Source organism: Pseudosulfitobacter koreensis (assembly GCF_024733015.1).
In the GTDB taxonomy this organism is placed as follows: Bacteria; Pseudomonadota; Alphaproteobacteria; order Rhodobacterales; family Rhodobacteraceae; genus Pseudosulfitobacter; species Pseudosulfitobacter koreensis.
This window is the reverse complement of record NZ_JANKJG010000011.1, coordinates 57008-145407: the sequence shown is the minus strand read 5'-3', so window position 1 is coordinate 145407 and position 88400 is coordinate 57008. Positions and strand designations below refer to the sequence as shown.

83 protein-coding genes, 1 tRNA gene and 1 riboswitch (1 of these 85 cut by a window edge) are annotated in these 88400 nt (G+C 64.5%); of the genes, 51 read left to right on the top strand and 33 right to left on the bottom strand.

Features of this window, described 5'->3' with window-relative positions:
• Window positions 1-50: 50 nt before the first annotated feature.
• Window positions 51-127: transfer RNA gene (locus NTA49_RS14550), tRNA-Met, on the top strand.
• Window positions 128-280: 153 nt separating this feature from the next.
• On the opposite strand, the gene NTA49_RS14545 is transcribed toward NTA49_RS14550, so the two are convergent.
• On the bottom strand, window positions 281-673 hold the full coding sequence (locus NTA49_RS14545) for a DUF2177 family protein (protein WP_258295526.1): 393 nt from the start codon (window positions 671-673) through the stop codon (window positions 281-283).
• A 170-nt stretch (window positions 674-843) separates the two neighbouring features.
• Between NTA49_RS14545 and NTA49_RS14540 the strand changes: the two genes are divergently transcribed.
• From NTA49_RS14540 to NTA49_RS14530, 3 genes are all read left to right on the top strand, one after another.
• Window positions 844-1902, top strand: coding sequence for a coiled-coil domain-containing protein (locus tag NTA49_RS14540; RefSeq protein ID WP_258295525.1), 1059 nt, complete (start codon window positions 844-846; stop codon window positions 1900-1902).
• A 197-nt stretch (window positions 1903-2099) separates the two neighbouring features.
• The gene (locus tag NTA49_RS14535) at window positions 2100-2837 is read left to right on the top strand and encodes an SDR family NAD(P)-dependent oxidoreductase (protein ID WP_258295524.1); all 738 of its coding nucleotides are present in this window, start codon (window positions 2100-2102) and stop codon (window positions 2835-2837) included.
• Window positions 2838-2904: 67 nt separating this feature from the next.
• On the top strand, window positions 2905-3558 hold the full coding sequence (locus NTA49_RS14530; protein WP_258295523.1) for a rhomboid family intramembrane serine protease: 654 nt from the start codon (window positions 2905-2907) through the stop codon (window positions 3556-3558).
• A gap of 12 nt (window positions 3559-3570) precedes the next feature.
• On the opposite strand, the gene NTA49_RS14525 is transcribed toward NTA49_RS14530, so the two are convergent.
• The 3 genes from NTA49_RS14525 to NTA49_RS14515 form a co-directional block, all read right to left on the bottom strand.
• Window positions 3571-4794: a glycosyltransferase family protein gene (locus tag NTA49_RS14525; protein ID WP_258295522.1), complete on the bottom strand. Its 1224-nt coding sequence runs from the start codon at window positions 4792-4794 to the stop codon at window positions 3571-3573.
• 15 nt (window positions 4795-4809) lie between these two features.
• Window positions 4810-5592, bottom strand: a complete 783-nt coding sequence (locus NTA49_RS14520) for an HAD-IIB family hydrolase (RefSeq protein WP_258295521.1) — start codon at window positions 5590-5592, stop codon at window positions 4810-4812.
• A gap of 71 nt (window positions 5593-5663) precedes the next feature.
• The gene (locus tag NTA49_RS14515) at window positions 5664-6536 is read right to left on the bottom strand and encodes a MurR/RpiR family transcriptional regulator (RefSeq protein ID WP_258295520.1); all 873 of its coding nucleotides are present in this window, start codon (window positions 6534-6536) and stop codon (window positions 5664-5666) included.
• A 121-nt stretch (window positions 6537-6657) separates the two neighbouring features.
• On the opposite strand from NTA49_RS14515, the gene NTA49_RS14510 reads away from it, so the two are divergent.
• From NTA49_RS14510 to NTA49_RS14455, 12 genes are all read left to right on the top strand, one after another.
• Window positions 6658-7428 carry an N-formylglutamate amidohydrolase gene (locus NTA49_RS14510; RefSeq protein WP_258295519.1) on the top strand — a complete coding sequence of 257 codons (771 nt, stop codon included), beginning with the start codon at window positions 6658-6660 and terminating at the stop codon, window positions 7426-7428.
• Window positions 7416-7985: a TRAP transporter small permease subunit gene (locus NTA49_RS14505; protein WP_258295518.1), complete on the top strand. Its 570-nt coding sequence runs from the start codon at window positions 7416-7418 to the stop codon at window positions 7983-7985. Before NTA49_RS14510 ends, NTA49_RS14505 begins: the two co-directional genes overlap by 13 nt.
• On the top strand, window positions 7985-9310 hold the full coding sequence (locus NTA49_RS14500) for a TRAP transporter large permease (protein WP_258295517.1): 1326 nt from the start codon (window positions 7985-7987) through the stop codon (window positions 9308-9310). Before NTA49_RS14505 ends, NTA49_RS14500 begins: the two co-directional genes overlap by 1 nt.
• A 43-nt stretch (window positions 9311-9353) precedes the next feature.
• Window positions 9354-10385, top strand: a complete 1032-nt coding sequence (locus NTA49_RS14495; RefSeq protein ID WP_258295516.1) for a TRAP transporter substrate-binding protein — start codon at window positions 9354-9356, stop codon at window positions 10383-10385.
• A gap of 76 nt (window positions 10386-10461) precedes the next feature.
• Window positions 10462-11826: a glutamine synthetase family protein gene (locus tag NTA49_RS14490; RefSeq protein WP_258295515.1), complete on the top strand. Its 1365-nt coding sequence runs from the start codon at window positions 10462-10464 to the stop codon at window positions 11824-11826.
• A 2-nt stretch (window positions 11827-11828) separates the two neighbouring features.
• Window positions 11829-13199 (top strand): aldehyde dehydrogenase family protein, encoded by a 1371-nt coding sequence (locus NTA49_RS14485; protein ID WP_258295514.1) that lies wholly within the window; start codon window positions 11829-11831, stop codon window positions 13197-13199.
• 3 nt (window positions 13200-13202) lie between these two features.
• Window positions 13203-14351 carry an iron-containing alcohol dehydrogenase gene (locus tag NTA49_RS14480; protein WP_258295513.1) on the top strand — a complete coding sequence of 383 codons (1149 nt, stop codon included), beginning with the start codon at window positions 13203-13205 and terminating at the stop codon, window positions 14349-14351.
• Window positions 14352-14472: 121 nt separating this feature from the next.
• Window positions 14473-15618 carry a lytic murein transglycosylase gene (locus NTA49_RS14475; RefSeq protein WP_258295512.1) on the top strand — a complete coding sequence of 382 codons (1146 nt, stop codon included), beginning with the start codon at window positions 14473-14475 and terminating at the stop codon, window positions 15616-15618.
• Between the two features lie 120 nt (window positions 15619-15738).
• Window positions 15739-17589 carry an aspartate--tRNA ligase gene (aspS, locus tag NTA49_RS14470; protein ID WP_258295511.1) on the top strand — a complete coding sequence of 617 codons (1851 nt, stop codon included), beginning with the start codon at window positions 15739-15741 and terminating at the stop codon, window positions 17587-17589.
• 110 nt (window positions 17590-17699) lie between these two features.
• Window positions 17700-19085, top strand: a complete 1386-nt coding sequence (locus tag NTA49_RS14465) for a DUF1800 domain-containing protein (RefSeq protein ID WP_258295510.1) — start codon at window positions 17700-17702, stop codon at window positions 19083-19085.
• A gap of 11 nt (window positions 19086-19096) precedes the next feature.
• Complete coding sequence (locus tag NTA49_RS14460; protein ID WP_258295509.1) at window positions 19097-20299, top strand: DUF1501 domain-containing protein; 1203 nt, start codon at window positions 19097-19099, stop codon at window positions 20297-20299.
• Between the two features lie 48 nt (window positions 20300-20347).
• A complete protein-coding gene (locus NTA49_RS14455; protein ID WP_258295508.1) occupies window positions 20348-21073 on the top strand; it encodes a GNAT family N-acetyltransferase in 726 nt (241 codons plus the stop codon).
• Window positions 21074-21087: 14 nt separating this feature from the next.
• On the opposite strand, the gene NTA49_RS14450 is transcribed toward NTA49_RS14455, so the two are convergent.
• Window positions 21088-21807, bottom strand: a complete 720-nt coding sequence (locus tag NTA49_RS14450) for a response regulator (protein ID WP_258295507.1) — start codon at window positions 21805-21807, stop codon at window positions 21088-21090.
• A gap of 152 nt (window positions 21808-21959) precedes the next feature.
• Here NTA49_RS14450 and mce point away from each other — a divergent pair, with 152 nt between their 5' ends.
• Window positions 21960-22364 carry a methylmalonyl-CoA epimerase gene (gene mce, locus NTA49_RS14445; protein WP_258295506.1) on the top strand — a complete coding sequence of 135 codons (405 nt, stop codon included), beginning with the start codon at window positions 21960-21962 and terminating at the stop codon, window positions 22362-22364.
• Window positions 22364-22660: a DUF1467 family protein gene (locus NTA49_RS14440; protein ID WP_258295505.1), complete on the top strand. Its 297-nt coding sequence runs from the start codon at window positions 22364-22366 to the stop codon at window positions 22658-22660. Before mce ends, NTA49_RS14440 begins: the two co-directional genes overlap by 1 nt.
• Here NTA49_RS14440 and NTA49_RS14435 read toward each other — a convergent pair.
• The 5 genes from NTA49_RS14435 to trpS form a co-directional block, all read right to left on the bottom strand.
• Window positions 22590-23342 (bottom strand): EI24 domain-containing protein, encoded by a 753-nt coding sequence (locus NTA49_RS14435; protein WP_258295504.1) that lies wholly within the window; start codon window positions 23340-23342, stop codon window positions 22590-22592. The two genes, NTA49_RS14440 and NTA49_RS14435, sit on opposite strands and share 71 nt — an antisense overlap.
• Complete coding sequence (locus NTA49_RS14430) at window positions 23327-23905, bottom strand: nitroreductase family protein (RefSeq protein WP_258295503.1); 579 nt, start codon at window positions 23903-23905, stop codon at window positions 23327-23329. The genes NTA49_RS14435 and NTA49_RS14430 overlap by 16 nt, the downstream gene beginning before the upstream one ends.
• A gap of 76 nt (window positions 23906-23981) precedes the next feature.
• Window positions 23982-25088 carry a class II histone deacetylase gene (locus tag NTA49_RS14425; RefSeq protein WP_258295502.1) on the bottom strand — a complete coding sequence of 369 codons (1107 nt, stop codon included), beginning with the start codon at window positions 25086-25088 and terminating at the stop codon, window positions 23982-23984.
• 79 nt (window positions 25089-25167) lie between these two features.
• Entirely contained in the window at window positions 25168-25653 is a 486-nt protein-coding gene (locus tag NTA49_RS14420) for a VOC family protein (RefSeq protein ID WP_258295501.1), read from the bottom strand.
• A gap of 149 nt (window positions 25654-25802) precedes the next feature.
• Window positions 25803-26831 (bottom strand): tryptophan--tRNA ligase, encoded by a 1029-nt coding sequence (trpS, locus tag NTA49_RS14415; RefSeq protein ID WP_258295500.1) that lies wholly within the window; start codon window positions 26829-26831, stop codon window positions 25803-25805.
• A 73-nt stretch (window positions 26832-26904) separates the two neighbouring features.
• On the opposite strand from trpS, the gene NTA49_RS14410 reads away from it, so the two are divergent.
• Window positions 26905-27585, top strand: a complete 681-nt coding sequence (locus tag NTA49_RS14410) for a rhomboid family intramembrane serine protease (protein ID WP_258295499.1) — start codon at window positions 26905-26907, stop codon at window positions 27583-27585.
• 74 nt (window positions 27586-27659) lie between these two features.
• Here NTA49_RS14410 and murJ read toward each other — a convergent pair whose 3' ends face one another.
• Entirely contained in the window at window positions 27660-29204 is a 1545-nt protein-coding gene (gene murJ / locus NTA49_RS14405) for a murein biosynthesis integral membrane protein MurJ (RefSeq protein ID WP_258295498.1), read from the bottom strand.
• Window positions 29201-29383, bottom strand: a complete 183-nt coding sequence (locus tag NTA49_RS14400) for a hypothetical protein (RefSeq protein ID WP_258295497.1) — start codon at window positions 29381-29383, stop codon at window positions 29201-29203. Before NTA49_RS14400 ends, murJ begins: the two co-directional genes overlap by 4 nt.
• A gap of 91 nt (window positions 29384-29474) precedes the next feature.
• Here NTA49_RS14400 and NTA49_RS14395 point away from each other — a divergent pair, with 91 nt between their 5' ends.
• Window positions 29475-30644: a M20 aminoacylase family protein gene (locus NTA49_RS14395; protein ID WP_258295496.1), complete on the top strand. Its 1170-nt coding sequence runs from the start codon at window positions 29475-29477 to the stop codon at window positions 30642-30644.
• 82 nt (window positions 30645-30726) lie between these two features.
• Here NTA49_RS14395 and NTA49_RS14390 read toward each other — a convergent pair whose 3' ends face one another.
• Together NTA49_RS14390 and NTA49_RS14385 are read right to left on the bottom strand one after the other, a co-directional pair.
• A complete protein-coding gene (locus NTA49_RS14390) occupies window positions 30727-33498 on the bottom strand; it encodes a [protein-PII] uridylyltransferase (RefSeq protein ID WP_258295495.1) in 2772 nt (923 codons plus the stop codon).
• Between the two features lie 7 nt (window positions 33499-33505).
• Window positions 33506-34690, bottom strand: a complete 1185-nt coding sequence (locus NTA49_RS14385; protein WP_258295494.1) for a penicillin-binding protein activator — start codon at window positions 34688-34690, stop codon at window positions 33506-33508.
• An 88-nt stretch (window positions 34691-34778) separates the two neighbouring features.
• On the opposite strand from NTA49_RS14385, the gene rsmI reads away from it, so the two are divergent.
• Genes rsmI through NTA49_RS14365 form a run of 4 tightly spaced genes read left to right on the top strand, consistent with a single transcriptional unit; the run spans window position 34779 to window position 38052 of the window.
• Window positions 34779-35648, top strand: coding sequence for a 16S rRNA (cytidine(1402)-2'-O)-methyltransferase (rsmI, locus tag NTA49_RS14380; RefSeq protein ID WP_258295493.1), 870 nt, complete (start codon window positions 34779-34781; stop codon window positions 35646-35648).
• A gap of 8 nt (window positions 35649-35656) precedes the next feature.
• The gene (locus tag NTA49_RS14375) at window positions 35657-36145 is read left to right on the top strand and encodes a YraN family protein (protein ID WP_258295492.1); all 489 of its coding nucleotides are present in this window, start codon (window positions 35657-35659) and stop codon (window positions 36143-36145) included.
• 60 nt (window positions 36146-36205) lie between these two features.
• Window positions 36206-37141: a glutathione synthase gene (gshB, locus tag NTA49_RS14370; protein WP_258295491.1), complete on the top strand. Its 936-nt coding sequence runs from the start codon at window positions 36206-36208 to the stop codon at window positions 37139-37141.
• Complete coding sequence (locus tag NTA49_RS14365; RefSeq protein WP_258295490.1) at window positions 37138-38052, top strand: alpha/beta hydrolase; 915 nt, start codon at window positions 37138-37140, stop codon at window positions 38050-38052. Before gshB ends, NTA49_RS14365 begins: the two co-directional genes overlap by 4 nt.
• Here NTA49_RS14365 and NTA49_RS14360 read toward each other — a convergent pair.
• The 4 genes from NTA49_RS14360 to cobU form a co-directional block, all read right to left on the bottom strand.
• On the bottom strand, window positions 38018-39532 hold the full coding sequence (locus tag NTA49_RS14360; RefSeq protein ID WP_258295489.1) for a YifB family Mg chelatase-like AAA ATPase: 1515 nt from the start codon (window positions 39530-39532) through the stop codon (window positions 38018-38020). The genes NTA49_RS14365 and NTA49_RS14360 overlap by 35 nt on opposite strands.
• 131 nt (window positions 39533-39663) lie before the next feature.
• Window positions 39664-40338 (bottom strand): glutathione S-transferase, encoded by a 675-nt coding sequence (locus tag NTA49_RS14355; protein ID WP_258295488.1) that lies wholly within the window; start codon window positions 40336-40338, stop codon window positions 39664-39666.
• 60 nt (window positions 40339-40398) lie between these two features.
• On the bottom strand, window positions 40399-40977 hold the full coding sequence (locus NTA49_RS14350) for a histidine phosphatase family protein (protein ID WP_258295487.1): 579 nt from the start codon (window positions 40975-40977) through the stop codon (window positions 40399-40401).
• Window positions 40974-41480, bottom strand: a complete 507-nt coding sequence (gene cobU, locus NTA49_RS14345) for a bifunctional adenosylcobinamide kinase/adenosylcobinamide-phosphate guanylyltransferase (protein WP_258295486.1) — start codon at window positions 41478-41480, stop codon at window positions 40974-40976. The genes NTA49_RS14350 and cobU overlap by 4 nt, the downstream gene beginning before the upstream one ends.
• Window positions 41481-41592: 112 nt before the next feature.
• Here cobU and NTA49_RS14340 point away from each other — a divergent pair, with 112 nt between their 5' ends.
• From NTA49_RS14340 to NTA49_RS14305, 8 genes are all read left to right on the top strand, one after another.
• Complete coding sequence (locus NTA49_RS14340) at window positions 41593-42471, top strand: RNA polymerase factor sigma-32 (RefSeq protein ID WP_258295485.1); 879 nt, start codon at window positions 41593-41595, stop codon at window positions 42469-42471.
• Window positions 42468-43259, top strand: coding sequence for a ChaN family lipoprotein (locus NTA49_RS14335; protein WP_258295484.1), 792 nt, complete (start codon window positions 42468-42470; stop codon window positions 43257-43259). Before NTA49_RS14340 ends, NTA49_RS14335 begins: the two co-directional genes overlap by 4 nt.
• A gap of 79 nt (window positions 43260-43338) precedes the next feature.
• On the top strand, window positions 43339-44532 hold the full coding sequence (gene coaBC / locus NTA49_RS14330) for a bifunctional phosphopantothenoylcysteine decarboxylase/phosphopantothenate--cysteine ligase CoaBC (protein ID WP_258295483.1): 1194 nt from the start codon (window positions 43339-43341) through the stop codon (window positions 44530-44532).
• A gap of 33 nt (window positions 44533-44565) precedes the next feature.
• Window positions 44566-45033, top strand: a complete 468-nt coding sequence (gene dut, locus NTA49_RS14325) for a dUTP diphosphatase (protein ID WP_261368335.1) — start codon at window positions 44566-44568, stop codon at window positions 45031-45033.
• Window positions 45030-46064, top strand: a complete 1035-nt coding sequence (locus tag NTA49_RS14320) for a HesA/MoeB/ThiF family protein (RefSeq protein WP_258295482.1) — start codon at window positions 45030-45032, stop codon at window positions 46062-46064. The genes dut and NTA49_RS14320 overlap by 4 nt, the downstream gene beginning before the upstream one ends.
• Window positions 46065-46149: 85 nt before the next feature.
• The gene (locus tag NTA49_RS14315) at window positions 46150-48162 is read left to right on the top strand and encodes a M3 family metallopeptidase (RefSeq protein ID WP_258295481.1); all 2013 of its coding nucleotides are present in this window, start codon (window positions 46150-46152) and stop codon (window positions 48160-48162) included.
• A gap of 99 nt (window positions 48163-48261) precedes the next feature.
• Window positions 48262-49194, top strand: a complete 933-nt coding sequence (locus NTA49_RS14310; protein ID WP_258295480.1) for a J domain-containing protein — start codon at window positions 48262-48264, stop codon at window positions 49192-49194.
• Complete coding sequence (locus tag NTA49_RS14305) at window positions 49191-49532, top strand: hypothetical protein (protein WP_258295479.1); 342 nt, start codon at window positions 49191-49193, stop codon at window positions 49530-49532. The genes NTA49_RS14310 and NTA49_RS14305 overlap by 4 nt, the downstream gene beginning before the upstream one ends.
• A gap of 13 nt (window positions 49533-49545) precedes the next feature.
• On the opposite strand, the gene NTA49_RS14300 is transcribed toward NTA49_RS14305, so the two are convergent.
• The 7 genes from NTA49_RS14300 to NTA49_RS14270 form a co-directional block, all read right to left on the bottom strand.
• The gene (locus tag NTA49_RS14300; RefSeq protein WP_258295478.1) at window positions 49546-50394 is read right to left on the bottom strand and encodes a shikimate dehydrogenase family protein; all 849 of its coding nucleotides are present in this window, start codon (window positions 50392-50394) and stop codon (window positions 49546-49548) included.
• 11 nt (window positions 50395-50405) lie between these two features.
• Entirely contained in the window at window positions 50406-51335 is a 930-nt protein-coding gene (locus tag NTA49_RS14295) for a 2-hydroxyacid dehydrogenase (protein WP_258295477.1), read from the bottom strand.
• Window positions 51336-51338: 3 nt separating this feature from the next.
• Window positions 51339-52478 carry a rod shape-determining protein RodA gene (gene rodA, locus NTA49_RS14290; RefSeq protein ID WP_258295476.1) on the bottom strand — a complete coding sequence of 380 codons (1140 nt, stop codon included), beginning with the start codon at window positions 52476-52478 and terminating at the stop codon, window positions 51339-51341.
• Window positions 52475-54418 (bottom strand): penicillin-binding protein 2, encoded by a 1944-nt coding sequence (gene mrdA / locus NTA49_RS14285; RefSeq protein WP_258295475.1) that lies wholly within the window; start codon window positions 54416-54418, stop codon window positions 52475-52477. The genes rodA and mrdA overlap by 4 nt, the downstream gene beginning before the upstream one ends.
• Entirely contained in the window at window positions 54415-54954 is a 540-nt protein-coding gene (locus tag NTA49_RS14280; protein ID WP_258295474.1) for a hypothetical protein, read from the bottom strand. Before NTA49_RS14280 ends, mrdA begins: the two co-directional genes overlap by 4 nt.
• A complete protein-coding gene (gene mreC / locus NTA49_RS14275) occupies window positions 54951-55856 on the bottom strand; it encodes a rod shape-determining protein MreC (protein WP_258295473.1) in 906 nt (301 codons plus the stop codon). The genes NTA49_RS14280 and mreC overlap by 4 nt, the downstream gene beginning before the upstream one ends.
• Before the next feature lie 115 nt (window positions 55857-55971).
• Window positions 55972-57018, bottom strand: coding sequence for a rod shape-determining protein (locus tag NTA49_RS14270; protein WP_258295472.1), 1047 nt, complete (start codon window positions 57016-57018; stop codon window positions 55972-55974).
• A 239-nt stretch (window positions 57019-57257) separates the two neighbouring features.
• Between NTA49_RS14270 and NTA49_RS14265 the strand changes: the two genes are divergently transcribed.
• Together NTA49_RS14265 and NTA49_RS14260 are read left to right on the top strand one after the other, a co-directional pair.
• Complete coding sequence (locus NTA49_RS14265) at window positions 57258-57860, top strand: VOC family protein (RefSeq protein WP_258295471.1); 603 nt, start codon at window positions 57258-57260, stop codon at window positions 57858-57860.
• A gap of 50 nt (window positions 57861-57910) precedes the next feature.
• The gene (locus tag NTA49_RS14260; protein WP_258295470.1) at window positions 57911-58666 is read left to right on the top strand and encodes a porin; all 756 of its coding nucleotides are present in this window, start codon (window positions 57911-57913) and stop codon (window positions 58664-58666) included.
• A 184-nt stretch (window positions 58667-58850) separates the two neighbouring features.
• Here the strand turns inward: NTA49_RS14260 and NTA49_RS14255 are convergent, their stop codons facing one another.
• Window positions 58851-60413, bottom strand: a complete 1563-nt coding sequence (locus NTA49_RS14255) for a 2-isopropylmalate synthase (protein WP_258295469.1) — start codon at window positions 60411-60413, stop codon at window positions 58851-58853.
• Between the two features lie 259 nt (window positions 60414-60672).
• Between NTA49_RS14255 and NTA49_RS14250 the strand changes: the two genes are divergently transcribed.
• A complete protein-coding gene (locus NTA49_RS14250) occupies window positions 60673-61329 on the top strand; it encodes an SDR family NAD(P)-dependent oxidoreductase (RefSeq protein ID WP_258295468.1) in 657 nt (218 codons plus the stop codon).
• Window positions 61326-62852: a cryptochrome/photolyase family protein gene (locus NTA49_RS14245; RefSeq protein WP_258295467.1), complete on the top strand. Its 1527-nt coding sequence runs from the start codon at window positions 61326-61328 to the stop codon at window positions 62850-62852. The genes NTA49_RS14250 and NTA49_RS14245 overlap by 4 nt, the downstream gene beginning before the upstream one ends.
• 2 nt (window positions 62853-62854) lie before the next feature.
• Here NTA49_RS14245 and NTA49_RS14240 read toward each other — a convergent pair whose 3' ends face one another.
• Complete coding sequence (locus NTA49_RS14240) at window positions 62855-64243, bottom strand: MORN repeat-containing protein (protein ID WP_258295466.1); 1389 nt, start codon at window positions 64241-64243, stop codon at window positions 62855-62857.
• A gap of 201 nt (window positions 64244-64444) precedes the next feature.
• Between NTA49_RS14240 and NTA49_RS14235 the strand changes: the two genes are divergently transcribed.
• Entirely contained in the window at window positions 64445-66103 is a 1659-nt protein-coding gene (locus tag NTA49_RS14235) for an NAD+ synthase (RefSeq protein ID WP_258295465.1), read from the top strand.
• A gap of 79 nt (window positions 66104-66182) precedes the next feature.
• Window positions 66183-67517 (top strand): glutamate--tRNA ligase, encoded by a 1335-nt coding sequence (gltX, locus tag NTA49_RS14230; protein ID WP_258295464.1) that lies wholly within the window; start codon window positions 66183-66185, stop codon window positions 67515-67517.
• Window positions 67518-67587: 70 nt separating this feature from the next.
• On the opposite strand, the gene NTA49_RS14225 is transcribed toward gltX, so the two are convergent.
• Window positions 67588-68145: a gamma-glutamylcyclotransferase family protein gene (locus NTA49_RS14225; RefSeq protein ID WP_258295463.1), complete on the bottom strand. Its 558-nt coding sequence runs from the start codon at window positions 68143-68145 to the stop codon at window positions 67588-67590.
• Between the two features lie 88 nt (window positions 68146-68233).
• A riboswitch (glycine riboswitch) is annotated at window positions 68234-68324 on the top strand.
• Window positions 68325-68476: 152 nt separating this feature from the next.
• Between NTA49_RS14225 and gcvT the strand changes: the two genes are divergently transcribed.
• The 3 genes from gcvT (at window position 68477) to gcvP (ending at window position 72907) form a co-directional block, all read left to right on the top strand.
• Window positions 68477-69604, top strand: coding sequence for a glycine cleavage system aminomethyltransferase GcvT (gene gcvT / locus NTA49_RS14220; RefSeq protein WP_258295462.1), 1128 nt, complete (start codon window positions 68477-68479; stop codon window positions 69602-69604).
• Window positions 69605-69625: 21 nt separating this feature from the next.
• Window positions 69626-69985 carry a glycine cleavage system protein GcvH gene (gene gcvH / locus NTA49_RS14215; protein WP_258295461.1) on the top strand — a complete coding sequence of 120 codons (360 nt, stop codon included), beginning with the start codon at window positions 69626-69628 and terminating at the stop codon, window positions 69983-69985.
• Window positions 69986-70057: 72 nt separating this feature from the next.
• The gene (gcvP, locus tag NTA49_RS14210; protein ID WP_258295460.1) at window positions 70058-72907 is read left to right on the top strand and encodes an aminomethyl-transferring glycine dehydrogenase; all 2850 of its coding nucleotides are present in this window, start codon (window positions 70058-70060) and stop codon (window positions 72905-72907) included.
• A 226-nt stretch (window positions 72908-73133) separates the two neighbouring features.
• Here gcvP and NTA49_RS14205 read toward each other — a convergent pair whose 3' ends face one another.
• Both NTA49_RS14205 and NTA49_RS14200 read right to left on the bottom strand, forming a co-directional pair.
• Window positions 73134-75662 carry an ABC transporter permease gene (locus NTA49_RS14205; protein ID WP_258295459.1) on the bottom strand — a complete coding sequence of 843 codons (2529 nt, stop codon included), beginning with the start codon at window positions 75660-75662 and terminating at the stop codon, window positions 73134-73136.
• Window positions 75659-76342 carry an ABC transporter ATP-binding protein gene (locus NTA49_RS14200; protein WP_258295458.1) on the bottom strand — a complete coding sequence of 228 codons (684 nt, stop codon included), beginning with the start codon at window positions 76340-76342 and terminating at the stop codon, window positions 75659-75661. Before NTA49_RS14200 ends, NTA49_RS14205 begins: the two co-directional genes overlap by 4 nt.
• A gap of 50 nt (window positions 76343-76392) precedes the next feature.
• Between NTA49_RS14200 and NTA49_RS14195 the strand changes: the two genes are divergently transcribed.
• Window positions 76393-77031, top strand: coding sequence for an arylesterase (locus tag NTA49_RS14195; RefSeq protein WP_258295457.1), 639 nt, complete (start codon window positions 76393-76395; stop codon window positions 77029-77031).
• Window positions 77032-77146: 115 nt separating this feature from the next.
• On the opposite strand, the gene NTA49_RS14190 is transcribed toward NTA49_RS14195, so the two are convergent.
• Window positions 77147-77353: a cold-shock protein gene (locus NTA49_RS14190; RefSeq protein ID WP_028955124.1), complete on the bottom strand. Its 207-nt coding sequence runs from the start codon at window positions 77351-77353 to the stop codon at window positions 77147-77149.
• Window positions 77354-77686: 333 nt separating this feature from the next.
• Between NTA49_RS14190 and NTA49_RS14185 the strand changes: the two genes are divergently transcribed.
• Both NTA49_RS14185 and preA read left to right on the top strand, forming a co-directional pair.
• Window positions 77687-79009, top strand: a complete 1323-nt coding sequence (locus NTA49_RS14185; protein WP_258295456.1) for an NAD(P)-dependent oxidoreductase — start codon at window positions 77687-77689, stop codon at window positions 79007-79009.
• A 35-nt stretch (window positions 79010-79044) separates the two neighbouring features.
• Window positions 79045-80349, top strand: a complete 1305-nt coding sequence (gene preA / locus NTA49_RS14180; RefSeq protein ID WP_258295455.1) for an NAD-dependent dihydropyrimidine dehydrogenase subunit PreA — start codon at window positions 79045-79047, stop codon at window positions 80347-80349.
• 7 nt (window positions 80350-80356) lie between these two features.
• Here the strand turns inward: preA and NTA49_RS14175 are convergent, their stop codons facing one another.
• Window positions 80357-80992 carry a TetR family transcriptional regulator C-terminal domain-containing protein gene (locus NTA49_RS14175; protein ID WP_258295454.1) on the bottom strand — a complete coding sequence of 212 codons (636 nt, stop codon included), beginning with the start codon at window positions 80990-80992 and terminating at the stop codon, window positions 80357-80359.
• 152 nt (window positions 80993-81144) lie between these two features.
• On the opposite strand from NTA49_RS14175, the gene NTA49_RS14170 reads away from it, so the two are divergent.
• The 7 genes from NTA49_RS14170 to NTA49_RS14140 all read left to right on the top strand — a co-directional run bounded on the left by NTA49_RS14170 (window position 81145) and on the right by NTA49_RS14140 (window position 87960).
• A complete protein-coding gene (locus tag NTA49_RS14170) occupies window positions 81145-82395 on the top strand; it encodes a Zn-dependent hydrolase (RefSeq protein ID WP_258295453.1) in 1251 nt (416 codons plus the stop codon).
• A gap of 13 nt (window positions 82396-82408) precedes the next feature.
• Window positions 82409-82729: a hypothetical protein gene (locus tag NTA49_RS14165; RefSeq protein WP_258295452.1), complete on the top strand. Its 321-nt coding sequence runs from the start codon at window positions 82409-82411 to the stop codon at window positions 82727-82729.
• An 81-nt stretch (window positions 82730-82810) separates the two neighbouring features.
• On the top strand, window positions 82811-84271 hold the full coding sequence (gene hydA / locus NTA49_RS14160; protein ID WP_258295451.1) for a dihydropyrimidinase: 1461 nt from the start codon (window positions 82811-82813) through the stop codon (window positions 84269-84271).
• Window positions 84272-84281: 10 nt separating this feature from the next.
• Complete coding sequence (locus tag NTA49_RS14155; RefSeq protein WP_258295450.1) at window positions 84282-85112, top strand: ABC transporter ATP-binding protein; 831 nt, start codon at window positions 84282-84284, stop codon at window positions 85110-85112.
• A 27-nt stretch (window positions 85113-85139) separates the two neighbouring features.
• On the top strand, window positions 85140-86003 hold the full coding sequence (locus NTA49_RS14150; protein ID WP_258295449.1) for an ABC transporter permease: 864 nt from the start codon (window positions 85140-85142) through the stop codon (window positions 86001-86003).
• A 65-nt stretch (window positions 86004-86068) separates the two neighbouring features.
• Window positions 86069-86929: an ABC transporter permease gene (locus NTA49_RS14145; protein WP_261368344.1), complete on the top strand. Its 861-nt coding sequence runs from the start codon at window positions 86069-86071 to the stop codon at window positions 86927-86929.
• Between the two features lie 50 nt (window positions 86930-86979).
• Window positions 86980-87960, top strand: a complete 981-nt coding sequence (locus NTA49_RS14140; RefSeq protein ID WP_258295447.1) for an ABC transporter substrate-binding protein — start codon at window positions 86980-86982, stop codon at window positions 87958-87960.
• A gap of 84 nt (window positions 87961-88044) precedes the next feature.
• On the opposite strand, the gene NTA49_RS14135 is transcribed toward NTA49_RS14140, so the two are convergent.
• Window positions 88045-88400, bottom strand: the 3' portion of a protein-coding gene (locus NTA49_RS14135; RefSeq protein ID WP_258295446.1) for an acyl-homoserine-lactone synthase. 475 nt of this gene lie beyond the right edge of the window; the window shows 356 of its 831 coding nt (coding positions 476-831); its start codon lies off the right edge, out of view; the stop codon is at window positions 88045-88047.

Here is an 88400-nt window from a genome sequence, read left to right as displayed (position 1 = left end):
CCTCTGCAAAACACGTATCTCTCTAAACGATAACATCAAACACCATCTGGCGCGGGATGGAGCAGCCCGGTAGCTCGTCAGGCTCATAACCTGAAGGTCGTAGGTTCAAATCCTACTCCCGCAACCAAACTTTCCAAAACACGATCAAGACCTTACACCCCGCACACGCGGGGCGTCTTGCGTTCGAGCAACATACGCTCCGTAAGCCTCCGGACCAACCCCGACGTACCTCCCAGAACGCCGGCCGATGCGACCCGCCGCTCGAACGCCAAGTGTCGCCTCAGCCCTGAAAGCGCAGCATCAACGCGACACCGGCCCAGGCGCAGAACCCTGTCAGGACGGTGCCCCAGAGCGCGTCGGTGATGACCATCTGCCAGGACCAGTCCTTCATGATCGACATTGAGGTGAATTCGTAGGTGCCGTAGGCCATAGCACCGATGATGGCGCCGTGCAGTGCGGCGCGGGCGGGGACCGCGTCGCGCAGGGCGGGCACCGAGACCAGAAAGACCAGGCCCGCGACATAGGCCAGGTAGAACAGCCCCGCAGGCGCCAGCATCGGACTGTCGCGCATCGCGCTTCCCAGATGCCGGGTAAAGAGCGGCTTCATCACCAGGGTCAGCATTACAGCGTCAATCGCAAGAAAGATGACGGCAGTGACGACGTATAGCATCATGGTGTGCGCTCCTTTTGGCGTGTTCCAGAGTGAGGTAGCGCGAATTGATGGGGGTCAAATCGAAGGTGTCCGACCATCTGTCTTGGCGCGTTCTTGGGAACCGGTCCCCACTTCGGCGCGTTGAACGCAGAGTTCATTCACACATGTTTCGGAACGGGGGAATAGTCCAAATGGCAGCTTCATCATCAGGTTCATCGCGCAAACCGTTGGTCATCCTTGCGGTATTGGCCGCAGTCGGGTGGATCGCCGCGATCTATTTCATTGCGGACGGGTCGCGCAATATTGCGACAATCGAACGTCTGCAGGGACAGATCGAGGCGCAGGAACAGGCCGTTGGCACGGCGGATGCGCTGCAGACGCGGATCGAGACACTGACCGTCGAGAGTGAAGACCTCGAGGCCAGCCGCACCTCTGTGCAGTCCGAGATCGAGACCTTGCAGCCGCAGGTCGAAGCATTGCGCCAAGAGCAGACCGAGCTTGATCAGGACGTGACGGCGCAGCAGCAGACCGTTTCGGATCTTGAAAGCCAGGTTGCGCCTTTGCGCGAGGAAATGGCGACCTTCGAGGAGCGCCGCCAACAGCTTGACGAGCAGATCACCTCGCAGACCCAGGAACTGAGCGATGTGGAAACCCGCCTGACCGAGGCACGCGCCACCGAGGCGACGCTGCGCGAAACGCTTGCGAGCCTCACAGATGACAATGCGCGGCTGTCCGAAGAACTGGCCAGTGCGGAAACCAGCGTTCAGGACCTGACAGATCAGCGCAACAGCCTGAGCCAGCAGGTCGCCACAGCCGAGAGCGAGTTGGCCCAGATGCAATCGCGCAAGCAGATGCTTGCGACCGAAGTTGCGGATCTGTCGCAGCGCCGGGAGCAGTTCACCCAGGACGTGCAGTCTGCACAGGAACAACGCGCAGAGTTGCAGAGCATCCTGACCCAGTTGACGGCCAATCTCGAGGACCGCTCGAACGTGTTGCTGGAGATCGAGCAGGGGATCGCTGCGGCCCGGTCCGGTGAGACGGCAAGCGGCGCATCGGCTTCCCCGCAGGGCGCCGCAGCCGCGCAATCTGGCGCAGCAGAGCCTGCTGCCGATCAGACTGACGCGCAGAACGATCAAACTGAGGCGCAGAATGATGAGACTAACGCGCAGAATGATCAGAGTGACGCGCAGAACGATGCGCAGCCTGCCGAGGAAGAAGAGACCCAGCCAGCGGCGCAAACCGACAATTGATCTTCGTGCCCATCCCTGTCCGTAGCGATTTGCGCGGACAGGGACAGGGGCATCAAACCGCGACTGACCGAAGTGTGGCGTAGCCCGGTGGCACTGACCTTTCGATACAGGCAGTGTCACTTGGGCGTTCTACGTGGTATCGGGCGAATTGCGGGGCTCTGACCCGCATATCACAACACCCCGAACGGAGGCCGCCCATGTCGCATTTCGCACTCTACCCCAGCCTGAAGGGCAGGAAGGTTCTGGTCACGGGCGGTGCGTCGGGCATCGGGGCGTTGACCGTCGGTGCCTTTGCCGAACAGGGGGCTGACGTCGCGTTTCTGGACCGGGACGAGGCCGCATCGACCCGCGTGGCAGAAGCCACAGGCGCGCGGTTTGCGCTGTGCGATCTGCGTGACGTCGATGCATTGCAAGACGCCATCGCGACGCTGGGCACCTTCGACGTTCTGGTGAACAACGCCGCGCGCGATGATCGCCACGACTGGAAAGAGGTCACGGCAGAGTATTGGGATGAACGGATGGCCACGAACCTGCGCCATATGTTCTTTGCGATTCAGGCAGTTGCACCCGGCATGATCGCGGCCGATGGTGGATCAATCGTCAATCTCGGCTCGAATTCCTGGTGGGAGGCGGGGGCCGGGTTCCCCGCCTATGCCACCGCCAAATCGGCGGTGCACGGGCTGACCCGGACCATGGCGCGCGAATTGGGCGGGCATCGCATCCGCGTGAACACGGTTGTGCCGGGCTGGATCATGACCGACCGGCAGAAAGAGCTGTGGGCCACGCCCGAGGCGCTGGAGGCGCACCGCGCGCGCCAGTGTCTGCCGGACCTGATCGAACCGATCTATGTCGCGCGGATGGTGCTGTTTCTGGCCTCTGACGACGCCGCGATGTGCACCGCATCCAACTACATGGTGGAGGCAGGCTCGATCTGAGCGGGTGTGCCGTCGGAAAATCGCGCACCGCCTTGGCCTGCACGCGCGCAATGACTATCTGGCACGGATGAGCAATCCATTTACAAACGACGCCGGGACACGGCAATCGCAGGCAGGCGCGCCCGGTTTCATGTGGGCCCTTGTGGGCATCATGGCGCTGATCGAACTGGTGCTCAGCCTGTCGTCTTCCGGTCTGTTCGGAACGCAAGACCTGCGGTGGCCCGCCTTCCTGCTTGGTGCGTTCTGGCAACCGCTGCTGTCCGGTGGCGTGATGCCGGCCTATCCGGGGCAGCCCGTGCTGATGTTCGTCACCTATGCGTTCCTGCACGGCGGGATTTTGCACCTTGTGATGAACGGCGTCATCCTGCTCTCGCTGGGTAAATTCGTGTCGGCCCAGATCGGCGCGGCCAGGACGCTGGCGGTGCTGTTTGCGGCGGCTGTCGGCGGAGCCGCGTGTTTCGGGCTGCTGTCGTCAAGCGGCGCACCGATGATCGGGGCGTCTGGCGCTGTCTTTGGCCTGATCGGACTTTGGCAGGTGATGGAATACCGGTTGCGGCGGCGGCGCGGTCTGCCGGTGCGGCCTGTCGTCATGGGGGTGCTCGGGCTGGCACTGGTCAACGTGGTTCTGTTCATGATGCTGTCGGGCGGCCTCGCCTGGGAGGCGCACCTGGGCGGCTGGATCGCAGGGTGGCTTGCCGCGCAGAGCTTTGCGCGGGTCTGAGCGCCGCCAGGATCACCCTGAAAACTCCTGTTCATCCGCGATGGCTGCCGCGCGCAGATCCGCCAGAAAGCTGGCATCGGCGGAATGAATGCGGTTCCACGTCGGAATGAATGGCGTCTCGTGCGGGTTTTCCAGAAACGTCTGACCCGCGCGCATGATGTTTTCGGCAAAAAGCTCGATCGCCTGTTCTTCCTTGTGCCGGTCGATGGTCAGCCCGTTCATCACGGCGTCGGCATAGTACGCCTCCAGCAGGTCCAGCGCGCAGCGGTAGTAGGTCGCCTTGAGCGTGCGGAACACGTTGGGCGTAAGCACGGTGCCATCCGCCGCCAGCTTGCGAAAGATCGCCTTGCAGATGTCGGTCGACATCCGGCTAAGCCCGGCACTGGCGTCCTCGGGGCTCAGGTCCTGATGCTTGTGGTCGTAGTTGTCGGCAATCTCGACCTGGCAGACCGCCTTCGGGGCCAGATTGCGCCAGGCTTCGGACAGCACACCGATTTCCAGACCCCAATCTGACGGGATACGCAGATCGGGCAAGATGCTGGTGCGCATGGCAAATTCACCGGACAGCGGATAGCGAAAGCTGCGCAGGTAATCCAGAAAGTCGCGGTCGCCGACCACCTTTTTCAACGCGATCAGCAGCGGACTGACCAGCAGGCGCGTCACCCGTCCGTTCAGCTTTCCCTGACCGACGCGCGAATAGAACCCCTTGGCCACCTGATAGGGAAAATTCGGGTTCGCCACCGGATAGACCAGCCGCGCCAGCATCTCGTTGGTATAGGTGACGATGTCGCAATCATGGATCGCCATCACCGAACTGTCCTCGCAGCCGATCAGATAGCCCAGCGATGACCAGACATTCTTGCCCTTGCCCTGCTCCATCGGGGCCAGCCCCAGCGCCTCCAGCCGCCCCCCCAGTTCCCGCATCCGCGGGCTGTCGTTCCAGATCACGATGTGGTTCTGGTTCAGCCCCTCGAAAAACTGCTGGGCGTGACGAAACTGCGCTTCGTCGGCGCGGTCCAGACCGATGATGATGCGGTGCAGATAGGTGACCTTGGAAAGCTCGTCCAGGATGCGCGGCATCGCGTCGGTTTCCAGCTCGGAATAGAGACAGGGCAGGATCAGGGAAATCTTGCGCGACTGGGCGAAGGTTTCCAGCTCGTAGGTCATTTCAGGGAGCGAACGCGTGCGCAGGTTGTGCAGGGTCGCCACATTTCCGTTCTGGTGAAAGTCTGTCATGGGCGGCGTCCTTGTTCAAATATTCAACTGGTTGATAAACTCGAGCACTGCGCGGTTCCAGCCTTCGGGCCCGGGCAATGTGGTGCGCGTGATGCGGCCCATCGCTTCGGCGGGCAGCGGGGGCAGGGGCGCGCGGTGCGGGTTGGCGACGATGACGCCGTGATCTGCCGTTTCCAGCATCTCGACGTCGTTGGGCGCATCGCCAAGCGCGAGGGTGACGCGGGGCCGATAGGTCGCGATGATCTCGGCCATGCGGTCGGCCTTGGTCTGCCCGAACGACAGGGTCAGAAAACGGCCCCCTTCGCGCGCGCTGATGCCATGCTCTGCCAGGTGCGCCATGAATTCCATCCGTCCCGTCTGGGTGCCCTGCCACAACCCCGGCTCTGAAAACGCGCGGGTCTGCGCGTTGCGGGCGTCGGCCAGTGACAGCCCGGTGGCGTCGGCGACGTGTTCCACGCTCATGTCGCCGAACCCTTGGAAGGATGCGCGCGAGGCGCGGGGCAGTTGGTTCAGCGCCATGCGCAAGCGTTTGTAATCGGTGTCCGGTGGCACGTCGGTGGCCTGCGCGTCCAGCACTCCGGCCCCGTTTTCCACGATTGCGGGCCAATCCTCCAGCCCCATGTCGCGCCGTAACCCGATGATTTCAGGCGCGGTCTTGCTGCTGGCCAGCACCACGCCCGCACCGATGTCACGCAGGCGGTCCAGCGCGGGGCGGGCGGCGTCCCAGCGATAGGTCTCGTGCGATATCAATGTGCCATCAAGATCGCTGAAGACGAGCAGAGGAAGAATTTGCGGCATTTGCGGTCAGTTTGCGGGCTGAATGTCAGGGCCGCAAGCCGTGGCGGCACGGTTGCCTGTTTTTCGGGCAATCAGGTAAACTTGCGGAACAGCTTGGTCTGGTCGAACATCGCCTCCAGCTCTTCCATCCGGCCCTTGGTGTCGGTCCAACGCAGGTTCTGCACCGCCGACACCATCGTCTCAACCAGCAGCAGCGTCGTCGCGGCGCTGTCCCAGGCCGAGGGCACCTCGATTCGGCTGCTAAAGCTGACGTCGGCCAACTGATGCACCGGAGAGCGCCATTGATCGGTAAACAGGATGATCCTCGCCCCCTGCGCATGGGCCATTTCCGCCAGCTTCAGCGTGTTGTTTTCATAGCGGCGCACGTCGAAGATGACAAAGACATCGCCTTGTTTCACGTCCAGCAGATAATGCGGCCATGCGTTCGAGGTAGACTGCACATGGGTGATGTTCGGGCGGATCACTTGCATGTGCAGGAACAGATATTCGGCCAGCGTGTGCGTGACCCGACCCCCGACGATATAGAGATGATGCGCGGGGTTGCCGACCAGTTCGCACGCGGTGTCAAAGGCTTTGGGGTCGATCTGGCCCAGCGTGTGGCGGATGTTGTCGATCACCGCATCGGTGAACGTGTTCAGGATATGCCCCGACGGGGCGCTGTCGGCCCAGGTGTCATGCTTGGCGATGGGACCCTTGACCTTGGCGCGCAGCTCTTCGCGCAGTTCGGCCTGAAACTCGGCATAGCCCCTGAACCCCAGCTTTTGCACCATCCGCGCGACGGTCGGCCCCGATACATTGGCATCCAGCGCCAGTTCGGTCAGCGGGCCCAACCCCGAGATCGGGTAGTTTTCCAGGATCGAATGGGCCAGCTGACGCTCGGCGCGGGTCAGATCGTCCAGCTTTTGCTGGATGCGGTCCGAAATCGTAAGCGTATCTGACGACACGGGCGGCGCCTCCTCTTTGATCGAAAAAATTTCACACCCAAGGCGGCTGTTGGTTATTTTTCACAATTCTGTTGACAGAACGCGGCGGTGGCAAGCACTTTGTGTCTACGGGGGTGACAGGATGACTGCGCGCGAAACACAGATGGCGGTTGCACAGACGATCAATGCGGACGGTGCGTCGCCCGTCGTGCTGGTCTGTGAACATGCGTCCTGTTTCATCCCCGATGCGTTGCAGGGCCTTGGCCTGTCCGACGCGGCCAAGGTCAGCCATGCCGCATGGGACCCCGGCGCGCTGGGTGTCGCTGTGCGCATGTCCGACCGGCTGGATGCCACATTGGTGGCAAGCGGCGTGTCGCGTCTGGTCTACGACTGCAACCGCCCGCCCGAAGCCGCAGGAGCGATGCCGGTCAAAAGCGAGATTTTCGACATTCCCGGCAATGCGGACCTGAGCGTGGATGCCCGTGCGGCACGTGTCGCCGCCTATTACGCGCCGTTCCGCGATATGCTGGCGCAGGTGATGGCGTCCAAACCCGCGCCGGTTCTGGTCACGATCCACAGTTTCACACCCGTCTACAACGGCGCGCCGCGCGCGGTCGAGATCGGCATTCTGCACGACACCGACACCCGGCTGGCCGATGCGATGCTGGACAGGGGCGCCGCCCACACGCAGGCCGACGTGCAGCGCAACGCGCCCTATGGTCCCGGCGACGGGGTCACCCACACCTTGCAGGTTCACGGTGTCGCCCACGGCCACCCCAGCGTCATGATCGAAGTGCGCAACGACCTGATCCAGACCGAAGCGCAGCAGGCGCAGATCGGTGACATGCTGTCCGAATGGCTGGCCGATGCCTGTGCCCAACTGAACGCGGAGGGTGTCAGATGCAGGGCGTGATGCGCGGCTTTATCCACGGCGTCGATGCGGTGAATTACCGGCTTGGCCGGATCGTGATGTACGGAATATTCGTCCTGATGGGCGTGTTGTTGTGGTCGTCGATCAGCAAGACGTTCTTCCTGCCCACGCTCTGGACGCTGGAAATGGCGCAGTTCATCATGGTCGGCTACTACGTCCTGGGCGGTCCATACTCGATGCAGATGGGCGATCACGTGCGCATGGACCTGCTCTATGGCGGCTGGTCCGACCGCAAGAAGGCCAGGGTCGATCTGTTCACCGTCCTGCTGCTGATCTTCTACCTGTCGGTGCTGATTTATGGCGCGATCAGTTCCACCGCCTATTCGCTGGGCTACTGGAAGACTGAACCGATCAGCTATCTGTTCGGCGTCGTCACCGGCACCGAGGAAATCGGCCGGTTGGAGCAATCGTCGTCCGCATGGCGACCTTACATGTGGCCCGTCAAGCTGGTGATGCTGGTGGGCTTTTTCCTGATGCTTTTGCAGTGCCTCTCCGAGTTTTGCAAAGATGTGCTGCGGCTGAAGGGCCAGACGATCTGATGTCATATGAATTGATCGCCACGCTGATGTTCTCGACGATGATGCTGATGCTGATGACCGGCCAGCGCGTGTTCGGGGCCATCGGGTTTGTCGCCGTCGTTGCGGCCCTGCTGCTGTGGGGGGACAAGGGCGGCTATGACCTCGGTTTTTCCGCCGCGATGAAGCTGATGAAATGGTATCCGCTGCTGACGCTGCCGATGTTCATCTTCATGGGCTACGTGCTGTCGGAATCGAAGATCGCGGATGACCTGTACAAGATGTTCCACGTCTGGATGGGGGGCTTGCGCGGCGGGCTGGCGATCGGGACCATCGGTCTGATGGTGCTGATTTCCGCGATGAACGGTCTCAGCGTGGCGGGCATGGCCATCGGGGCCACCATCGCGCTGCCCGAACTGCTGAAGCGGGGATATGACAAACGGATGGTCACCGGCGTGGTGCAGGCGGGGTCATCCCTGGGCATCCTGGTGCCGCCCTCGGTGGTGCTGGTGCTTTATGCGATGATCGCGCGGCAGCCGGTGGGCCAGCTGTGGCTGGCGGGCGTGGTGCCGGGGCTGATGATGGCCGCGATGTTTATCGCCTATATCGCCATCCGCTGCCGACTGAACCCCGCCCTCGGTCCGGTGCTCAGCGCCGAAGAACGCGACATGCCGCGCCGTGAAAAGCTGCGGTTGCTGCGCGCGGGCCTCTTGCCGCTGGTGATCTTCGCGGTGATGATGTTCCCCTTCGTCAAGGGCTGGACGTCGCTGGTGGAAAGCTCGGCCATTGGCGCGATTGCGGCCTTTGTCGCGGCGGTGCTCAAGGGGCGGATGACCCGCGAAGTCTTCGAGAACTCGGTGCGCAAGACGCTGGGCATCACCTGCATGTTCATGTGGATCATCCTGGCGGCACTCGCCTTTGGCGCGGTGTTCGACGGGCTGGGCGCGGTCAAGGCGATCGAGGATCTGTTCACCGACCGTCTGAACCTCAGCCCCTGGATGATCCTGATCCTGATGCAGCTCAGCTTTATCGTCATGGGCACGTTCCTGGACGACACTGCGATGCTGGTGATCGTCGCCCCGCTCTATGTGCCGCTGGTGGGCGCGCTGGGCTTTGATCTGATCTGGTACGGTATCCTTTACACGATCACCACGCAGATTGCCTATATGACGCCGCCGTTTGGCTATAACCTGTTCTTGATGCGCGCGATGGCCCCGCCCGAAATCACCCTGCGCGACATCTACAGCTCGATCACGCCCTTCGTGGCCGTCATGGTTCTGGCGCTGACCCTTGTCATGGTCTTCCCCGAACTGGCCACCTGGCTGCCCAATTACGTCTACGACAAATAATCAAGAACCGGCTAACCGGCTTAACCCCACAAGGAGAGAAAACATGACGACACGACGCAAGTTCATTCAGGGTGCAGCCGTTGCCGGCCCCGCCGCCCTGGCGACGCCCGCGCTGGCGCAATCGACGATCACATGGCGGATGCAGACCTATGCGGGTGCCGCACTGGCCGCCGAGGTGATCGACCCCGCGATCAAGATGTTCAACCAGATCGCAGGCGACCGCATGCAGATCGAACTGTTCTATGCCGACCAGCTGGTCCCCACGGGCGAGCTGTTCCAGGCGATGCAGCGCGGCACCATCGACGCGGTGCAATCGGATGACGACAGCATGGCATCGCCCACCGAAGTCACCGTCTTTGGCGGCTATTTCCCCTTCGGCTCGCGCTATTCTCTGGATGTGCCGGTGCTGTTCAACCAGTACGGCCTGAACGAAATCTGGGACGAGGAATATTCCAAGGTCGGCGTCAAACACATCAGCGCCGGTGCCTGGGACCCCTGCCATTTCGCCACCAAGGACCCGATCAACAGCCTGGCCGACCTGGAAGGCAAACGCATCTTCACCTTCCCCACGGCGGGCCGGTTCCTGACACGTTTCGGCGTGGTTCCGGTCAACCTGCCATGGGAAGACATCGAAGTCGCCGTGCAAACCGGCGAGCTGGACGGCATCGCGTGGTCGGGCATCACCGAAGACTACACCGTCGGCTGGGCCGATGTGACCAACTACTTCCTCACCAACAACATCTCGGGCGCGTGGGCCGGATCGTTCTTTGCCAACATGGAGCGTTGGAACGAACTGCCCGAAGATCTGCAAACGCTGTTCCGCGTGTGCTGTGACCAGTCGCATTATTACCGCCAGTGGTGGTACTGGGGCGGCGAAGCCAACCTGCGCGTCAACGGCGACAAGCTGCAACTGACCACCATCCCCGATGCGGAATGGGACACCGTCGAAGCAGCGGCCCAGGAGTTCTGGGAAGAGATCGCGGCTGAATCGGACGTAAAACGCCGGGTCGTCGACATCTTCAAGAAGTACAACGCCGACATGGTCAAGGCGGGACGCCCCTACCGCTACGGCTGAACCACCGACAACCAGATGCACGCGGGCGGCCCCATCGGGTCGCCCGTGTCACGCCCTCTAACCACAGGATACCGACATGCCCGGCAACCTCAGCTTTGATGACCTGAAATCCCGCGTCACAGACGGCAGCATCGACACCGTGCTGGCCTGTTTCGTCGACATGCAGGGCCGTTTGATGGGCAAACGGTTTCATGCAGTCAACTTCGTGGAAACCTCGTTCAAGGAAACCCATTGCTGTAATTATCTGCTGGCAACCGACCTGGAGATGGCGACACCCTCGGGCTATGCCTCGACCAGTTGGGAAAAGGGCTATGGCGACTATGTCATGGCCCCCGATCTGTCGACGCTGCGCACCGTGCCGTGGCTCGAGGGCACCGCATTGGTGCTTTGCGACATGCTTGACCACCACACCCACGCCCCGGTGCCGCACGATCCGCGCGCGATCCTGAAAAAGCAGGTGGCGCGGCTGAAGGATCTGGGGTTCGACGCGATGATGGCGACCGAGCTGGAATTTTTCCTGTTCGACAAATCCCTGGATGAAATCCGCGCCAGCGGCTTTCGTGATCTGACCCCGATCAGCGGCTATAACGAAGATTACCACATCTTCCAGACCACCAAGGAAGAGGGCGTGATGCGCCCCATCCGCAACCATCTCTTTGCCGCCGGACTGCCCATCGAGAATTCGAAGGGCGAGGCCGAGGCCGGGCAGGAAGAGCTGAACATCCGCTACGCCCCCGCGCTGGACTGCGCCGATCATCACAGCATCGCGAAACACGCGATCAAGGAAATCGCCTGGCAGAACGGACGCGCGGCGTCGTTCCTGCCCAAATGGCACAAGGACCGCGTCGGCAGTTCCAGCCACGTGCACCAATCCCTGTGGCAGGGCGACACGCCCGCATTCTTCGACAAGGACGCCGATCTGGGCATGTCCGATCTGATGAAAAACTACATGGCCGGCCTGATCGCCCATGCGCCCGACTATACGTTCTTCCTGGCGCCTTACGTGAACAGCTACAAACGCTTCGCCAAGGGCACCTTTGCCCCCACCAAGACCGTCTGGTCCATCGACAACCGCACGGCGGGCTTCCGTCTGTGCGGTGCCGACACCAAGGGCGTGCGGGTCGAATGCCGCATCGGCGGGTCCGACCTGAACCCCTATCTCGCGCAGGCCGCGATGCTGGCCGCCGGGATCAAGGGCATCGAGGACAAGATGGAACTGTCGCCGCCCACCCGCGGTGACGTCTACGAAGACGCCAAGGCCGCCGATATTCCGCAGACCCTGCGGGCGGCGACCGAGACATTGCGGAAATCCGCTTTCCTTCGGGACGCCTTCGGGGAGGATGTGATTGACCATTACACCCGTTGCGCCGAATGGGAGCAGGAAGAATTTGACCGCGTCGTGACCGATTGGGAAATCGCGCGCGGATTTGAAAGGGCCTGACCATGATTACCTGTATTTCGCCGATCGACGGATCGGTCTATGCCGAGCGTACGCCGCTGGGCGCATCCGACGCCACGGCTGCCGTTGACCGTGCCCGTGCTGCGCAATCCGCATGGGCCGCGCGCCCGCTGGCCGAGCGTATCGCGCTGGTTCAGGACGGCGTCGCGCGCATCGGTGCGATGAACGACCAGATCGTGCCGGAACTGGCGCACCAGATGGGCCGTCCGATCCGCTATGGCGGAGAATTCGGTGGTTTCAACGAACGTGCCACCTATATGGCCGAGATCGCGCAGGACGCGCTGGCCGACATCGTGATCGAGGACAGCGACACGTTTCGCCGCGTGATCAAACGTGTGCCGCACGGCGTCGTGCTGGTCGTGGCTCCGTGGAATTATCCCTACATGACGGCGATCAACACCGTCGCTCCCGCGCTGATCGCAGGCAACGCGGTGATGCTGAAACACGCCAGCCAGACGCCGCTGGTCGGTGAACGTCTGGCACAGGCATTCCACGCCGCAGGTATCCCCGATGACGTGTTCCAGAACGTGTTTCTGGACCATCAGACCACATCCGACCTGATCGCCGCGAAATCCTTCGGCTTCGTGAACTTCACCGGATCGGTCGGCGGGGGCCGCGCGATCGAAACTGCCGCTGCCGGAACCTTCACCGGTGTCGGGCTCGAACTGGGCGGCAAGGACCCCGGCTATGTCTGCGACGACGCCGACGTGCAGGCGGCTGCCGACACGCTGATCGACGGCGCGATGTTCAACTCGGGCCAATGCTGCTGCGGGATCGAACGGATCTACGTGGCCGAGGCGCTGTTCGATGATTTCGTCGCCAAGGCGGTCGAGATCGTCAAAGGCTACCGTCTGGGCAACCCGCTCGACCCCGAAACCACCATCGGCCCGATGGCGCATGCCCGCTTTGCCGAAACCGTACGCGAGCAGACCGCCGAGGCGATTGCCGCCGGTGCCACGGCCCACATCGACCCCGCCGATTTTCCGCAGGACAATGGTGCGTACTTGATGCCGCAGATCCTTACGAACGTGACCCACGACATGCGCGTGATGCGCGAGGAAAGCTTTGGCCCCGTCGTCGGCATCATGGCCGTCAAGGATGACGTCGAAGCGATCCGCCTGATGAACGACAGCGATTACGGGCTGACCGCCGCCGTCTGGACCAGGGACGCCGCCCGCGCCGAGGCCATCGCCGACCAGATCGAAACCGGCACCGTGTTCATGAACCGCGCCGATTACCTTGACCCGGCCCTGTGCTGGACGGGCTGCAAGGACACCGGGCGCGGCGGCGGTCTGTCGGTCATCGGCTATCACAACCTGACCCGCCCCAAATCCTACCACCTGAAGAAAGCCTGATCCATGACGCTGACTGCAAACTGGTCCTATCCCACCGCAATCCGCTTTGGCGCGGGGCGCATCTCCGAGATTGCCGAGGCGTGTATCGCCGCAGGCATCACCAAGCCGCTGTTGATTACCGACCGTGGGCTGGCGAACATGGACATCACCCGCAAGACGCTGGACCTGATCGACGGCGCCGGGCTGGGCCGTGCGATGTTTTCCGACGTGGACCCGAACCCCAACGAGATCAACGCGCAGGCGGGCGTCGCGGTCTACCGCGAAGGCGGCCATGACGGCGTGATCGCATTCGGCGGCGGCTCGGGCCTTGATCTGGGCAAGGTCGTGGCGTTTCTGGCCGGGCAAAGCCGCCCGATCTGGGATTTCGAAGACATCGGCGACTGGTGGACGCGCGCCGACGCCGACGCCATCGCGCCGATCATCGCGGTGCCGACCACGGCAGGGACGGGCTCGGAAGTGGGCCGCGCGTCGGTCATCACCAATTCCGAGACGGCTGAGAAAAAGATCATCTTCCACCCCAAGATCCTGCCGCGCGTGGTGATCTGCGACCCCGAACTGACGGTCGGCATGCCGCCGTTCATCACCGCGGGCACGGGTCTTGATGCCTTTGCCCATTGCGTCGAGGCATTCTGTTCGCCGCATTACCATCCGATGAGCCAGGGCATGGCGCTGGAGGGGATGCGTCTGGTCAAGGATTATCTGCCGCGCGCCTTCAAGGATGGCACCGACATCGAAGCCCGCGCGCAGATGATGTCCGCCGCCGCGATGGGTGCCACCGCATTCCAGAAGGGTCTGGGCGCCATCCACGCGCTGTCGCATCCCATCGGCGCCATCTACCACACCCACCACGGCACCACGAACGCGGTCTGCATGCCCGCCGTGCTGCAATTCAACCGCCCCGAGATCGAAGGCAAGATCGCGCAGGCCGCGCGGTATCTGGACATCGACGGCGGGTTCGACGGGTTCTGCGCCTTCGTCGACGATCTGAATGCGTCGATGGGCATCCCGAAAACGCTGGCGGGTCTGGGCGTCGAAAACCCCGATGTCGACCGTATCGTCGCGGGCGCGATGATCGACCCCAGCACCGGCGGCAATCCGGTCAAGATGACGGAAGAGAACACGCGCAAGCTGTTGCTGGAGATCATCGGCTAGACGCACCCCTGCGCCCTTAAGCAAAACGCCGCGTACTGGCTGATGGCCAGTGCGCGGATGATTGCGCGTGCCCGCCTTTGCTTTAGGGTGACGCGCAAACAAGCTTGGGCAGGGCATAAAAATGATCATCACCAGACGCAATTTCACACTCGGGCTGACAGCGGGCTTGGGCCTTGCGGGGTGCAGCTCTTCGATGCCGGGTATTCCCGCGGCATCTTCGGGCGGCTTGCCCGACGACCTGCGCCCCGTTCCGAACGCGGGCTGGAGCCAGTGGGTCGCATCCTTCCGCGACCGCGCGGGTGCGCAGGGCATATCCCAGACCACATTGAATGCAGGATTTCGCGGCGCGGGCTATCTGCTCGGCGTGGTCCGACGCGACCGCAACCAGACCGAATTCAGCCGCACGCTGGAAGACTACCTTGCCATCGCGGCATCGGACGAACGCGTGACCAAGGGACGTGCCGCCTTCGCACGTCACAATGCCACGCTGAACGCGCTCGAGGCGCAATACGGCGTCAATGCCACCATCATCTGCGCGATCTGGGGTCTGGAAAGCTACTACGGCGAGCGGATGGGCGACGTGCCCGTGGTCTCGGCCACATCGACGCTGGCTTATGACGGGCGGCGCGGCGCGTTCTTTGAAAAGCAGTTGATTGCGGCGCTGAACATCGTTCAGAGCGGGGATATTTCCGCAAGCCGCATGGTCGGCAGCTGGGCCGGGGCGATGGGCCACACCCAGTTCATCCCCACATCCTATCAGGCCTTCGCGGTGGACTATACCGGCGACGGACGCCGCGACATCTGGTCGGACGATCCCAGCGATGCGCTGGCCTCGACCGCGGCATACCTGCAACGCAACGGCTGGACACGCGGTGTGCGTTGGGGTGGCGAGGTCGGCAACGGCGCACCGGCGGGCAGCGTGCTGACCCCGCAACCGGGCGGCCCCAGCTTTTCGGTCACGTCGAATTTCGGCGTGATCAAACGCTACAACAACTCCGACAGCTACGCGATCGGCGTGGGCCATCTGGCCGACCGGATCGGCGGCGCGGGGCCATTGCGCGGATCGTTCCCGCCCGATGCCAATGGCCTGACCAAGGATGACCGTGTCGCCCTGCAACGCAGGCTGACTGCCGCAGGCTTTGACACCGACGGGGCCGACGGCGTTCTGGGCCCCAAAAGCCAGGCCGCAATCAGCGCCTATCAATCCAGCCGGGGCCTGCCCGCCACCGGCGTGCCCTCGCAGGAATTGCTGCGTTCGCTCGGCTGAGGCCGACAAAACGCTGCCGTCACGCGGATTTCCCCCGTGTGACGGCCCCTGCGGCTTGACTTCCCACCCTATGGGCGGTGTATCTGCCCCGATCATCAGCCCAGAGAGCGGGAGCCCATTATGCACGCCTATCGCAGCCACACCTGCGCCGAACTGACCGCCGCCGACGTCGGCAAAACCGTCCGCCTGTCCGGTTGGGTCAATCGGGTGCGCGATCACGGCGGCATCCTGTTCATCGACCTTCGCGACCATTACGGCGTGACGCAAGTTCTGTGCGACCCCGACAGCGCCGCCTTTGCCGACGTTGAGAAACTGCGCAGCGAATGGTGCGTGCGCATCGACGGCGAGGTGAAGGCGCGCGCGCCCGACCTGGTGAACCCCAAGATCACCACCGGCGAGATCGAAGTCTTCGTGCGCGCCGTCGAGGTGCTGGGCCCTGCCGCCGAACTGCCCCTGATGGTGTTCGGAGATCAGGATTACCCCGAGGAAACCCGCCTCAAGTACCGCTACCTCGACCTGCGCCGCGAAAAGATGCAGGCCAACATGAAGCTGCGCTCGGACGTGGTCGCGTCGATGCGCCGCCGGATGTGGGATGCGAAGTTCCGCGAATATCAGACGCCGATCATCACCGCGTCCAGCCCCGAAGGCGCGCGCGACTTCCTGGTGCCCTCGCGTCTGCACCCCGGCAAGTTCTACGCGCTGCCGCAGGCCCCGCAGCAGTTCAAACAGCTGTTGATGGTCTCGGGCTTTGACAAGTATTTCCAGATCGCGCCCTGTTTCCGCGACGAAGACCCGCGCGCCGACCGCTCGCCCACCGACTTCTACCAGCTTGACCTTGAAATGAGCTTTGTGACCCAGCAAGACGTGTTCGACACGATCCAGCCGGTCATCGGCGGCATTTTCGAAGAGTTCGGCGGCGGGCGCAAAGTCGACCAGACGTGGGAGCAGATCAGCTACCGCGACGCGGCGCTGTGGTACGGCAGCGACAAGCCTGACCTGCGCAACCCGATCAAGATGCAGGTGGTGTCCGACCATTTCGCCGGTTCCGGTTTCGCCATCTTCGCCAAGCTGCTGGAACAGGACGGCACCGAGGTGCGCGCCATCCCCGCACCCACGGGCGGGTCGCGCAAGTTCTGCGACCGGATGAACGCTTTCGCGCAAAAGGAAGGTCTGCCCGGCATGGGCTATATCTTCTGGCGCGAAAAGACCGCGGATGCCGTGGCCCAAGAGCTGGGGATCACCGTGAAGGAAGCCCAGGCCAAGCTGAAATCCGGCGAGGTCGAAGGCGGTATGGAAGCGGCAGGCCCGCTGGCCAAGAACATCGGTCCCGAGCGCACCGAAGCGATCCGCCAGCAACTCGGCCTTGGGCTGGGCGACGCCGCGTTCTTCCTCGGCGGCAAGCCGAAACAGTTCGAATCCGTCGCAGGCCGTGCGCGCACCGTGATCGGCGACGAACTTGGCCTGACCGACACCAACCGCTTTGCCTTCGCCTGGATCGTCGATTTCCCGATCTACGAAAAGGACGAGACCACCGGCAAGATTGACTTCGAACACAACCCGTTCTCGATGCCCCAGGGTGGCATGGACGCGCTGCAGGGCGACCCGCTGGAGGTCTTGGGCTTTCAGTATGACCTGGCCTGCAACGGCTATGAACTGGTCTCCGGCGCGATCCGGAACCACCGCCCCGAGATCATGTTCAAAGCCTTCGAGATCGCAGGTTATGACGAAAGCGAAGTGCGCAAGCGGTTCGGCGGCATGGTCAACGCGTTCCAATACGGCGCGCCGCCCCACGGCGGCTGTGCTGCGGGCATCGACCGCATCGTGATGCTGCTGGCCAACGAGCAGAACATCCGCGAAGTGATCCTGTTCCCGATGAACCAGCGCGCCGAAGACCTGATGATGAACGCACCCAGCGAGCCCACGAGCGATCAGCTGATGGAGCTGTCGCTGCGGGTGATCCCGCAGGACTGAACGGGCGTGGGCGGCACGCCGCCTGTAATATAAAAATTGATGGGGCGCGCCGATGCAAGTTGGCGCGCCCCTTGCTATATTGGTGCCATGTCCCGCAGCGGAGCTGAGCCATGCGCGCCTTCGAACCCGAGTTTGCAGAAATGCGGTTTGGCTGCGGCCTGTCGCCGGTGATCGCGCCCGCCACGTCGGTCGAGGCGATGCTGGCAGGGATTTCAGGCCCCGACGCCATGGCCCGTCGGTTTCCAATAGAACGCTTTGACAGCTTCGGTGCACGCATCGCCGAAACCAACGCTTTGCGCCGCCTGATCCGCGCGAACAAGGGCACGCCCGAAGCCGAAGCGGCGGACCGGCAGCGCAAGGACATCAAGAATCAGGCGCGTTTCGACATGATCCACTGGCTGGGCCAGTCGATGCTGCGCCGCACCTATACCGAAGCCGGATTTCACGAACGGCTGGTCTATTTCTGGGGTGACCATTTCGCAGCACGGGGCAAGGGCGGGCTGCTGAAAAGCGCGACCTCGCCCTATATCGAAGAGGCGGTGCGCCCTTTCGTCGGCGGGCGTTTCGCCGATCTGCTGATCAGCGCCGTTACCCATCCTGTGATGCTGTCGTTTCTGGACCAGGACCAGTCGATGGGCGCGGGCAGCAAGCGGGTCATGACTGCGGGCAAGGGCGGGGGCCTGAACGAAAACCTGGCCCGCGAAGTGTTGGAATTGCACACCTTGGGCGTGGGCGGCCCCTATACCCAGACCGACGTGCGCGAACTGGCCGAGCTGTTCACCGGCCTGTCGTTCAAGCCCCTGCAAGGCCGCGTGTTTCGCAAGAATTATGTCGAGCCGGGCGCCGAAACCGTGCTGGGCAAGACCTATGCGGACACGCTGACCATCAAGCCCGTCCATGCGGTGCTGGAAGATCTGGCGATCCATCCCATAACCGCGCGGCATCTGTCATGGAAACTGGCGGTGCATTTTGTCTCCGACACGCCCGACCCCGCGCTGATTGACCACGTGACCGCGCGGTACATCGCGACGGGTGGCGACCTGATGCAGGTATATGCAGCGCTGCTGGAACACCCCGCCGCATGGACGCGCGAAGGGGCCAACATCAAGCCGCCCGTCGATTTCGTGGGCTCTGCGATGCGCGCACTGGCGGTCGATCCGGTGATGATGACCGAGATGACGGAAAAGCAGATGCGCAATGTGGTGCTGACGCCGATGGCCATCATGGGGCAGACTTGGCAGGCGTTTTCCGGCCCCGATGGCTGGCCTGAAGAGGACGACGCCTGGCTGACGCCACAGGGGCTTTCGGGGCGTGTGCGCTGGGCGATGGCGGGGCCGCAGAAGCTGTGCCCCGATCTGCCTGACCCGCGTGCCTTCGTCGACACGGCGCTGGGCGCATCCGCACCCGAGCCGGTGAAATTCGCGGCGAAGGCTGCCGAAAGCAAAGCCGAGGCCATCGGCCTCGTGCTGATGTCCCCCGCATTCCAGCGCCGCTAGGAGCCGCCGCCATGACCGATCTTTCGCGCCGCTTTTTCCTGACCCGCTCGGCGGTCCTGGGCTGTTCACTTGCGGCCAGCCCGCTGCTGACGCCGGTCACCTTCGCCGCCGCCCCCTGGAACAGACGGCTGGTCGTCATCCTCCTGCGCGGCGCGATGGACGGGCTGGACGCGGTGCAACCCTACGGCGATCCCGCCTATGCCGGGCTGCGCGGCAGCCTCGTCGGCGGGCCGCAGAACGGCGCGCTGGATCTGGACGGCTTCTTTGCGCTGCACCCCGGACTGCAGGCGCTGGCACCGATGTGGCAGGCAGGAGAGCTGGGGTTTGCCCATGCGGTCAGCACCCCCTACCGCGACAAGCGCAGCCATTTCGACGGTCAGGATCTGCTCGAGGCGGGGACCGACACCCTGCAGGGCGGCGTGCGCGACGGCTGGCTGAACCGAATGCTGCAGGAGGTGCCGGGTGTCACCGCCGACACGGCCTATGCCATCGGACTGGGCGACTTGCCGATCCTGAGGGGCAAGGCGCCCGTCGCGAACTGGACACCCGAAGCGACGCTGAGCCTCAGCCCGCAGGCAGAGCGGCTGCTGGCCATGGTCTCGGAGAGCGATCCCGCGATGCACGCGGCACTGGCCGAGGCGGCGCTGCTGTCTGCAGTGGATACGCCCGCGACGTCGGGCAACATGGCGCGGGACATGCAGCAGGCCCGCAAGGGCGGCACGCACCTGAAGATCGCAGAATTTGCCGCAAAGCGCCTGCGCGAGGACGCGCGGGTGGCGTCATTCTCGCTGAACGGATGGGACACGCACCGCGCGCAGCACCGCAGTCTGAAGGGGGCGCTGGGCACATTGGCCGACACGCTGGTGCATCTGAAACAAGAGCTGACCGACCCCGTCTGGGCCAAGACCGCCGTCGTGGCAATGACCGAATTTGGCCGCACCGCGCGCGAGAACGGAACCCAAGGCACCGATCACGGCACCGGCGGGCTGATGGTGATGGCGGGCGGGGCGATCCGGGGCGGCAAGGTTCATGCCGACTGGCCGGGGCTGGACGAGCCGGATCTTTATCAGAACCGCGATCTGATGCCGACACGCGACGTGCGCGCCCACGCGGCGTGGATCATGCGGGCGATGACCGGGCTGGATCGGGCGACGCTTGAGCGGGTGATCTTCCCCGGTCTCGACATGGGCCGCGATCCCGGCCTCCTGCTCTGAGCCTGATTGCGCTTGGCGCTCAGCCCTGATCCGCCTATAGATCGGGATATGAACATTCGCCGATCAGACAGTCCGCAGTTCGGCGCACCGGTGCCCGACTGGTCCCCTCCGCCAGTGCCCCACGGGGTCTCGATGAAGGGGCGTTATGCAGCGCTTGAGCCGCTGGATGCGGACAAACACGCGGCCCGCCTGTTTCGCGCCTATCAGGGCGAGGATCATGTATGGGATTATCTGCCCTATGGCCCGTTTTCATCCTCGGCCCAGTATCACCGCTGGGTGCAGGGCGTGGCAGGGAATGGCGATCCGGTGTTCTATGCCGTCCGCGATCTGGAAACCGGCCATTACGACGGGGTGCTCAGCCTGTTGCGCATTGACCCGTCGGCGGGGTCGATTGAGGTGGGGCACATCAACTTTGCCCCGACGCTGCAGCGCACGCCCGTCGCCACCGAAGCCTTGTTCCTGACCCTGCAATGGGCATTCGAGGCCGGATATCGCCGGTTCGAATGGAAATGCGACGCGCTGAATGTGCCGTCGCGTCGGGCCGGGCAACGTCTGGGCCTAAGCTTCGAAGGGGTGTTTCGGCAGGCCACCGTCTACAAGGGGCGCAACCGCGACACGGCGTGGTTTGCCGCCATCGACGCCGAATGGCCCGCGTTGAAAGAGGCGTTCCGGGTCTGGCTTGACCCTGCGAACTTCGACGAGAACGGCCACCAGATCGAGCGTCTTTCAGACCTGACCGCCTTGGTGCGGGTTGCAAGCGACCCCTCACTGTAGGCCTCCGCTAACGGTCAGATCGCGATGCGCTGGGTCAGGCGGTCGTGCACCATCCCCGCCAGTATCGCGGCCTCCGACACTGCGGATTGGCCCGCTGCGCGTTTGCGCGCCACCGCCTCGGCGGCTTTCTCAAGCGGGCTGTCACTGGCGCTGCGGGCGACGCCGGACAGGAACTGCGCCACATAGTCCAGGGTTCTGTCGTCGTGGTGGTCTTCCATCACGTCAGCCACATGCGCCATGTCGTCCTGAAAGGCGATGGGATCGGGATGTACTTCCTCGGTCGAGACGCTGCGCGGGCCGTCGGGGCAGCGATCCGCAGGCAGCAGCGACAGGATCTTGGTCTGGAAAACGCCCAGCGAGGTGATCGGTTTCTCGAAAAAACCGTCTGCACCGGCGGCAAGGGCTGCATCGACGCCAAAGCTGTCGCCAGAGGTGCCTATGATCACCTCGGGGCGCGGGCTGGCGGCGGCCAGTGCCTCGATCAGGTCCATGCCGTTGCCATCGGGCAGGCCCAGGTCGATGATGACGATGGTGGGGCGGTAGACCTGCAAATGTCGCCGTGCGGCACGCAGACTGTCGGCCCGCCTGATCCGCGCACCGCTGCGCAGGCACAAAAGGCGCAGCGCCTCGCAGGCAAAGCGGCTGTCCTCGACCGCGAGAACCGTAAGCCCCAGCAAGGGCCGCGCAGAGGTGGGCATCGGCAGGTGGGGTTTGAAGGGGTCGATGGTGTCCATGTCCGCAGCCTCTCAGGTTCTACGATTCTCAAGGTAGCCCGGCTTGCCTAACAGGGCGTTAACATCGCGATGCCCCCCTGCGTCGGTGCGTCCCTTGCGCCCCAATCCCAAGCTGCGCATAACAGCACCAACACCTACCAAGGAGATTTGATATGATCGGACGTCTCAACCACGTCGCCATCGCAGTGCCGGATCTTGACGCTGCATCGGAACAATACCGCAATGCGCTGGGCGCCAAGGTCGGCGCGCCGCAGGACGAACCTGACCACGGCGTGACAGTGGTGTTCATCGAACTGCCCAACACCAAGATCGAATTGCTGCATCCCTTGGGCGAAAACAGCCCGATCCAGGGGTTTCTGGACAAGAACCCCGCGGGCGGCATTCACCACGTCTGCTACGAGGTCGAGGACATCATCGCCGCGCGCGACCACCTTCAGGCCAGCGGCCTGCGGGTTCTGGGCGACGGAGAACCAAGGATCGGCGCGCACGGCAAGCCGGTGATCTTCCTGCACCCCAAGGACATGAACGGCACCCTGACAGAGCTCGAGCAAGTCTGATGGGCATTACATCCGCACTGGTCCTCTATGCCGTGATCTGGTTCATGACGTTCCTGATCGTGCTGCCGATCCGCGTGCAGACCCAAGGGGACGCAGGCAAGATCGTGCCCGGCACGCATTCCGGCGCGCCCGAGGTGCACAACCTCAAGAAAAAAGCGTGGATCACCACAGGGGCCTCCGTGGTGATCTGGGCCATCGTCGCGGGCATCATCCTGTCGGGCGTGATCAGCCTGCGCGATATCGACTGGTTCGATCGCATGGGCCCTCCGGCTGCAACCGATGGAACAGATGGGTAAACGTCGCGGCGCCGATGATCGGGATCATCAGGTTGACCAGCGGCACTGACAGCGGGACCGCCATCAGAAATCCGGCGATAAAGATGGTCCCGCTGTGCTGGCTGCGCAGGTTGCGCGCCCGTTCGCGCCCGACACGGCGCATCGCGGCCAGCGTGAAGTATTCACGGCCCAGCAGGAACCCGTTCAGCGTCCAGAACACCAGCGGCGCCAGGAACGGCATGAACATGAAGGTCAGGATCACGTAAACGATGATCGCCAGAATGTTGGCCGCGATCAATACGCCAAGGAAGTTGACCGTATCGCGCACCGCATCGCCGAAGGGCACGGGGGTCGCGGGCGGCAGGTCGGGGTAATGGCGGTCCTCCACGGCCTGCGCCACCTCGTCGAGAAACATCGACGTGATGGCGGAGGCCACGGGCACCATCAGGAAGATCGACAGGAACAGCATCAAAAAGACCGATCCCCAGCTCAGGATATCGTCCAGCCAGGTGATCTCGCCCACGACGGGCGCGTCAATGCTGTCTGCGGTCAGCGCATCGACCACCCAGACCAGCCCCGTGGTAAAGGCCACCAGCAGCGCCAGCGTCAGAGCGATGCCCAACAGCAGCACCCGCCGAAAGCGCGGATCGCCGATCTGGCCCAGGGCGGCGAAAAAAGACGCGATGATCATTCTGACAGCCATGTGGTCTTGGCCGCGATATCGGGGCGCGGGCGGTCGGGCGGTGCCGTGGTTTCCGTGCCGATGTGGATCAGCCCGGCGATGCGTTCATTGTCCTTAAGGGCAAAGGCTTCCTGCATGAACACACGGTCATGGCTGGGCCAGCCCGACAACCAGTTCGCGCCCCAGCCCGCCGCCAATGCCGCATTCAGCAACGACAGGCAGACCGCACCGGCGGAATAGGTCTGCTCCAGCGCCGGGATCGTGGGCGAAGGCACATGCACCTCGATCACGGCGACGGCCAGATGACCCATGTCGAACTGGCTGCGGCCCTTGCCGATGTCTTCAGGGTCCAGCCCCAGCACCTTGCCACGGGTTTCCGCCAGATCGGCCAGACGCGGCATCGCGGTCTTCTCAACGACGATGAACCGCCACGGCTCAAGCTTGCCATGATCCGGCGTGCGTGCGGCGGCGGTCAGCAACTGTTCCAGGTCGGCACGGTCGGGCACCGGCATCGCCAGCGTCTTGGCCGGGCGCGACCGGCGCGTGTGCAGGAAATTCAGGGCGGCGATATCGGACTCGGGCATATGTTAAGATCTTTTACATTGGGTTGGTTTGCATGTTGTCATTGCAGGCCACGCCGTCAAGGGGCGCTGTGCGATATCATCGCCCCAGCGTCTCGGCCATATGGTCGATCTCGCCGATCAGGAAGGCGTCGAACCGGGGTCCGGGCTGGCGGATGACAAAGGCTTCGCCAAAGGGATCGGGGGCGGTGATGTCGCTGCCCGACAATGCCTCGATCGCCGCATGGGCGCAGAAGGGCACGTAGGCCTCGGAATAGCCGCCCTCGTGGACCAGCACCAGCTTGCCGCCGCAGATGTCGGCTGCCAGATCCTTGACCCGCAGCGTCATCTGCCGGAACGTGTCGGCGGTCGCCTGCATACGCGCCAGCGGATCGACGACGGAGGCATCGTAGCCGCTGGCGATGATGATGATGTCGGGCGCAAAATTGCGGATCGCGGGGATCGCCACGCGGTCCATCGCATGCAGATAGGCGGTGTGCCCCGCGCCCGCAGGCAGCGGCAGGTTGATGTTGTAGCCCTCGCCAGCACCCTTGCCCCGGTCGGCCAGCGCACCGGTGTCCAGTGGGTAATTCCCCTCCTGATGGAACGAGAGGGTCAGCACGTCGTCGCGGTCATAGAAAATCGCTTCGGTGCCATTGCCGTGGTGCACGTCCCAGTCCAGCACGGCGACACGCCCCGCCAGCCCCTTGGCCTTGGCCGCCTCGATGGCGATGGCGATGTTGGCCATCAGACAGAACCCGTTGGGGAAATCCGGCAGGCAGTGATGCCCCGGCGGGCGGCTGAGCGCATAGGCGTTTTGCAGATCACCCGTCAGCACCGCCTCGACCGCCGCCACCGACAGGCCCGCAGACAGCGCCGCCAGCTCGTATCCGCCACGGGCAAAGGGCGTGCGCAGCCCCAACTCGCCGCCGCCGTTGTCGGACTTGTGCTTGAACTCGTCCAGATAGGCCTTGGGGTGGACGCGCAGCAGGTCTTCGGTCGTGGCTTCGGGCGCCGTGCGCACGTCCAGCGCGCGCATCAGTCCGGTGACGTTCATCAGGTTGACCAGCCGCCGCTTGGTCTCGGGGCTTTCGGGCAGCCCCCCGGCGGCAAGCGGCTGCACCAGCCCGCCGATGGGCAGGGTAAACGCATAGTTGCCCCCCGCGTGCCAGAATGTGCGTTCGTCCCAGAAAAATCCCGTGGCCATCGTGTGCGTCTCCCGTTTTGGGGCAGGGTGGCCGAGACGGGCAGGATTGTCGATGCACCGCAGCGTGAAAAATTCCGGCTCAGCCAGCTTCGGCCAGCAGCGCCTGAACATCAAGCGGGCTGTTGACCATCTCAAGTTGCCCGTCCGCATCGCGCGGCCACTCGGCGGGGTCGCGGTCACGGTAAAGCTCGACGCCATTGCCGTCGGGGTCACGCAGATAGACCGCCTCGGACACGCCATGATCCGCCGCCCCGTCGAGTGCGATGCCCGCATCCACGACACGTTGCAGTGCCGCCCCAAGGCTGGCGCGGTCGGGAAACAGGAACGCCGAATGATAAAGCCCCGGCGCACGCTGCGGGGCAGGGCCCGCACCCTTCGAATGCCAGGTGTTCAGGCCGATGTGATGGTGATAGCCGCCAGCGGCCAGAAACGCGGCCTGATCGCCATAGCGCTGCGTCAGGGTGAACCCGAGCACGTCGCCATAGAAGGCCAGCGCGCGATCAAGGTCGGACACCTTGAGGTGAATGTGGCCGACGCGCGTGTCGGCGGGAACTTTACCGGGCATGGGATGCCTCCTGTTGGTCTGGTCAAGGCCAGGATAACCCGCCGCCCCCGCGCGCAAAAGGTCAGGCGTCGCGCACTGATGGTGCACAGACGCGCAAAGGGCGGATGCCGCCGCACCCGCCCTTTAATCTCGCGTTGGGAACTGTCGGCCTATGCGCCGACCAGCCCGACAATCTCATAGGTCTTTTTCAGGATCGGCGCCGTGATATCGCGCGCCTGCTCGGCCCCGCGCGCCAGAATCCGGTCGATCTCTGACGTGTCATTCAGCAGCCGCGCCATCTCGGTCGAGATCGGCGACAGCTTGGCGACCGCCAGATCGGCCAGCATCGGCTTGAACGTCCCGAACTGCTGGCCTCCGACCTCGGCCAGAACCTGATCGATGCTCTGGTTGGTGAAAGCGGCATAGATGTTCACCAGATTGCGTGCCTCCGGGCGGTCCTCCAGCCCCTTCGCCTCGGAGGGCAGGGCGTCGGGGTCGGTCTTGGCCTTGCGGATCTTCTTGGCGATCGTGTCAGCATCATCGGTCAGGTTGATGCGGCTGGCGTCCGAAGGGTCGGATTTCGACATCTTCTTGGACCCGTCGCGCAAGGACATCACCCGCGTCGCCGCCCCTTCGATCACGGGCTCGGTCATCGGAAAGAAATCGACGCCATAGTCGTGGTTGAACTTCGCCGCCACGTCACGCGTCAACTCGATATGCTGTTTCTGATCCTCGCCCACGGGCACATGCGTCGCGTGATAGATCAGGATGTCGGCGGCCATCAGCGCAGGATAGGCGAACAGACCCAGCGAAGCCTTCTCGGCGTTCTTGCCCGCCTTGTCCTTCCACTGGGTCATGCGCTGCATCCAGCCCATGCGCGCCACGGTGTTGAAGATCCACGCCAGCTGCGCGTGCTCGGGGACAGCCGACTGGTTGAACAGGATCGACTTTTCCGGATCGACACCCGAGGCGATAAAGCCCGCGGTCAGCTCGCGCGTGTTGTGGCGCAGCTTGTCAGGGTCCTGCCAGACGGTGATCGCATGCAGGTCGACCATGCAGAAGATGCATTCGCGCCCCTCGTCCTGCATCTCCGAGAACCGCTTGAGCGCCCCCAGATAGTTGCCAAGCGTCAATCCGCCGGACGGCTGGATGCCGGAGAACACGCGCGGCGTGAAGTGCGATGCAGGAGCGTCAGTCATTTGGGTTCCCCTCTGGGCATTCGTGCGTGGCTGGCTTACCCATGCGCCAAAGTCCCGTCAAGGAGAGCCACCGATGCACGACGACATGCAGCCCCCCGTAAACCCCTTGCCGCCCGTCGTCTGGGCGCTGTTCGCCGCGATCATGGGGGTCGAGGCAGTGCTGTCGCTGGGCAACGCGGGCTATATCGGCGGCCCCGGTGCGGTCGGCTGGCGGCTTATGGCGCTGCGCGACTACGGGTTCTCGGGCGTGGCTTTCGATTGGATGGTGGCCAACGCGATTTTCCCGTGGGAACATCTGTTGCGCTTCGTCACCTATCCGTTCGTGAACAACGGCTTTTCGGGCACGCTCTTCGCCGGGGTGATCCTGCTGGCGCTGGGCAAGCTGGTGGGCGAGGTGATGGGACAACTGGCCGTGGCCGTTGTGTTCTTCTTCTCGGCGATCTTCGGCGCGGTGGTCTACGGGCTGCTGACCGACGCGCCCTGGCTGATCGGCGCGTTTCCGGCGGTCTACGGACTGATCGGTGCCTATACGTTCCTGATGTGGCAAAAGCTGGCCGGCACGGGCCCGCAACAGCTTCAGGCGTTCTCGCTGATCGGCGTGCTGATGGGGCTGCAACTGCTGTTCGGGATATTCTTCGAGGTGGGCCTCGACTGGATCGCCGAACTGGCCGGGTTCTTCTGCGGCTTCGCGCTGTCGCTGGTCGTGGTGCCGGGCGGCTGGACGCGGCTGCGCGGGATGATCCAGCGTCGTTGAGGGGGCCAAATGGGGGCTCTGCCCCCGCGCCTTGCGGCGCTCCCCCGGAGTTTATCCGGCAAGATGAAGGTGGGTCAGCCGCGTTTGCGTTTCGTGGCGCGTTTGAAATCCGACAGTTTGAACGCGCCGATCAGGTGGCCGGTGCCGAAATAGCTGATAGCCCCGGCCAGCACCAGAACCAACAGCGCCAGATAGCGCAGGCCTGCGGTTCCCAGCGCGCCCGACAGCGCCAATGACACTGCCCAGAGGCAGATGCCCATCACCGCCGACGCGAGGATGATCCGCCAGATGCGCTTGCGGAAACGGTCGTCGAACTGCGCGACCTCGCCCATCCTGCGCGTGCCCTGGCGCAGCATCAGAACCATCGCCCAGCCCGCGACGGTGGTCGCGATGGCCGGAGCAATCCAGCCCAGGACCGGTGCCAGCCCCACGGCCAGCACGGCGTTCACCACCATCGCCCAGACCGCGTAGCGAAACGGGCTGCGCGTGTCGGAACGGGCAAAGAACAGAGGTTGCAGGAATTTCTGGATCACGAAGGCGGGCAGGCCGAGCCCGTAGACCGCGACCGCCACGGCGATCGCCGCCACATCGTCGGGGCCCGTCGCCCCACGCTCGAACAGCACCGAGGTCAGCGGCTGCGGGATCACCATAAGCGCCACCGCCGACGGGATGGTCAGCGCCAGCGATATCTCGGCGGCACGGCTCAGCGCATTGCGCGCGCCCTCGTCGTCGCCCGCCTTCAGCCTGCGCGACAGATCGGGCAGCAACACGATCCCCACGGCGATGCCCACCACGCCCAGCGGCAGTTGATAGAGCCTGTCTGCCGCAAACAGCCAGCTGACCGCATTGTCGAACTGCGAGGCGACGACCTGCCCCACCACCAGGTTCACCTGCATCACGCCGGTCGCCAGCGCTGCAGGCACCGCAACGATCAGCATCTTGCGCATGTCCGGCGTCCAGCGCGGCAGCCCCGGTTTCAGCGCAAAGCCCGCGCGCGCGGCGGCGGTCCACGTCAGGGCCAGCTGTGCGATGCCCGCCAGCGGAATGGTGCAGATCAGCCAGAGGACCACATCGCCGCCCAGCTTGTTGGCCGCGATCATGGCAATGATGACGAATATGTTCAGCAGCACCGGGGCAGCGGCAGCAGCCGCAAAGCGGCCCGTGGCGTTCAGCACGCCCGAGAACAGCGCCGACAGCGACATGAAGAAGATATAGGGGAATGTGATCCGCCCGAACCCGACCGTCAGATCGAACCGCTGCGCGTCGAACCCCCCCGCCGTGGCCCAGACCAGTGCCGGCATGAACACCAGCGCCAGCGCCGTCAGCGCCAGCGTCGCCAGCATCAGCCCGTTCAGCGCGTCGGTGGCAAAGCGGTGGGCATCCTCGTCGCCCTCGACCTTGGCCGAGAACATCGGCACGAAGGCCGCATTGAACGCGCCTTCGGCAAAGAACCGGCGAAACATGTTGGGCAGCCTGAACGCCGCGACAAAGGCATCCATCAGCGGCCCCGGTCCGATCAGCGACAGGATCAGGATCTCGCGCACGAAGCCCAGGACCCGCGACATCAATGTCCAGAACCCCACGGTCAGAAAGCCGGTCATCAGGCGGATGGGTTTCACGTGCGGGCCTCGCTGGTGCAGTCTCGGACAGGGCCTAGCGGGTCGGGCGGGTGCGTGACAAGGGCCTCTTGCAGCGACGACATCCGCGGGTGCAGATCCCGCGCGCCGGTGTCGCGGTTTTCGCGCAGTTTGCCGCCGATCACGCCGCCGCGTGCATAAATCTGTCGGGCCGGTGTCATTGTTGCCCGGGGCGCGACGCCAAAGGGGCAAAACTTGAGTTTGTCCGCCAGATGGTTTTGATGAAGGAAATCATTTTGCAAAGGACCTGCAATGCCAGCCACCACCACCGCCGATCTTTCCCTCGAAATGACAGCGTGGCGGCAGGATTTCCATGCCCATCCCGAACTTGGCTTTGCCGAAGTGCGCACGGCGGCACGGGTGGCGGACCTGCTGGAAAGCTTCGGCCTCGAGGTGCACCGGGGCATCGGTCAGACCGGCGTGGTGGGCATATTGCAACGCGGCAATGGCACCCGCTCGGTGGGTCTGCGCGCCGATATGGACGCGCTGCCGATTCGCGAAACCACGGGGGCCGCCTATGCCAGCCGCACGGGCGGCGTGATGCACGCCTGCGGCCACGACGGGCATATGGCGATGCTGCTCGGGGCCGCGAAACATCTGGCCGCGCACGGTCAATTCGACGGGCGCGTGGTGTTCATCTTCCAGCCCGCCGAAGAGCATGGGCAGGGCGCGCAGGCGATGATCGCCGATGGCCTCTTCGAGCGGTTCGGGGTCGATCAGGTCTTTGCCATCCACAACATGCCCGGCCTGCCCGTCGGCCATCTGGAAACGCGCGCAGGGCCGATGACCGCCTCCGAGGCGCTGTTCGAGATCGAGGTCCGCGCGCGCGGCGGTCACGCCGCCCTGCCGCACCTGGGCGTCGACGCCATCGTGGTCGGCGCGCAGATCGTCGGCGCCTTGCAGACCATCGTCTCGCGCAAGCTCGACCCGGCGCAGAACGGCGTGGTGTCGGTGACCGAATTCATCGCCGACGGCGGGCGCAACATCCTGCCCGGCAGCGCGGTCCTCAAGGGCGACGCCCGCGCGCTCTCCCCCGAAACCAACAGGCTGATCGAAGCGCGGATGCGCGAACTGGTGGCGGGCACCGCCGCCGCCCATGACGTCACCGCAGAAGTCGCCTACCAGACCGTCTTTGCCCCCACCATCAACGATGCCGACGCGGTGGCCGCCGTCGCCCGCGCAGGCAGCGTTGCGCTGGGGGCCGCCAACGTGGACGCCGCATGCTTCCCCAAGCTCTTTTCCGAAGACTTCGCCCATATGGCGATGGCGCGTCCCGGCTGCTTTTTCCTGATGGGCAACGGCACCGATGGCGCACACGGCCTGCCGCTTCATGCCTCGGGCTACGATTTCAATGACGATGGGCTGGTGCCCGGCGCAGACACGTGGGTGCATCTGGTACAGCACGCGCTGCCCGCCGCCTGAACAGGCCGCCGCCCTTCATTTTGCCAGATAAACTCCCGCCGGAGGCTCCCGCAGCCAGCAAAGCGCTCAAACGCGCCTTAAATCAATCCTCGGCCCGCTGCGCCCCTTCGACGATGGCGGCGCGCAGGCGCTTCTCCAGCGTCTTTTGCTTGCTCGGGGTATAGTATTTCAGCCCGAACATGTCCTTGACATAGAACGTGTCGACGCATTGCTCGCCATAGGTCGCGATGACCGCATTGGCGACGTAGACATTGGACGACGCCAGCGTGCGCGCCAGATCGTGCAGCAGGCCGGGGCGGTCGCGGGTGTCGACCTCGATGATCGTGTAGATTTCCGACCCATCGTTGTCGAAGGTGATGTGCGTGGGCACCCGGAACACCTTTTCGCGTTTCTTGACCTTGTCGCGGTCCACCATCGCCTCGCGCGGCACCACTTCGCCGTGCAGCGTGCGCTCGATCATCTTGCGCAGGCGGGGCAGGCGGCTGGCGTCATAGGGCGTGTCGTCCGCGTCCTGTATCCAGAAGGCGTCGGTCACGTAGCCGTCCTTGGTCGTGTAGCTGCGCGCATCGACCACATTGGCCCCGACCAGCGCCAGCGCACCGGCCAGACGGGCAAAGATGCCGGGATGGTCCTGCATCACGAAACAGACGCGCGTCGCGTCGCGGTCTTCGTCGGGGTGCAGGTCGATGCGGATCTCGTTGTCGCCGATACCCCGCAGCAGGTTGGCAAAAACCACATGCGCAGTCTGGTGCAGGCCCTGCCAATAAGGCTCGTAGTGGCGGCCCGTCTCGACCTGAACGTCCTTGCGCGGCCAATCGGCAAGGGCGGCGCGCAGCGCCTTCTTCGCCTCGGCGCCCCGGTTCTCGCGGTTCAGCGCTTCCATGCCGTCTTCCAGCGCCGTGCGTGTCTGACGGTAAAGCGCGCGGATCAGCACGGCCTTCCAGTTGTTCCAGGTGTTCGGCCCCACGCCGCGAATGTCGCAGACGGTCAGCACGCACAACAGGTCCAGCCGCTCGACCGTGCGCACCGCCTTGGCAAAGTCGCGCACGGTGCGCGGGTCGGCGATATCGCGTTTCTGCGCCATGTCGGACATCAGCAGGTGATAGCGCACCAGCCATTCGATTGTGTCGACCTCGTCGGGCTTCAGCCCCAGGCGCGGGCCGACCTTGCGGGCGATCTGTGCGCCCAGGATCGAATGATCCTCTTCGCGGCCCTTGCCGATGTCGTGCAGCAGCAGCGCCACATAGATCACCCTGCGGTTCACCCCCGCCTTCAGGATCGACGTGGCGACCGGCAGATCCTCGACCAGATCGCCGTTCTCGATCTCGCTCAGCGCCATGATCGTCTGGATGATGTGTTCATCGACCGTATAGGAATGATACATGTTGAACTGCATCATCGCCACGATCGGCTCGAATTCGGGGATGAAGGCGGCCAGCACGCCCAGCTCGTTCATCCGCCGCAGGGCGCGTTCGGGGTTGCCGTGTTTCAGCAGCAGGTCCAGAAAGATGCGCCGCGCTTCGGGCGCATTGCGCACGTGATCGTCAATCAGCCTCAGGTTCGCCTTCACCAGACGCATCGCGTCGGGATGGATCAGCATGCCCGTGCGCAGCGCCTCTTCGAACAGGCGCAGGATGTTCAGCGGATCGGCAAGGAACGCGTTGTCGTCGATGATCGCGATGCGGTTGTGGATCACCTGATAGCCGGCCTTGGTCTTGCGGCGGCGGCTCAGCAGCCGCTCCAGCAGCGGCTCGGCCTTCAGGTGCACGGCCTCAAGCCCGGTCAGGAATATCCGCGTCAGGTCGCCCACTTCGGTGGCGTGCAGGAAAAACGCCTGCATAAAGACTTCGACGGCGCGGCGGCCTGCTTTGTCCTCGTAGCCCATCGCCTCGGCCACCTGCACCTGCATGTCGAATGTCAGCTGCTCGGTGGCGCGCCCGGTCAGCAGATGCAGATGGCACCGGACCGCCCACAAGAAGCTTTCGGCGGCGGCGAAACTGGCGAATTCATCCTCGGTAAAGACACCCAGCGGCACCAGATCGGCGGTGTCGTGCACGCCGTGAATGTATTTTGAAATCCAGAACAGCGATTGCAGGTCGCGCAGCCCGCCCTTGCCCTCCTTGACGTTCGGCTCCACCACATAGCGCTGGCCCTGCCGCTTGTGACGCTCGTCGCGCTCGTGCAGCTTGGCCTCGACGAAATCGCGCGCGGTGCCGGAAAACAGCTCGTCCCACAGGCGCTTGTCCAGGACCTTGGCCAACTCGCGGTCGCCGCCGATGAAACGGTGCTCCAGCATCGCGGTGCGAATGGTGAAATCCTCGCGGCCCAGCCGGATGCAATCCTTCACGGTGCGCGACGAGTGGCCGACCTTCAGGCGCAGGTCCCACAGCATGTAGAGCATGGTCTCGATCACGTTCTCGGCCCAGGCGGTGATCTTGTAGGGGGTCAGGAACAGCAGGTCGACATCGGAAAACGGTGCCATCTCGCCGCGCCCGTACCCGCCCACGGCGATCAGCGACAGCCGTTCGCCTGCGGTGGGCGACACGTTGGGGTGGATCACCTGCGCGGCAAGCGTCATCGTCGCCTCGACCAGCTGATCGGTCAGGTAGGTATAGGCCGCCGTGGTCGGGCGCGCGGCAAAGGGGCGGGCGGCAAAGGCCTCGGCGATGGCGGCACGCCCCTGCTTTTGCGCCTGTTGCAGCCATCCGACCATCTCGTTGCGCACGTCCATCGGTGCTGCATCATTCTGCCGCGCCTTGATCAGCGCCGAGGAAAAGGCGGCCGCGTCGAAAATCGCCTCTGGCGGACAGATCAAGTCGACCGCCAGAGGCGCTGGCTGTTGGGTGTTCAGCATTGTGGGATCAGAAACCGGCGCCGCCGAACGCTTGCGGTGCGGCGTCGATCACAACGACCTGGTTGTTGCGGATCGTGGCGATGGCCAGCCCGCGGTCGTTGGTGCCGTCACTGCGCAGCCGGAAGATGCCCGAAGCGCCCTGAAAGCCCGCACCTTGGGTCAGCGCCGCACCGGTCAGCGCGTTCGACTGGCCCTTTGCGACCAATGCGCCGACGGCTGCGATCCCGTCAAAGCCGAGGCCCGCAATCGGATGCGGCGCACTGCCATAGGCCGCCTGGTACTTGGCGGCAAAGGCTGCACTGCGCGCAGGATCGGGCAAGGCAAACCAGCCGCCTTGCAGACCGGGCAGCGACAGCGTCGGCGTGGGAATGTCCCAACGGGTCAGGCCGATATATTGCGTGACCGCAGGCTGAATGCCGACCTCGGGCAGCAGTTGCGCCAGCAGCGGCAGCGCCGAGGCGGTGGAGGATGTCATGAACACGGCATCGGCCCCCGATCCGTCCACAGCGGCCTTGATGCGCGGCACCGCGTCGATCACGCCCTGCTGCGACAGCGGATAGTCAACAGAACCGGCAAGCGTGGCGCCGGTGTTGCTGATGGCGTTCTGGATCGCGGAGCGTCCCAGCTGCCCCGCCACATCCTGCGCGCTGACCACCACGATGCGCGATTTGCCCTGACGGGTGGCATAGCTGACCAGCCGGTCGGCGGTGGTCTGAAAGGTCGGCCCAAGCACAAAGACGTTGCCGCCCGCGATGGTGGTGTTGTTCGAGAACGCGAGCACGTTCACGCCCGCACCGGAGGCAGCGACTCCTGCCGCGTTGGCGGCTTCGGCATAGACGGGCCCGATGATGATCTTGGCCCCGTCATTGACGGCCTGCGTCGCGGCGCTGGCGGCGGTGGCGGCATTGCCCGCCGTTGCATAGACCCGCAGGTCGATGGCGACACCGCTAAGGTCACGCATCGCCAGACGCGCGGCATTTTCCAGACTGGTCGCCAGCAGCTCGTCGGATGCCGTGGCGGAACCGCGCGGCACCAATAGGGCCACGGGCACGGGCTTCGACGTGTCGACAGAGGGGCCACCGGCGGTGCCGGGTGCCATCATCACAGGCTCGCACGCGGCCAGAACGAAGGCTATGAGCGGCAAGAACAGCAGGTGCAATGCCTTGCGGGCGGGGTGTAAAAACGCGAACATGGTGCAGGAAACTCCCTAAGGTCTGGGCGGCCCGAAAACCGCCTTGATTTGGCGAAGATCATAGACGTCACGAAAGGCGGGTCCAGCGTTGAATTTTCAGAAGGTTACTCTGCCTGCGGGCATCCACCTGGTGGGCGTGCCCATCGGCACCGCGCGCGACATCACATTGCGGGCGCTGGATGTGCTGGCGTCGGCGGATGTTCTGGCGGCCGAAGACACGCGCAGCCTGCGGCGGCTGATGGACATCCACGGCGTGCCGCTGAACGGTCGGCGCATCCACACGCTGCATGACCACAGTGCGGCCAAGGTGGTAGACCAGTTGCTGCACGCGGCGGGCGCGGGCGAGGCGGTGGCCTATGCCTCCGAGGCGGGGATGCCGCTGATCGCCGATCCGGGGTTCGAGCTGATCCGCGCCGCCCGCACAGCAGGCGTGCCGGTGCATTGCGCGCCCGGCCCCAGCGCGGTGGTGACGGCGCTGGCGGTCGGCGGATTGCCGACGGATGCGTTTCTTTTCGGCGGTTTCCTGCACAACACCAAGGCCGCGCGGCGCTCTGCGCTCGAGGGCTGGGGCAATGTGCAGGCCACGCTGGTGTTTTACGAATCACCCAAGCGGCTGGCGGCGATGCTGGCCGATGCCGCCGACGTGCTGGGTGCCGCGCGGCGCGCGGCGGTGTGCCGCGAACTGACCAAGAAATTCGAGGAAGTGCGCAGCGGAACCCTCTCGGAACTTGCCGAATACTATGCGGAAGCGACCGTTAAGGGCGAAATCGTGGTCTTGATTGATCGCCGTTCACAGGAAATTAAGGAAGATGATGTCTCCTCGGACCTGATCGAGGCGTTGGGGCAAATGTCGATGCGCGATGCGGTGGATGCCGTATCCTCCGCCCACGGCGCGCCCCGCCGCAAAGTCTATCAACTGGCGTTGACCCTTTCCAAAGGGGACGACGACACACCCTGAGGTTTGGCATGACACAACTGGCATTTGATTTTCGACCGCCGCTTCCCCTGACGCCCGCCGCGCAAACCGCCGCGCAAACCCCCGCTGCAAAACCCGTGGCAAAACCTGCGGCAAAACGTGTGGCATCGGATCTGCGCCGTGCGCGCGGCGAAATGGCCTACCACGCGGGTGTCGCCGCCGAAACACGGATTTCCATGGACTACGAACGCCGGGGCTATCCCGTCGTCCGGCAACGCTGGCGCGGCAAAAGCGGGGAGATCGACCTGATCGCCCGTGACGGCGAGGGGCTCGTCTTTGTCGAGGTCAAGCACAGCAAGACCTTCGACCGCGCCGCCGCCCGGCTGAGTGCGCGCCAGATACGCCGCATCTATGCCTCTGCCGAGGAATACCTTGCCCTGATGCCACGCGGCAGCCTGACCCAGGTGCGCTTTGACGTGGCGCTGGTGAATGGTCATGGCGAGACGCGGATCATGGAAAACGCCATCGGCTTTGACTGACCCATTGCGCCCGCTGCGCCGCTGATCCATCAAGGAAGCTCAGCAACGCGAGGTGCCGCGATGAAGATCGCCTTTCAGATGGACCCGATCGGGGACGTGAATATCAACGCAGACAGCAGCTTTCGGCTGGCCGAGGAGGCGCAGGCGCGGGGGCATTCTCTGTTCTTCTACACCCCGGATCATCTGGCCTACCAAGAGGGGCGCATCACCGCGCGGGGGCAGGATTTTACCGTGCAGCGGGTACAGGGAGACCATGCGCGCCTGGGCGAGATGCGCGAGGTCGATCTGTCCGAATTCGACGTGGTCTGGCTGCGTCAGGACCCGCCCTTCGACATGCACTATATCACCTCGACCCATCTGCTGGACCGGCTGAAGAAGACCACGCTCGTGGTGAATGACCCGTTCTGGGTCCGCAACTTTCCCGAAAAGCTGCTGGTGCTGGATTTCCCCGAGCTGACGCCGCCCACGACGATTGCGCGCGATCTCGGCACCATCAAGGCGTTCAAGGCCAAGCATGGCGATATCATCCTCAAACCGCTTTACGGCAACGGCGGCGCGGGTGTGTTCCGGCTGGATGCCAACGACCGCAACCTGAGCAGCCTGCACGAGCTTTTCACCGGGTTCAGCCGCGAGCCGCTGATCGTGCAGAAATTCCTGCCAGCCGTCTCCAAGGGTGACAAGCGGGTGATCCTCGTCGACGGCGAGGCCGTAGGCGCGATCAACCGGGTGCCCGCCGAGGGAGAGACGCGGTCGAACATGCACGTCGGCGGACGCCCCGAAAAGGTCGGCCTGACCGACCGGGACCGCGAGATCTGCGCGGCCATCGGCCCCTTGTTGAAAGAGCGGGGACAAGTGTTCGTTGGCATCGACGTGATCGGCGACTACCTGACCGAGATCAACGTGACCTCGCCCACCGGCATTCAGGAGCTGGAGCGTTTTGACGGCGTGAACATCGCCGCCAGGATCTGGGAGGCGATCGAGGCCAGACGCGCATGAGCTGGCAGCGGTCCGTTCTGAACAACTGGCTGACGTGGTTCGAAAAGCCTGCGATGGCGCGCGCCGCGTCGCACGACGAGATGCGGCGCAGGTTCGAGAGCAGCGCGCGATTGTTCTTTCACGGCCCCCGCGATGTGGCGCGGCACTGGCGCGATCTGGGGTCGGGCGAGGCGCTGTGGCTCGAGCCGAAGGGCGCGGACGCGGGTCAGGTACTGCTCTATTTCCATGGCGGCGGCTATATTTTCGGCAGCCCGCGCACCCATGCCGCGATGGTCGCGGCTCTGGCCCGGCGGGCGGGCCTGCGCGCGGTTCTGCCGGTTTATCCGCTTGCCCCCGAAGCGCCCTATCCCGCCGCCCTTGACCGCGCCGAAGACGCCTACCACGCGCTTGTCGCCTCGGGCGTTTCGCCGCAGCGCATCATCATGGGCGGCGACAGTGCCGGTGGCGGCCTGGTTCTGGCGCTGCTGGCACGGCTGATACAGTGCGGGGCCGACCTGCCCGCCGGGGTCTTCGCCTTCTCGCCCCTGACCGACCTCACGTTCTCGGGCGCCAGCCTGCAGGTGAACGCGCGGTGCGAGGCCATGCTGCCGACCAATCGCGTCTCGGAAATGGCCGAGGCCTATCTGCACGGCACCGCTCCGACCGATCCGCAGGCCAGCCCGCTTTTCGCCGATTTCAAAGGCGCACCGCCCACCTGGATCGCCGCGGGCGATACCGAGATCCTGCTGGACGACACCCGTCGACTGGTGCCCCGGATGAAGGCGCAGGGCGTGTCGGTTCAGATGCACATCGCGCACGACGTGCCCCATGTCTGGCCAATGTTTCACAACACGTTGCCCGAGGCGCGGCAGACGCTGGACCAGCTTGCGGGCTGGATCAGGACCCGCCTGGCTGCGGCAGGCGAAAGCTGACCGCTTCGGCGATGTGGGGATGGCGAACCTCGTCCGATCCGGCCAGATCGGCGATGGTCCGCGCCACGCGCAGCACCCGGTGATAGCCGCGCGCCGACAGCGCGAACCGTTCCGCCACACGCGACAAGAGCGCGCGGCCTTCCGCATCCGGTGTCGCGCATGCCTTCAGGATCTCGCCTTCGGCGTCGGCGTTCGAGCGCATGTCGGCGCGTCCGTCGAACCGCGCGATCTGGATGTCGCGTGCCGCCGCCACCCGTGCCGCAATCTGCGCCGAGGTGTCGCCCGAGGCAGGCAGATCCAGATCGGTAAAGCGCACCGGCGGCACGTCCACCCGCAGATCGAACCGGTCCATCAGCGGGCCGGATATGCGCCCCATGTAATCCTCGCCGCAGAGCGGCACACGTCCGCAGGCGCGGTCGGGGTCGGTCAGATAGCCGCATTTGCAGGGGTTGGCGGCAGCCACCAGCATGAAGGCGCAGGGGTATTTCACATGGGCATTGGCACGCGCGATCATCACCTCGCCCGTTTCGATCGGCTGGCGCAGGGTCTCCAGCACCGCGCGGGGAAATTCGGGGAACTCGTCCATGAACAAGACGCCATTGTGCGCCAGAGACACCTCGCCCGGTTTGGCGCTGCGCCCGCCGCCGATGATCGCGGCCATCGACGCGGTGTGGTGCGGTTCGCGAAAGGGCCGCGCGCGCGAGATGCCGCCCGCGTCCAGCAGCCCGGCGAGCGAGTGGATCATCGAGGTTTCCAGCGCCTCGCCGGGGGTCAGCGGCGGCAGGATGCCTGACAGGCGCGCGGCCAGCATGGATTTGCCCGATCCGGGCGTGCCGACCAGGATCAGGTGGTGCCTGCCTGCGGCGGCGATTTCCAGCGCGCGCTTGGCGCGCTCCTGTCCCTTGACGTCGCGCATGTCCTTGAGGATCGCGTCGGGCGTGACCTCGCCCGGCAGGCTGGGTTCGATCAGCGATTGCCCGGTAAAGTGGCGTATCGCGGCACCAAGGTCGGGCGCGGCGATCACCTTGGTGGCCGAGACCCAGGCCGCTTCGGCACCCGAGGCGGCTGGACAGAGCAGGGTGCGGTTGTCGGCGGCGGCGGCCATCGCCGCGGGCAGCGCGCCGATGACGGGGATCAATGAGCCGTCGAGGGACAACTCGCCCAAGGCCACGACCCCTTCGGCGGTGTCCTTGGGGATGATGTCCAGTGCGGCCAGCAGCGCCAGTGCGATGGGCAGATCGAAATGCGAGCCTTCCTTGGGCAGGTCGGCAGGCGACAGGTTGACCGTGATGCGCCGCGACGGCAGGGCGATGGCCATCGCACCCAAGGCCGCGCGCACCCGGTCGCGCGCCTCGGACACGGCCTTGTCCGGCAGGCCCACGATGGAAAATGCGGGCAGGCCCGGCGACAGGGCGCATTGCACTTCGACCAGCCGGGCCTCGACCCCCTGAAATGCCACGGTATAGGCGCGTGCGACCATGATGCCCCTCTTGCGATATGGTTAATCGGTAGAGGGTGGGCATTTACGATTGGTTAACGACGTCGCAGGATCGCGGGTGGAGCCGCGCGGCGGCAGGGTCGGAATTTGGATATTTAAGGCCAGAAGAAAGATCAGGGCCAGTTTGTGGTAGGGGTGCCCATGTCATAGGGGAAGGGATCGTAGACTGTTTTCAACCCCTCGGCGCGCCATGTCTTGAATGCGGGGTCCGCGATTGTGGTGGCGCAATAGGCGCGGGCGGCGTCCGAGACCGGCAGATCATAGCCGATGATGCGCGCGCAGACCGGGGCATAGAACGCGTCGGCAAGGCTGTATGCACCAAAGAGCCAGGGGCCCTCGGTCGCAAATGTGCGGGCATGGGACCACAGGACCTCGATCCGCGCCAGGTCTTGGCGCGTCGGCCCGGAGGCTTCGAAGCCTGCGTTCACATGCTGCAACTGCATCGGGCATTCGCCCCTGAGCGCGCCGAAGCCTGCGGCCATCTCGGCGCAGAGCATCCGTGCGGTGGCCCGCGCGGCGGCGTCCGTGGGCCAAAGCCCCGCCTGCGGGTGTCTTTCTGCCAGCGTTTCGGCGATGGCCATGCTTTCGCCGACCACGGTGCCGTCGGGCAGTTGCAGGGCGGGGACCAGCCGCGCCGGGGCCAGATGCGCCATGTCTTGCGCCATCGTGCCACCGTAGAGGCCGATCATGTGGGTGCGATAGGGCAGGCCGAATTTTTCGAGCATCAGCCAGCCGCGCAAGGACCAGCTCGAAAACGTGCGGTCGCCGATATAAAGGTCATATGTCATGGCGCGCAGGTTAAGCGCGAATGTCAGCGGCGGTAAAACGCTGTTTTGTGCGGGCCATCATCACGGAAGGTGATTGAGCAGGGGCACCGGGGACGCGGCCCCGTTGCCGTCGATGCGGGTCACCGACAGATTGTCGATCTTGTGGGCCAGCGCCTGTTTCGGCGTCCAGCCCATCGCCGCCTGCACCTGCGTCAGGATCACGCCGATATGCGCCACCGCGATGACGTGCCGACCCGGATGCTGCGCGCTGATCCGGCGCACGGCGGTGGCGACACGGGCGGCGGCCATGTTCCAGCTTTCGCCACCGGGCGGGATGATGTCGCCGGGGTCTTCCCAGTAGCTGCGGCTGAGGTCGGGATAGGTGTCGCTGACGCGGGTGAAATGCCAGTTGTCCCAGGCGCCGAAGTGAAATTCGCGCAGCATCGGATCGGAGCGCAGCCGGGTACGCCCCCCTGCAATCGCGTCGGCGGTGGCATGGGCGCGGATCAGGTCCGAAGAGATCACCAGCGCATCATCCGGCAGAAACGCCTTGATGCGGTCGATCTGGGCCTGATCGGACAGGTCGGCGGCAACGTCGCGCCAGCCGACGAATGTTTTCTGATGCGTCGGGCCGTGACGCACCCAATGCCAGGTGGTCACAGGCTGCCTTTCAGAACATTGGGCAGCCCTGCGACCACCTGCACGGCGGTATCGGCCTGTGCGGCCAGCGCGATGTTCAGCCGCCCCTGCGCCTCGCGAAAGGCGCGGGTGTCGGCGTCGGCGGGCACGATGCCCTGGCCCAACTCGTTCGAGACGACGACGATGGGGGCCGCGCAATTGGCCAGCGCCGTAAGCAGATCGGCCTGTGCCTGCGCCAGATCGGTGTCGTCCATCACGTGGTTGGTCAGCCACATCGTGGCGCAATCGACCAGCACAGCCTCGCCCGCGCGGCGCTTGGACAGGACCGGGGCCAGATCATGGGTTGCCTCGCAGTTGGTCCATGCGGTGTCGCGCCGGTCGCGGTGTACCTGCACCCGGTTTTTTATTTCGGCGTCCCATATCCGTGCGGTTGCCAGATAGACCGGAATTAACCCACTGTTAACTATCAGGTTTTCACCGAAGACGGATTTCCCGGACGCGGCGCCACCTAAAACGAATGTCATCGAAGGCAACACTTTTTTAACCTCGCAAGTGAACCGAACCCTGTGTTGATGCGTAATCAACTCAATACCGCATCACAAGCAGCGATCTGGCAGCGATCTGGGAGACGTCACAATGGCATTGGACAACGTTAAGGAAGTATCACTTTCCCGCATCGCGATGAAAGCCGAGTTACTGGATGCGGAAACCGAACTGAAACTGGCCTACGCCTGGCGCGACGAGCGGGACGAGGCCGCCCTGCACCGGCTGATCACGGCCTACATGCGGCTTGCGATTTCGATGGCGTCCAAGTTCAAACGCTACGGCGCGCCGATGAACGATCTGATCCAGGAAGCCGGTCTTGGCCTGATGAAGGCCGCCGACAAATTCGACCCTGATCGCGGTGTTCGCTTCTCGACCTATGCGGTCTGGTGGATCAAGGCGTCGATCCAGGATTACGTCATGCGCAACTGGTCGATGGTGCGCACCGGGTCCACATCCTCGCAGAAATCTCTATTCTTCAACATGCGCCGGGTTCAGGCACGGCTTGAGCGTGAAAGCGCATCGGCAGGCGAAACCCTCGACCGGCACCAGTTGCGGCAGATGATCTCGACCGAGATCGGCGTGCCCCTGCGCGATGTCGAGATGATGGAGGGGCGGCTTGGCGGGTCCGACTATTCGCTGAACGCCACGCAGTCGTCCGAGGACGAAGGCCGCGAGTGGATCGACGCGCTGGAAGACGATGGCGCGCAGGCGGCGGAACTGGTCGAGAACGAACACGACACCGCACAGTTGCGCGAATGGCTGCTGATGGCGATGAACGCGCTGAACGAACGCGAACGCTTCATCGTGCGCGAACGCAAGCTGCGCGACGAGGCGCGGACGCTGGAAAGCCTGGGACAAGAGCTGTCCCTGAGCAAGGAGCGCGTGCGCCAACTGGAAGCCGCGGCTTTCGCCAAGATGCGGAAATCGCTGGAGACCCAGAGCCGGGAAGTGCATCACTTCCTCGTATGAGACATGTGATTCCCGCTTTGCTTTCGTGGGCCGCCCTGTCGGGGGCGGCCTTTGCCGTTGGGCCTGCTGAAATCCCATCCGCCGACATCGTGATCCTGGGCGAGGTGCACGACAATCCCGCCCATCACGTGGCACAGGCCGAGGCCGTGGCGCAGGTGCAGCCCAAGGCGATCGTCTGGGAAATGCTGACGGAAGAGCAGGCCAAGCTGGTGTCGCCCGAGCTGATTGCGGATGCGAGCGCGATGGCCGGGACGCTGGTCTGGGCAGAGGCCGGTTGGCCCGATTTCACGATGTATCATCCGATTTTTGCAGCCGCCCCCGATGCCGCGACATATGGTGCTGCGGTTCCGCGTGCGGTTGCGTCTGGTGCGGTCAAGGGGGTCCTGGCGGATGCCTTCGACGCGGCTGCGGCCTATGGGCTCGACCGCGACCTGCCCACCGACCAGCAAGCCACGCGCGAGGCGATGCAGTTTGCGGCCCATTGCGATGCACTGCCCCAGAACCTGCTGGCGGGCATGGTGAACGTGCAGCGGTTGCGGGATGCGACACTGGCGCGGGCGGCCTTGCAGGCGCTGGAGGACACCGGCGGCCCCGTGGTGGTGATCACCGGCAACGGCCATGCCCGCAAGGATTGGGGCGTGCCGCACTATCTGGCGCTGGTAAACCCCGAGGCGACGGTCTGGTCCATCGGTCAGGGCGAGGGCGGAACCATGCCCGACGGCGGGTTCGACGCGATCTGGGATGCGGCCGCGCCAGCCCGCGCCGATCCATGTGCCGCGTTCAAATAGGCGGGCAGATGGACGGGCTGGCAGATCGGGCTGGCACGCCCTATGCTCGGACAAAATTGACGGCAGCGGGGACGCGGGCATGCTGAACGGCAAACGAATTCTCTTGATCATCGGCGGCGGGATCGCGGCGTTCAAGGCGCTGGACCTGATCCGGCGTCTGCGCGAACGCGGCGCATCGGTGACGCCGGTGCTGACGCAGGCGGGGTCCGAGTTCGTGACGCCGCTGTCGGTGTCGGCGCTTGCGGGAATGAAGGTCTACCGCGACCTGTTCGATCTGACGGACGAGGCCGAAATGGGCCATATCCAGCTGTCACGCTCGGCGGATCTGGTGCTGGTGGCACCGGCGACGGCGGATCTGATGGCCAAGATGGCGCAGGGCATGGCCAACGATCTGGCCTCGACCTTGCTTTTGGCGACCGACACGCCGGTGATGATCGCGCCCGCGATGAATGTGCGGATGTGGGACCACCCCGCGACGCAGCGCAATCTGGCGACCCTGCGGGCCGACGGCATCACGGTGATCGGGCCGAACGACGGCGACATGGCCTGCGGCGAGTTTGGACCGGGGCGGATGGCCGAACCGCTGGAGATTGTCGCAGCGCTCGAGGGTGCTCTGCGGGCCGGGCCGCTGGCGGGCAAACGCGTGTTGGTCACCTCGGGCCCGACGCACGAACCGATTGATCCGGTCCGATATATCGCCAACCGCTCGTCCGGTGCGCAAGGCACGGCGCTGGGCGCTGCATTGGCGGCATCGGGGGCGGAAGTCGTCTTTGTCACCGGACCTGCGGACGTGGCGCCCCCTGCCGGTGTGCAGGTGGTAAGGGTGCAGACCGCGCAGCAGATGCTGGAGGCGGTGCAGGCGGCGCTGCCTTGTGATGCTGCGGTCTTTGCGGCGGCCGTGGCCGACTGGCGTGTGGCATCCGCCTCTGACCGGAAGCTGAAAAAGACCCGTGACGGGATGCCGAAACTGGACTTCGCCGAAAACCCCGACATCCTGGCGACAGTCTCGCAGATGACCCAAGGGCGGCCCGCGCTCGTCGTGGGCTTTGCCGCCGAGACGAATGACGTGGTCGAAAACGCAACCGCCAAGCGCAAGCGCAAGGGCTGCGACTGGATCGTGGCCAATGACGTGTCGCCCGAAACCGGCATCATGGGCGGCACTGAAAACGCCGTGCATCTGGTCTCGGACGCGGGCGTCGAGGATTGGCCGCGCATGGGCAAGGACGCGGTGGCGCAGGAACTGGCGGCGCGGATCGCGGCTGCGTTGGAATAGATTTTATGCCTCCGGCGGGAGTTTAAGGGCAAGATGAAGAACGGGACTGTAAGCGTGCAGATGCTCTGGGACGCGGGCGCGGACACCGCGCTGGGCCTGCCGTCCTACGAGACGTCGGGCGCTGCGGGGGCCGACGTGCGGGCAAACTTTGCGGATCGCGGTGCGATCACCCTGGCCCCGGGCGCGCGCGCGCTTGTGCCGACCGGCCTGCGCCTTGCGATCCCCGAAGGGTTCGAGGTGCAGGTGCGCCCGCGCTCGGGGCTGGCATTGAAACATGGGGTGACGCTGGTGAACACGCCCGGCACCATCGACAGCGATTATCGCGGGCCGCTGGGGGTGATCATGATCAACCTCGGCGACGCGGGTTTCGTGGTTGAACACGGGATGCGGATCGCGCAGCTGGTCGTCGCGCCGGTGGTGCAGGCACGGTTCGATCTGGCCACGGCGCTGGACGGCACCGAACGCGGTCAGGGCGGCTTCGGCTCGACCGGTGCCGCATGATCCTGGTTCTGGCCCTTGCTGCTGCCCTTTGGGGCGTGGGTGCCGCGATGGGCGCGCCCCGGTCCGTGCGGCTGAACATGGTGCTGATCCTCTATGTCGGGGTGCTGGCCCTGCATCTGGTCCTGCCCGAGGGGCATCCGTTGCGGATGGCGACGGGTGAAAGCGCGGCGCTCTGGCTGATCCTCGGGGGATTTGCAGCGCTGGTGCTGGGCTACCGTCTGGTGCTGCGCCGGTTGAAGGCGCGGATTGCCACCACGCAGCCTGACGCAACGCCCAAAGGACCGATGAGCGAGGTCGAACTGAACCGCTATGCACGCCACATCGTGCTGCGCGAGATTGGCGGGCCGGGGCAGGTGGCGCTGAAGAACGCGCGGGTGCTGGTCGTGGGGGCCGGGGGCCTCGGCGCGCCTGCGCTGCAATACCTGGCGGCGGCGGGCGTCGGCACCATCGGTGTGATCGACGCCGACGCGGTCGAGGGCAGCAATCTGCAACGCCAGGTGATCCACACCGACGCGCGGATCGGCATGCCCAAGGTGTTCTCGGCGCAGGCGGCGATCGAGGCGCTGAACCCCTTCGTGACCGTGCTGCCCTATCACCGGCGTTTCGACGAAGACATCGCGGCAGAGCTGGTCGCCGAATACGATCTGGTGCTGGACGGCACCGACAATTTCGACACGCGCTATCTGATCAACCGCACCGCCGTCGCGGCGGGTGTGCCGTTGATCTCTGGTGCGCTCAGCCAGTGGGAAGGGCAACTCAGCATCTTCGACCCGGCACGCGGCGCGCCGTGCTACCAGTGCATCTTTCCGCAGGCCCCCGCCGATGGTCTGGCCCCCAGTTGCGCCGAGGCGGGCGTTCTGGGACCTCTGCCCGGTGTGGTGGGCAGCATGATGGCGGTCGAGGCGATCAAGCTGCTGACCGGCGCAGGCACCCCCCTGCGCGGCGAGATGCTGATCTACGACGCGCTTTACGGCGAAAGCCGCAAGATCGCGTTGAAGCGCCGCGCCGATTGTCCGGTCTGCGGCAGCTGATCGCGCGAATTCACCCACGTCTAGCCCTGATGCGATTGCATGTGGCGCACCAAAGCTTAGGTTGAGGTCAAAGGAGACCCCCAACATGACCAATCCCCTGCTTGCCGACTGGGACACGCCCCACCAGATCGCCCCCTTCGACGCCATTTCAGACGAGGATTTCGCCCCCGCACTCGCCCTTGCGCTGACGGCGCACAATGCGGAAATCGACGCGATTGCCGGGAACGCGGATGCGCCGACATTTGACAACGTTATTGGCGCGCTCGAGGCGGCAGGGCGCGATCTGGACAAGGTTCTGGGCGTGTTCTTCACCGTCGCAGGTGCCGACAGCACCCCCGTCCGCGAAACCTTGCAGCGTGAGTTCTCCCCCAAGCTGGCCGCGCATTTCTCCGAGATTTCGGCGAATGAGGCGCTCTTTGCCCGTGTCGCAGCGGTCTGGGATCAACGCGATACGCTGGACCTGACCGACGAGCAATCGCGCGTGCTGATGCTGACCCATCGCGGTTTCGTGCGTGCCGGTGCCGCGCTGACCGGGCCACAGGCCGCGCGGATGAAAGAGATCAAGGGACGTCTGGCGGTGCTGGGCACCGAGTTCACCCAGAACCTGCTGGCGGACGAGCGTGACTGGCACATGGACCTGCCGGAAGCCGAAATGGCGGGCCTGCCCGACTTCGTGATCCGCACCGCGCGCGCCGCAGGTGCGGAAAAAGGTGCGGACGGTGCCGTGATCACCCTGTCGCGGTCGCTGATCGTGCCTTTCCTGCAATTCTCCACCCGCCGCGACCTGCGCGAGACCGCGTACAAGGCATGGACCGCGCGCGGTGCCAATGGTGGCAAGACCGACAACCGCGAGATCGCCGCTGAAATCCTGCGGCTGCGCGAAGAGCGGGCGAAGCTGCTGGGCTACCGGAACTTCGCGGCCTACAAGCTGGAAACCGAGATGGCGGGCGACGCCGCATCGGTGCGCAACCTGCTGATGCAGGTCTGGGAACCGGCCAAGGCGCAGGCCGAGGCGGACGCCTGGGCGCTGGGCCAGATGATGCAGCAGGAGGGCGTCAACGGCGATCTGCAAGCCTGGGACTGGCGTTTCTATTCCGAACGCCGCCGCCAGCAATTGCACGATCTGGACGAGGCCGAGTTGAAGCCATACTTCCAGCTCGACCGGATGATCGAAGCCTCCTTCGACTGTGCATCGCGGCTCTTCGGGCTGTCGTTCACACCGCTCGACGTGCCGCTCTACCATCCCGATTGCCGCGCCTGGGAGGTCACCCGCGACGGCAAGCATGTGGCGGTGTTCATCGGTGATTACTTCGCCCGCGGATCAAAACGCTCGGGGGCCTGGTGCTCGGCGATGCGGTCGCAGGCGAAGCATCCCGACGTGCAGACGCCGGTCGTGATCAACGTCTGCAACTTCGCCAAGGGCGATCCGGCGCTGCTGTCTTATGACGACGCGCGCACGCTGTTCCACGAATTCGGCCATGCGCTGCACCAGATGCTGTCGGATGTGACCTATGAAAGCGTCTCGGGTACCTCCGTGGCGCGTGATTTCGTCGAACTGCCCAGCCAGCTCTACGAACACTGGCTCGACGTGCCCGAAGTGCTGGGCACATTCGCCACGCACGCCGACACCGGCCAGCCGATGCCGCAGGTGCTGCTCGACAAGGTGCTGGCCGCCGCGACCTATGACATGGGCTTTCAGACGGTGGAATATATCGCCTCGGCACTGGTCGATCTTGAATTTCACGACGGCGATGCCCCCGCCGATCCGATGGCGCGGCAGGCCGAGATCCTCGAAGGTCTGGGGATGCCGCCCGCCATCGCGATGCGCCACGCGACCCCGCATTTCGCGCATGTGTTTTCGGGCGACGGCTATTCATCGGGCTATTACAGCTACATGTGGTCCGAAGTGATGGACGCCGACGCCTTTGCCGCCTTCGAAGAGGCGGGCGGGGCGTTCAACGCGCAGGTGGCCCGCGCGCTCGAGGACAATATCCTCAGCACCGGGGGCAGCCGCGACGCGGCAGAGCTTTACACCGCCTTTCGCGGGCGCCTGCCGGGGGTCGAGGCATTGCTCAAGGGGCGCGGGCTGGCGGCCTGAGCCTTTTTGCCACCGCTGTTGAAACTCCGGCGCCTGTTGTAAGGTCCGGGTGTCGCCCCGGCGACTCCCTGCCGCTATCTCACCCATTCGGAGCATCGAATGCCCAAAGACCCCTATGCCGCACTTGGCCTGACCAAGACCGCCAGCGCGGACGAGATCAAGAAAGCCTACCGCAGGATCGCGCGCACCGATCACCCCGATTTGAACCCCGACGATCCCCTCTCCGAGGCGCGTTTCAAGGACGCGGGGCGGGCCTACGACCTGCTGAAAGACCCCGACCAGCGCCGCCGCTTCGACGCCGGGGAAATCGACGCATCGGGTGCCGAAAAAGCACCGCGTGGCTACTACCGCGACGAGGCGCGCAGGCCGGAAAACCCCTATGCCCAAGGGCGCGCAGGTGGCAACCCGTTCAACGACGCGTTCGATCCCGATGACTTTTTCGCCAGCTTCGGCCGCAACAGGGGCGGCGGTTTCAACCGCAGCGGGTTTGGCGACAGACCGGGCGAGGACACGCAGTACCGCCTGTCCGTGCCGTTTCTGGATGCGGCGACCGGCACCAAGACGCGGATCACCCTGCCCGAGGGCGGCACGCTAGAGGTGGCAATCCCCGAAGGGGCGCGCGACGGGCAGATCCTGCGTCTGCGCGGCAAGGGGGCACCGGGCTTTGGCGCAGGGCGGCGCGGCGACGCGTTCATCACGCTCGACGTGACCCCGCACCCCGATTTCGAACGCGACGGCGACGATATCGTGGTCACCCTGCCGATCACCATCGACGAGGCGATACTTGGCGGCAAGGTGCCCGTGCGCACGGTCTCGGGCACGGTGAACGTCAGCGTGCCCGCCGGTGCCAGTTCGGGCCAGGTGCTGCGTCTCAAGGGGCGCGGCGTGAAGGGGCGCACGGGCAAAGGCGACCAGCGGGTGATCCTGCGCATCGTCAGCCCGCCCAGGATCGACGCAGCGCTGAAACAGTTCATGGAAGGCTGGCGGGCCGATCACCCCTATGATCCGCGCGCCGGAAAGGAACCGGTATGACCGACGCCTATGCCCCCGCGCAGGTGATCGAAAGCGTCGCGTCGCTGACCGCCGACCGTCTGGCCCACTTCGAGCGGTTGCAGATCGTGACGCCCATGATCACGGCGGACGGCCCGCGCTACCGGATGCTGGACATCCGCCGGATCACGCTGCTGTGCGAGTTGACGGACGACTTCGAGGTGAACGAGGATGCACTGGTGATCATCATGTCGCTGCTCGACCAGTTGCACGGCGCGCAGGGCAGGCTGGATCAGGTGATGCAGGCGATCGGGGCAGAGCCGTCCGAGATCAAGGAACGTCTGTTGCAGCGCTTGCAGGGCGACGGGACCGCACCCTAAGCCACTTGCGCGCTCAGCCGTCTTCGGCCGGGTTCAGGGCCTGCCGCAGGGCCGATCTGTCCAGCGGCGTGCCCGAAAACAGATCCCACGCGTGCACGCCCTGGTAAAAGAACAGCTCCCATCCCGAAATCACCTCCAGCCCTTCGGCGGCGGCATCCTTCAGAAATTGCGTGTCCGTCGGCGTGTATACCGCGTCAAAGGCCCAGACGATTCCCGCCATCGCCGCGCGGGGCAGCGGGGTGCCGCCATATCCGACCATTCCGACAGGCGTGCAGTTGATTACGCCGGACACGCCCGATGCCGCCTCTACCGCATCGGCGTGGACGCTGACCGTCACCTGCGGCGCGCTGTCGTGCAATGCCCTGGCCAAGGCCTGCGCCTTGTCGGGGTCGCGGTCCACCAGCCGCACTTCCGTGACCCCCAGACCCACCAGCCCGAACGCCACGGCACGGCCCACGCCGCCCGTGCCGATCATCAGCACCGCTCCCAGCGGTGCGGTGCCACGTGCCGCGGTGCAGGCGGCCATGAAGCCCGAGTAGTCGGTGTTGAACCCTGTGGGGCCGCCCGCGTCAAAGATCACCGTGTTGACCGCCCCGATGGCTCGCACCAGCGGATCGTCGATCCGCACCCGCGCGACCGCCCGTTCCTTGTAGGGATAGGTTATGTTCAGGCCGCGATAGCCCGCCCCCGCGCAGTGGTCGAACAGCTGATCGAACGTCATGTCGCGCTGGTGCGGCACCAGCCGGTCATAGCGCACGGCGATCCCGTTCTGCGTTCCGGCCAGCCCGTGCAGCATAGGCGCGCGCGATGCGGCAATGTTGTCGCCGATCAGGCCAAGTTGCAGGGAAGGCGCGCGTGACACGGGCTGTCGTTTCAATATCCGGTCTTCCGGTCCACCACATGTAACAGCGGCTCGCCCGCTTCGCCCCGGCGGATGTTCTCGGCGATGGTCAGCGCGGAGTATTTGGCGCGTGTCTCGGCGGCCACATGCGGCGTGACGGTGACGCGCGGGTGGTGCCAATAGGGGTGCGCTTCGGGCAGCGGCTCGATGCGGAACACGTCCAGCGTCGCATGGCCGATCTGCCCCGCATCCAGCGCCGCCAGCAGCGCATCGTCGTCGATCAGCGGCCCGCGTCCGGGGTTGATGATGCACGCCCCCCTGGCCAGCAGCGGCAATGTCTCCGCGTTCAGCGTGTTCTCGGTCGCGGGAGTGTCGGGCAGCAGCAGCACCACGATCTCGGCCCCGGTCAGCGCCTCTTTCAACCCGTCGTCACCCGACAGGCAGCGGATGCCCCCGATGTCCTTGGCGGTGCGCGACCAGCCGGTCACGTCGAAACCGATCTGCGCCAGCATCTGCGCGCAGGCGGTGCCCAGCTCGCCCAGACCCAGCAGCGTCACCTTGCGGTCCCAAGCCAGCTTCGGTGCCACGTTGTTCCAGACGCCCGGCGCGCAGTTGATATGCGCGTCCATGCCCAGATGATGCCGCAACGTGTGCCCGGTGACCCATTCGCACATGCCCTGGCTCAGCCCGCTGTCGACCATCCGCGTCAGCGGGATCTTCAGCGTCCGGTTGCCGACGATCTTTTCCACCCCGGCCCACAGGTTCAGCACCGCCTTGGCGCGCGTATAGGGCGTGAAATCCTGCAGGGGCGAATTGGGCGCATAGACGATGTAATCGACATCGGCGGGCGGAATGTCCGTCGCCAGAAAGGCCGTGACCCCTGCGTCGGCAATGGCCTCTTTCAGAGGGGCTTCATAGCTTTCCCAGCGGTCGGGATGGGCGGCGAAAAGAACGTTTATCATGGATTACCTTGGTCGGTGGATGTGGGCGCTCTGGACAAAGCCAAAGGCGAGCATGAGGACAAGCATCGCCGAGCCACCATAGCTGACCAACGGCAAAGGCACACCCACAACCGGGGCCAGCCCCATGACCATCGACATGTTGACCGAAAAGAACAAAAAGAAGTTCAGCGCGATCCCAAGCGTCAGCAGCGACGAGAACCTGTCGCGGTTGTTCACCGCAGAGATCACGCAGAAAAAGATGATCAGCGCATAAAGCACCAGCAGCGACAGCCCGCCGACAAAGCCGAACTCCTCGGCCAGCGTGGTAAAGATGAAATCGGTGTGCTTTTCAGGCAGGAAGTTCAGTCGCGACTGCGTGCCCTGCATGAACCCGCGCCCGGTCCAGCCGCCCGATCCCAGCGCGATCTTGGACTGGGTGATGTGATAGCCCGCCCCCAGCGGATCGGACGAGGGGTCGATGAATGTGTCGATGCGCCGGAACTGGTAGTTCTTGATCAACTGCCACGAGGTGTCGCGTGATTGGAAGACGGCCGTGATCAGCCCGATGCCCGCCGCCAGAACGGCGGCGAAATAGGTCCAGTGCACCCCGGCCAGAAACATCAGCCCGCCGCCCGCCGCCATCAACAGGATCGCCGTGCCCAGGTCGGGCTGCCGCAGCACCAGCGCCGTGGGCACCAGGATGACAACCACGGGGATCAACACCCAGAACGGGCGCGATTTCTTGGAGGGGGGCAGCCAATCGTAATAGGCGGCCAGGAACATCACCAGCGTGACCTTCATCAACTCGGAAGGTTGCAGCCGGATGAACCCCAGATCAATCCAGCGCTGCGCACCCATCCCGATCGAGCCAAAGAACTCGACCCCGATCAGCAGCATCACCGAGACGCCGTAAGCCACCGAGGAAATCGAACGCCAGAACCAGATCGGCACCATGCCGATCATCACCATCAGCACCAGCCCCAGGGCAAAACGTTTCATCTGCGGCTCTGCCCAGGGCGAATAGGATCCCCCCGCCACCGAGTAGAGCATCAGGAACCCGATACCCGCCACCGAGGCCAGCAGGATCGTCAGCGGCCAGTTCAGATAGAGGATCTTGCGAAATCCCGCAGGAACCGATTTGACCGTATATTCAAGATAGCTCATGCCTGATCGGACCCGCCCAGATCCGCCATCGGGCGCACGCCGCGCAACTGTTCCTGCTGGGTCTCGATGCGGCCCCGGTCCTTGGACGGATAGGCGTCCAGCGGCGGCTCGCCGCCATAGAGCGCCTGCAGGGTGATATCGCGGGCGATGGGGGCCGCCGTGGACGACCCGCCGCCGCCATGTTCGACCACGATGGACACCGCGTATTTCGGCTTGTCGAAGGGGGCAAAGTTCACGAACAGCGCGTGGTCCCGGCGCTCCCACGGCAGGTCGTTGTTGCTGATGACCCCGCGCGCGCGTTCGGCGGCGGTGATGTTGCGCACCTGGCTGGTGCCGGTCTTGCCCGCCATCCGCATCTCTTCGGCGATGATCCGGCTGCCATAGGCCGTGCCGCGCCGGTCGTTCACCACGTCAAACATCGCGCTGCGCAGCTTGCGCAGGTTGTTCTCGTTCAGCCCCATGTTTTCGCCTGCGGTCGACGGCTCCTCGACCCCGTCCACCGACTTCACCAGACGCGGCGACACATCGCGGCCCGTGGCGATGCGCGCGGTCATCACCGCCAGCTGCAGGGGCGACGCCAGCATAAAGCCCTGGCCGATCGAGGCGTTGACCGTGTCGCCGATCACCCACTCTTGCCCGTGCACCCGGCGTTTCCAGTCCTTCGTCGGCGTCAGCCCTTCGGAAATGGCCGACATCGGCACGTCGTGGCGTACGCCCAGACCAAAGCGTTGCGCCATCGCCGAGATCTTCTCGATCCCGACCTTCAGCGCCAGATCGTAATAATAGACGTCGCAGGATTGCTTCAGGCTGTTCTGCAGATCGACATAGCCATGCCCGCCGCGCTTCCAGCAGTGAAAACGGCGCCCAGAGACTTCCAGGTGGCCGGGGCAATAGACCGTCTCGTCGGGCTGGGCCATGCCCTCTTCCAGGGCGGCCAGCGCCGTCATCATCTTGAACGTCGATCCGGGGGGATAGGCGCCCTGCACCGATTTCGATGACAGCGGGCGATAGGTGTTCTCGGTCAGACCCTTGTAGTCGGCGACCGATATGCCGCGCACGAAGAGGTTCGGGTCGAACGACGGCGACGAGGCGATGGCGACCAGATCGCCGGTCTCGCAGTCCATCACCACGGCGCTTGCGCTTTCCTCGCCCAGACGCGCCTGAACATAGTTCTGCAGGCCCGCGTCGATGGTCAGTTGCAGGTCCGCGCCCTGCCGTCCCTCGCGGCGGTCCAGCTCGCGCATCACGCGACCCGTGGCGTTGACCTCTTCGCGTTTCACGCCGGCCTCGCCGCGCAGGCGGTCCTCCTGCTTGGCCTCGACACCGACCTTGCCGATCTGAAACCGCGGGATCAGCAGCAACTGGTCCGGTGCCTCGATCTGTTGCAGGTCATAGTCGCTGACCGGGCCGACATAGCCCAGCACATGCGCAAAGTTCGACCCCAGCGGATAGATCCGGCTCAGACCGACCTCGGGCGTGACACCGGGCAGCGCGGGCGCATTGACGCTGACGCGGCTGATGTCCTCCCAGGATACGTTTTCGGCCACCGTGATCGGATGGAACGGGGCCGAGCGTTTCATCTCGGTCAGCGCGCGTTCCAGATCGTCGGGGTCCAGCCTGACGACACGGCTCAGCCGCTCCAGTGCTTCATCGACATCGCCGATGTCCTCGCGCTTTACCACGATCCGGTAGGACGGCACGTTCTTGGCCAATTGCACGCCGTTGCGGTCGAAAACCTCGCCACGGGCGGGGGGGATCAGACTGTCCTTGATGCGGTTGTCCTCGGCCAGCAGCCGGAACTGGTCGGCCTGATCGACCTGCAGGAAGTTCATTCGCGCGGCCAGCCCGCCGACAAATGCCAGCTGCACGCCCCCCAGAACGGCGGCGCGGCGCGAAATCTTGCGATGGCTCGCCTCGGTATCGGCGCGGGTGCGTTTCATATGCGGCCTCCTGCCGTTTCGATGTCGCCCGGTCCGGTCTTGCGGACGCGCATGATGCTGTGGGTGATCAGCACCACGATGGGATAACTCAGAATGGTCAGTCCCAGTTGCAGCAGGGACAGGCCCAGCGGGGCAGTGTCGATCACCATCACTGTCAGAACCAGACGATATACCACGGCGACGCTGACCATCAACATCGCAACCGTCGCAAGCTCTGCGGCAAGCGTAGACGCGCGCAACACGCGGGCGCGCCCCTTGAGGTTCTCGCAGGCCAGCAGCACCAACGCCGCATAGAGGCCGGGGGGACGTTGCAGCAGCAGATCGGCCAGCAGCAACAGCGCCGCCAGCATCAGCGGCGGCACGAACTCGGGGCGCCGGACCGACCAGGCAAAGGCAAAACCGATCAGCAGGTCGGGCGGGGCCCAGCGGGTCGGCTGGGTCTGCAGCGGCAGGATCTGAAAGAACAGGATCACCAGCACCAAGGCGCAGAACGCCGCGCGCATCACCCAGACCCGTGCCTGCGACCGCTCGCTCATTCGCGAACCTCGGAAGCGGACCCAGCGGTAGCCCCAGCAGTGGGCAGGTCGGGGGTGATGATCCGCGCGGTGTCGCTGACAGGCTCATTGCCGTAATGGCGCAGCACCCGCAGGAACTCGAGCCGCTCGTAATCCGCAGCCAGCCGCACCCGCAGACGCCCGCCGGGGTCCTTGGCGATTTCCCCGATCAGCAGGCCCGCCGGAAACACCCCGCCATCGCCCGAGCTGAACACGCGGTCGCCGGGGCGCACCAGATCGGGGTTCTCCAGGAAATCCACGGGCGGGTTCTTGCTGTTGTCCCCCGCCACCATGGCGCGCTGCCCCGAGGGCTGGATCGTCGCGGGAATGCGGCTAGAGGCATCGGTCAGCAGGATCACCCGCGCGGTGTTCTCGGCCACGCCCGAAATGCGCCCGACCAGTCCGATGCCGTCCATCGTCGCCCAGCCATCGACCAGCCCGTCGCGCGCGCCCACGTTCAGCAGCACCGACTGGCGAAACGGCGATCCGCTGTCGGCCAGCACCATGCCCGAAATCACCGTCAGGCGCGGGTCCAGCCGCACGTTGTTCAGGTCCAGCAGCCGCGCATTTTCTTGTTCCAGCTGCACGGCGGCCTCTTTCCACGCCTGCATCTTGCGCAACTCGCGGCGCAGCTCTGCGTTCTGTTCGGCAATGCGCTGATAGCTGCGGAAATCGCGCACCAGATTGATGGTCCCGGTGACTGGGGCCATCGCCCAATCGAAATTCGGCACGATCCGGTCGGTGACCTGCGCGCGGAACCGCTCGACGCGCGGGCTGTCGATGCGCCAGACGATGAAGGTCGCGATCAACCCCAGCACCAGCACAGCCGTCAGCAGCCGCCGGATCGGCGTGACAAAGTCAGAGGAAGAGCGGTCTTTTGCCAAAGTGAAGTCTCACCTGCGGTTTGATCGGCCTTTGATCGGTCTGGCGGGATCGTGCATCAACTCTGCCGCAATCGGCCCCCTCATGCAAAGGGGCCCCTCGCGTCCTGATCCGCGCTTAGCTGTCGTAGTCGATGGCGTGGCGCAGTTGTTTTTCGTATTCCAGCGCCTTGCCGGTGCCCAGTGCCACGCAATTCAGCGACTCGTCGGCAATCGACACCGCCAGACCCGTCTGCTCGCGCAGGGCCAGATCCAGATCGCCCAGCAGCGCGCCACCGCCCGTCAGCATCACGCCACGGTCGACGATGTCTGCCGCCAGATCCGGCGGGGTGGTCTCCAGTGCCGTCATCACCGCCTCGCAGATCTGCTGCACGGGTTCGGCCAGCGCCTCGGCGATCTGTGCCTGCGTGACTTCGATCTCCTTGGGCACGCCGTTCAACAGGTCGCGGCCCCGGATCTGCATCGAGGTGCCGCGCCCGTCGTCGGGCATGCGCGCGGTGCCGATGGATGTCTTGATGCGCTCGGCGGTGGTTTCACCGACCAGCAGGTTCTGCTGGCGGCGCAGATAGCTGATGATCGCCTCGTCCATGCGGTCGCCGCCAACGCGGACTGAACGGGCGTAAACAATGTCACCCAGGCTCAGAACCGCCACCTCGGTGGTGCCGCCGCCGATGTCCACGACCATGTTGCCGGTGGGGTCGGTGATCGGCATGCCTGCACCGATGGCCGCGGCGATGGGCTCGGCGATCAGGCCGGCACGACGTGCGCCCGCCGACAGAACCGACTGGCGGATCGCGCGTTTTTCAACGGGTGTCGCGCCGTGGGGCACGCAGACGATGATCTTGGGTTTGGAAAAGGTCGAACGTTTGTGAACCTTGCGAATGAAATGCTTGATCATTTCTTCGGCGGTGTCGAAATCGGCGATGACACCCTCGCGCATCGGGCGGATCGCCTCGATGCTGCCGGGCGTTCGACCAAGCATCAGCTTGGCGTCCTCGCCCACGGCGAGAACCTTCTTGACGCCATCCTTGATATGATAGGCCACAACCGACGGCTCGGACAGAACGACGCCCTTGCCTTTTACGTATATCAGAGTGTTAGCCGTTCCGAGATCAATGGCCATATCCGAAGAAAACAGACCACCCAAATTTCCAAACCACGACATTCGCGTACCCTTCGTCAATACGTTTTGGCCCGCGAGTCATGATTGATGCGGGCGCTCGAGTTATAGGGATGTGAGGACCGATACGAAAGGGCCGAATGGGGACGGGCTACGCGGGTTCTCGCGCAGATGGTCCTGCCCGTCCCTGCGCGCCGGATGCACAACTGTGCGCCACGCGACGTTGCGGCATGGCGGGCGTGGCTTTGCGTGCTAGAACCATCCCAGACAAGAGGGAGAACATCATGCGCAAACTTCAGGTTTTGGGCGTCCATCACATTACCTTGACCGGTGCCGACCGCCAGTCCACCATTGATTTCTGGGAAGGCGTGCTGGGCATGCCGTTCATCTTCGATCAGCCCAACCTGGACGATCCCGGACAGGGTCACCTCTATTTCGATCCCGGCGACGGGCGCCTGATCACCGTCTTCACCGACGACACCCGCAAACCCGACAATCGCCGCACCCCGATGGACGTGGGCTGCGTGCATCACCTGGCGTTCGAGGTGGACCGCGCCACCTTCGGCCAGGTGCCGGACCGGTTGAAGACGCGGGGCATCGGCAATTCCGGCGTCAAGGATCGCGGGTTCATGGACTCGATCTATTTCAAGGATCCCTGCGGGCTGTTGATCGAACTGGCCTGCTACAAGTTCATTCCGCCGCGCGGGTCCAGCCATGCCGCCGTGCTGATGGAGGCACACAAGATCCGGGTGGCCGCAGGCGACGATCATATCGCCGAAGTGCATCTGGCCGACGCGGTCGAGCGGATCGTGGCGCGGTCGCAAGACTCACTGAGCGAGAATCGGCAGGCGAAGGACCCCTATCGAGGCTCCGAGCCTCAAAACTGATTTATGAACAAAGGGTTAAAGAAGGTGCCCCTACGGTAACAAAATGGTGAGTGTGGCGGTGGCGCAACACGCGTTTCACAGCCTTCGGCGGCGGCATCGAATACGTGACGGGCGGCTGGACATTTTCCGGCGAACTGGCACGTTTCAACCTGCTGGGCCTTGACCTGGACTATGCGTCGCTCGCAGCCGAATACCGTCTGAACAACGGCGTCTCGCTGGGTGCGGACTACACCCGCTTTGACCTGTTCGGCACCGACGTCGACCTGAAATCGGTCTTCGGCTACTACGACATGGGCGAATACACCGTCGGTCTGGCCATCGGCGATTCTTCGGATCTGGACGACACCGTCTACACCGTGTTCGGGTCGTGGGACGTCTCCCCGACAGGCACCGTGGGCATCGACATCACCCGCATCGAAAACGAAACGCTGGTTTCGGCCTTCGCAGACTACGAGTTGGACGCCTACAACGTGCAGGCCGACCTGATCACCACCGAAGACCTGGACCTGGTCTCGGTTGGCGGCGGCTACAGCTTCGGCAACGGCTTCGCGGCCATCGGCTCGCTGTCCTACTTCGATCTGGCAGGCCTCGACGGCACGTCGGTCACAGTCGGCGGTCAGTATGAGTTCACCGAAGGCGCAAACGTCGAACTGTCGGTTGGCCGCATCTCGACAGACTTCGCCGACGTCGATCACGTCAGCTTTGGCCTGAACTACGAGCTGGGCAACCGCACATCCGGTCGTCGCACACTGGGCAACGTGATCAGCAGCGCGACAGGCAGCTTTGCAAATCTGACCAACTTCTGATTGTCCCATCAGAGTTTCACATGATCAGGCGGCCGGGTGGAAACACCCGGCCGTTTTGCCGTTCCGGGCCCGTCTGATTGCGGCGTCCGGATGGTGTACGAGACTGCCGCCAATATGTTCGCAAAAAGGGCAGAGGTTGATCCCTCTGCCCTTTTGCAATTTGCGAATGCGGCTCAGACCGTAATCAGCCGACGTCCTTGTAATTGATCTCGCGCTTGTCCGTGCCGCCCTTCTTGCGACGCACCAGCAACCGGTTCAGCGCGTGGACATAGGCACGGACCGATGCGACGACCGTGTCGGTATCCGCCGATTGTCCGGTGACGATCCGACCGTCTTCGTCCAGCCGCACCGATACCGTCGCCTGCGCATCGGTGCCTTCGGTCACGGCGTGCACCTGATACAGTTGCAGGCGCGCGGTGTGGCTAACCAGCGCCTTGATGCAGTTGAACGACGCATCGACGGGGCCATCGCCGGTCTGGCTGGTCTGGTGTTCGGTGCCATCGACCTCCAGCGTCATGTCGGCCTGCTGCGGTCCTTCGGTGCCACAGACCACGCGCAGCGACACCAGCTTGATCCGCTCGTCCTCGGGATCGGTGGTGGTGCGCATCAGCGCAATCAGGTCCTCTTCATAGATTTCCTTCTTGCGATCGGCCAGCTCCTTGAACCGCACGAACACATCCTTAAGCTGGTTGTCCCCCAGCTCGAACCCCAGATCTTCCAACTTGGACCGCAGCGCGGCACGGCCCGAATGCTTGCCCATCACGATGTTGGTCTCGGTCAGGCCGACGTCCTCGGGGCGCATGATCTCGAAGGTTTCGGCGTTTTTCAGCATCCCGTCCTGGTGGATGCCGCTTTCGTGGGCAAAGGCGTTCTTGCCGACGATGGCCTTGTTGAACTGCACCGGAAAGCCCGAAACGGTTGCCACCCGGCGCGAGATGTTCATCAGCTTGGTGGTGTCGATGCCGGTCTGGAACGGCATGATGTCGTTGCGTACCTTCAACGCCATCACCACCTCTTCCAGCGCCGTGTTGCCCGCGCGTTCGCCCAAGCCGTTGATCGTGCATTCGATCTGGCGCGCGCCTGCTTCAACGGCGGCAAGGCTGTTGGCGGTCGCCATGCCAAGGTCGTTGTGGCAATGCGTGGCAAAGACGATCTCATCCGCGCCCGGCACCCGCTCCAGCAACATGCGGATCAGTGCCGCACTTTCGCGCGGCGCGGTATAGCCCACGGTGTCGGGGATGTTGATCGTGGTCGCACCCGCCTTGATCGCGATCTCGACCGTGCGGCACAGGTAATCTTCCTCGGTGCGGGTCGCGTCCATCGGCGACCATTGCACGTTGTCGCACAGGTTGCGGGCGTGGCTGACGGTCTGGTCGATCCGTTCTGCCATTTCATCCATCGTCAGGTTGGGAATGGCCCGGTGCAGCGGTGACGTGCCGATAAAGGTGTGGATGCGCGGGCGCGAGGCGTGCTTGATCGCCTCCCAGCAGCGGTCGATGTCGGGCAGTTGCGCGCGCGCCAACCCGCAGATCACCGAGTTTTTTGCGTTCTTCGCAATCTCCGCCACTGCGGCAAAGTCGCCTTCCGAGGCGATGGGAAAGCCCGCCTCGATGATATCCACGCCCATTTCGTCGAGCAGGCTGGCAATCTCCAGCTTTTCGGCGTGGGTCATGGTGGCACCGGGCGACTGTTCGCCGTCACGGAGTGTCGTGTCAAAGATGACAACGCGGTCTTGTTCTTGGGTCATGTGAGATCTCTTTTTTGTCCTAAAAGCCTGTGGCGCGCGGCACTCCCCTCTGAGCGGGCGCGCCGGAATGGCACGCTCAGAGGCGGGTTAGGATCAGTAGGTCACGCAGGATCGCACGCGATGCGCGGGCAGAAGGGATATGTGCGACCAGTGTCATGCCCCGAGCATATACCGCGCTTGGATTGAATGAAAAGAGGAAGATTTATTATTTCCGTTCAGTCTCATGGACGGGTGTGCAGGCTGCACTAGGTCGCACGGCATGGCAGATGTATTGATATTGGGCGCCTCGGGCGGGATCGGCGCGGCACTTTGCGCCGCACATGCCGCGCGCGGCGATAAGGTGACGGCGCTGTCGCGCTCCGTCGATGGGTTCGACGTGACCGATGCGGCGTCGGTGGACACGGCGCTGGTGGGCCTCGGCCCCTTCGACCGGGTGATCGTGGCGACGGGCGCCTTGCAAATCGACGGGGCAGAGCCGGAAAAGACTATCAAGGCGATCACGGCCAAGGCGATGGCGGATCAGTTCGCGGTCAACGCCATCGGTCCCGCGCTGGTGCTGTCCCACGCGCATGACCTGCTGAAACCGGACGGCGTGTTCGCGGTGCTGTCCGCGCGCGTGGGCTCCATCGGCGACAACAAGATCGGCGGCTGGATCAGCTATCGCAGCGCCAAGGCGGCGGTGAACCAGATCGTGCACACCACGGCGATCGAACTGGCCCGCACCCACAAGCAGGCGGCGGTCGTGGCGTTGCACCCCGGCACGGTCGCCACGCCCTTTACCGAGAAATACCTCGGGCGGCATCCGTCGGTATCCCCCGACGAGGCGGCAGGCAACCTGATGTCGGTGATGGACGGGCTGACGGCCGATCACACGGGCCGTTTCCTTGACTGGGCAGGCAAGGAGGTGCCTTGGTGAGCCGCCTTGTGCTGGTCCTGGGCGATCAGCTGAGCATGAACCTGTCGGCGCTGAAGGCCGCGCAGAAAACCAGGGACGTGGTCGTGATGGCCGAGGTGCGCGACGAGGGCACCTATGTCCCGCACCACCCCAAGAAGATCGCGCTGATCCTGACCGCAATGCGCAAGTTCGCGGTGCAGCTGCGCGACGACGGCTGGACGGTGGATTACACCACGCTTGACGATCCCGACAACGCAGGCAGCATCGTGGGCGAACTGCTGCGCCGTGCCGAGGAACGCGGCACATCCGAAGTGATCGCAACCGAACCGGGCGAATGGCGGTTGATCGACAAGCTGCGCCATGCCCCGCTGAAGGTCGCGCTGCACGACGACGACCGCTTTATCGCCAGCCACGCGATGTTCGAGGACTGGGCCGAAGGCCGCAAGGCGCTGCGGATGGAGTATTTCTATCGCGAGATGCGGCGCAAGACCGGCCTGCTGATGGACGGCGACGACCCCGCAGGCGGCCAGTGGAATTTCGACCACGACAACCGCAAGCCCGCGCCCGACGACATCAAGACCGACGGACCGCTGCAGTTCGAGCCTGACAAGACCACCCGCGCGGTGCTGGATCTGGTCGCGTCCCAGTTCGGCGACAACTTTGGCGATCTCGAACCCTTCCACTTTGCCACCGACCGCCAAGGCGCGCTCGATGCGCTGGCGCATTTCGTGAAACACGCGTTGGCGCGGTTCGGTGACTATCAGGACGCGATGCTGGACGGGGAGCCCTATCTCTACCACGCCGTCCTGTCGCCCTACATGAACATCGGTCTTTTGTCCCCGCTGGAAGTCTGCGAGGCGGTGCAGGACGCCTATGACGCGGGCGACGTGCCGATCAACGCCGCCGAAGGGTTCATTCGCCAGATCATCGGCTGGCGCGAATATGTGCGTGGCATCTATTTTCTGGAAGGCCGCGACTACACCCAGCGCAACGTGCTGGGCCACAAACGCGATCTGCCCGGCTTCTACTGGGGCACCGAGACCAAGATGCGCTGCGTGCGGCAGGCCGTGGGCCAGACCCGCGCCAACGCCTATGCCCATCACATCCAGCGGCTGATGGTCACCGGCAACTTTGCCCTTCTGGCGGGCGTCGATCCCGCGCAGGTGCACGAATGGTATCTGTCGGTCTATGCCGACGCCTTCGAGTGGGTCGAGGCCCCCAATACCGTCGGCATGAGCCAGTTCGCCGACGGCGGCGTGATCGCGTCCAAGCCCTATGTCTCGTCGGGCGCCTACATCAACCGCATGTCCGACCATTGCAAGCAGTGCAGCTACAAGGTCACCAGGAAGACGGGCGAGGGGGCCTGCCCGTTCAACCTGCTCTATTGGGATTTCCTGATCCGCCATCGCGACCGGTTCGAGAAGAACCCGCGCATGGGCAATATGTACGGCACCTGGGACCGGATGGACGAAGACCGCCGCGAAACGGTTCTGTCGGACGCAAAACGCTTCCTCAAACGGCTGGACGCGGGCGAGGTGGTCTGAGTTTAGCCGTCCTGCTGCAGCGCGCCGTTTTCCCAGTCGCCTGACGCTTCTTCGCCGGTGGAATAGCGCATGGTGCCATCGCCCTGCCGCTTGCCCGCGCGAAACGTGCCCACGTAGACGTCGCCGTTGGCATAGGTCGCGGTGCCGGTGCCGCTGATCTCGCCGCGGACCCACTCGCCTTCATAGGTGAACCCGTCCGACATCACGATCTTGCCCGTGCCGTGGCGCTGGCCGTTCTCGAAGTTGCCTTCGTAGACCGTGCCGTCGGGATAGGTCGCGGTGCCCATGCCGTGGCGCTGGCCATCTTCCCAACTGCCTTCGTAACGGTAGCCGTCGGCATAGGTCATGACACCCTGACCGTCGTTCTTGGCGTTGGCAAAGCCGCCCTCATAGACCACGCCATTGGGATAGACCGCCTTGCCCTGACCCTCGATCACGCCTGCGGTCCATTCCCCTTCGTAGGTCGATCCGTCTGCATAGGTGATCTTGCCCGTGCCATCGGCCAGATCGTCGCGGAAATCGCCTTCGTAGACCGATCCGTCGGGATAGGTCACGCGGCCTTCGCCCTCGATCTGGCCCGCGACCCACTGGCCGATATAGGTATAGCCGTCGTTGCCGATAAAGGTGCCCGAGCCGTCGCGGCGGTCATCCTTGAAGTCGCCCTCGTAGACATCGCCGTTGGCATAGGTCACGCGGCCCTTGCCCTCGCGGCGGCCGGCGACCAGATCGCCTTCGTAGACGTCGCCGTTGGGCTGCGTCAGCTTGCCGGTCCCGTCGATCTGCCCATCGACCCATTTGCCTTCGTATACCAGCCCGTCGGGCATGGTCAGCGTGCCGGTGCCGTGGCGTTCGCCCGCCGCGATCTCGCCGTCATAGACCGCGCCGTCGGGATAGGTGATCGTGCCGACGCCCTGCTTGGCGCCATCGACCCAGTCGCCCTTGTATTCATAGCCGCCGGGGCTTTGCATCACGCCCTTGCCGTGGTGCTTGGCATTGCGGAACGATCCTTCGTAGCGCACGCCATTGGCATAGAGCGCAACGCCCTGGCCCATGATCGCGCCCGCTTCCCACTCGCCTTCATAGGTGCCGCCGTCGGCAAAGGTGATCTTGCCAAAGCCGTGGGGTTTGCCCTTTTCAAAGTTGCCCTCATAGACCGATCCGTTGGGAAAGCGTGCGACGCCTTCGCCCTTGATCTCTCCGTCGACCCACGTGCCGGTATATTCGTAGCCGTTGGGCAGCTTGTAGGTGCCGGTGCCGTCCTGCAGGCCGTTCTTGAAGGTGCCCTCGTAGATCCCGCCATCGTCATATTGCTTTGTCAGAACCTGAGCCTGCTGCGCATGGGCGGCGGCGGGAAGCAGGGCAAGGCAAAAGATCAAACTGCGTGGGGTCATGTGGCACCTTTGGCGATGATGGGGGCAGTCGCCCGTGGATCGTTGCCAAAGGGTAAAGAAACCGCGAGGGGGTCGCAATGGCTTTGCCCGCTTTGATGGCAACACAAGCGCGTGGGCGCGGCGAATTGCCGGCTGGGGCCTTTCACGCGGTGCAGGCAAACCGTATAGGGGCACCCAAGGGCAATTTTCGGAGCACAGCCAATGGCCGACACTTTTCGCATCACGCTGGGGCAGATGAACCCGACCGTCGGCGACATCGAAGGCAACGCCGCCAAGGCCCGCGCCGCATGGGAGGCCGGGCGCGACGCCGGGGCCGATCTGGTGGCACTGCCCGAAATGTTCATCGTCGGCTACAACGCGCAGGATCTGGTGATGAAACCCGGTTTTCACGCCGCCGCCATCCAGGCGGTCAAGGATCTGGCGCGCGATTGCGCCGACGGCCCGGCGCTGGCCATCGGCGGCCCTTGGGTCGAAGGCACCGAGCTTTTCAACGCCTACCTGATCTGCCGCGGCGGGCGCATCGCCAGCCGCGTGCTGAAGCATCATCTGCCCAATGAGACCGTCTTTGACGAGGTGCGCGTGTTTGATGCAGGCCCCCTTGGCGGCCCCTACAGCATCGGCGACGTGCGCGTCGGCAGCCCGATCTGCGAGGATGCATGGCACGAGGATGTCGCCGAAACCCTTCAGGAAACCGGGGCCGATTTCCTGCTGGTCCCGAACGGGTCGCCCTATTATCGCGGCAAGATGGAGACTCGGCTGAACCACATGGTCGCCCGCGTGATCGACACCGGATTGCCGCTGATCTACCTGAACATGGTCGGCGGTCACGATGACCAGGTGTTCGACGGCGCGTCCTTCGCGCTGAACCCCGGCGGCAAGCTGGCGATGCGCCTGCCGGTGATGGCCGAAACCATCGCCCACGTGGATCTGAAGCGCGGCCCCGAAGGCTGGCGCGTGACCTGCGGCGATATCGCACCGCTGCCCGATGACTGGGAGCAGGACTACTACGTGATGGTCGTGGCGCTGCGCGACTATCTGGCCAAGACGGGTTTCAAGAAGGTTCTGCTGGGCATGTCGGGCGGTGTCGACAGCGCCCTGGTCGCAACCATCGCCGCCGATGCCATCGGGCCGGAAAACGTCCGCTGCGTGATGCTGCCGTCGGAATACACCAGCCCCGACAGTCTGGAAGATGCCGAAAGCTGTGCCCGCGCGCTGGGCTGTCATTACGACTATGTGCCGATCACCGAAGGCCGCGCCGCGATCACCAACACACTGGCGCCGCTGTTCGAAGGGCTGGAGCCGGGCCTGACCGAGGAAAACATCCAGTCGCGGCTGCGCGGGCTGCTGTTGATGGCGATGAGCAACAAGTTCGGCGAGATGCTGCTGACCACGGGCAACAAGTCCGAGGTCGCGGTGGGCTACGCCACGATCTACGGCGACATGGCAGGCGGGTACAATCCGATCAAGGATATGTACAAGACGCGGGTGTTCACCACCTGCGACTGGCGCAACGCCAATCACCGCGACTGGATGATGGGACGCGCGGGCGAGGTGATCCCGCAGCGGATCATCACCAAACCCCCCAGCGCCGAACTGCGCGACGACCAGAAAGACAGCGACAGCCTGCCCGACTATCCCGAACTGGATGCCATTCTGGACATTCTGGTGGATCAGGACGGCAGCATCGCCGATTGCGTCGCCGCAGGGTTCGGGCGCGAAACGGCGCAAAAGATCGAAAAGCTGCTGTTCCTCAGCGAATACAAGCGGTTCCAGTCGGCACCGGGGGCGCGTCTGACCAAGCGCGCATTCTGGCTCGACCGGCGCTATCCCCTGGTGAACCGCTGGCGCGACAAAAGCTGACCCGAAAGGCCCCGGCAGTCGCCTGATCTGGACAATTCCCGCGCCCTGTGACACTTCGGCGCTCAACAGGAGAGCGCCCATGTCCAATCAGATCACCACCCGTTTCGCCCCGTCGCCCACTGGCTACATCCACGTCGGCAACCTGCGCACGGCGCTGATGAACTTCATGATCGCGCGCAAGTCGGGCGGCAGTTTCATCCTGCGCATCGACGACACCGACCCCGAGCGGTCGAAACAGGAATATGTCGACGCGATCAAGCACGATCTGGAATGGCTTGGCCTGCACTGGGACCGCGTCGAGCGTCAGTCGGAACGGCTGGACCGCTACGAGGAAGCCGCCGACAAGCTGCGCGCGGCGGGCCGCTTTTACGAGGCGTTCGAGACGCCGACCGAACTGGACCTGAAGCGCAAGAAACAGCTGAACATGGGCAAACCGCCGGTCTACGACCGCGCCGCACTGGCCCTCAGCGACGCCGAGCGTGACGCCCTGCGCGCCGAACGCGGCGGCGGTGTCTGGCGCTTCAAGCTGGACAAGGAGCGGATCGAATGGACCGATGGCATCCTGGGCGACATCTCGATCGACGCGGCCAGCGTGTCCGATCCGGTGCTGATCCGGGGCGATGGCCAGATGCTCTATACGCTGGCCTCGGTGGTCGATGACGTCGAGATGGGCGTGACCCACGTGGTGCGCGGGTCGGACCACGTGACCAACACCGCAACCCAGATCCAGATCATTCAGGCGCTGGGCGGCACGCCGCCGGCCTTTGCCCACCATTCACTGCTGACCGGCCCGCAGGGCGAGGCGCTGTCGAAACGTCTGGGCACGCTGTCCTTGCGCGATCTGCGCGCGGCGGGCGTGCAGCCGATGGCGCTGTTGTCGCTGATGGCACGGCTGGGGTCGTCCGATCCGGTCGAACTGCGCACCGACATGGACGCGCTGATCGAAGGGTTCGACGTGAACCGCTTCGGCTCCGCTCCGACCAAGTTCGACGAACAGGATCTGTACCCGCTGACAGGCCGCTATCTGCAGACACTGGCGCTGGACGACGTGCGCGCCGACATCGAGGCGCTGGGCGTGCCTTCGGACCTTGCGGCGAACTTCTGGGCGGTCACCCGCGAGAACATCAACACGCTGAAGGATCTGGACGCCTGGTGGCTGATGTTCCGCGAGGGCGCAGAGCCTGATATCGACCCCGAGGATGCGGATTTCGTGGCCGAGGCGATGACGTTGCTGCCCGAGGGACCCTACGACGAAAGCACCTGGGGCACCTGGACGGCAGCGGTCAAGGAGGCCACGGGCCGCAAGGGGCGGGGGCTCTTCATGCCGCTGCGCAAGGCGCTGACGGGCCAAGGCCACGGGCCGGACATGTCGGTGGTGATGCCGCTGTTGCAGGTGGTCAAAGCACGCGGCTGAGGTTCATTACGGCGGGCCGACCCTCCGGGGGGAGTTTTCCCGGCAAGATGAAGCTGGGAAGGCTGCGCTGTCAGAGCGCGGCCTTGACCCGGTCCAGATGGTGATCGACCAGCGCCGTTTCCGATGGCGTCAGGATCTGCGCGCGGGGATACTGCGGCTTGGCCCGGTCATCCAGAACCGGGGTGTCCCAGCCCGAGGTGGTGGCGAAGAAGTCGGCCACGCCCTCTTCGCCGAATTCGGTCAGGAAGCCCTGGACGACCACATCGAGATAGCTCAGCAGGATATGGTGCTGCCCTTCGCGGCGCATGTCGCGCGGGTCGATGGCATAGACGGCGATGGATTCTGCATCCTTGGCAGCGTGGGTCACGGCCTCGGTCGCATCGCGGCGGCGATAGCCGGTTTCGCGCGCATCCAGCGCCACCCAGTCGGCGTTGGGCACCGCCGCGATCAGGCCGGAAATGCGCGCCGCAGGATCGGACACCGCCGTCAGGAACACCAGATCGTCACGCTCACGCGCCCGCACCCAGGCCCGCCGCCAACCCGTCAGGGTCGCTGTCTGGGCTTCGGGATATGCGTGGGTCGCACGGTTTACGAGGCTGCCGTAGCCGAAGAAATATGGTGCTTTCATGGGCGCTTGTGTCGGGCGGCGGGGGCGAAGTGTCAAGACGATGCTATCGGCTATTGACTGTATCCGACGCTCTTGGCTACTTATCCGACAATCCGTCATGGGAGAACCGGTTGCAAATACCGGTGCCGAAGGAGCAACCGCCCCGGAAACTCTCAGGCCAAAGGGACCGTGACGGGTAAGAAGACTCTGGAGAGAGGTGCCTGCGCGCACCCGCCGAAGGGATAACGATCTCAGGCGTCAGGACAGAGGGGGCATCGCAGGCGCAGCCATTGGGGCGCGTCGTATGATGCCGGCCTGTTTTTGCAAATGGGCCCGGTCGAAGGAGAGACCGATGTCTGACGATCTGCGCACCCCGCTATATGATTTGCACGTTGAACTGGGCGCCAAGATGGTGCCCTTCGCGGGCTATGCCATGCCGGTGCAATACCCGATGGGCGTGATGGGTGAACACAACCACACACGCAGCGCCGCGGGCCTGTTCGACGTCAGCCACATGGGGCAGGTGACCCTGACGGGCGCCTCCTGGGATGCCGTCGCGCGCGCGTTCGAGACGCTGGTGCCGCAGGATGTGCTGGGCTTGGGCGACGGGCGTCAACGCTATGGATTTTTCACCAACGATGCAGGTGGGATCGAGGACGATCTGATGTTCGCGCGCCGGGGCGACGATCTGCTGGTGGTGGTCAATGCCGCCTGCAAGGGGGCCGATATCGCGCGGATGCGCAGCGCGCTGGAACCGCAGGTGACCGTGACCGAATTGGCCGACCGCGCGCTGATTGCGCTGCAGGGACCGGGGGCCGAGGCGGCCTTGGCGGGGCTGGATGCCCGTGCCGCCGACATGCGCTTCATGGACTTGACCGATCTGGACTTGGCCGATCTGGACCTGAACGGCATCGCGGTCTGGGCGTCGCGCTCGGGCTACACCGGCGAGGACGGCTACGAAATCTCGGTGCCCGCAGCGCAGGCCGAGGCCTTGGCGCGCACCCTGCTGGCGCGAAACGGCGTCGCCCCCATCGGCCTCGGCGCGCGGGATTCGCTGCGGCTTGAGGCAGGCTTGTGCCTTTATGGCCATGACATCGACACCGCCACCACACCCGCCGAAGGCGCGCTGATGTGGGCCGTCCAGAAGGTGCGCCGCCCCGATGGCGACCGCGCGGGCGGCTTTCCCGGCGCTGACGCCGCACTGGCCGCCCCTGCCCGCAAACGTGTCGGCCTGCTGCCCGCGGGGCGCGCCCCCATGCGCGAGGGCGTGGCGATCTATGCCAGCGAGGCGGCGACCGATCCGGTGGGTCACGTGACCAGCGGCAGCTTTGGCCCCACGGTCGGTGGACCTGTGGCGATGGGCTATGTCAATGTCGATCATGCCGCCGCAGGCACGGCCCTCTGGGGCGAGGTGCGCGGCAAACGGATGCCGGTGCAGGTGGCGACCCTGCCCTTTGTTCCGGCCAATTTCAAAAGATAACCCCCTTCAGGAGATCAACAGATGAAATTTACAGAAGAACACGAATGGCTGCGCGACGAAGACGGCGAGATGATCGTGGGCATCACCATCCACGCCGCCGAACAGCTGGGCGACGTGGTGTTCGTCGAACTGCCCGAAGTCGGCACCGTGGTCAGCAAGGACGACGAGGTCGTGGTGATCGAATCGGTCAAGGCCGCCTCCGACATCCTGGCCCCCGTCGACGGCGAGATCATTGAGGTCAACGAGACGCTCGTCGACAATCCCGGCATGGTCAACGACGACCCGCAGGGCGACGCATGGTTCTTCAAGATGAAGATCAGCGACCCGTCGCAGATGGACGAGTTCATGGACGAAGCCGCCTATCAGAAGTTCATCGCCTGATGCGATTTCCGCCGCCCCCTGCACCGGGGGTGGCACCACCACCGTAACATTATTTTAGCAGGGGACGTTTGCATGTCGTTCACGCCGACCGAGTATTTGCCTTACGATTTCGCCAACCGCCGCCACATCGGCCCGTCGCCGCAAGAGATGGCCCAGATGCTTGACTTGCTCGGCGCCGGCGATCTGGACGCGCTGATCGACGACACGCTGCCCAAGGGCATCCGCCAAAAGGAACCGCTGGAGTTCGGCAAGGCCAAGTCGGAACGCGAGTTGCTGCACCACATGGCCGAGGTCGCAGGCAAGAACCGCGTGCTGACCAGCCTGATCGGCCAAGGTTATTACGGCACGGTAACGCCCCCCGCGATCCAGCGGAACATTCTTGAGAATCCGGCCTGGTACACGGCCTATACGCCCTACCAGCCCGAGATTTCCCAAGGGCGGCTCGAGGCGCTGTTGAACTTCCAGACGATGATCAGCGATCTGACCGGGCTCGAGGTCGCCAATGCTTCGCTGCTGGACGAATCCACCGCCTGCGCCGAGGCGATGACGATGGCGCAGCGTGTGTCGAAGTCGAAGGCGCGCGGCTTCTTCGTCGACCGCGACTGCCACCCGCAGAACATCGCCGTGATGCAGACGCGCGCCGCCCCTCTGGGCATCGAGGTGATCGTCGGCAAGCCCGAGGATCTGGACCCCGATGCCGTCTTTGGCGCGATCTTCCAGTATCCCGGCACCTATGGCCACGTGCGCGATTTCACCGCCCAGATGGAGGCGCTGCACGGCGCCAAGGCCATCGGCATCGTCAGCGCCGACCCCCTGTCGTTGACCATCCTGAAAGAACCCGGCGCTATGGGCGCCGACATCGCCGTAGGCAGCACGCAGCGCTTTGGCGTGCCCGTGGGCTACGGCGGTCCGCACGCCGCCTATATGGCCTGCCGCGACGAGATGAAGCGCGCCATGCCGGGCCGGATCGTGGGCGTCAGCATCGATAGCCACGGCAACCGCGCCTACCGGCTGTCGCTGCAAACCCGCGAGCAGCACATCCGCCGCGAAAAGGCCACGTCCAACGTCTGCACCGCGCAGGCGCTGCTGGCGGTGATGGCGTCGATGTACGCGGTGTTCCACGGGCCCGAAGGGTTGAAGGCCATCGCCCAACGCATCCACCGCAAGACCGTGCGCATGGCGCGTGGCCTCGAGGCCGCAGGCTTTGCCATCGACCCAAAGGTCTATTTCGACACGGTGACCGTGGATGTCGGCCCGCTGCAATCGGCAGTGATGAAATCGGCGGTGGACGAGGGCATCAACCTGCGCCGCGTCGGGGAAACCCGCGTCGGCATCAGCCTGGACGAACGCACCCGCCCCGCCGACATCGAAGCGGTCTGGCGCGCCTTCGGTCTGGACGCCAGCGACAGCGACTATGCGCACGAATACCGCGTGCCCGACGGTCTGGTCCGCACCTCGGATTACCTGACGCACCCGATCTTTCACATGAACCGCGCCGAGACGGAAATGATGCGCTACATGCGCCGTCTGGCCGACCGCGATCTGGCGCTGGACCGCGCGATGATCCCGCTGGGGTCCTGCACGATGAAGCTGAACTCGGCCGCCGAGATGATGCCCGTGACATGGGACGAGTTTTCGCTGCTGCACCCGTTCGTGCCCGCAGATCAGGCCGAAGGCTATGCCGAGATGATCACCGACCTCAGCAAGCAGCTGTGCCAGATCACCGGCTATGACGCGATCTCGATGCAGCCCAATTCGGGCGCGCAGGGCGAATATGCGGGCCTGCTGACGATCTCGGCCTATCACCGCGAGAACGGAGAGGGGCACCGCAACATCTGCCTGATCCCGATGAATGCGCACGGCACCAACCCCGCCAGTGCGCAAATGGTGGGCTGGAAGGTGGTGCCGATCAAATCGGCAGAGAACGGCGATATTGATCTGGAAGACTTCCGGACCAAGGCCGCGCTGCACGCCGACAGTCTGGCCGGGTGCATGATCACCTATCCCTCGACCCATGGCGTGTTCGAGGAGACGGTGAACGAGGTGACGGCGATCACGCACCAGCATGGCGGCCAGGTCTATATCGACGGGGCCAACATGAACGCGATGGTCGGCCTGTCGCGCCCCGGCGATCTGGGCGGCGATGTCAGCCACCTGAACCTGCACAAGACGTTCTGCATCCCGCACGGCGGCGGTGGCCCCGGCATGGGGCCGATCGGTGTCAAAAGCCACCTGATCCCGCATCTTCCGGGGCATCCCGCCACCGGCGGCACCGAGGGCCCGGTCAGCGCAGCCCCCTTCGGCTCGCCGTCGCTGCTGCCGATCAGCTGGGCCTATTGCCTGATGATGGGCGGTGACGGTCTGACCCAGGCGACGCGGGTTGCGATCCTGAACGCCAATTACATCGCCAAGCGGCTCGAAGGGGCGTTCGACGTGCTCTACAAGGGGCCCTCGGGCCGTGTGGCGCATGAATGCATCCTGGACGTGCGCCCGTTCGAGGCAACGGCAGGTGTCACGGTCGAGGACATCGCCAAACGGCTGGTCGATTGCGGGTTCCACGCCCCGACGATGAGCTGGCCGGTGGCGGGCACGCTGATGGTCGAGCCCACGGAAAGCGAGACCAAGGCCGAGCTGGACCGTTTCTGCGATGCGATGCTGGCGATCCGCGCCGAGATCGACGACATCGCGCAGGGCCGGATCGACCCGGCCAACAATCCGCTGAAGAACGCGCCGCACACGATGGAAGACCTGGTGCGCGACTGGGACCGTCCCTACACCCGCGAACAGGGCTGCTTCCCCCCCGGTGCATTCCGGGTGGACAAATACTGGCCGCCGGTGAACCGCGTCGACAACGTGCACGGCGACCGCAACCTGATCTGCACCTGCCCGCCGATGGAGACCTACGCCGAAGCAGCGGAATAGGGGGCTTTGCCCCCCGGCCCGTGCGGGCCTCCCCCAGGATATTTGGGGCCAAAAGAAAGACGAGGAGGCGCTGGTGACACCGCCTCCTCCTCCTGAAACGATCTGTCGTTTCTCCTGGCACGGTCATCGGCGTCCCCGCCTGTACCGTGCCCCCAGATCATCGCAAATTGGTTAATATTTCGTATCTCTCTTGGCCGGAAATATCCCCGCCGGAGGCAAGAAAGTTCTATTCCCGCGCCCGCAGCACATGGGCGGGCCGCGCCGAAAGCGGGCCCCAGGCAAAGGCAAGCCCCGCAACCAGAGTGGCGAGGATACCCCCTGCGATGATCGCCAGCGCCGAGGGCCAGATCACCTGATACCCCGTCTCCATCACGAAACGCGACACGGCCCAGCCGCCCGCGATGCCCGCCCCCAGGGCGACCAGTCCGGCGGCAAGGCCCAGAAGGGCTGCGCGCAGGGCGAAGCTGATCAGGATGCGCCTGCGCGACGCGCCGAGGGTTTTCAGCACCGCCGCCTCGTAGGTGCGCGACTGGGTGCCCGCCGACGCGGCACCGATCAGCACCAGGAACCCGGTGAGCAACGTCGCCGCAGCGCCGTAGGAACTGGCGGCCGCGATGCCTGCCAGCACTTCGGCCACGCGGTCGATCGCGTCGCGCACGCGGATCGCCGTGATGTTGGGATAGGCAGAACCGAGGTCGCGCAGGATCGCCGCTTCGGCTTCGGGTGTCGCGTAGACCGTCGAGATGAAGCTGTGCGGCGCGCCGGACAGGGCGGCGGGGTTCATCGTCATGACAAAGCCGATGCCTGCGGTCGAGAAATCGACCTCGCGGAAGGACGCGATGGTGCCGGTGATCTCGCGGCCAAGGACGTTGATCGTCATGGTATCGCCGAGGCTCAGGCCCATCTCCTCGGCCTCTTCCGTGGCAAAGCTGATCAGCGGCGGGCCTGCGTAATCCGGCGCCCACCATTCGCCTGCGGTGATCTGGGTGCGGTCGGGCAATTCGGTGGCATAGGTCACGCCACGGTCGCCGCGCGTGACCCAGTGGTCGCCTGCAACTTCGCGGGCGGGGCGGTCGTTGATCCGGGTGATGACGCCGCGCAGCATGGGCGCGCTGTCGATCCGGCTGACGGCGGGATCATTGACCAGCCGCTCGGTAAAGCCCTCCATCTGGTCCTTCTGGATGTCGACGAAGAAATACGAGGGCGCGACTTCGGGCAGGTTGCCCGCGATGGCGTTGCGCAGGTTGCCGTCGATCTGCCCGATCGAGGCCAGCACCGACAGCCCGAGGCCCAGCGACAGAACCGTGGATGTCGCCCCTTCGCGCGGACCCGAAATGGCGGCCAGCGCCCACCGCAAGGCAGGATGCCCCTGCGCCATGCGCGCGCCGCGCCGCGAAGTCCAGCGGATGACCCAGGCCGCCAGCACCAGCATCACCAGCGCACCTGCGATGCCGCCCGCCATCCACAGCGTCAGCCGCCAGGTGCCCGAAAACAGTCCGGCCAGCCCGATCAGCAGCACCAAACCGGTGGCAACGGCGATCACATAGCGCGTCTTGGGCAGCATGTTCGACCCGCCCAAGGCGTCGCGAAACAGGGTCGCGGCACGCACGTCTTCGGCGCGGGCCAGCGGCCAGAGGGTAAAGATGAACGCCGTCAGCAGGCCGTAAATTCCGGCTTCGATCAGCGGGCGCGGATAGATCGCGATGTTGGCGGGAATCGGCAGGCGGGCTTCGATCAGCGGGGCCAGCAGCACCGGGGTGACGGCACCCAGGGTCAGGCCGATGGCGATACCCAAGAGCGACAGCGCACCGATCTGGATGAAATAGGTCTGGAAAATCGTCGCACGCTCGGCCCCCAATGTGCGCAGGGTGGCGATCACGCTGGTCTTTTCGGCCAGATAGGCCCGCACCGCAGCCGACACGCCGACGCCGCCCACGGCCAGCCCCGACAGGCCCACCAGCACCAGGAACGCGCCCAGCCGTTCGACAAAGCGTGCCACACCCGGCGCACCGTTGCGCGAATCACGCCAGCGCATTCCGGCGTCGCCGAACCTGGCCTCGGCGGCATCTTCCAGCGTGTCGAGGTCGGCATCAGGCGGCAGCATCAACCGGTATTTGGTGTTGAAGAGCGTGCCGGTTTCCAGCAGCCCCGAACCCTGCAGCGCCTCGGTGCGCACAATCGTTCGCGGCCCGAGGCCAAAGCCCGCACCGGCGCTGTCAGGCTCGCGGGTCAGCAGGGCGCTCAGCCGGAAATCCCGTGTTCCAAGCCGCAGGGTGTCGCCGGGGCGCAGGCCCAGCCGGTCGGCCAGCACCTGCTGCATGATCGCACCGGGCAGCCCGTCCTGATCGCCAAGTGCCTGATCCAGCGGGATTTCCGGGTCCAGCCCGACACTGCCGATCAGCGGATAGGCGTCGTCGACGCCCTTCACCTGGGTCAATCCGCGCTCGGTGGTGCCGTCACGGTCGACCACCGCCATCGAGCGGAAATCGACGACGCGCGATACGTCCAGTGCGATCTCGTCCATCCACGCGCGCTCTTCGTCGGTGGCAAAGCGATAGGTGAAATCCAGTTCGGCCTGTCCACCCAGCAGTGCGGCACCCTCGCGGGTCAGCCCTGCGTCGATCGCAGAGCGCACCGATCCGACGGCGGCGATGGCGGCGACGCCAAGCGCAAGACAGGCGAGGAAAATGCGAAATCCGTGCAGGCCTCCGCGCAGCTCGCGGCGGGCCAGACGTGCAGCGATGCGCAGGCTCATGCGTGGGCCTTCTCGGCGATCCGGCCATCGACCAGCCGCACGACCCGGTCGCAGCGTTCGGCCAGCGCGTTGGAATGGGTCACCAGCACCAGCGTCGCCCCGTGGCGGTCGCGCAGATCGAACAGCATGTCCATGATCGCATCGCCATTGGCCAGGTCCAGATTGCCGGTGGGTTCATCCGCCAGCAAAATGCGGGGCCGCGTCACCGACGCCCGCGCCAGCGCCACGCGCTGTTGCTCGCCGCCCGACATCTGCGAGGGATAGTGCCCGGTGCGATGCCCCAGACCGACGGTCTCGAGTTCGGCCTCGGCCCGCGCAAAGGCATCGCGCACACCCGCCAGTTCCAGCGGGGTGGCGACGTTCTCCAGTGCGGTCATCGTCGGGATCAGGTGAAACGACTGGAACACCACGCCCATGTTGTCGCGGCGAAAGCGCGCCAGCGCATCCTCGTCCAACCGGGTCAGATCGTGCCCCAGCGCCATGACGGTGCCGTCGGTCGCCCGTTCCAGCCCGCCCATAAGCATCAGCAGCGATGATTTGCCCGATCCCGAAGGGCCGACCAGACCCACGGTTTCACCCGCGGCGATCTGCAGGCTGATGCCGTGGAGGATTTCGACCCGCCCGGCATTGCCATCCAGCGACAATGTCGCATTTTCAAGGGTCAGGACTGGATCGGACATGAATTCGTACCTTTATAGAGGGTACGTTTGGATATGGAGGCTGGATCACGATGCGCAAGGCGATAGTCGGTATTCTCGTTGTTTTGTCAGGGCCTGCCCTGGCCGAGCCTGTGGTGATCGCGGCCCTTGGTGACAGTCTGACCCAAGGGTACGGGCTGCCGCAGGAAGAGGGCTTTGTTCCGCAATTGGAAAGCTGGCTGCGCGAACAGGGTGCCGATGTGCAGATCCTGAACGCGGGCGTGTCGGGCGACACCACGGCGGGCGGCCTGTCGCGGGCGGCCTGGACGCTGACGCCGGACGTGGACGCGATGATCGTCACACTGGGCGGCAACGATCTGCTGCGCGGCATTGATCCGGCGGTCAGCCGGGCCAATCTGGACGGTATCCTGCAGGCGGCGGCAGAGGCCGATGTCGAGGTCTTGCTGGTCGGAATGCAGGCGCCGGGCAACTATGGGCCCGAGTACAAGGCGGCGTTCGATGCGATGTATTCAGAGCTGGCCGAACAATACGACACGCTTTATGCGCCCAGTTTTTTCGAAGGCATGGGGGGTGTCGGCATTGATCCGGCTCAGGTGCGCGGCTTGATGCAGGCCGATGGCATTCATCCGAATGCGGAAGGCGTGGTGCAGATCGTGCAGGGACTGGGGCCGGAGGTTCTGAACCTGATATCGGAGCTCCCCGAAAGCTGAGCGGCTTACCGCGCTGCGCAGCACCCTCTGCAAATAAAACCGGAACAAACAAAAACGGACGCCGAAGCGCCCGTTTCATCTATCATGTCAACAAAAAGGCTTGCGCCCAAAAGGCTTACGCCAGTGCGATGTTGATCGCGCTTTCGCGATTGTCGCGGCCATTTTCGATGTCGAAAGTGACTTTTTGGTTGTCGGCCAGACCGGTCAGGCCCGAACGCTCAACAGCCGAAATGTGCACGAACACATCTTTGCTGCCGCCATCGGGTGCGATAAAGCCGTAGCCTTTTGTTGTGTTGAACCATTTAACGGTGCCAGTAGCCATCGTTATTCTCCTTTAAAAACTGCCCACGGGATGCGGCAGGTCGGCAAAGTCTAGACAGATCGAGAGACTGGGCCGGTAAAGGAGCAGTGTGGTCGATAGGTGTAACGTCGCACTTTGCGTATGCACAATGCGGCAATGAAAATCAAGCAAAATGAGACTCGCGCAGCCAATAGGCAAAAGCACGCCTAAGATCCGCAGTGCCGCATTTTTGAGCGCCCGCGCAGGAAAGTACAACCCTCCGCCTCAAATTTTATTTTTTACCAGTTGATAAAAAAATAGTTCCGTGAGAGCGTTTTTGCAAAGATGACAGCAAAATGTCTTGGGAGCGTAAAGATGGCAGACAACGAATTTACACCGGGGATCAGGGCAGGGCGACTGGAACACGGTGCCTATGCGGCGCAGTTTTCGGACCTGCACCCACCGCTGGACGATCACGAGGCGCTGGTCGCCGCCGACCGCTGCTATTTCTGTCACGACGCGCCGTGCATCACGGCCTGTCCCACCGACATCGACATTCCGCTGTTCATTCGCCAGATCACCACGGGCACGCCCGATGCGGCGGCCAAGACGATCCTCAGCCAGAACATCATGGGCGGCATGTGCGCCCGCGTCTGCCCGACCGAACAGCTGTGCGAACAGGCCTGCGTGCGCGAAATCGCCGAGGGCAAGCCGGTGCTGATCGGCCAGTTGCAGCGCTATGCGACCGACCATCTGCAGCAGCAGGGCATTCATCCGTTCGTGCGGGCCGAGGCGACGGGCAAGACTGTTGCCGTCGTCGGCGCCGGGCCTGCGGGCCTGTCCTGCGCGCACCGGCTGGCGATGCTGGGGCATGATGTCGTGGTCTATGACGCGCGGCCCAAACCCGGCGGGCTGAACGAATTCGGCATCGCCGCCTACAAGACACCCAACGGCTATGCGCAGGCCGAGGTCGATTGGCTGCTGCAGATCGGCGGCATCCGCATTGAGACCGGCAAGGCACTGGGCGCGGGCCTCACGCTGGATCAGCTGAAGGCGGACCATGACGCGGTGTTCCTGGGCGTGGGCCTTGGCGGCGTGAATGCGCTGGGGGCCGTGGGCGAGGACAAGGATGGCGTGTCGGACGCGGTCGATTTCATCTCGGAACTGCGCCAGTCGACCGACCTGACCGCGCTGCCCATCGGGCGCGATGTGGTTGTGATCGGTGGCGGCATGACCGCGATTGATGCGGCCGTTCAGGCCAAGCTGCTGGGCGCGCTGAACGTCACGCTGGTCTACCGCCGTGGCCGCGACCGAATGAACGCCAGCCCCTTCGAGCAGGATCTGGCCGCCAGCAAGGGCGTGCGGATCGTGACCCACGCGGTGCCCGTCGCCGTGCACGGCAACGGTGCAGTGCGCGAGATCGAGTTCGAATATGTCGATGCCACGATGAAAGGCACCGGCGAGACGCTGCGCCTTGCCGCCGATCAGGTGTTCAAGGCCATCGGCCAGACGCTGCAGGGCGACGGTCTGCCCGACCTCGACGGGCGCAAGATCGCCGTCACAGTGACAGGGCGCACCAGCGTCGCAGGCGTCTGGGCCGGGGGCGACTGTGCCTCGGGCGGGGACGATCTGACGGTGACGGCAGTCGCCGAAGGCCGCGATGCGGCGATGGACATTCATTCGGCTTTGATGGGCTGACGGTCGGGCTGCGGCCCACCTTGAGGAGATATAAAATGGCAAATCTGCAAAGCGACTTCGTCGGCATCAAAAGCCCAAACCCCTTCTGGCTGGCTTCGGCGCCGCCCACGGACAAGGAATACAACGTCCGCCGCGCCTTTGAGGCCGGTTGGGGCGGTGTGGTCTGGAAGACGCTGGGCATGGAAGGTCCGCCCGTCGTCAACGTCAACGGCCCGCGCTATGGCGCGATCTGGGGCGCGGACCGCCGTCTGCTGGGGCTGAACAACATCGAATTGATCACCGACCGCCCGCTGGAAGTGAACCTGCGCGAGATGAAGGCGGTCAAGCGCGACTATCCCGACCGGGCGCTGATCGCGTCGATCATGGTCCCCTGCGAGGAAGAGGCGTGGAAGGCGATCCTGCCCCATGTCGAGGACACCGGCGCGGACGGGATCGAACTGAACTTTGGCTGCCCGCACGGCATGGCCGAGCGTGGCATGGGCAGCGCGGTGGGGCAGGTGCCGGAATATATCGAAATGGTCACCCGCTGGTGCAAGATGTACACGCGGATGCCGGTCATCGTGAAGCTGACGCCGAACATCACCAACGTGCTCTATCCCGCCGAGGCGGCCAAGAGGGGCGGCGCGGACGCGGTGTCGCTGATCAACACGATCAACTCGATCACGTCGGTGAACCTCGACAGCTTTGCACCCGAGCCGATGATCGACGGCAAGGGCACCCACGGCGGCTATTGCGGCCCCGCAGTGAAACCCATCGCGCTGAACATGGTGGCCGAGATTGCCCGCAACCCCGCCACTGCCGACATGCCGATCAGCGGCATCGGTGGTGTCACCACATGGCGCGACGCGGCGGAATTCCTCGCACTGGGCGCGGGCAACGTGCAGGTGTGTACGGCGGTGATGACCTATGGGTTCAAGATCGTTCAGGAAATGATCTCGGGCCTGTCGGAATATATGGACAGCAAGGAGATGACGTCGGTCGACCAACTGGTGCGCAAGGCGGTGCCGAACGTGACCGACTGGAACCAGCTGAACCTGAACTACGTCGCCAAGGCCAGGATCGACCAGGATGCCTGCATTTCCTGCGGTCGCTGCTTTGCCGCCTGCGAAGACACCTCGCACCAGGCCATTGCGATGTCCGAAGACCGCACATTCACCGTGATCGACGAAGAATGCGTGGCCTGCAACCTGTGCGTCAACGTCTGCCCGGTCGAGGATTGCATCAGCATGGTGCCGATGGACGCAGGCTCCACCGATCCGCGCACCGGCAAGGTGGTCGATCCGTCCTATGCCAACTGGACGACGCACCCCAACAACCCGTCTGCGACAGCGGCGGAGTAAGCGCGCATCACGCCGGGGCGGTGCGCTGCCCCGGTGTCAGCAGGTTGCGAAACATGGTCTGCAGGAACTGCGATGCGGCGTCGATGGGCTCCTCGCCCTCCAGCAACACCTCGATCTGCGCCTGAAAGTCGGCATAGTGTTGCGTGGTCGCCCAGATCGAGAAAATCAGATGGCGCGGATCGACCTGCGCCAGTTGCCCCGCGTCCATCCACGCGCGGATGACGGCACAGCGATCATCGAACAGGGGCTTGAGATCGGCACGCAGATGCGGGTCCATCCGGGGGGCACCTTGCAGGATTTCATTGGCGAACAAACGGCTCTCGCGGGGCAGATCACGCGACATGTCCAGCTTGCGTTGGACATAGGCCAATATCTCGGTCAACGGCTCGCCCGCCGGGTCCAGCGCGATCAAGGGGTCCAGCCAGGTTTCCATCAACTGGCTCAGCAGCGTGACATGAATTTCCTCTTTTCCATCAAAGTAGTAGAGGATATTGGGCTTGCTCAGTCCCGCCTGCTCCGCGATCTGGTCCAGCGTCGCGCCGCGAAAGCCGTGGGCCGAAAACACGTCCAGCGCCGCGTCCAGAATCCGGCGGCGGTTGCGCTGCTGGATGCGGCTGGTTTTCCTGGGAAGTTGATCGGCCAAAGCGCGCCCCTTTTCGATGCTGTAAATTCGGGCAGAAGCGCAAAGGCTGCGCAATGTGTTTCAGTCAGTTCTTGACTCAAAAGGTGCAGAGCGCAATCGTGGATTTACCAAATGGTCAAAAACACGCGCCGCAGAGCGCGAGGGGGGATGATATGGCAGCACCAGGGGAAAACCTGCGGATCGACGGGCAAAGGCTGTGGGACAGCCTGATGGACATGGCCAAGATCGGCCCCGGTGTCGCGGGCGGCAACAACCGCCAGACGCTGACCGATGCCGATGCCGAAGGCCGCGCACTGTTCCAGTCGTGGTGCGAGGCTGCGGGCTGCACGATGGGTCTGGACCAGATGGGCAACATGTTTGCCGAACGCGCGGGCACCGACCCCGACGCGCTGCCGGTCTATGTCGGCTCGCATCTCGACACGCAGCCCACGGGCGGCAAGTATGACGGCGTGCTGGGCGTGCTGGGCGGGCTGGAAATCCTGCGCACGCTGAACGATCTGGACGTGAAGACCAAACATCCGATCGTCGTGACCAACTTTACCAACGAGGAAGGCACCCGCTTTGCCCCCGCGATGCTGTCGTCGGGCGTGTTCGCGGGCATCCACACGCAGGACTGGGCCTATGCCAAGACCGACGCGGGCGGAAAGACCTTCGGCGACGAACTCGCGCGCATCGGCTGGCGCGGGGATGAGGAAGTGGGCGCACGCAAGATGCATGCGTTTTTCGAGCTGCACATCGAACAGGGCCCCATTCTGGAGGCCGAGGGCAAGGATATCGGCGTCGTCACCCATGGTCAGGGCCTGTCGTGGACCCAGGTGACCGTGACCGGCAAGGACGCCCACACCGGATCGACGCCGATGCCGATGCGCCGCAACGCGGGCCTCGGCATGGCACGGATACTGGAAAAGGTCGACGAGATCGCCTGGAGCCACGCGCCCCATGCGGTGGGGGCTGCAGGGCACATCGACGTCTACCCCAATTCGCGCAACGTGATCCCCGGCAAGGTGGTCTTTACCGTCGACTTCCGCTCGCCGGACCTTGCGGTGATCGAGGACATGGAAGCCCGGCTGAAGGTCGAGGCGCAGAAGATCTGTGACGACATGGAGCTTGAGGTCGCCTTCGAAAAGGTCGGAGGATTCGATCCCGTGGCCTTCGACGAGACCTGCGTGAGTGCCGTGCGCAATGCCGCCGAGCGTTTGGGGTACAGCCACATGAACCTGATTTCGGGCGCCGGTCACGACGCCTGCTGGGTCAACCGCGTGGCGCCCACGGCGATGGTGATGTGCCCCTGCGTCGATGGGCTGAGCCACAACGAGGCCGAGGAAATTTCGAAGGAATGGGCCACGGCAGGCGCAGAAGTGCTGTTGCACGCGGTGGTCGAGACGGCACAGATTGTCGGATAAGGGGTGTGCCGCGATGATCGACCCGGACCTGAGCATCGCGGACCGCATCGGCCTGCTGGTTCAGGCCGAGGTGGACGAAGCACCGGTGGAGACGTCCAAAGACCGCGCGTATCTGGCGGCGTTTCAGGCGGCGCTGGTGCGGCCCTTTGCGACGACGGTGAACTTTTCCGGCGGGCTGACGCAGACCTGCTGGACCGTGACGCGCACCGATGGTGACTATAGGGTGATCTACATGCCGCGCGCAGGGTATTTCGCGCTCTGTGTCGAAAGCGACTTCGGGCCGCTGGACATCGGCGTGCATGGGCCCGCGATGGCGTGTTACGCCAGTGTGTAAGACGGGGCGCTGCCCCGGACCCCGGGATATTCAAGGCCAAGAGAAACTGGCCACACAAATGAGACGACAGGGAGAGACGACATGAGCAAGGTGATCAAGGGCGGTATGGTCTGCACGGCGGACCGGACGTGGAAAGCGGACGTGCTGATCGAGGGCGAGAAGATCGTGCGCATCGGCGAGGATCTGGTGGGCGACGAATACATCGACGCCGAGGGAGCCTATGTGATCCCCGGCGGGATCGACCCGCACACGCATCTTGAGATGCCGTTCATGGGCACCACCGCCGCCGAGACCTTCGAGACAGGCACCTGGGCCGCCGCTGTCGGCGGGACCACGATGATCGTGGATTTCTGCCTGCCGGGCGCCGATGGCAGCATCAAGAACGCGATCAACGAATGGCACCGCAAGAGCGCGCCGCAGATCTGTTCGGACATCGGCTATCACATGGCGATCACCGGCTGGAACGAGAACGTCTTTGACGAGATGAAGGACGCCGTGGATATGGGCGTGAACTCGTTCAAGCATTTCATGGCCTACAAGGGCGCGCTGATGATCGAGGACGACGAGATGTTCGCGTCGTTCAAACGCTGTGCCGAGCTGGGCGCGCTGCCGATGGTCCATGCCGAGAACGGCGATCTGGTGGCCGAGTTGCAGCAGAAGTATTTCGATCAGGGGATCACCGGGCCGGAAGGTCACGCCTATTCCCGTCCGCCCGAGCTGGAGGGCGAGGCCGCCAACCGCGCGATCACCATTGCCGACACCGCCGGCGTGCCGCTTTATATCGTGCACGTGTCGTGCGAGCAGACCCACGAGGCGATCCGCCGGGCGCGGCAGAAGGGGATGCGGGTCTATGGCGAGCCGCTGATCCAGTTCCTGACGCTGGACGAGGGCGAGTATTTCAACAAGGACTGGGACCACGCCGCGCGCCGCGTGATGTCGCCGCCGTTCCGCAACAAGCAGCACCAGGACAGCCTCTGGGCCGGTCTGCAGGCGGGATCGTTGCAGGTGGTGGCAACTGATCATGCCGCATTCTCGACCGAGCAGAAGCGCGCGGGGCGCAATGATTTCCGGATCATTCCCAACGGCTCGAACGGTTTGGAGGAACGTCTGGCGGTGCTGTGGACCGAAGGCGTCGAGACGGGGCGTCTGACACCCAACGAATTTGTCGCGGCAACCTCGACCAACGTGGCGAAGATCCTGAACATCTATCCGCAGAAGGGCGCGATCGTCGAAGGCGCGGATGCGGATATCGTCGTCTGGGACCCAAAGATCACCAAGACGATCAGCCCGGCCAACCACCATTCGATCCTTGATTACAACGTCTTCGAGGGCTTCGAGGTCACCGCGCAAAGCCGCTATACCCTCAGCCGGGGCGAAGTGATCTGGGCCTGGGGGCAGAACAGCCAGCCGCAGCCGGGACGGGGCAAGTTCGTGCCGCGCCCTGCCTTTGCCGCCCCCAACGTCGCGCTGTCGAAGTACAAGGAGCTGACCAGCCCCAAGATGATCAAGCGCGATCCGATGAACATTCCGGCGGGGATTTGATTACGTGGCAATGACCGACTTAAAAGATGGGGGCCTGAAAGACGCGGGCAATCCTGCTGTAACTGGCGGAGCCGTTATCTCGGCCAAGGATCTCGACCTGACGTTTCAGACCAACGACGGCCCGGTGCACGCTCTGAAGGGCGTGTCGCTGGACATCGAAAAGGGCGATTTTGTCAGCTTCATCGGCCCTTCGGGCTGTGGCAAGACGACGTTCCTGCGCTGCATGGCCGATCTGGAACAGCCCACGGGCGGCAGCATCACCGTCAACGGTGTAAGTGCTGCCGAAGCGCGGGCGGCACGGGCTTACGGCTATGTGTTCCAGGCGGCGGGCCTCTATCCGTGGCGCACCATCGGGGGCAACATCAGCCTGCCGCTGGAGATCATGGGATATTCCAAGACCGAACAGCGCGCGCGCGTGGCGCGGGTGCTGGAACTGGTCGAACTGGCGGGCTTCGAGAACAAGTTTCCCTGGCAGCTGTCGGGCGGCATGCAGCAACGGGCGTCGATTGCCCGTGCGCTGGGCTTTGACGCCGACATCCTGCTGATGGACGAGCCGTTCGGGGCGCTGGACGAGATCGTGCGCGACCACCTGAACGAGCAGTTGCTGAAGCTCTGGGCGCGCACCGAAAAGACCATCGCCTTCGTCACCCACTCGATCCCCGAGGCGGTGTACCTGAGCACCAAGATCGTGGTCATGAGCCCGCGTCCGGGGCGGATCACCGATGTGATCGACAGCCCCTTGCCCAAGGATCGCCCGCTGGACATCCGCGAGACGCCGGAGTTCCTGGAGGTCGCGCACCGGGTGCGCGAAGGCTTGCGCGCGGGGCATGGCGATGACTGATGCGCGCACCTGCGGGGGCCGTTCCTGATGCGGTCGATCATTCCCGTCCTGACCGTTGTCGCGGCCATCATGGCGCTGTGGTACGCCGCCGCCGTGCCGATGAATGCGCCCTGGGCCTATGACGTGGCCAAACGGGCCGATATCGAACTGACGTTCACCGATCTTGTCGCCGCAACCTGGAGCCAGGACAAACCCAAGCTGCCCGCGCCGCATCAGGTGGGGGTCGAACTGTGGGAAACCACGGTGCAGAAGAACATCACCTCGAAACGCTCGCTGGTCTATCATGCGTGGATCACGCTGAGTGCGACGCTGCTGGGCTTTGGCATGGGCACGGTGCTGGGGATCATGCTGGCGGTCGGCATCGTCTATAACCGCGTGATGGACATGAGCGTGATGCCTTGGGTGATCGCATCGCAGACCATTCCCATTCTGGCGCTGGCGCCGATGATCATCGTGGTTCTGAACGCGGTGGGCATCTCGGGACTGCTGCCCAAGGCGGTGATCAGCATGTACCTGTCGTTCTTCCCGGTGGTCGTCGGCATGGTCAAGGGGCTGCGCAGCCCCGAGGTGATGCAGCTGGACCAGATGCACACATGGAACGCCAGTGCGTCGCAGACCTTCTGGAAACTTCGTCTGCCTGCGTCGATGCCCTATCTGTTCACCTCGCTCAAGGTGGCGATGGCCGCATCGCTGGTCGGTGCCATCGTGGGTGAATTGCCGACAGGGGCGATTTCGGGTCTGGGCGCGCGCCTGCTGGCAGGCAGCTACTATGGCCAGACCATCCAGATCTGGAGCGCGCTGGTCATGGCCGCGGCGCTGGCCGCCGTCATGGTGGCGCTGATCGGGCTGATCCAGCGGATCGTGCTGAAACGGATGGGGATGGCGACATGACGGCTGCGGTGCAAACGAAACGGCCCGCCTGGATGGGCTGGGCGCTGGTGGCGCTGGCCTTTGCGATGGCGGCGGCGCTGGATCTGCGGCTGGTGCCGGTGCTGGCCATCTGGGTCGGCGGCTGGGTCGTCAACGCCCTGATCGCGCAGCGCAGTGCGGCGCGCTGGGGCGGCTACATCATCCCGGTGATCTTCGGCGTCACGCTGTTGTTGATGTGGGAGGTCGGCGAGCGCCTGTTCGAGATTTCCGACGTGCTGCTGCCCGCCCCCTCCGAGATCGCAGCGCGGTTCTGGCTGTCGCGCGACATCCTGTGGGTCGACTTCGTGCAGACCGTCATCAAGGGCGCGCTTTCGGGCTTTGTCATGGGCTGCGGCGCCGCGTTCCTGCTGGCGGTGGTCATCGACCGCTTTCCGTTCCTGCAACTGGGGCTGCTGCCGGTGGGCAACTTTGTCGCCGCCCTGCCCATCGTCGGCATGGCCCCGATCCTGGTGATGTGGTTCGGCTTCGACTGGCAGTCGAAGGCTGCCGTGGTGGTCGTGATGGTGTTCTTTCCGATGCTGGTGAACACCGTGCAGGGCCTGCAATCCAGCGATGCGATGCAGCGCGACCTGATGCGCACCTATGCGGCAGGCTATTGGCAGACGCTGCTGAAACTGCGCCTGCCCGCCGCGATGCCGTTCATCTTCAACGGGCTCAAGATCGCCTCGACGCTGGCGCTGATCGGGGCCATCGTGGCGGAATTCTTCGGCTCGCCGATCAAGGGCATGGGCTTTCGCATCTCGACGTCGGTGGGGCAACTGGCACTTGACCTGGTCTGGGCCGAAATTGTCGTGGCCGCGACCGTCGGTTCTGCCTTTTATGGCGGCATTGCGCTGCTGGAACGCGTCGTGACTTTCTGGCACCCTTCACAAAGGGGCCGGACATGAAAATAATAAGACCAAGAAACCAACAACAAGACCAACAAGGAGTGATCAAGATGAAGACATATACATTTGCCGCGGCGACCGCCGCGATGGGCATGATGGGCACGGGCGTGATGGCCGCCGATGATGTCACGCTGCAACTCAAGTGGGTCACGCAGGCCCAGTTCGCGGGCTACTACGTGGCGCTCGACAAGGGCTTCTACGAGGAAGAAGACCTGAACGTGACGATCAAGCCCGGTGGCCCCGACATCGCTCCCGTGCAGGTGCTGCTGGGTGGCGGTGCCGACGTGATGGTCGACTGGCTGCCCTCGGCCCTGGCCGCACGTGAAAAGGGCGCGCCGATCGTGAACATCGCGCAGCCGTTCAACAAATCCGGCCTGATGTTGACCTGCCTGAAGGAACACAACATCAACGCGCCCGAGGACTTCCCCGGTCACACGCTGGGCACATGGTTCTTCGGCAACGAAATCCCGCTGCTCAGCTGGATGGGCAAACTGGGCTATGAAACCGACGGCTCCGAGGGTGGCGTGACCATCCAGAAGATCAACTTCAACGTCGATCCGCTGCTGCAAAAGCAGGTCGAATGCGCGACGACCATGACCTACAATGAATACTGGCAGGTCATCGACGCAGGGCTGACGCCCGACGATCTGGTGGTCTTCAAATACGAGGACGAAGGCATCTCGACGCTGGAAGACGGTCTTTACACCACCGAGGAAAATCTGGCCGACCCCGAGATGACCGACAAGCTGGTGCGCTTCGTGCGCGCGTCGATGAAGGGCTGGAAATACGCCGAGGAAAATCCCGATGAGGCTGCGGAAATCGTTCTGGAAAACGACCAGACCGGCGCGCAGACCGAAAAGCACCAAAAACGGATGATGGGTGAAATCGCGAAGCTGACCGCAGGCGGCGATGGCACGCTGGACGAGGCGGCCTTTGACCGCAGCGCCGAAATCACGATGGAAGGTGGCATGATCACCAAGGCCCCCGAAGGTGCCTGGACCCACGACATCACCGACAAGGCGCTGAACTGATCCAGCCTCCGTTCTAAAGCCAAAGGGCCGGCGCGTTGCGTCGGCCCTTTTTTCGTGTGGCAAGGTCAGGGAAAGGGCGGGCCCTCAGCCGTGCTTGCTGTCAACCATCCCCGCATCCACCAGCAATCTGGTCAGACGTTTCGCGGCATCCGCATCCTCGACCGTGTCGGCGTCGGTGATCTGATCGACGCAATACTCTTCGAGCAACTGGCGCACGTTTTCCTCTGCCGTGACGGGGGCCGCCGTCGGTGCGGGACCTGTCGGTGCGTGATCGTCCGACAACTCATAAGCCCGCTGCGCAGATACGAAGATGTTGCCCTCGATCCCGGCAAAGGCCCGGATCTTGTTGATCCGCTCGTCGGTGCAATCCAGCAGCGCCGCCATCGCCGAAACCTTGCCCATCGGTTTGGTCGATCCGACATAGCCATAAGGCGCGCAGT

Coding starts and splice junctions, on each gene's coding strand:
- NTA49_RS14545 (WP_258295526.1), bottom strand. CDS start 673: ATGATGCTATACGTCGTCACTGCCGTCATCTTTCTTGCGATTGACGCT.
- NTA49_RS14540 (WP_258295525.1), top strand. CDS start 844: ATGGCAGCTTCATCATCAGGTTCATCGCGCAAACCGTTGGTCATCCTT.
- NTA49_RS14535 (WP_258295524.1), top strand. CDS start 2,100: ATGTCGCATTTCGCACTCTACCCCAGCCTGAAGGGCAGGAAGGTTCTG.
- NTA49_RS14530 (WP_258295523.1), top strand. CDS start 2,905: ATGAGCAATCCATTTACAAACGACGCCGGGACACGGCAATCGCAGGCA.
- NTA49_RS14525 (WP_258295522.1), bottom strand. CDS start 4,794: ATGACAGACTTTCACCAGAACGGAAATGTGGCGACCCTGCACAACCTG.
- NTA49_RS14520 (WP_258295521.1), bottom strand. CDS start 5,592: ATGCCGCAAATTCTTCCTCTGCTCGTCTTCAGCGATCTTGATGGCACA.
- NTA49_RS14510 (WP_258295519.1), top strand. CDS start 6,658: ATGACTGCGCGCGAAACACAGATGGCGGTTGCACAGACGATCAATGCG.
- NTA49_RS14505 (WP_258295518.1), top strand. CDS start 7,416: ATGCAGGGCGTGATGCGCGGCTTTATCCACGGCGTCGATGCGGTGAAT.
- NTA49_RS14500 (WP_258295517.1), top strand. CDS start 7,985: ATGTCATATGAATTGATCGCCACGCTGATGTTCTCGACGATGATGCTG.
- NTA49_RS14495 (WP_258295516.1), top strand. CDS start 9,354: ATGACGACACGACGCAAGTTCATTCAGGGTGCAGCCGTTGCCGGCCCC.
- NTA49_RS14490 (WP_258295515.1), top strand. CDS start 10,462: ATGCCCGGCAACCTCAGCTTTGATGACCTGAAATCCCGCGTCACAGAC.
- NTA49_RS14485 (WP_258295514.1), top strand. CDS start 11,829: ATGATTACCTGTATTTCGCCGATCGACGGATCGGTCTATGCCGAGCGT.
- NTA49_RS14480 (WP_258295513.1), top strand. CDS start 13,203: ATGACGCTGACTGCAAACTGGTCCTATCCCACCGCAATCCGCTTTGGC.
- NTA49_RS14475 (WP_258295512.1), top strand. CDS start 14,473: ATGATCATCACCAGACGCAATTTCACACTCGGGCTGACAGCGGGCTTG.
- aspS (WP_258295511.1), top strand. CDS start 15,739: ATGCACGCCTATCGCAGCCACACCTGCGCCGAACTGACCGCCGCCGAC.
- NTA49_RS14465 (WP_258295510.1), top strand. CDS start 17,700: ATGCGCGCCTTCGAACCCGAGTTTGCAGAAATGCGGTTTGGCTGCGGC.
- NTA49_RS14460 (WP_258295509.1), top strand. CDS start 19,097: ATGACCGATCTTTCGCGCCGCTTTTTCCTGACCCGCTCGGCGGTCCTG.
- NTA49_RS14455 (WP_258295508.1), top strand. CDS start 20,348: ATGAACATTCGCCGATCAGACAGTCCGCAGTTCGGCGCACCGGTGCCC.
- NTA49_RS14450 (WP_258295507.1), bottom strand. CDS start 21,807: ATGGACACCATCGACCCCTTCAAACCCCACCTGCCGATGCCCACCTCT.
- mce (WP_258295506.1), top strand. CDS start 21,960: ATGATCGGACGTCTCAACCACGTCGCCATCGCAGTGCCGGATCTTGAC.
- NTA49_RS14440 (WP_258295505.1), top strand. CDS start 22,364: ATGGGCATTACATCCGCACTGGTCCTCTATGCCGTGATCTGGTTCATG.
- NTA49_RS14435 (WP_258295504.1), bottom strand. CDS start 23,342: ATGGCTGTCAGAATGATCATCGCGTCTTTTTTCGCCGCCCTGGGCCAG.
- NTA49_RS14430 (WP_258295503.1), bottom strand. CDS start 23,905: ATGCCCGAGTCCGATATCGCCGCCCTGAATTTCCTGCACACGCGCCGG.
- NTA49_RS14425 (WP_258295502.1), bottom strand. CDS start 25,088: ATGGCCACGGGATTTTTCTGGGACGAACGCACATTCTGGCACGCGGGG.
- NTA49_RS14420 (WP_258295501.1), bottom strand. CDS start 25,653: ATGCCCGGTAAAGTTCCCGCCGACACGCGCGTCGGCCACATTCACCTC.
- trpS (WP_258295500.1), bottom strand. CDS start 26,831: ATGACTGACGCTCCTGCATCGCACTTCACGCCGCGCGTGTTCTCCGGC.
- NTA49_RS14410 (WP_258295499.1), top strand. CDS start 26,905: ATGCACGACGACATGCAGCCCCCCGTAAACCCCTTGCCGCCCGTCGTC.
- NTA49_RS14400 (WP_258295497.1), bottom strand. CDS start 29,383: ATGACACCGGCCCGACAGATTTATGCACGCGGCGGCGTGATCGGCGGC.
- NTA49_RS14395 (WP_258295496.1), top strand. CDS start 29,475: ATGCCAGCCACCACCACCGCCGATCTTTCCCTCGAAATGACAGCGTGG.
- NTA49_RS14390 (WP_258295495.1), bottom strand. CDS start 33,498: ATGCTGAACACCCAACAGCCAGCGCCTCTGGCGGTCGACTTGATCTGT.
- NTA49_RS14385 (WP_258295494.1), bottom strand. CDS start 34,690: ATGTTCGCGTTTTTACACCCCGCCCGCAAGGCATTGCACCTGCTGTTC.
- NTA49_RS14375 (WP_258295492.1), top strand. CDS start 35,657: ATGACACAACTGGCATTTGATTTTCGACCGCCGCTTCCCCTGACGCCC.
- gshB (WP_258295491.1), top strand. CDS start 36,206: ATGAAGATCGCCTTTCAGATGGACCCGATCGGGGACGTGAATATCAAC.
- NTA49_RS14365 (WP_258295490.1), top strand. CDS start 37,138: ATGAGCTGGCAGCGGTCCGTTCTGAACAACTGGCTGACGTGGTTCGAA.
- NTA49_RS14360 (WP_258295489.1), bottom strand. CDS start 39,532: ATGGTCGCACGCGCCTATACCGTGGCATTTCAGGGGGTCGAGGCCCGG.
- NTA49_RS14355 (WP_258295488.1), bottom strand. CDS start 40,338: ATGACATATGACCTTTATATCGGCGACCGCACGTTTTCGAGCTGGTCC.
- cobU (WP_258295486.1), bottom strand. CDS start 41,480: ATGACATTCGTTTTAGGTGGCGCCGCGTCCGGGAAATCCGTCTTCGGT.
- NTA49_RS14340 (WP_258295485.1), top strand. CDS start 41,593: ATGGCATTGGACAACGTTAAGGAAGTATCACTTTCCCGCATCGCGATG.
- NTA49_RS14335 (WP_258295484.1), top strand. CDS start 42,468: ATGAGACATGTGATTCCCGCTTTGCTTTCGTGGGCCGCCCTGTCGGGG.
- coaBC (WP_258295483.1), top strand. CDS start 43,339: ATGCTGAACGGCAAACGAATTCTCTTGATCATCGGCGGCGGGATCGCG.
- dut (WP_261368335.1), top strand. CDS start 44,566: ATGAAGAACGGGACTGTAAGCGTGCAGATGCTCTGGGACGCGGGCGCG.
- NTA49_RS14320 (WP_258295482.1), top strand. CDS start 45,030: ATGATCCTGGTTCTGGCCCTTGCTGCTGCCCTTTGGGGCGTGGGTGCC.
- NTA49_RS14315 (WP_258295481.1), top strand. CDS start 46,150: ATGACCAATCCCCTGCTTGCCGACTGGGACACGCCCCACCAGATCGCC.
- NTA49_RS14310 (WP_258295480.1), top strand. CDS start 48,262: ATGCCCAAAGACCCCTATGCCGCACTTGGCCTGACCAAGACCGCCAGC.
- NTA49_RS14305 (WP_258295479.1), top strand. CDS start 49,191: ATGACCGACGCCTATGCCCCCGCGCAGGTGATCGAAAGCGTCGCGTCG.
- NTA49_RS14295 (WP_258295477.1), bottom strand. CDS start 51,335: ATGATAAACGTTCTTTTCGCCGCCCATCCCGACCGCTGGGAAAGCTAT.
- rodA (WP_258295476.1), bottom strand. CDS start 52,478: ATGAGCTATCTTGAATATACGGTCAAATCGGTTCCTGCGGGATTTCGC.
- mrdA (WP_258295475.1), bottom strand. CDS start 54,418: ATGAAACGCACCCGCGCCGATACCGAGGCGAGCCATCGCAAGATTTCG.
- NTA49_RS14280 (WP_258295474.1), bottom strand. CDS start 54,954: ATGAGCGAGCGGTCGCAGGCACGGGTCTGGGTGATGCGCGCGGCGTTC.
- NTA49_RS14270 (WP_258295472.1), bottom strand. CDS start 57,018: ATGTCGTGGTTTGGAAATTTGGGTGGTCTGTTTTCTTCGGATATGGCC.
- NTA49_RS14265 (WP_258295471.1), top strand. CDS start 57,258: ATGCGCAAACTTCAGGTTTTGGGCGTCCATCACATTACCTTGACCGGT.
- NTA49_RS14255 (WP_258295469.1), bottom strand. CDS start 60,413: ATGACCCAAGAACAAGACCGCGTTGTCATCTTTGACACGACACTCCGT.
- NTA49_RS14250 (WP_258295468.1), top strand. CDS start 60,673: ATGGCAGATGTATTGATATTGGGCGCCTCGGGCGGGATCGGCGCGGCA.
- NTA49_RS14240 (WP_258295466.1), bottom strand. CDS start 64,243: ATGACCCCACGCAGTTTGATCTTTTGCCTTGCCCTGCTTCCCGCCGCC.
- NTA49_RS14235 (WP_258295465.1), top strand. CDS start 64,445: ATGGCCGACACTTTTCGCATCACGCTGGGGCAGATGAACCCGACCGTC.
- gltX (WP_258295464.1), top strand. CDS start 66,183: ATGTCCAATCAGATCACCACCCGTTTCGCCCCGTCGCCCACTGGCTAC.
- NTA49_RS14225 (WP_258295463.1), bottom strand. CDS start 68,145: ATGAAAGCACCATATTTCTTCGGCTACGGCAGCCTCGTAAACCGTGCG.
- gcvT (WP_258295462.1), top strand. CDS start 68,477: ATGTCTGACGATCTGCGCACCCCGCTATATGATTTGCACGTTGAACTG.
- gcvH (WP_258295461.1), top strand. CDS start 69,626: ATGAAATTTACAGAAGAACACGAATGGCTGCGCGACGAAGACGGCGAG.
- gcvP (WP_258295460.1), top strand. CDS start 70,058: ATGTCGTTCACGCCGACCGAGTATTTGCCTTACGATTTCGCCAACCGC.
- NTA49_RS14205 (WP_258295459.1), bottom strand. CDS start 75,662: ATGAGCCTGCGCATCGCTGCACGTCTGGCCCGCCGCGAGCTGCGCGGA.
- NTA49_RS14200 (WP_258295458.1), bottom strand. CDS start 76,342: ATGTCCGATCCAGTCCTGACCCTTGAAAATGCGACATTGTCGCTGGAT.
- NTA49_RS14195 (WP_258295457.1), top strand. CDS start 76,393: ATGCGCAAGGCGATAGTCGGTATTCTCGTTGTTTTGTCAGGGCCTGCC.
- NTA49_RS14190 (WP_028955124.1), bottom strand. CDS start 77,353: ATGGCTACTGGCACCGTTAAATGGTTCAACACAACAAAAGGCTACGGC.
- NTA49_RS14185 (WP_258295456.1), top strand. CDS start 77,687: ATGGCAGACAACGAATTTACACCGGGGATCAGGGCAGGGCGACTGGAA.
- preA (WP_258295455.1), top strand. CDS start 79,045: ATGGCAAATCTGCAAAGCGACTTCGTCGGCATCAAAAGCCCAAACCCC.
- NTA49_RS14170 (WP_258295453.1), top strand. CDS start 81,145: ATGGCAGCACCAGGGGAAAACCTGCGGATCGACGGGCAAAGGCTGTGG.
- NTA49_RS14165 (WP_258295452.1), top strand. CDS start 82,409: ATGATCGACCCGGACCTGAGCATCGCGGACCGCATCGGCCTGCTGGTT.
- hydA (WP_258295451.1), top strand. CDS start 82,811: ATGAGCAAGGTGATCAAGGGCGGTATGGTCTGCACGGCGGACCGGACG.
- NTA49_RS14155 (WP_258295450.1), top strand. CDS start 84,282: ATGACCGACTTAAAAGATGGGGGCCTGAAAGACGCGGGCAATCCTGCT.
- NTA49_RS14150 (WP_258295449.1), top strand. CDS start 85,140: ATGCGGTCGATCATTCCCGTCCTGACCGTTGTCGCGGCCATCATGGCG.
- NTA49_RS14145 (WP_261368344.1), top strand. CDS start 86,069: ATGGCGGCGGCGCTGGATCTGCGGCTGGTGCCGGTGCTGGCCATCTGG.
- NTA49_RS14140 (WP_258295447.1), top strand. CDS start 86,980: ATGAAGACATATACATTTGCCGCGGCGACCGCCGCGATGGGCATGATG.